Raw genomic sequence first — 114775 nt, forward strand, 5'->3', positions numbered from 1 at the left:
CACGGTGGCGCGGGACCAACGCCCAATCAGCTCTTAAACTGATTCAACGCAATCGTGAGGTTGCCTGATGAGCGACGGAACCGCCACCCCTGCCCCCGTCAATCCCTATCTCGTGCTCGGCGCGGCGGTCGTTTTGCCGGCAAGCGGCCATGTCACGCTCGGCGTGCCGGTACGCGGCCTGCAGTTCCTGTTCTTCATGGTGATCCTTGGCTGGATAACGACCAAGCTGGCGCCGGCCGACGCCAGCTTCATCGGTCGCCATGCCGGCGCTTTCCTGATCTATGCGTTCTCGATCCTCGACGCCTACAAAATCGCGCGTATCCGCCATGCGATCTGGGTTCACAAGTCGCGCCCCCACGACGATAGTGCCGAGGATGATACGCTGTCCGACATATAACCACAGGAAAATTTCTTTCATACCAATTGAATTCGGCTCGCTCATTGAGTACATCATCTGAGAGCCAAAAAACGCCGGAGGCTGGCATGTGCGGAATCGTCGGACTTTTCTTGAAGGACAAGGCGCTGGAGCCGAAGCTCGGCGCCATGCTGTCGGAGATGCTGGTGTCGCTGAGCGACCGCGGACCGGACAGCGCCGGCATCGCCATCTATGGCGCGGCCACCGGCAATGAAGCCAAGATCACCGTGCAGTCGCCGAAGCCCGATCGCGATTTCCGCGGCCTCGACGCCGAGCTTGCCAAGGCGATCGGCGCGCCGGTCAGCGTCGCGGTCAAGTCCACGCATGCGGTGATCAGGACCACGCCGGACAAGGTCGACGCCGCGCGCGAGGTATTGCAGACGCTCCGGCCCGACATCCGCATCATGGGTGCCGGCGAGGCAGTGGAGATCTACAAGGAAGTTGGCCTGCCCGAAGCTGTCGTCGAACGCTTCGGCCTGCGCGCGATGACCGGCACGCATGGGATCGGCCATACCCGCATGGCGACGGAATCGGCGGTCACCACGATGGGTGCGCATCCGTTCTCGACTGGCGCCGACCAGTGCCTGGTGCACAACGGCTCGCTCTCCAACCACAACAATGTCCGCCGCGAACTGATCCGCGACGGCATGAAGTTCGAGACCGAGAACGACACCGAAGTGGCAGCGGCCTATCTCTCCAACCGGATGGCTCATGGCAAGAATCTGGGCGAGGCGCTGGAAGGCACCCTCTCCGACCTCGATGGCTTCTTCACCTTCGTTGTCGGCACCAAGAACGGGTTCGGCGTGGTGCGCGACCCGATCGCCTGCAAGCCGGCCGTGATGGCCGAGACCGACCAGTATGTCGCTTTCGGCTCCGAATATCGCGCGCTGACCAAGCTTCCCGGTATAGACAATGCGCGGGTCTGGGAGCCCGAGCCCGCAACCGTTTACTTCTGGGAGCATTGAGCTGATGCCGGCAACCCCAATGTCGAAGGCCGAGCGCGAGCAAGGCGATGCGAGGGTCTTCGACCTCTCGCAACATTCGCTGCGCGAATTGAACGAGGCGCTGCATAAGCTCACGCCCGGTTCGAATGAGACCGCATGGGAGGTGCTCAACCCGAAGGGCAGCCATTCGGTCGCCGTCGGTGTGGATCAACCGATCTCCATCGATGTGCGCGGCAGCGTCGGTTATTACTGCGCTGGCATGAATGACGGCGCCGCGATCACCGTGCATGGCTCGGCGGGTCCCGGCGTGGGCGAGAACATGATGTCGGGCTTGATCGTCATCAAGGGCGACGCCAGCCAGTATGCGGGCGCCACCGGCCGCGGCGGTCTGCTGGTCATCGAGGGCAATGCCTCGTCGCGCTGCGGCATCTCTATGAAGGGCATCGACATCGTCGTGCACGGCAATATCGGCCACATGTCGGCCTTCATGGCGCAATCCGGCAACCTCGTGGTGCTGGGCGACGCCGGCGACGCGCTGGGTGATTCCATCTACGAGGCGCGGCTCTTCGTGCGCGGCAAGGTCGAAAGCCTCGGCGCCGACTGCATCGCCAAGGAGATGCGGCCCGAGCATATCGAATTGCTGCAGGGCCTGCTCGACAAGGCCGGCGTGACCGGCGTCAAGGCATCGGAGTTCAAGCGCTACGGCTCGGCCCGCAAACTCTACAATTTCAACATCGACAACGCCGACGCGTATTGAGGACAGAAATGGCCTATCACAATCCTCCCACGACGCCGCGCAAATCCGCGACCTTCGACGACTACACGCTCTCCGAAATCCGCCGCGCCGCGGCGACCGGCATCTATGACATCCGCGGCGCCGGCGCCAAGCGCAAGCTGCCGCATTTCGACGATCTATTGTTCCTCGGCGCCTCGATCTCGCGCTATCCGCTCGAAGGCTACCGCGAGCGCTGCGACACCTCGGTGGTGCTCGGCTCGCGCCATGCCAAGAAGCCGATCGAGCTCAAGATCCCGATCACCATCGCCGGCATGAGTTTTGGATCGCTTTCCGGTCCCGCGAAGGAAGCCCTTGGCCGCGGCGCGACGATCGCCGGAACATCGACCACCACAGGCGACGGCGGCATGACCGAGGAGGAGCGCGGCCACTCCAAGACGCTGGTCTATCAATACCTCCCCTCGCGCTACGGCATGAACCCGCGCGACCTGCGCCGTGCCGATGCAATTGAAGTGGTCGTCGGTCAGGGCGCCAAGCCTGGCGGCGGCGGCATGCTGCTCGGCCAGAAGATCTCCGACCGCGTGGCCGAAATGCGTACGCTGCCCAAGGGCATCGACCAGCGCTCAGCCTCGCGCCATCCCGACTGGACCGGGCCGGACGATCTCGAGATCAAGATCCTCGAGCTGCGCGAGATCACCGACTGGGAAAAGCCGATCTACGTCAAGGTAGGCGGCGCCCGTCCCTACTATGACACCGCGCTCGCCGTGAAGGCTGGCGCCGACGTCGTCGTGGTCGACGGCATGCAGGGCGGCACGGCGGCGACCCAGGAAGTGTTCATCGAGAATGTCGGCCAGCCGACGCTTGCCTGCATCAGGCCGGCGGTGCAGGCGCTGCAGGACCTCGGCATGCACCGCAAGGTGCAGCTCATTGTCTCCGGAGGCATCCGCAATGGCGCCGACGTCGCCAAGGCGCTAGCACTTGGTGTCGATGCGGTGTCGATCGGCACGGCGGCGCTCGTCGCGCTCGGCGACAACGATCCGCGCTGGGAGGCGGAGTACAATGCGCTGGGCACCACGGCCGGCGCCTATGACGACTGGCATGAGGGCCGCGACCCGGCCGGCATCACCACGCAGGACCCCGAATTGATGAAGCGGGTCGACCCGATCGCTGCCGGACGACGCCTGGCGAATTACCTCAAGGTGATGACGCTGGAGGCGCAGACGATTGCCCGCGCCTGCGGCAAGAACAGCCTGCACAATCTGGAGCCCGAGGATCTCGTCGCGCTCACCATCGAAGCCGCCGCCATGGCCGGCGTGCCTTTGGCCGGCACCAACTGGATACCGGGGAAGAACGGCTTCTAGGACAACTTCCAAGATCACATAAGCGAGGAACTATAATGGGGAACGATCTCGCCGCATTCGCCAAGGAGAACGGCGTCAAATATTTCATGATCTCCTACACCGACCTGTTCAGCGGGCAGCGTGCCAAGCTGGTGCCGGCGCAGGCGATTACCGACATGCAGAAGGACGGCGCAGGATTTGCCGGCTTCGCCACATGGCTCGATCTGACGCCGGCGCATCCCGACATGCTGGCGGTGCCGGATCCGGATTCGGTCATCCAATTGCCATGGAAGAAAGACGTCGCCTGGGTGGCGGCCACCTGCGTGATGGATGACAAGCTCGTCGACCAGGCGCCGCGCAACACGCTGAAGCGGGTGATCGACGAAGCCGCCCGCGACGGCATGCATGTCAAGACCGGCGTCGAGGCCGAGTTCTTCCTGATCTCGCCCGATGGCAAGGCGATCTCCGACGAATACGATACAGCCTCGAAGCCCTGCTACGACCAGCAGGCGGTGATGCGCCGCTACGACGTCATCGCCGAGATTTGCGACCACATGCTGGCGCTGGGCTGGGGCCCGTACCAGAACGACCACGAGGACGCCAACGGGCAGTTCGAGATGAACTGGACCTTCGATCACGCGCTGGCGACCGCCGACAAGCACTCCTTCTTCAAGTTCATGGTCAAGTCGATTGCCGAGAAGCACGGCCTGCGCGCGACGTTCATGCCCAAGCCCTTCCAGGGCCTGACAGGCAATGGCTGCCACGCGCATATCTCGGTGTGGGACGAGACCGGCAAGACCAATGTCTTCGCCGACAATTCCGAAGAACTCGGCCTCTCCGCCAAGGGCAGGAACTTCCTCGGCGGCATCATGAAGCATGCCTCGGCGCTTGCGGCTATCACCAATCCGACGGTCAATTCCTACAAGCGCATCAACGCGCCCCGCACGATTTCGGGCGCGACCTGGGCGCCGAACACGGTGACCTGGACCGGCAATAACCGCACCCACATGGTGCGCGTGCCGGGCCCTGGACGCTTCGAGCTGCGTCTGCCGGACGGCGCCGCCAACCCTTATCTTCTGCAGGCTGTGATCATCGCCGCCGGCCTCGACGGCATCCGCTCGAAAGCCGACCCCGGCAAGCGCTACGACATCGACATGTACCAGTTCGGCCATACCGTCACGGATGCGCCGAAACTGCCGCTCAACCTGCTTGACGCGTTGCGCGAGTTCGACAACGACAAATCGCTCAAGGCGGCGCTGGGTGAGGAATTTTCGTCGGCATATCTAAAGCTGAAGCAGCAGGAATGGAATTCCTATGCTTCGCACTTCACGCAGTGGGAGCGCGACCACACGCTGGATATCTAGAATCCAGCGTTGCGGGTGAGCGGCCTCGGAATGACGCAATGAAATATTCGATCTTCTCGCTCGCCCGCGCCGCCCTCTCCGGCCACAAGAACTGGAAGCCTACTTGGCGCGATGCGGCGCCAAAGGATCGCTATGACGTGGTGATCATCGGCGGCGGAGGACACGGGCTCGCCACAGCCTGGTTCCTCGCCAGCGAGTTCGGCATCCGCAACGTCGCGGTGCTCGAAAAAGGCTGGATCGGCTCCGGCAACGCCGGCCGCAACACCACCATCATCCGCTCCAATTACGGCCTGCCCGGCAATACCGGCTTCTACGAATTGTCGATGAAGCTGTGGGAGCGGATGGAGCAGGACCTCAACTACAACGCAATGGTCAGCCAGCGCGGTGTGCTCAACCTCTACCATTCCGACGCGCAGCGCGATGCCTTCGCCCGGCGCGGCAACACGATGCGCATCAATGGCATCGATGCCGAGCTGCTCGATCAGGCGGCGCTGCGCAAGATGCTGCCGTTCCTGAATTTCGAGAATGCGCGCTTTCCAATCCAGGGTGGGCTGCTGCAGCGCCGCGGCGGCACGGCCCGCCACGACGCCGTGGTCTGGGGCTACGCGCATGCGGCGAGCGCGCTCGGCGTCGACATCATCCAGAATTGCGAGGTCACCGGCTTCACGCGCGACGCCAACGGCAAGGTGACCGGCGTCGAGACCTCGCGCGGCAATATCGGCGCCGGCAAGGTCGGCATGGCGGTGGCGGGCTCCTCCTCACGCGTCGCGGCGATGGCGGGCCTGCGCCTGCCGATCGAAAGCCATGTGCTGCAGGCCTTCGTCTCCGAAGCGATCAAGCCGCTCTTGCCCAATGTCATGACCTTCGGCGCCGGACATTTCTATGTCAGCCAGTCGGACAAGGGCGGCCTGGTCTTCGGCGGCGACATAGACGGCTATAATTCCTACGCCCAGCGCGGCAACCTGCCGGTGGTCGAGGATGTCTGCGAAGGCGGCATGGCGCTGATCCCGATGATCGGCCGCGTGCGGCTCTTACGGCAATGGGGCGGCATCATGGACATGTCGATGGACGGCACGCCGATCATCGACAAGAGCCCGGTCGACGGCCTCTACATCAATGCCGGCTGGTGCTATGGCGGCTTCAAGGCGACGCCGGGCTCGGGATTCGTCTTCGCTCATCTTCTAGCACGCGATCAATCGCACAAGGAGGCTGCCCGCTTCCGCCTCGACCGCTTCCAGCGCGGCGCCATGATCGACGAGAAGGGCCAGGGCGCCCAACCGAACCTGCACTGAGGCCGCCAGAAGATCATGCGTATTACCTGTCCCTTATGCGGCGAACGCGAACTCGGCGAGTTCACCTATCTTGGCGACGCCAAGCCGCAGCGCCCCGCGGCCGATGCCGGCGAGGACGCAGTCTACGACTACGTCTATCTGCGCGACAACATCGCCGGCGTGATGAGCGAGCACTGGTATCACGGCGGCGGCTGCCGGGCCTGGCTGAAGGTCACGCGCAACACGCTGACGCATGAGATTTCGGCGGTTGAGGCGGCTGCAGGCGCAGGCGCAGCCAAGGTTGGTGCGTGATGGCCGGCGATCAGGCAAACCGTCTCACATCCGGCGGCCTCATCGACCGCTCGACCGCGCTCAGCTTCCGTTTCGACGGCAAGGCGTTTTTGGGCTTCAAGGGCGACACGCTGGCTTCCGCGCTGGTCGCGAACGGCGTCAAGCTCGTCGGCCGCTCGTTCAAATATCACCGCCCGCGCGGCATCCTGACAGCAGGCTCGGAAGAGCCCAACGCGCTGGTCGAATTGCGCAGCGGCGCGAGGCGCGAGGCGAACACAAAGGCGACGACCGCCGAGCTCTATGAAGGCCTCGAAGCCGCCAGCCAGAATCGCTGGCCGTCGCTCAATTTCGACGTGATGTCGGTCAACCAGTTGTTCGCGCCGATCTTCGTCGCCGGCTTCTACTACAAAACCTTCATGTGGCCGGCGAAGTTCTGGGAGGCGATCTACGAGCCGGCGATTCGCCGCGCCGCCGGCCTCGGTCGCGCCTCTGGCGTTTCCGACCCCGACCACTACGACAAGGCCTGGGCGCATTGCGACGTGGTGATCGCGGGTTCCGGGCCGGCCGGTCTGGCCGCGGCCCTTGCGGCGGGACGCAGCGGTGCGCGCGTCATCCTGTGCGAAGAGGATTTCGTCCTTGGCGGGCGGCTGCTCGCCGATGGCGGCACGATCGACGGATTGCCCGCCGCCGAATGGATCGCGCGCGCGGTTGCCGAACTGACTGCGATGCCGGATGTGCGCCTCATGACGCGCACGACTTTGTTCGGCGTCTATGACGGCGGCACCTATGGCGCGATCGAGCGCGTCAACGACCATCTGCCGGTGCCCCCGGAGCATCAGGTGCGGCAGCGTCTGTGGCGCGTCGTGGCTAAGCGCTGCGTGGTCGCGGCCGGCGCGATCGAACGTCCCATCGTCTTTACAGGCAACGACACGCCCGGCGTGATGATGGCATCCGCCATGCGCAGCTACATCAGCCGCTACGCCGCCACACCGGCGAGACGCTTCGCGCTCTTCACCAACAACGAGGATGGCTGGCGCACGGCCGAAACGGCGATCGCGGCAGGGCTGCAGGTGGCGGCGGTCATCGATGCGCGGCAAGACGTTTCGCCGGCGCATCGCTCGCTGGCCAGCAAGGGCGGTTTCCCTGTGCTGCACGGCTCGGTCTCCGCTGTCGACGGCGGCAAAACCGGCGTGCGCAAGATTTCCGTGTCGCTGACCGGCGGCGCCCGCGCCGAGGTCGAGGCCGACGGGCTTGCCGTCTCGGGCGGCTGGAACCCGGCGGTCGGCCTCACCTCCTACCATCGCGGGCGGCCGAAATGGCGCGACGACATCGCCGCCTTCGTTCCGGACGGCGCACCGCCCGGCATGGTCGCGGCGGGCGCTGCCAACGGCGCGTTTGGGCTCGGTGCCTGCCTGCGCGAAGGGTTTGAAGCCGGCGCCGCCGCCGCACGCGATGCCGGACGTAGCGGCAATATCGGATCGATGCCAGTCGCCGACGACGGGGCCTTTTCGATCTCCCCGCTCTGGCATATCGCCGGCGAGGGCAAGGCCTTCGTCGACCAGCAGCATGACGTCACCGCTTCCGATGTCGAGCTGGCGCAGCGCGAGGGTTTTCAATCGGTCGAACACCTGAAGCGCTATACGACGCTCGGCATGGCGACCGATCAGGGCAAGACCTCGAATGTCGCCGGCCTCGCCATAATGGCTGCGGTCAGCGGCAAGTCGATCCCGGAGACGGGCACGACGATCTACCGGCCGCCCTATGTGCCGGTCGCCATCGGCGCCTTCGCCGGCCATCACCGCGACGAGAATTTCCATGCGACGCGGCTGACGCCCTCGCATCACTGGGCGGCCGAACAGGGCGCCGTCTTTGTCGACACCGGCCTTTGGAAACGCGCGCAGTGGTATCCGCGCGCCGGCGAGAAAGACTGGCTGGAATCGGTAACCCGCGAGGTCAAGGCCGTCCGCAACGGCGTCGGCTTCTGCGATGTCTCGACGCTCGGCAAGATCGACGTGCATGGCGCCGATGCCGGCGCCTTCCTCGACCGCGTCTACATCAACGCCTTCTCCAGCCTCGCCGTCGGCAAGGCCCGCTACGGGCTGATGCTGCGCGAGGACGGCATCGTCTATGACGACGGCACGACCTCCCGCCTCGCCGAGGACCATTATTTCCTCACCACCACGACGGCCAAGGCCGGACTGGTGATGCAGCATCTGGAATTCTGCCGCCAAGTGCTGTTCCCTGAGCTCGACGTCCAGCTGACTTCCGTTTCGGATCAGTGGGCGCAGTTCTCGATCGCCGGACCGAAGACCCGCGATCTCTTGAAGGAGATCGTCGATCCGGCCGAGGACCTGTCGAACGAAGGCTTCCCGTTCATGGGCGCGCGCGAGGTCAAATTGCGTGGCGACCTGAAGGCAAGGCTGTTCCGCATCTCCTTCTCCGGCGAGATGGCCTTCGAGATTTCGGTGCCGGCGCGCTACGGCGAGGCAATGGCGCGCAACCTGATGATCGCAGGAAAACCGTTCGGCGTGACGCCCTACGGCACCGAGGCGCTCGGCGTGATGCGCATCGAAAAGGGCCACGTCGCCGGGCCGGAGCTCAACGGCACCACCACGGCCGGCGATCTCGGCCTTGGCAAGATGATGTCGACCAAAAAGGACTTCATCGGCCGCGTCATGGCCGGCCGCGAGGCGCTCACCGCGCCGAACCGGCAGGTTGTCGTCGGCATCAAGCCGACCGACAAGGCGCGCCGCCTGCGCTCCGGCGCGCATGTCATCCCGAAGGGCGAGACGCCCGGCCCCGACAACGACCAGGGCTATGTCACCTCGGTCTGCTTCTCGCCGGTGCTCGACCAGTGGATCGGGCTCGGCCTCGTCGAGCGCGGGCGCGAGCGCATCGGCGAGATCGTGCTGGCGCATGATCCGCTGCGCGGCGAGGACTACGATGTCGAGCTCTGCAATCCCGTATTCTACGATCCGGATGGAGGGCGCCAGCGTGGCTGAGTTTTCCTGGGACGTCCGCAGCCCGCTCGACCGCGCGCTGATCGTTGGCCCGTATGGCGCGCAAGGCGAAGCCGGCGTGTCGCTGACCGAGATCCGCAATTTCGACCTCGTGCAGGTAATGGCGCGACGCGGTAACGCCGGCGAGATGATGGCGGCTGCGAAGGCACGCTTCGGCGTTGCCGCGCCGGAGACGCCCAGGGCTGTCGCTACGGCCGATGCGACGCTGATCTGGTCGGGGCCGGATCAGTTCCTGGTACTGTCCAAGGACGGCAAGCATTTGATTGAGGCGCTTGCCCCTGGATTTGCCGGATCGGCTTCGCTGTCCGACCAATCGCATGCTCGCGCGCTGATCAGCATCTCCGGCGAGAAAGCGCGCGCGATGCTCGCCAAGCTCTCGTCGATCGACTTGCATCCTAGTGTGTTTGCAGTCGGCGCGGCGGCCGCGACGTCGATGGATCACACGAGTGTCACGCTGTGGCGCGGAAAGGATCGTGACGGGCAGGCAGTGTTCAATCTCCTGGTGTTTGCGACTTTTGCCGAGAGCCTGTGGCACACGATTCTGGACTCGGCTGCAGAGTACGGCGTGACGATCGGCCATTCCGGGGACCTTTAGCGGCCTACCGGCAAAACTCGCCCCTCATCTGCCTGCCGGCATCTTTTCCCGTATAGTGACGGGGAGAAGGGGCTGGCCGCAACGACGGCACTCCGATCTGCTGCGTTGGTGATTGGCGAAATCGACAGCGACGTGTCCTCGCCTCGTTTGCGGGGAGAAGGTGCCCAAAGGGCGGATGAGGGGCAGCGCCGGAGTTCGAAAGACAAGCATGTCGGCAAACCGACCGCAACGATCTACCGAGAACACCGCCACCTTCTTGCCAAATCCATCTCCGCTGCTATTCTCTCAGCGAAAATAATTTTACACACAGGCAAACTTGTTTCTCGCTCGGAGGAGGGTTTGAGATGAGCCAATCGCCCTACCCCATCGTCCTGTCCGGGCCGCCCAAGTCCAGTCTGATCCTAAGGCCCGGCGAGATTCGCCTGCCGCCGGGCGTGGAGCGCTATACTGTGCAGGGCAATGGCGCCGTGCTCATCGACATCGAGGCGGGCGACAGCGTCAGCGTCGCCAATGCCGAGGGCGGCCAGCCTTGCGAATTACTCGCCTGGGACAAATCCGGCGCGACCGATCCCGGCATTTTCGGCGAGCGCTCGAACAGCAATGCCGCCGGCATCAAGGCGCTGCTCGCCGAAGGCGACGACAGCCTTGCGGCGCTGCGCCTGAGCCTTGAGGGCCGCAACGTTCAGCTCGAGCAGCCGAAGGCCGTGCGCGTGTTCGGCGGTGCCACGCCGGCCGGCACCGAGCAGAGCTTTTCCGTGCAGCGCGACGGCGCCCTGCTGATCGCAGCGCCCGGCGGGCCGATGCTGGTCGACGGCCACAACACGGCGACGCCGCTGACCGTGCTGGTGCGCCGCGCCACGATCCGGCTGAAGACAAGAGGCCAGCTTGCCGATCCGCTTGCCGATCCGGTGCTCGATCTTCGCGTCAAGTCGGCGACCGCCGAATCCTATTTCGTCAAGGCGGGCGACTATCTGCAGATCATCGATGTCGACGGCCGGCAGTGCACGGACTTCCAGTGCTTTTCGGCGCGCAAGCTGGACAAGGGCCGCGACCTGCCACTCGACGTGACGACGACCCGTACGCTGATGGGCTCGGCCTATCCGATGCCCGGCCTGCATTCGAAATATTATGACCAGGACATGGAGCCGCTGGTCGAGGTGGTGCAGGACACATGCGGCCGGCACGACGCCTTCGCGCTCGCCTGCGCCGCGAAATATTACGACGACATCGGCTATCCCGGCCACACCAACTGCTCGGAGAATTTCAACAAGGCGCTTGCCGACAACGGTATCACGCCCCGCGCCGGCTGGATGGCGATCAACTTCTTCTTCAACACGGCGATCGACGCGCAGGGCGTGATGGTGTCGGACGAACCCTGGTCGCGACCGGGCGACTATGTTTTGCTGCGCGCCCTGACCGACATCGTCTGCGTGTCCTCGGCCTGCCCGGACGACACCACGCCCGCCAATGGCTGGGACCTCACCGACATCCATGTGCGGACCTATTCCGGCCAGCACAAATTCTCGCGAGCGATCGCCAGACGCATGAAGCCCGACTCGGAACCGAAAATGACCCGCGAGACAGCCTTTCATTCGAGCTTTGCCAAGCACACGCGCGACTTCGTCGAATACAGGGGCTATTGGCTGGCCAATTCCTTCGCCAAGGAAGGCGCCATTGCCGAGTACTGGGCCTGCCGGCAGGACGCGGTGATCATGGACCTGTCGCCGCTGCGCAAGTTCGAGGTCACGGGACCGGACGCCGAGGCGCTGCTGCAATACACGCTGACCCGCGACGTCAAGAAGCTCGGCGTCGGCCAGGTCGTCTACACGGCGATGTGCTACGAGCATGGCGGCATGATCGATGACGGAACGCTGCTTAGACTCGGCAAGGACAATTTCCGCTGGGTCGGCGGCGACGATCTTTCCGGCGAGTGGCTGCGCGAGACGGCCAAGAAACTCGGCCTCAACGTGCTGGTGCGCTCCTCCACCGACCAGATGCACAACATCGCCGTGCAGGGGCCGAAGAGCCGCGACATCCTGAAAGAGGTCGTCTGGACCTCGCCGGTGCAGCCCTCGATCGGCGAGCTCGAATGGTTCCGCTTCGCGGTCGCCCGCATCGGCGGCGGCAACGGCGTGCCGATCGTGGTCTCGCGCACCGGCTATACGGGCGAGCTCGGCTATGAGATCTGGTGCCATCCGCGCGACGCCGAAAAAGTGTTCGACGCGATCTGGAACGCCGGCCAGCCGCATGGGCTGAAACCGATGGGCCTGCAGGCGCTCGATATGGTGCGCATCGAGGCCGGCCTGATCTTCGCCGGCTACGAATTCTCCGACCAGACCGATCCGTTCGAGGCCGGCATCGGTTTCACCGTGCCGCTGAAGACCAAGGCCGACGATTTCATCGGCCGCGACGCGCTGATCCGGCGCAAGGAGCATCCGCAGCACAAGCTCGTCGGCCTCGACATCGACGCCAACGTCGCCGTCGGCCATGGTGACTGCGTGCATGTCGGCCGCGCCCAGATCGGCGTCGTCACCTCCGGCATGCGCTCGCCGGTGCTCGGCAAGACCATCGCGCTGGCGCGCCTCGATGTCACCCACGCCGAGATCGGCACGGCGGTCGAGATCGGCAAGCTCGACGGCCATGCCAAGCGGCTGCCGGCCCGTGTCGTCGCCTTCGCGCATTACGATCCTCAGAAGGCCAAGCCGCGCTCCTGAGAGCGGCAACCCTTGCCTTCTTCCCTCGGGGGGAGAAGGCAAGAGCATGTTTCGGAAGCGTGATGTGCATGACATCCACAAAACGCTTGACGCGAAAGCGCGTCGGATCAATCTTCACTCTTAAGAAAAAAATACGACTGAGTGGAAACACGACGGTTGGACCATAGTGGCCGGGGAGCAAGCTTCGCGAGAGCCGAAGCGTCGCCGGCGGGGAACAGAAAAAAGGGGAAGACACAAGACATGAGCACGATAAGCACGGCCCTGGAGCAGCCTGCCGAAAGCAAGCTGCTCAGGCATATCGACTGGCGTGGCGCCTTCTGGGTGGCGAGCGGCGTTCCGGCGCTGGTCCTGTTCTCGATCGGCGGCATTGCCGGCACGACCGGAACGCTGGCCTTCCTGATCTGGACGGTGTCCATGATCATGGGCTTCCTGCAATCCTTCACCTATGCGGAGATTGCCGGCCTGTTCCCCAACAAGTCCGGCGGCGCGTCGATCTACGGCGCTACCGCCTGGCTGCGTTATTCGAAATTCATCGCGCCGCTGTCGGTCTGGTGCAACTGGTTCGCATGGTCGCCGGTGCTGTCGCTCGGCTGTTCCATTGCCGCCGCCTATATCCTCAACGCGCTGGCGCCGATCCCGGTCTTCTCCGAGGCTTCGCCGGAGGTGGTCGCCTATATCGCAGCGCATGCCGGGACGGCGCCCGCCGACGCCGTCGCCGCGGTCACCGCTGCCGCGACGCCGGCGATCCGCACATGGACGCTGTGGGGACATACGCTCGGCCCGGTCTCCTTCACGCTCAACGCCACCTTCTTCATCGGCGCGGTGCTGATGCTGATCATCTTCGCAATCCAGCATCGCGGCATCCTCGGCACGGCCAATGTGCAGAAATATATCGGCCTGCTGGTCATCATCCCGATGCTGATCGTCGGCGTGGTGCCGATCATCACCGGCCAGATCAACTACGCCAACTTCTCGCCGCTGGTACCGCTGGCTGCGGCTTACGCGCCTGATCCCGGGTCGTGGAACATCGCCGGCTGGACCCTGGTGCTGGGCGGCATGTTCATCGCGGCATGGTCGACCTACGGCTTCGAGACCGCCGTCTGCTACACGTCGGAGTTCAAGAACCCCGGCAGCGACACCTTCAAGGCGATCTTCTACTCCGGGCTGCTCTGCATGCTGCTCTTCATCCTGGTGCCTTTCACCTTCCAGGGCGTGCTGGGCCTGAACGGCATGCTGGCGACACCGATCGTCGACGGCTCTGGCGTCGCCGACGCGCTGGCCGGCATGGTCGGCGGCGGCAAGCTGATTCACAGCCTGCTGGTGATGCTGATGATCCTGGCGCTGGTCCTTTGCATCATGACGGCGATGGCCGGCTCCTCGCGCACGCTCTACCAGGGCTCGGTCGACGGCTGGCTGCCGCGCTATCTCAGCCATGTCAACGAGCACGGCGCGCCAACGCGTGCGATGTGGACCGACCTCTGCTTCAACCTGATCGTGCTGGCGATCGCCTCGGCGGATGCGACGAGCTTCTTCTTCATCCTCGCCGTGTCGAACTGCGGCTACATCATCTTCAACTTCCTCAACCTCAACGCCGGCTGGATCCACCGCATCGACAACGGCCACATCACGCGGCCGTGGCGGGCGCCGACCTGGCTGCTCGGCATCGGGGCGATCTTCGCCTATGTCAACGCCATCTTCATGGGCGCCGGCGCCAAGGTGTGGAATCCGATGGCGCTGTGGGCCGGCCTGATCACGGCTGCCTTGATCATCCCGGTGTTCTGCTTCCGCCATTACATCCAGGATGGCGGCAAGTTCCCCGACCATATGATGGCAGACCTCGGCATGGCGGGAGCCGACCTTTCGGTCAAGAAGGCTGGCATGCTGCCCTACCTGACGCTGATCGCCGGCGTGGTGGTAATGCTGATCGCCAACTGGATATTCGTCATCTGAAACAAGACAACCGACGGAATCGGGCGCGCTTCGGCGCGCCCGATTTTTTTTGCGCCAGCAAACGAGGACCGGCCGGCGCGTGACGTCGTCGAGACGTGGAGCCCGTAAATGTGGATCATCCGCCACCGTCCGATGACGATGGCGGATGTTTCCAGGTTGCCACCTTATTCCGCAGCCAGTGCCAGCTGCGGTTCTTCAATACCTTCGGCCTTCTCCGGTTCGGGCGCCTGCTCGTCGGTCTTGGCCTTCTTCGGCGCGCGGCCGAAGAACAGCGCGTAACCGGCCGGCAGCACCAGGATGGTGAGCACGGTGGCGACGAGGATGCCGCCCATCATGGCGTAGGCCAACGGTCCCCAGAACACCGCGCGCGAGATCGGGATCAGCGCCAGCACGGCGGTGAGCGCCGTCAGCATGATCGGCCGGAAGCGGCGCACGGCAGCACCCACGATCGCCTCCGATCGGTCCATGCCTGCCGCGATGTCCTGATCGATCTGGTCGACCAGGATGATCGAGTTGCGCATGATGATGCCGAGCAGCGCGATGACGCCAAGGATGGCGACGAAGCCGAAGGGTGCGCCGCTGATCAAAAGCGCCGCCGCAGCGCCGATGATACCCAGCGGACCGGTCGCCAGCACCAGCATCGACTTGCCGAAATGCTGCAGCTGAACCATCAGCAGCACAACGATGATCGCAAGCATGATCGGCGCCTTGGCGGCGATCGAAGCCTGGCTCTCGGCCGAATCCTCGGCTCCGCCCTGGATCTCGATCTTGTAGCCGGGCGCCAAGCCGGCGCGTAGGTCCTTCATGTCGTTGTACATCTTGGTGACGACATCGTTCGACTGCACGCCGTCCGGCAGCGTGGCGCGCACGCTGATCGTCGGCAGGCGGTCGCGCCGCCACTCGATGCCCTGCTCCATGACGGGCACGACCTTGGCCACTTGCGACAGCGGCACCGAGCCGCCGAAGTCGGTCGGGATGTAGACCGAGTCTACCGAGGAAAGCAGGTGGCGGGTCGCATCCGGCTCGCGGGCGACGATCGAGACCGTCTCCTCGCCGTCGCGGAAGTCGTCGAGCGGCGCGCCGGACATGGTTGCCTGCAACATCTGGCGGATGCGTTGCGAGGTGACGCCGAGGGCACGGGCACGATCCTGGTCGATCACCAGCTTCATCGCCGGCACCGGCTCCAGCCAATCGTCATGGATCGCGCCAAGCAGCGGATTGGCCTGGAACTTCGCCTTCACCTCATCGGCGATGCGGCGCACCTCTCTGCGGTCGGGACCCATGATGCGCATCTGCACCGGCCAGCCGGTCGGCGGGCCGAGGAACAGGCGGTCGACCTTGCCGCGGATCGAGGGAAAGTCCCTGGCCAGGATGCCGCGCATCTTGACGATCAGCCGCTCGCGCGCCGGCTCGTCCTTGGCCATCACCAGGAGCTGGGCGAAATTGGGATTCCTGAGCTGCTGGTCGAGCGGCAGGAAGAAGCGCGGCGCGCCTTCGCCGATATAGGTGGCAATGAAGCGCTTGTCGGGATCGTCCATCATCCTGGCTTCCAGCGCCTTGGCCTGGTTCTCGACCTCCTTGATCGAGGTGCCTTCCGGCAGCCAGAGATCGACGAGGATTTCCGGGCGCGAGGATTGCGGGAAAAAATTCTGCGGGATGAACTGGAAGGCCCACAGGCTGGTCGCGAAGGTGACCAGCGTCATCACCAGCACGATGATGCGGTGGCGCACCGCCCATGTAACGGTCGCGCGCAGCCGGCGGTAGAAGCCGGTGTCGAAGACATCGTGGTGCGTACCGGCATGCTTTCGCTGCTTGAGGATCATGTAGCCCAGCCACGGCGTGAAATAGACCGCGACGAACCACGACACGACGAGCGCGATGCCGACGACATAGAAGAGCGTGCGTACATATTCGCCGGCTGTCGAGGCGGCGAAGCCGACCGGGATGAAGCCTGCCGTGGTGATCAGCGTGCCGGTGAGCATCGGGAATGCGGTCGATGTATAGGCGAAGCTCGCCGCCTCGATCTTGACCAGCCCCTCCTCGAGCTTTCGCTCCATCATCTCGACGACGATCATGGCGTCGTCGACCAACAGGCCGAGCGCGATGATCAGCGCGCCGAGCGAGATGCGCTGCAGGTCGATCCCGATCTCGTACATGATGGCGAAAGTGGCGGCCAAGACCAGCGGGATGGCGATGGCGATCACCAGGCCCGAGCGCCAGCCGATCGACAGCAGCGAGACGGCGAGCACGATGAGCAGCGCCTCGCCGAGCGCTTCCATGAACTCGCTTACCGCGTCCTTCACCACCTCCGGCTGGTCGGAGATCTGGTCGACCGAAACGCCGTAGGGGAGCCCTGCCTCGAAGCGCTGGTAGGTTGCCTCGACATCCTTGCCGACGTCCCTGACGTTGAAACCCTTGGCCATGACGACGCCGACCTGGACGCTCTCATGGCCATTGAAACGGTATTTGCGCTCGTAAGGGTCTTCGAGGCCGGACGAGACGGTGGCGATGTCGCCGAGGCGCGTCACCTGGCTGCCGGAGCGCAGCCTCAGCTCGCGGATGTCCGCGGCCTTGGTGACGTCGCCCTCGACCGAGATGCGCACCGACCGCAGGCCAGTGTCAACCGAGCCGGCCGGATCGACGGCGTTCTGCCCTTTAACGGCGTTCTGCAGGTCGAGGATGGTCAGGCCGCGCTCGGCCAGCGCCTTGGAGGAGACGTCGATATAGATCTTCTCCGGCTGGTCGCCGATGATGACGGCTTTTTCGACGCCGGGCGTCGTCAGCAGCATGTCGCGCGCCTGGATGGCGAATTTCTTCAGCTCCGGATAGGTGAAGCCGTCGCCGCTGATCGAATGCAGCGTGATGAAGGTGTCGCCGAACTCGTCGTTGAAATAGGGACCGAGCAGGCCTTGCGGCAATTCGCTGGAAATGTCGCCGACCTTCTTGCGCACTTGGTAGAAGGCGTCCTTCACCTCCTCCGCATTGGTGTCGCCCTTCACCTGCAGCGTGATGATGGCGCTGCCGGCGCGGGTGTAAGAGCGTACGAAATCGAGATGCGGGGTTTCCTGCAGCTTGCGCTCGATCTTGTTGACGACCTGGTCCTCCATGTCCTGGATCGAGGCGCCGGGCCAGATCGCCTGCACCACCATGACGCGGAAGGTGAAGTCAGGGTCTTCCTTCTGGCCCATGCGCATAAGGCCGAGCGCGCCGGCCAGGATGATCAACCCGAACAGGAAGCGCGCGATGCTCGGATGTCCGATCGCCCAGCGCGAAAGGTTGAAGGGCCGCTTTTCAGTGCTGCTGTCGGTCGTGGTCATGGCGCAGTCCAGTCCAATTGGCCGGCAATGCACAGCTGGCATTGCCCGTGAATTCTCGGTCGGGTTTCCGGGCGGCAAGACCCTCAAGCGGAGAGACTCGCAAATCGCGCTGGACGCGGCACTGCCGCGGGGGAAGCCAACATGCCGGCGTCCCGCGATCGGGCGTCCGCCGCCCGGAACCCATGCCCTCCCCCGGCTCGCGGCTCGACGCAGCGAGAGCGGGAAAGGCGTCTGTCGCGCCTGGTTAGCGCAGGCTGCTGGTGCTCGCGACGTCCTCCGCCGAGGCGGATTGCTGGGCGTCGCTGGAAAGCTTGACCTTCAGATTGTCGGTCATGAACTGGGTGCCGGCCGCGACCACGACATCGCCCTGTTTCAGGCCGTCGGCCACAGCGACGCAGTCGGCCGTGAAGTTGGCGACCTTGATCGGGCGCGGATGCACCGTGTCGGAGGCGCGATCGACCGTCCAGACGATCTGCTTTCCGTCCTTCTCGGTCATGGCGGTTAGCGGGATAGAGACGAGCTCAGCCTTGCTGCCGACGGTCGCCCGAACATTGGCGGTCATGCCGAGCAGCACGCGCGGATCGTTGGGCAGCGACACTCGAACGGCGAAGGTGCGCGACTGCGGATCGGCGCTGCCGGCGACCTCGCGGACCTTGCCTTCAAGCGTGAGCCCTTCGTCCGACCAGAAGGTCGCCTTGACCTCCTTGCCGGGCCTGAAACCGGCGATGTCCATCTCCGGCACCGCGATCGACACTTCCTTCTCGCCATCGACCGCGACGGTCATGACGGGCGTGCCGGCGGCGACCACCTGGCCGACATCGGCGGAAATGGCGGTCACGATGCCGTTCTTGCTGGCTTTCAGATCGGCGTATTGAACCTGGTTCTGCGCCTGGGCCAACGTCGAACGAGCGGCATCGCGCGTCGCCACGGCCTGGTCGTAGGTCAGCCGCGCCTGGTCGAGCTGCGACTTCGGCGCGAAATTCTTCGCATAGAGCTGCTCGGCGCGCTTCCTGGCGAGATCGACGGTTTCCACCTGGCGCTCGGCCGCGTCGAGGCTGGCCGCGGCACTCTTCACCGACAATTCGTAGTCGGCAGGATCGATGCGGGCGAGCACGTCGCCCTCGTTCACATGCTGGCCGATATCGACCAGACGCTCGGTGACCTTGCCGGCGATGCGGAAGCCGAGATTCATCTCGGTGCGGGCGCGCACCGAACCGGAATAATCGAGCTGACGCGTGGTCTGCGCCTCGCCGATCTCGACCACTTTCACGGGCCGGACGACTTGCTGGACGACCTCGGCCTTCTCCTGGCTGCACCCAGCAAGGCCAAGTGCTGCCGCTATAACGGCGGCGGCTGGGAGGCCGGCGGCCGGCAGTCGTCGGAGAATGGAACTGGGGAGGATGGAACTGGACAAAGACACCTTAGCACTCCCGAACTGGAGATGATCTGTCGAAACCGCGCCCGGCGGGCGGCGGCTATTTCAAGGCTCTGATGGCGTAGTCAATAAGTTCGTCGGGCATTGCCCGATTGGTCTTGGCAAGGCACTGCGCCACCATCTGCGGGTGGCAGAGAATGACGGTCGCGGCGCCGAAGCAGCGCGAGGCGGTTTCCGGATCCTGCTTCCTGAACTCGCCGGCCTCGATGCCCTCGCGGATTACTTCGGCATAGAGGTCGTGGATGCTGTTCACATGCGCATCGATGACGCCCCAGTCGCGCTCCAGCGCGACGATGACCATCTCATGCACCTTCTCCTGATCGAGCATGACCTCCAGCGTCATCTTGTACTGGGCATGGATGTAGCGGCGCAGCCGTTCCTCGGCGCTGACCGGCATATGCATGATCTCATAGGCCATCTTGTAGCTGGCGCCGAGCATGCGGCCGCAGACGGCCTGGTGGATTTCGACCTTGGAGGCAAAGAAGCGGTAGATGTTGGCCGGCGACATGCCGAGCTCGCGGGCAATGTCGGCGACGTTGGTCTTGCCGTAGCCATAGTGGCGGAACAGCCGCTCGGCGCAGTCGAGAATGCGGGTCACATTCTCCTGCCGGGCGGGGTCTGTCACGATGTTGGCGGCTTCTGACATGGCTCTTTCGTTGACAAGTGACGAATTTCAATTTTCGTCAGTCGTAAAACGAAAGGAGGGAGGAGTCAACGCCGAATCGACGTACGCGTATAATTTGGTGACAGATGGTGACAGTTTGCAGGGTGCTAATTTGCGCCGGCGCCATTCCGGCAACGCCGGCAATTGGCGAAAGCGGGCGCGCGAATCTCCCCCTTGTGGGGGGATGTCCGGCAGGACAGAGAAGGGCGCTGTCCCGCCGGCGTGGGCTTTTTCGCCTCGCTGAACTACGCTTCCTTTGCCATTTCCCGCAGCCGGAACTTCTGAATCTTGCCGGTCGAGGTCTTCGGGATTTCCGCGAACACCACCGCTTTCGGCACCTTGAAGCGGGCCAGCAATCCCCGGCAATGTTCTATGATCTCGGCTTCTGTCGCGGCCCTGCCGGGCTTCAGCTCGACATAGGCGACCGGCACCTCGCCCCACTTCTCATCGGCGCGGGCGACCACGCCGCAGGAGGCGACCGACGGATGCTTGTAGAGCGCGTCCTCGACCTCGATCGAGGAGATGTTCTCGCCGCCCGAGATGATGATGTCCTTCGAGCGGTCCTTGAGCTGGATGTAGCCGTCGGGGTGCATGACGCCGAGATCGCCGGAATGGAACCAGCCGCCGGCGAAGGCCTCGTCGGTCGCCTTCCTGTTCTTCAGATAGCCCTTCATGACGATGTTGCCGCGGAACATCACCTCGCCAATGGTCTCGCCATCGGCCGGCGTCTCGACCATCGTCTCCGGGTCCATGATCGTCAGCCCTTCCAGGGCGGCATAGCGTACGCCCTGGCGCGCCTTCTTCGCCGTCCTCGGCCCCTTCTCCAGCGCGTCCCACTCATTGTGCCATTCGTTGACGACGGCCGGGCCGTAGGTCTCGGTCAGGCCGTAGAGATGGGTGACGGCGAAACCGGCGTCTGCCATGCCGGACAGCACCGCTTCCGGTGGCGGCGCGGCGGCCGTGTTGAAGGTGACGGTCTGCGGGAACTGGCGCTTGTCCTCGTCCTTCGCGTTGATCAGAACCGACATGACGATCGGCGCGCCGCAGAGATGGGTGACGCCGTGATCGGCAATCGCGTCATATATCGGTTTCGCCCGCACCCAGCGCAGGCAGACATGCGTGCCGGCCTGGACGGCAAGCGTCCAGGGGAAACACCAGCCGTTGCAATGGAACATCGGCAGCGTCCACAGATAGACCGCGTGCCTCGCCATGCCGGCGTGGATGGTATTGGTGTAGGCCATCAGGGCGGCGCCACGATGATGATAGACGACGCCCTTCGGGTTGCCGGTGGTGCCGGACGTGTAGTTGAGCGAGATGGCGTCCCATTCGTCGTCCGGCATCGACCACGCGAACGCCTCGTCGCCCGCGGCGACGAAATCCTCATAGTCGAGCACGCCGATCCGGTCACCCTTCGGATAGGGAGCGTCGGCGGCATAATCGGGATCATCATAGTCGATGATCAATGGCTTGGCCTTGGCCAACGCCAGGGCCTCCTTGACCACGCCCGAGAATTCGCGGTCGACGATCAGCACCTTCGTGTCGGCATGATCGAGCTGAAAGGCGATGATGGCGGCGTCAAGACGGGTGTTCAGGGAATGCAGCACCGCCTTGGTCATCGGCACGCCAAAATGCGCTTCCAGCATCGGCGGCGTGTTGGAGAGCATCACCGTCACCGTGTCGCCCTTGCCGATGCCGTGCCTCGCAAGTGCCGAGGCGAGCTTCAGCGAGCGGCGCCAGAACTCGCGATAGGTCACGCGCTGGCGGCCATGGATGATGGCGACATGGTCGGGATAGGTCTTGGCCGTGCGTTCAAGGTAGGTGAGCGGCGTCAGCGGCTGGTAGTTGGCGGCGTTCCTGTCGAGATCCTGTTCGTAGGGATTGGCCATCCCGTTCTCCCCAAAGTTCTTTTCGAACCTTCTAACCTCAGGCCCGCTGTGACGCTATCCCTCCGAGTGGCTGAAAATGCTATGATCCGGCTGCTTAACGGAACGGCGATCTCCGCCGAGCCGTGCCGACAGGTAAACGCGTCCGCTCACCCAAGTTTGACTTTTGTCGAGAGCCGTGACTAATGTCAACCGAGGAGGCGGCATGGCGATCAGACCGGCAGAACAGCTCATCCACAAGGCCGCCTGGCTTTACTATGCGCATGGCCTTCGCCAGGACGAAGTGGCGAGCCAGCTCAACATTTCACGCGCCTCTGTCGCCATGTATCTGCGCAAGGCGCGCGAGACCGGCATCGTCAACATCTCGACCTCGACGCAGCTCTTCACCGACGATGTCATTGCGCGCAAGGTTGAAGACGCCTTCGGGCTCGACGCCGTCTGGATCGCGCCGGAAAACGCCTATCTCGCCGATCCTTCGACCGACATAGCGGTGCTCGCCGCCAGCGTCTTTCTCGAGTTGGTGAAGAAGGGCGACCGCATCGGCGTCGCCTGGGGCCGCACCGTCTACACGATCGCCGACGTCATGTCCTTTGCCGACCTGCAGGACGTCACCGTGGTGCAGCTCTGCGGCAACCTCGGCGCGCCCTATTCCTACCGGCCCGACCAGTGCACGATGGAGATCGCGCGACGGCTCAACGCCAAGGGCCTGAATTTCTATGCTCCGCTGGTGCTGTCGACGGAAGAGCTGGCAAAGAGCCTGCGCGCCGAGCCGGTGATCCGCGATCAGCTCGCCGGCATTGCCGACTGCGATCTGGCGCTCTATTCCGTCGGCGCGGTCGACGCCGACAGCCATCTGGTGAAATGCGGCGCGCTGACGCCGGCCGAGATGGAGGCGCTGCGCAGCCAGGGTGCAGCCGGCGTCATTGCCGGGCAGATCATCGACGCCAGGGGCGAGGTGCTCGACTGCAGCTACAACCGGCGCGTCATCTCCGCTGCGCTCGCCTCGCTGCGCGCCATCGAGAAGCGGCTGATGGTGGTGCAGGAAGATACGAAGTTCGAGCCGCTGCTTGCGGCCATCGCCGGCGGGCTCTGCACGCATCTGGTGATCGGCGCGCATATGGCCGAGCGACTTCTAGCGCACGCCGGCCCGGCAACCAAGAAGGCCTCTTAGAAAACCACCCTCGCCGCTTCTGTCACACAGGCGTCGCGGCTTTCTGTTCATGAGCAAAAAGACGAGTATCGGACGCAACGACATGAAGAACCTTTGGAACGACGCCGACGCGGAAAAGATGGTTGCCGACTACGCCAGGAAGGGTGTCGGCGGCGACCTCGCGCTGCGCGTCTACACGACCCGCCTGCTCGGCGGTGAGCCGCGGCTGGTGCTGCATGGCGGCGGCAACACGTCTTGCAAGACCAAGGCCACCGACCTGCTTGGCGACGAATGGGACGTGCTGTGCGTCAAGGGCAGCGGCTGGGACATGGCCGTCATCGAGCCGCAAGGCCTGCCGGCGGTGAAGATGGGCGCGCTGCTCAAGGCGCGCGGATTGGACAAGCTCTCCGACGAGGACATGGTGGCGCTGCAGCGCTCCAACCTCATCGACCCCGCCTCCCCCAATCCGTCGGTCGAAACGCTGCTGCACGCTTTCCTGCCGCACAAATTCGTCGACCACACGCATTCGACCGCAATTCTCGCCATCGTCGACCAGGAGGACAGCAAGCCGCTGATCAAGACCGTGTTCGGCGACAAGATGGGTTATGTGCCCTACATTAAGCCAGGCTTCGACCTCGCCAAGGTGGCGGCCGACGTCTATGACGCCGACCCGAGCGTTGAGGGCTTGATCCTCGACAAGCACGGCATCTTCACCTTCGGCGACGATGCCAGGCAGGCCTATGATCGCATGATCCACTATGTGAATGTCGCCGAGGAGTATGTCGCCAGGAACGGCAAGCCGCAGGCGGCCAAGGCGGCGCTGCCCGCAAAGCTCGCCAAGCCGGGCGACATCGCGCCGACATTGCGCGGCGCGGTTGCCGTGGCGCGCGGCGAAGGCCATTTCGACCGCATGATCAGCGACTTCCGCACCTCGGCCGCTATCGTCGATTTCATCAATTCTGCCAAGATTTCCGAGTTGGCTGCCCGCGGCGTGTCGACGCCTGACCTGTCGATCCGCATCAAGACCGGGCCGATGGCGGTGCCAGCGCCGGACGCCGACAAGCTCGGCGACTACAAGGCCGTGGTGCGCAGCCATGTCGAGGCGTTCGTCAAGGACTACACCGCCTATTTCGAGACCAATGACGCGCTGGACGACGTCAAGCGCACCATGCTCGACCCGATGCCGCGCCTGACGCTGGTTCCGGGGCTGGGCATGTTCGGACACGGCCGCACGCTGAAGGATGCCAAGATCGCCTCCGATGTCGGCGAGATGTGGATCGAGGCGGTGCGCGCCGCCGAAGCCGTCGGCAATTTCCATCCGCTCTCCAAGGCCGATCTGTTTCCGCTCGAATACTGGTCGCTGGAGCAGGCCAAGCTTGCCTCCAACAAGCCGAAACCGCTGACCGGCCAGGTCATGCTTGTCACCGGCGGCGCCGGCGCCATAGGCGCCGCGACAGCCAAGCTGTTCGCGGCCAATGGCGCGCATGCGGTGATCGTCGACCTCGACCCCGCCAAGGCCGCGGAAGCGGCCAAGGCGGCCGGCAACAATTCGATCGGCGTCGGCGCCGACATCACCAAGCCGGCCGAGATGCGTGCCGCCTTTGACAAGGCGGTCGCGGTCTATGGCGGCGTCGACATTCTGGTTTCGAACGCAGGAGCTGCCTGGGAAGGCCGTATCGGCGAGCTCGACGACGGCACCTTGCGCAAGAGCTTCGAGCTCAACTTCTTCGCCCACCAGTCGGCGGCGCAGAATGCGGTGCGCATCATGCTGGAGCAGGGCACGGGCGGCGTGCTGCTCTTCAACACCTCCAAGCAGGCGATCAATCCGGGGCCGAAATTCGGCGCCTACGGAATTCCCAAGGCGGCGACCTTGTTCCTGTCGCGGCAATATGCCCTGGACTATGGCGCTTATGGCATCCGCTCCAATGCGGTCAACGCCGACCGGATCCGCTCCGGACTCCTGACCGACGCCATGATCGCCAGCCGTTCCGGCGCGCGCGGCGTGTCGGAGAAGGAATACATGTCCGGCAATCTGCTTGGGCAGGAAGTGACGGCCGACGACGTGGCGCAGGCCTTCCTGCACCAGGCGCTGGCCGAGCGTACCACCGCCGATGTGACCACCGTCGACGGCGGCAATATCGCGGCCGCGCTGCGCTGACGAATATCGTTGCAGCGGTTCGTCGTTTCACGAATACGACGAACCGCTCGATCGCCTCGCGTTGACGCCTCCCAGGACGGAGCGTCCTGCCGCGCTTCTGCTGAAAAACTGCTGCAACCGGTCAAAGTCCCACTCCAATCCTCCGCTTACTATGATTGAAGGGATGTCTGGTGTTTCGTATGCGAGCTCCAACCCTGATCATTGGTGGAGTTGTCGATGCCCGCAGAAAGACTTCGTATCGGTGTGCTGTTCGGCGGACGCTCCGCTGAGCATGACGTGTCGCTGTTTTCGGCGGCCAACGTCATGGCCGCGCTGGACCCTGTGAAATACGATCCCGTTCCGATCTTCGTCACGCGCGAAGGGCAATGGCTGCTGAGCAGCTTCGAGAATGGCGCGCTGGCGACGCCATCCTCCGGCACACAGCTTTGCCTGGTGCCGGGCGGACATGGACGGATGCTGGCGATACCCGACAGCGGCGCAACCCACGACATGCCTCAAATCAATATCCTGTTTCCGGTGCTGCACGGTCTGCATGGCGAGGACGGAGCGGTACAGGGACTTGCCGAAGTGGCGCGCGTGCCCCTCGCCGGCTGCGGCATACTTGGGTCAGCCGCGGCCCTCGACAAGGACATCGCCAAGCGCCTGCTGAAGGCCGCAGGACTGCCTGTCGCGCGCTCGGTGACGATCGATGAAGGTGCGGCGCCTTCGCTTGCCGAACTGGAAGGCCAGCTCGGCCTGCCGCTGTTCATCAAGCCGGCGCGGCAGGGCTCGTCGGTCGGCGTCGCCAAGGTCAATGCCAGCCAGGAATTCGAGCGCGCGCTGACAGATGCCTTCCAGCACGACCGCAAGCTGCTGGCGGAGGAATTCGTCCGTGGCCGCGAGCTCGAATTCAGCGTGCTGGAGAGCCCCACGGGCGAACTTTTCGTGTCGCGGCCCGGCGAGATCGTGCCGGCGGAGAGCCACGGCTTCTACAACTACAACGCCAAATATATCGACGAGAACGGCGCGGCGCTCATAGTGCCGGCGAAATTGCCGCCGCAAGTCGAAGAGGCCATGCGAGGCGCAGCCGCAAAGGCATTCAGGGCGCTCGGCTGCGACGGCATGGCGCGCGTCGACTTCTTCCTGATGCCGGACATGAATTTCCTGATCAACGAAGTCAACACCATTCCGGGCTTCACCAACATCAGCATGTACGCCAAGGCGATGGCGGCAAGCGGCGTCAGCTACCCGGAGGTCATCGACCGCCTGGTGGCGCATGGCCTGGCGCGAGCCGGCAAGTGAGAACGCTCTGAGGATTTTAAGTCTCGTGCAACCAGTTGGCCGCCTCGCTCCTCACTCGGGCAGGCCGGCCTTGCGGAAACCGTCGACGAAATGCTCAAGCGTCGCATCGTCTCGAAACGGCTCCGTTTCGATCCAGCGCTGCGTGGAGAAATGCGGATTGCCGACGAGGAACAGCGCGACCTCGGTGCGCGCCTCCTCAAGGCGGCCGAGCTGAGCAAGGGCTGCCGCCAGGAACCGGCGCGAGCTGGTGCGGTAGGTCTCGTCGCGGCGCAGCGTCTCGACGGCGGCTTCGTAGTCGCCGGCCGCATACTGCGCCTGGCCGAGCGTCAGATTATACCAGCTCGGCGGAAACGGGTTGAGCCGGAACGCCTTGCGGATGTGCTCGAGACTCAAGTCCACCTGCCCGGCCAGCACCTCGATGTCGGACAGGGTCGCCCAGATATCCGCCTCGTTCGGGTCGAGCTCGATCGCCTTTGCGAATTCCACCTCGGCTTGCTCGAAATCGCGTTCATAGGCAAGCAGGTTCGCTAGCACCCAGCGGCAACCGGCGTCGTTGGGGTCGATCGCCACGGCCTTGCGCGCCAATTCGAGGGACGTGCTGCGGGCAGGCTCGAACGGCTCGCCCCAATGCACCCAGCCCATCCAGTGGTTCATGGCGAGCCACCGATAAGCCTCGGCGTAATCGGGATCGAGCGAGGCCGCGCGCGTCAGCATCAGATGCGCCTCGCGCGCCATCTGCGGCGACTCGTCGAACATTTTGCGCGCTCGCACGACGAGATCATAGGCTTCGAGGTTCTTCGGCCGGTTGCGCTCCGGCGACGCGCGCAGCCGGCCGAGCAGCGCTTCGACGATCTTGGCCGTCGCCTCGTCCTGGACCGCGAAGATATCTTCAAGGCTGCGATCAAAACGCTCCGCCCAGAGATGCTCGCCGCTCAGCGCATCGATCAGCTGTGCGTTGATGCGCACGCGTCCGGCGGCGCGCCTGGCGCTGCCCTCCAGCAGATAGCGCACGCCGAGTTCGCCTGCGATGGCGCGCACATCCATCGCTTTGCCTTTGTAGGCGAACACCGAGTTGCGGGCGATCACGAACAGGCCAGATATCCGGGAAAGATCGGTGATCAGGTCTTCGGTCAGGCCGTCGGCGAAAGAATCCTGGTCCGGATCGTTGCTCAGATTGATGAAGGGCAGCACGGCGATCGACGGTTTATCGGGCAGCGGCAAGGTCTTGCGCGTGGCGTCGGTCTGTTCGACGGTGCCTGTGAACCGGTAGCCGACGCGCGGCACCGTTGCGATCCACTCCCCGCCGCCGATCGCCGGACCAAGCAGCTTGCGCAACTGCGCGATCTGGACGGTGAGATTGCCTTCCTCGACGGCGGTGCCCGGCCAGGCCGCGTCCATAAGCTCTGCCTTGGCCAGGATTTCGCCGGGACGCGCGACGAGCGCCTCCAGCAGCTTCAGTCCGCGATGGCCGGCGGCAACGGGAACATCGCCCCGAAGCAGCGTTCCCGCGCCCGGATCAAGCACGAACGGTCCGAAAGCGAAGCGCGATCCCTGCATGCGGCGATCTATAGAGCAATTCCAGGAAAAGTGTGAACGGTTAAGTTCGGCGCCTTCGCCGTAATCTTCCGTACCGGAATTGCTTAAAAACAAAGGGATAGAGCGTTTCGCCGTTTCCGTGAAACGGTGAAACGCTCTGACCGATTTGGAAGTTTTGAGAACTATTTGGGAGGGCTTAATTACGCCGCCGGCCGCCTGCGGCACACTGCAATCTCGGTCAGGTCGAGGGCCTTTGGAACCCTCATTCGATGGAGGTTGCCATGAACGACAGCTTTGCGCCTTCCACATGTCTCGAGGCGGTATCGGGAATGCACATGGGCCGGCGGCGCTACAGCCTCGCAGCTCTACGCAGCCTCATCGCCGCGCGCCGCAAGCAGGCCTATTTCCGTTTCGAGCTCAAACGCCTAGCGACGGACAATCCGCATCTGATCGACGATATCGGACTGACGAAAGCAGAGGTCGAGGCGGAGATCACCAAACTGCCATTCTGGCAGAGATGAGGCCGCAACCGTCTTCATAAAAGACAGACAGAGAGCGGCCCATTGGATCGCTCTCTTCATTTCGCGACTGGCCGGACCTTACTTGGCGTTCGGGTTCGGCATCCAGGCCGGCATGGCGACATCGGCATGGGCGAATTGCGGCAGCTTGGCCGACAAGTCTTCCATGTTCTTGATGTCCTTGTCGATCAGCTCCTTCTGAGTAATCAGCGTCGGCGGCACGATGACGTTGTGGCCGGGATCCTCGCCGGCGAGCAGCTGCGCCAGGGCGCGTACCGAGACCTGGCCGACAACGGCGGGGTTGGTGGCGGCGGTGGCAGCCCAGGCACTATCCGGCTCGCGCATCGCGGCGATGTCGGAGGTCGAGATGTCGGCCGAGTAGATTTTGATCTTCTTGTTCAGACCGGCTTCGTCGACGGCGATCTTCACGCCCTTGGCGAACTCGTCATAGGGCGCAAACATCACGTTGATGTCGGGATGCGCCTGCAGCACTGAGCGCGCTTGGTTGGCGACGGAGTTGGCGATCGGGTTGTCGAGCGTGCCGAACTGGGCGACCTCGCTGATGCCCGAATATTTCTTCTTCACATCCACCCAGGTTTCGTTGCGGCGGTCGAGCGGGGCGATGCCGGCGACATAGACGTAACCGGCCTTCCAGCTCTCGCCATTGTCCTTGACCGCCTGCTCGAGCGCGAGCTTGGCCAGATCCTTGTCCGACTGCTCGATCTGCGGGATCTTCGGGTTCTCGACATTGACGTCGAAGGCGACGACCTTGATGCCGGCGTCGACCGCGCGCTGGGCGGCGTCCTTCATCGATTCCGTCAGGCCGTGCTGGATGATGATGCCCTGCACGCCGAGCGCGATCGCCTGGTCGACCATGTCGGCCTGGAGCGCGGCGTCCTGGCGGCTGTCGAGCACGCGGAGGTCGACGCCGAGCGCCTTGGCCTGCGCCTCGACGCCGGAGAGATAGGCCTGGAAGAAGTCACCGGTCGAAAGATAGCGCACCAGCGCGATCTTGACGCCCGGCTTGTCGAACGGCGCCGGGCGGTCCGCCGCCAAAGCGGTCCCCTGCATCAGCAGCGCCGCGCCGGCGAGGCCGAGCGCCGCCTTCCCCAAAAGTCTTCTCGTGATGCTCACTTTTTCCTCCGTTTGTGTTCTCATCAATCCCGGTCGAAACTATCTCTTGCCCCTGCCGGAAAGGGCGAAGGTGAAGACAAGGGCGACGACAAGCACCGCGCCCTTGACGAAATCCTGCGTGTAGTAGGGGGCGTTCATCATCGTCAGGCCTTGCAGCAGGACGCCGACGAACACCGCGCCGACGGCCGTGCCAAAGGCGTTGGGCTTGGCCGCGCCGAGCACCGCGTAGCCGATGAGCGCCGCCGCGACAGCGTCGAGCAAGAGATTATTACCCGAGGCGATGTCGCCGCGTCCAAGCCGGGCGGCGAGCAAAATCCCGCCGATCGAGGCAAAAACTCCCGAAATGACGTAGGCCCAGATCTTGTATGCCTTGACAGGCGCGCCAGCGAGTTCGGCCGCCCGCTCATTGCTGCCGACGGCATACATCATGCGGCCGAAGCGGGTGTATTCGAGGAAGAACCAGATCAGCACCGCGAGCACGACGAGCACCACCACGGAGACGGGGATCAGGTTCGGGATGAAGAAGTCGATGCGGTGGCGGCCGAGCGCCAGGAAGGTTTCGGAAAACTTGCCGTTGGCGACCGAGCCGTCGGGCATGGTCATGCCGGTGGCGAGCGAGCGTCCTTCGGTCGGAATGCGCTGCAGGCCGAGCAGCAGGAACATCATGCCGAGCGTGGCGAGCAGATCGGGCACGCGCATATAGACGATCAGCCAGCCATTGATCATGCCGACGATGACGCCGATGACCAGGCAGGCGATGACGGCGACAATGGCGTTCTGCTCCAGCACCACCATGGCGTAGGAAGCAGCCATCATGGCGGACGTCGCGACCGAGCCGATTGACAGATCGAAACCGCCGACAACGAGCGTCGCGGTGACGCCGAGTGCCAGCACGCCGGTGATGGCCACCGACTGGAAGATGAAGACAGCACTCTGCGGCGAGGCGAAGCCATCGGCTGCGATCGCAAAATAGGCGATCAACCCGACCAGCAGGACGATGAACCCGTAGCGGATGGCATAGTCACGCAATGTCATCGAACGCTCCCGCGCTGTTGCCCTCTCCGCCAAACTGGAACTCATGCCTGCACTCCAAGTCTCATCATCCGCACGATCTCACGCAGCACTATGCAGCGGTCCGCCGGCCACTTCCGCCAGCAGCCGGTCGAGGTCGACATCGGCATTGCGGTGCTCGCCGACGATCGTGTGTTCGGACATCACCAGGATACGGTCGGCAGTCTCCAGCGCCTCGTCGATCTCGGTGACGAAGATCAGCGTCGCGCGGCCGTCGGCGCTTGCCCTCAGCTTGGCCGCGATGTCGCGGCGCGCCGAAATGTCGACGCCCTGGAAAGGCTCGTCGAGGATGAAGAGGCGCGAAGCCTGAGACATCCAGCGCGCCACCATCACCTTCTGTTGGTTGCCGCCCGACAATGTCGAAAGCTCGTCCTTCTCCGAGCGGCAGACGATGCCGAGCTCGTCAATCTGGCGGCGGGCGGCGACGCGCTCGGCGCGCTTCTTCATGACGCCAAAGCCCGACATGCGCCTGAGGAATGGCAGGCTGATGTTGCGCTCGATGTTGAAGCCGCCGACGATGCCGCTCGCTGCGCGGTCCTTGGCCACCAGGAAGGCGCCGGCAGCGATCGCCTCGCGCGCCGAGCCCGGTCCATAGGGCTTGCCATCGATATGCATGGTGCCGGCAAGCGGCCTTCGCACGCCGAACAGGGTCTCGGCCAAGGCCGTCTTGCCGACGCCGACGAGCCCGGTGATCGCCACCACCTCGCCGGCGCCCAGCGTCATCGAGATCGGCTTCGACCCTTGCGCCAGCTGCAAGCCCTCAGCGGTGAAGACCGCTCGGGCCGAGCTTCTCGCCACCACCCTGTCGAGATGGATCTTGCGGCCGAGCATGGCGTTGACGGCGCCCTCATAGTCGAGAGGTTTCTTGTCGAAGGTGCCGGAGACGACGCCGTCGCGCATCGATACGATGCGATCGGCGAGCCGCCTGATGTCGGACATGCGATGCGAAATATAAAGGATGGCGACGCCCTGCCCGCGCAACCGGTCGATCAGCGAAAACAGCCGGTCGGCCTCGGCGCTGGACAGCGACGAGGTCGGCTCGTCGAGGATCAGGACCTTGGGCTGATGTGCCATGGCGCGGGCGATGGCCACCATCTGCCGGTCGGCCAGCGACAGATCGCTGACGCGCGCCTTGAGGTCGATTGTGAGCCCCATGCGGTCGGCGACAGCCCTGGCCTCGGCCCGGACATTGGCGGGCTTGAACAGCATCGACGCGCCTTTGCCGCTCAGCCGATCGAGCGTCAGATTGGTGGCAACATCAAGGTCGGCGACCACGCCGTCATTGATGTTCTGGTGCACGGTAACGACGCCGGCGCGAATGGCTTCGGCGGGGGTCTGCGGATCGAATGCCTTGCCGGCGAGCCGCATCGTGCCGGCACCGCGCTCGTAGACGCCGCTGACGATCTTGACCAGGGTGGATTTGCCGGCGCCGTTGGCGCCCATCAGCACCGTCACCTCGCCAGAATGCAGTTCGAGCGAGATGCCGCCAAGCACCTCGTTCTGACCGAAGGATTTCCTCAGGCCCTCCACATGGAACACGGCATCTGCGCCCATTCCTTCCTCCCTGGTCCGTGACGCTATGGGCTCATTCGTCAATTGTCAACACGATTGACATTTGCCAGAGCGCTTCCTAGCTTGGCCCCGCCGCCGTGGCTCCGCTATCGTCGGAGATCACGCGCAGGAGGGGAGAGCATGACCGGGAAGTTCGAAGCATTGTCGGTGGAAACTCTGCCGAAGCGTCTTGGCGAGACCGCGGCGCTGACCGATCGTATCGGCAAGGACGCCAGCCACTGGAAGGTGCGCGAGGTTGGCGACGGCAATCTGAACCTCGTCTTCATTGTCGAGGGCGATCAGGGCGCCGCGGTTGTAAAACAGGCGCTGCCCTATGTGCGGCTGGTCGGCGACAGCTGGCCGCTTCCCTTGAAGCGCTCCTTCTTCGAATATCATGCGCTGACCAGGCAGGAGCGCCGCGCGCCCGGCTCGGTACCGGCGATCTACCATTTCGACGAGACCCAGGCGCTGATCGTCATGGAATATCTGGCGCCGCCGCACATCATCCTCAGGCGCGCGCTGATCGACGGCCGTGAGCTGCCGAACATCGCGCGCGACATCGGCCTGTTCATGGCCCGCACACTGTTCCGCGGCTCGGATTTGTCGATGGTGACGAAAGAGCGCAAGGCCGATCTGGCGCTGTTCGCCGACAATGTCGAGCTCTGCGACATCACCGAGAACCTCGTGTTCTCCGATCCCTATTTCGACGCCAAGATGAACCGGCACACCTCGCCGCAGCTCGACGGCCTGGTGGCGGAGCTGCGCGCCGACCGTGATCTCAAGGTCGAGGCGCAGCGGCTGAAGCATCTTTTTGCCGCCAATGCCGAGACTATGCTGCATGGCGACCTGCATTCCGGTTCGATCATGGTGACCGACAGCGAGACCCGGATGATCGATCCGGAGTTCGCCTTCTACGGCCCGATCGCCTTCGATGTCGGCATGCTGCTCGCCAATTTCTGGATGGCCTTCTTCTCGCAACGCGGCCATGAGGATAAAGGCAGCAGGGACTCGATGCGCGCCTATCTGCTCGGCGTAACCGCCGAGACCTGGGCGACCTTCCGCGCCGAGTTCGCGCGTCTGTGGCGCAGCGAGCGCACCGGCATGCTCTACCAGAAAAGCCTATTCGAGGATCAGGGCGACAGGCTGGGTTCCGAACAGGCGCTCGACCATATGCTGCAATCCATCTGGACCGACCTGCTCGGCTTTGCCGGCATCGAGGTGCACCGGCGCATCCTTGGGCTGGCCCACAATGCCGATTTCGAGACCATTGCCGATCAAGACCTGCGCGCCAGATGTGAGGCCAAGGCTTTGCGCTTCGGCCGCCACATCGCCGTCAATCGGCGCCAGATCCACAGTATCGACGAGGTCAACAATCTGGCCGCGCTGATCGAACAGGAGAACAGGATTTGAACGTCGGCGAACGCCATTACCGCACCATCTGGCTCAGCGACGACAAGCGATCGGTCGAGATCATCGACCAGCGCTGGCTGCCGCATGAGTTCCGCATCGAGACGATCGGAACCGTCGCCGGCATCGCCACCGCCATCCGCGACATGTGGGTGCGCGGCGCGCCGCTGATCGGCGTCACCGCGGCCTATGGCGTCGCCATCCAGATGATGGACGACCCGTCGGACGAAGCGCTCGACGTGGTATGGGAGACGCTTCACAGGACCCGGCCGACGGCGATCAACCTGCGCTGGGCGCTGGACGAGATGCGGCGCTTCCTCAAGCCGCTCGCGCCGGAACAGCGCGCTGAGGCCGCATACCGGCGCGCCGCCGAAATCGCCGATGAGGATGTCGGATTGAACCGCGCCATTGGCGAGAACGGGCTCGCCATCATCAAGGAGATCGCGGCGAAGAAGCAGCCGGGCGAAACGGTCAACATCCTGACCCATTGCAATGCCGGCTGGCTGGCCACGGTCGACTACGGCACCGCGACCGCACCGATCTATCTGGCGACCGAGGCCGGCATTCCGGTGCATGTCTATGTCGACGAGACCAGGCCGCGCAACCAGGGCGCCCAGCTGACCGCCTGGGAGATGGCCGGGCACGGCGTGCCGCATACGCTGATCGTCGACAATGCCGGCGGTCATCTGATGCAGCATGGCGACATCGACATGGTGATCGTCGGCACCGACCGCACCACCGCCAATGGCGATGTCTGCAACAAGATCGGCACCTATCTGAAGGCGCTGGCCGCGGCCGACAATGACGTACCCTTCTATGTCGCGCTCCCCTCGCCTACAATCGACTGGACGGTCGCCGACGGGCTTGCGGAAATCCCGATCGAGGAGCGCTCCGGCGACGAGGTTTCGCTGGTCTGGGGCAAGACAGCCGACGGCAAGATCGCGCAGGTGCGTGTGTCGCCGGATGCGACGACAGCGGCCAACCCGGCCTTCGACGTGACGCCGGCGCGGCTGGTGACCGGGCTGATCACCGAGCGCGGCGTGGCGAAAGCCTCGCGCGAGGGGCTAAGGGCGATGTTTCCCGAGCGTGGGTAGTCTTCCCCGCCGAGAGACGTTTGGCAGGACACGAGATGCCCCGCCACGTCTCAAAGCTTGGGTTCCCCGCGCCCGCCAAAGGCGGGGCGAGGTGATCCTGGAGCGCGGCGGTCCGTCGCGCCCCCTCTGCCCCACCGGCCATGTCATCCTCTAGGGTCCTTCTAGGGGGAGTCAGGTAGTCGCTAGTTGACAGCACCTTCCTCCCCCTTCATACCTCCGCCGTCAATGTTCTCAGGGCGGGGTGAAAGTCCCCACCGGCGGTAAGGGTCTCGACCCAAGCCCGCGAGCGCCTTCCGGAAATGGGAGGGTCAGCAGATCCGGTGCAATTCCGGGGCCGACGGTTACAGTCCGGATGGAAGAGAACGTACGCAGGAGGCGGTCCGCTCGCGCGGGCCGGTTTTTGCGTCGTGCGTCCTGATTCTGGTTCGAAACGGAAGGAAGGACCCATGAATCAGCATTCCCCAAAAGACTATGAAACTCGCCGCGTCGCCGTCATTCGCGCGCGCTGGCATGCCGATATCGTCGACCAATGCGTGGCGGCATTCGAGGCGGAGCTTGCCGCGCTTGGCGGCTTTGCTGTCGAGATCTTCGACGTGCCGGGAGCCTACGAGATCCCACTGCACGCCAAGACACTCGCCGAGACCGGCCGCTATGCCGCGATCCTCGGCACCGCCTTCGTCGTCAATGGCGGCATCTACCGGCACGACTTCGTGGCGAGCGCGGTGATCGACGGGATGATGAATGTGCAGCTTGCGACTGGCGTGCCTGTGCTGTCGGCGGTGCTGACGCCGCACAATTATCATGACAGCGCCGAGCACCGCCGCTTCTTCCACGAGCATTTCACCGTGAAGGGCAAGGAAGCGGCAAAGGCCTGCGTCGAGATCCTCGCCGCGCGTGCCAGAATCGCGGCCTGAACCGCTTCGCAAGCGGCGCATCGGAACTAAACCGATTTGGATTTCAGGACCGCGACTTGAGTGGGTTGCGGTCCGTCGCAAATCCGGCCAGAAGCAGTTGGGCCGGGCTTCCGCCCAACCTGCTAAATCGCGCCTGCAACCAGATACGGGAGACTATTCGTTGGCTCGCATCACACTGAGACAATTGCTCGACCATGCCGCCGAACATGGCTATGGCGTGCCTGCCTTCAACATGAACAATATGGAACAGGGCCTCGCCATCATGGAGGCGGCCGAGGAGACCAAGTCGCCGGTCATCCTGCAGGCCAGCCGCGGCGCGCGCGCCTACGCCAATGACGTGGTGCTGGCCAAGCTGATCGACGCGCTGGTCGAGATTCATCCCGACATCCCGGTCTGCATGCATCTCGACCATGGTAATAACGAAGCCACCTGCGTCACCGCGATCCAGTACGGCTTCACCTCGGTGATGATGGACGGCTCGCTGAAGGAGGACGGCAAGTCGCCGGCCGACTATGCCTATAATTCCGGGATCACGCGCCGCGTCGTGGACATGGCGCATTGGGGCGGCGTGTCGGTGGAAGGCGAGATTGGCGTGCTGGGCTCGCTCGAGAGCGGTGGCGGAGAGCAGGAGGACGGCCATGGGCTCGAGGGCGCGATTAGCCACGACCAGCTTTTGACCGACCCGGTGCAGGCCGAGCAGTTCGTGCGCGACACCCATGTCGACGCGCTGGCGGTGGCCATGGGCACCAGCCACGGCGCCTATAAATTCTCGCGCAAGCCGGACGGCGCGGTGCTCGCGATGAACGTGATCGAGGAGATCCACCGCCGCCTGCCCAACATGCACCTGGTCATGCATGGCTCTTCCTCCGTGCCGGAGGAATTGCAGGAGATCATCAACAAATATGGCGGCCAGATGAAGCCGACCTGGGGCGTGCCGGTGGAAGAAATCCAGCGCGGCATCAAGCATGGCGTGCGCAAGATCAACATCGACACCGACAACCGCATGGCGCTGACCGGCGCGATCCGCAAGGTTCTGACCGAGAACCCGTCGGAATTCGATCCGCGCAAATATCTGACGCCGGCGATGGCTGCGATGAAAAAGCTCTGCAAGGAGCGCTTCGAGCAGTTCGGCACCGCGGGCAACGCCCCGAAGATCAAGCCGATCCCGCTGGCGGAGATGGCCAAGCGCTACAAGTCGGGCAGCCTCGACCCGAAATTCGGCTGAGCCGATCAATCTCCCGCGATCGGCCCATATCCCGGTCGCGGGCCCTGCCGAAACGCGGCGGAACCTCACGCCGACAAATCGGTTCCTGCTCAGACACCTTCCGCACCCATCCAAGGGAAGGAGCAGGTCATGAGCAAGGATCGCGACGACGAAGGGCCGGTCTTCTCCGGCCAGAATGCCCGGCAGGGCGAGATCATCCTGCGCACGCGCACACAGAGCATCATCTTCATCGCGGGGCTGGTGGGCATCGTGATTCTGGCGCTGCTGGTCAGCCTCGCGGCCCATTGAGGGCCGTCCGCTGCCAGTGTGACGGGCGCGCCAGCCAAGGAACCATCCTGGCCGAGTATAGTTGAACGTGCCAGATGCAAATGAGGCGCGGCGAGCTACGTTGCCCTGATAACCGATGTTTGAGCCGCTTTGCTGCGACATGCCGCTTCATCCGACCTGGTCGGACCTAGTCGGGCGGCTGCTGCTCACGCTGCTGGCAGGCTTTCTCATCGGCTTGAACCGCGAGGCGCGCGGCCATTCCGCCGGGCTGCGGACGACCATACTGGTCGGTTTGGCGGCCTGCGTGGCCATGATCCAGGCCAACATGCTTCTCGACGCCTCCGGCAAAGGGCCGTACTCGTTCGTGCGCATGGATGTGATGCGATTTCCGCTCGGCGTGCTCACCGGCGTCGGCTTCATCGGCGGCGGCGCGATCCTGCGGCGGGGCGATCTCGTCACCGGCGTCACCACCGCCGCCACGATGTGGATCATGACCATGATCGGCCTCGCCTTCGGCGGCGGCCAATACGGCCTCGGCGCGATCGCGACGGTGCTGACTCTGGTCACGCTGCAGGGGCTGAAATGGGTCGACCTCAAGATTTCGCGCGACCACAAGGCGATGCTTTCGGTCTCATGGCCGAACAGCTCGCCGCCCGACCTCCATGGCATGATACGGACACTCGGTTACGATGCCCGCCTCGTCGGCATGGAGCATGACGCCATCGGCAACCGTTTCGTGTTTTCCTTCCAAGTCCGATGGAAGCAGCCGGATGCGGACCAGCCTTCGACCGACGTGCTTGGCATGGTCGCCGAGCATTGCACGGTTGAGCGGTTCGAGGTGATCGGCGAAAAGCCCAGCTGAGCAGGGTTCACACTGCCCTGTTTGCGCGCCGGCGCGGGCCGCCGGAGGACAGCCGGCACTTCCATACCAGCCTGCTCGCTTTGTCGACCATGCCTTCGAGTGGCGTGAACGTCGTTCATTTTCTTTCTTGAACGCCGTTCACGATGTGCTATAGTGCGATCGTGAACAACGTTCAAATTAATGTATCTTACCTGAAACAGACCGGCGCCGATCCGGCTTAACGCTGAAACGAAAGGATCCTATCGATGCTCGCCGACAGCCAAGCCCGCAAACAGTCTAGTGCCTGGAAGGCCTGGAGACCGATCACGGACGACCGATTCCGGGCGCCGAGAACAAGAAACAAATGGACTGGGTTGAATCGCAGTAACGAAGCTTAACCGCTTCCCGATAAACAAGGCTCAAACCGCGCAAGTGTCCGCTCAGTCCAATCGGATTGCCGGCCGGACTTGCCCAATGGAAATTGCCATGAACACCCATCTGATGATGTCGCGGCGCTTCGCGCCTCTCTTCTGGACGCAATTCCTCTCGGCCTTCAACGACAACTTCCTGAAGAACACGCTGGTGTTCCTCATTCTCTTCACCCTGGCGAAGGATCAGGCCGCGTCGCTTGTGACGCTGGCCGGCGCCATTTTCATGGCCCCCTTCCTGCTGCTTTCGGCGCTTGGCGGCGAGATCGCCGACCGCTTCGACAAGGCGCTGATCGCGCGGCGCCTGAAATTCACCGAGATCGCTGCGGCCGCCGTCGCGGTCGTCGGCATCGCGCTGTCCTCGATCCCGGTGCTGATGACGGCGCTCTTGATGTTCGGCATCGTCTCGGCGTTGTTCGGGCCGATCAAATACGGCATCCTGCCGGATCATCTCGAGCGCAAGGAACTGCCCAAGGCCAATGCCTGGATCGAGTCGGCCACCTTCGCCGCGATCCTGGGCGGCACGATTGCTGGCGGCGTCGTCTCCGCCGACGGCATCGGTGTCACTGTGTTCGGACCGATCATGTTGGCGCTGGCCGTCGGTTGCTGGTTCGTCAGCCGCTACATCCCCTCCACCGGTTCGGCTGCTCCCAACCTCACCATCGACTGGAACATCTTGCGCTCGACCTGGCGGCAGGTCGCCGACCTGCGCACCGATACGCGCATCTGGCGCGCCGGCCTGATGACCTCGTGGTTCTGGCTGGTCGGCGCCATCGTGCTTTCGATCCTGCCGGCGATGATCAAGGATTCGCTCGGCGGCAATGAGATCGCCGTCACCGCCTATCTCGCGGTGTTCGCCGTCTCGATCGCCATCGGCTCGGCCATCGCCGCCTGGATGTCGCAAGGCCGCATGGTGCTTTTGCCCGCGCCGGTCGGCACCGTGCTGATGGCGCTGTTCGGCCTGCATCTCGCATGGACCATCGGCAGCATGCAGCCTTCGCCGACAGCCGCCAGCCTGTCGACCTTCTTCGCCGGCCCCAACACCATCCGTGTCGCCATCGACCTCGCCGGCATGGCCATTGCCGCCGCCTTCCTGGTGGTGCCGACCTTCGCCGCCGTGCAGGCCTGGTCGCCGGAAGCGCGCCGCGCCCGCGTCGTCGCGGCGGTCAGCATCGTCAATGCCGGCTTCATGACGGTCGGCGGCATCCTTGTCGCCGCCATCCAGGCAGCAGGCGTCTCCATCGCGGGCATCCTGTTCGGCCTCGTCGTCGCCAACGCGATTGCCGCCTGGCTGATGCTGAAATTCTTGCCGACCAACCCGTTCCGCGATTTCGTCTCGATCCTGTTCCGCGCCTTCCTGCGGCTGGAGGTCGAGGGGCTGGACAATCTCAAGGCGGCCGGCAAGGCGCCGATCCTGGCGCTCAACCATGTCAGCTTCCTCGACGGTCCGCTGGCGCTGACGCTGACCGACGAGGAGCCGGTCTTCGCCATCGACTACACGATCGCCCAGGCCTGGTGGATGAAGCCCTTCATGAAGCTCGCCCGCGCGCTGCCGCTCAATCCGGCGAAGCCGATGTCGACCCGCACGCTGATCAAGATCGTGCAGGGCGGCGATCCGCTGGTCATCTTCCCGGAGGGCCGCATCACCGTCACCGGCGGCCTGATGAAGGTCTATGACGGCGCCGCCATGGTCGCCGACAAGACCGGCTCGATGGTAGTGCCGGTGCGCATCGAGGGGCTGGAGAAGAGCTACTTCTCGCGGCTCTCCTCGCAGCATGTGCGCCATCGCCTGTTCCCGAAGGTCAAGGTGACCATCCTGGAGCCGGTAAAGCTCGAAGTGCCCCCGGAGCTGAAGGGGCGCCAGCGCCGCGCCGCGGCGGGCTCCGCGCTCTATCAGGTGATGTCGGACCTCGTCTTCCGCACCCAGGACATCAACAAGACGGTGCTTCAGAAGATCATCGCGACGGCCCAGGAGCGCGGCATGAAAGAACTCGCCGTGCAGGATCCGGTCACCGGTTCGCTGAGCTACGGCAAGCTGCTCACCGCCGCCGCGGTGCTTGGCGAGAAGTTCGAGCATCTCTACGCGGGACAAGAGACGCTGGGCATCATGCTGCCCAACGCCAACGGCTCATGCGCTACGCTGCTCGGCGTCATGTCGGCCGGCAAGGTGCCGGCGATGATCAACTTCACCGCGGGCGCGGCGAACATCCTGTCAGCCTGCCAGGCGGCCGGGGTGAAGACCGTGCTCACCTCCCGCGCCTTCGTCGAGCAGGCAAAGCTCGGGCCGGTGGTCGAGGAGATCGGCCGTTCGGTCGACATCGTCTGGCTCGACGACCTGCGCGCCACGATCAGCCTCAAGGACAAGCTGCTCGGCCTGTTGCGCAAGACGGCGCCTCGGGTGCCGCGCAAGGCCGACGACTCGGCGGCGATCCTGTTCACCTCGGGCTCGGAGGGCACGCCCAAAGGCGTGGTGCTGACCCACCGCAATATCCTGGCCAACGCCGCCCAGGCGGCCTCGCGCATCGACTTCCACTCGGGCGACAAGGTGTTCAACGTGCTGCCGATCTTCCACTCCTTCGGCATGACGGCGGGAACGGTGCTGCCGCTGATTTCGGGCGTGCCGGTCTATTTCTACCCCTCCCCGCTGCACTACCGCATCGTGCCGGAACTGATCTACGGATCGAACGCGACGATCATCTTCGGCACCGATACCTTCCTCGCCGGCTACGCCCGCACGGCGCATCCTTACGACTTCCGCTCGGTGCGCTACTGCTTCGCCGGCGCCGAGCCCGTCAAGGCGGCGACGCGCACGATCTACATGGAGAAGTTCGGCCTGCGCATCCTCGAGGGCTACGGCGTGACGGAAGCAGCGCCGGTGATCGCCATCAACACGCCGATGTACAACAAGTCGGGCAGCGTCGGAAAAATCATGCCGGGCATGGAGTATCGCCTGGATCCGGTGCCCGGCGTCGAAGAGGGCGGACGGCTCTTCGTGCGTGGTCCGAACGTCATGTCGGGCTATCTGCTCGCCGAGAACCCCGGCGTGATCGAGCCGCTGAAAGACGGCTGGCACGACACCGGCGACATCGTCACCGTCGACGACGCCGGCTTCATCTCGATCCGCGGCCGCGCCAAGCGCTTCGCCAAGATCGGCGGCGAGATGATTTCGCTGGCGGCGGTCGAGGCACTGGCCGGTGAGCTCTGGAAAGGCTCGCCGGCGGCCGTCGCGACGGTGCCGGACGCGCGCAAGGGCGAGAAGCTGATCCTGATAACGGAAGCGCCCAACGCGACCCGCGCGGACTTCCTCGCCTTCGCCAAGGCGAATGGCGCCATGGACCTGATGGTGCCGGCCGAAGTGCGCGTCGTGCCGAAAGTGCCGGTGCTCGGTTCAGGCAAGCTCGACTTTGCCGGCGTGACCCGGATGGTGCGCGGCGAGGAAGAGCTGAAGGTCAAGGCCGCCTGAGCTGACTGCATGAACGGGCCTGCGGCAAGCGCGGGCCCGTTCATTGTCGAATCCGCCTGCCAGCCTATCCAGCATTCGAGCAGGCGCCCCTGCTGCGTCCTTCAATCGGCGGTAGATGGCGGGCGCGTTCGGGCGCCGGTTCCTCGATCAACGCCACGGCGCCGGTACTGATGCGAGCGAGCGCGGCCGGGCAGGCCTGCCCTTCCAAGAAAAAGGCCGGGCGCGAAAGCGGCCCGGCCAAGCATGAAGGTCATAACCTTCAGAGGGGAACATCGCCCGGCGCAATGGGAGGAAAACACCGAGCGATGGCCCTTATTTGGGGCCTGGAGGGTGTATTTTCCACGAATGGAATTCCAAAAAAGGTCGAAATCGCGAAAAAATCTCGCTCAATCTTCCGGAAATCGTCAGCTGGCGGCCGATGCTTTTTCCAGAAGGTCAGCATAGTGCCGGCGCGCCACGTCGGGATGCGACCTCAGCCTGCTCTTCAGCACATTGGTTCCGACGTCGCGGAACAGCGGGTTGTCCGGGTCGCTGGCCGGGCCGCGCGCTTCAGCCGCCAGTTCCTGCGGCAGGTCGAGCAGCGGGACCGTCGCATCGAGCCGCGCGCTGAAGAAGAACGGCACCGAAATCCGTTCGATGCCGGCTGGTGGCGTGACGACGCGGTGCACGGTCGCCCTGAGATAGCCGTTCGAGGCGAGTTCAAGCAGTTCGCCGATGTTGACGACAAGCGTTCGCGGAATCGGGTCGACATCGACCCAGCTGCCGTCATACTCGACCTGCAGGCCCTTGTTCTCGTCCTGCAGCAGAAGGGTGAGGAAGCCGCCATCCTTGTGCGCGCCGACGCCCTGGTCGTCGCCAGTCGTGTCGCGGCCGGGGTAACGCACGATCTTCATGCGGTGGTTCGGCTCGCCGCGATAGATCGCATCGAAGGCGTCTTCCGGCTGGTCGAGCGACAGCGCGAAGGCCTTGAGCAGCCGGATAGCAACATCGGTCGCCTTGGCCTGCCAGCCAAGCAGCGCCGGCTTCAGATCGGGGAGCGCGGCCGGCCACTGGTTCGGGCCCTGCAGCCGCGTCCAGGCCGGCACGCCCGGCCCTTGCGCAATGGTCGCGCGTTCGACGCCGATGTCGAGCTGCTCGCGCCAGTCGGCCCTGCCCCTGGTCAGCTCGCCGCCGGCGCGCGTATAGCCGCGGAACTGCGGCGACTTAACCATCTCGATCGCGAGCTTGTCGGCTTCCGGCAGGGCGAAGAAGCCGCGCGCGGCCCCCAGCACCGCGTCGATCTCCGGCTGAGTGATGCCGTGTCCGCTGAGATAGAAGAAACCGACATCGCGGGCAGCGGTGCGCAAATCAAACAAAAAAGTTCGAAGCTCGGATGGACCCTGCTCCAGGCGATCGAGATCGAGCACCGGAATTATTCTTGGCATGGACAGGCTCCTCTTGGCGGCAACTGTATGTCTTCGCATTCCGGACGGAAGACTGCTGGGCGCTTCCCGGAACTGCCCTGGCGACCCCGCCGCACGATGGCATGCGCGTCATTGCTGGTGAAGAAAAGCGCCGACCAATCTCTTTGCGAACGGAGCAAGCCGGCGCTCAATTCCCTGCTTTTGTGGCAAATTGCGTTCGGACGCCGCACATCATCCGCGATGATCCAGACGAGCGACCAGCCGGTCGCCGATCCACTGGATGCCGCAGACCAGCACGATGAGCACGATGACAACGGCGACCATGACGCTCGTCTCGAAACGCTGGTAGCCGTAGCGGATGGCGAGATCGCCGAGGCCGCCGGCGCCGATGGCGCCGGCCATGGCCGAGGCGCCAACCAGCGTGACCAGCGTCACGGTAAAGCCCGCGACGATGCCCGGCAGCGCTTCCGGGACCAGCACCTCGCGAATGATCGTCCAGCGATTGCCGCCCATGGCGCGCGCCGCTTCGATCAGCCCGTGATCGACCTCGCGCAGCGACACTTCGGCGATGCGCGCATAGTAGGGCGTCGCCGCGATCGACAGCGGCACGATCGCCGCCCAGGTGCCGATCGAGGTGCCGACGATCAGCCGCGTCACAGGGATCAGCGCCACCAGCAGGATGATGAAGGGCACCGAACGGAAGCCGTTGATGACGGCACCCAGACCACGGTTCACCCAAAGGCTCTCGGCGATGCCGCCGCGATCGGTGGCGACCAGGGCCAGCCCGAGCGGCAGCCCGAAGACGAGCGAGATGAGGCCGGACGCGCCGGTCATCAGCACCGTCTCCCAGATCGAGCGGAGCAGGAGTTCAAACAGGACCGGCGACATGGCCAAGCACCTCCACCCGCGCACCGCGGTCTTTGAGGAAAGCGATAACGGCCGCCAGATGCGCGGCGTCGGCTCCAGGGACCGCCACGAACAACGTGCCGACCGGCTGCTGCTGCACATGGTCAATGCCGCCATGCACAAGCCGGAACGCGCCGGGCAGGCTGGCGGCAAGCTCGGACAGCAGAGGGCGACGCGCCGCCTCCTCGGCGACGTCGATCCGGAGGATCGTTTCCGCGCCTTCGCCCGGAACCAGCCGGCCGGCAATCTCGGGCGGCAGTTGCGGCCGGATGCCGCCGAGAAGGCTGCGGGTGACCTCGGATTTCGGGTTGGCAAAGACCTGCCAGACAGCGCCTTGCTCGACGATCCGGCCGGCGTCGATCACCGCCACGCGGTCGGCGATGGAGCGGATCACTTCCATCTCATGCGTGATCAGCAGGATGGTGAGGCCGAGCCTGGAATTGATGTCCTTGAGCAGGGCCAGGATCGAGCGCGTCGTTTCCGGATCGAGCGCCGAGGTTGCCTCGTCCGACAAAAGCAGCGCCGGCCGCGCGGCCAAAGCCCTGGCGATGCCGACGCGCTGTTTCTGGCCGCCCGACAGCGAAACGGGATAGGCCTTGGCTTTCTCCGACAGACCGACGAGTTGCAGCAGTTCGGCCGCCCGGGCCATGCGCTCGGCGCGAGGCCGCCCTTCGATCTTGAGCGGCAGCGCGACATTGCCCTCGACGGTCTTGGCCGACAGAAGATTGAAATGCTGGAACACCATGCCGATGCGGCGGCGCAGCGGCTGCAGCTCGCGCTCTCCGAGACGACTGATCTCGCGGCCCTCGATGAAGACCGCGCCGGAATCCGGCCGCTCCAGCCCGTTCAGGCAGCGGATCAGCGTCGATTTGCCGGCGCCGCTGCGGCCGATGATGCCCAGGATCTCGCCCTTCTTCACGGTCAGCGAGACGCCGTCGAGCGCGGCTGTCGCGCCGAAGCGGCGCTTCAGATCGACGAGGCGGACGACGTCTTCCCGCTCGGTCGGCTCGACGCGGGCCGGGTCGGCAGGTCCGGCGGTGAGATGCTGGTTCATCTCTATGTCCGTCTCAGTGCCACGCAAACGCGACGGCGACCCGCCCAACGGCGGACCGCTCATTTTTCCCAGCCATGCGCCGGTCAATAGGCGCTGATCCCGGTGCCCTTGTAGACCTTGTCGAACTCGGCCTTGACCGTCTCGTTCTGGTAGGAGGCGACCAGCGTCTTCACCCAGGGCTCGTTCTCGTTGCCGGCCTTGACCGCGATGAAGTTGCGGTAGGGATTGTCGGCCACCGGCTCCTGCGCGATGCGGATTTCAGGGCCGAGGCCGCTCTTCAGCGCCCAGTCGGTGTTGACGACCGCGGCATCGAGATCGTCCGCCGAGCGGCCGACGATGCCGGCGTCGAGCTCCTTGATCTCGAGCTTCTTCGGGTTGTCGGCAATGTCGGCGGTGGTGGCCAGGATGCCGGTGCCGTCCTTCAGCTTGATGAGGCCCTCATGCTCCAGCACATGCAGCGCGCGGCCCTCGTTGGACGGATCGTTGGGCAGGCCGATGACAGCGCCTTCCGGCAGGTCGGCGACCTTGGCATGCTTCTTCGAATAGAGACCGATCGGCCAAACGCCCGTATAGCCGACCGGAACGATGTGATAACCTTGCGTCTTGATCTGGTTGTCGAGATAGGGCTTGTGCTGGAAGGCGTTGGCATCGATCTCGCCGCGCTCCAGCGCCTCGTTGGGCTGGGTGTAATCGTTGAAGACTACGGTCTCGATCGTCAGCCCTTTCTTGGCCGCCTCGGCGGTGACGACGCGCCAGACATCCTCATCCTCGCCGCTGATGATGCCGACCTTGATTGCCTTCTTGTCCTCGGCGAAGGACGGCGACGGTCCAGTGAGGCCGATGACGGCCAACGTCGTGGCGAGAAGTGCCGCCAGTCCGGCGCGCCTGGTGATTGACGTAAGGAGAGAATTTGAAGCGTCGGACATGATGCGTTCCTTGCGATCCTGAAATCATTGCGGCCTGGCGGAATGCGAAGCCTTGGTATCAAGCATCACCAATGCTGCCCGCTCGGGCAACGAAGCGCATTTCCTCTCGGATGGGAGGCGGAAAATATTCTCTCAAAGATTTTATGACTTGGAGCACATCGACCGCTGGCGAGCGAATATCGACCGCGAGGCGATGGAAGCTTGCGCGCCTAAGGCGCGTCGCGCTGAACCGGATTCAGGCGACGCGCTTTAAGTGTTTGTTTGATGCATGTCGTTGTCCCAGAACCGCTGCACACTTCTGGGCGACATGCATTAGTTTGATGCATGTCGTCGTTCCGGAACCGCTGCACACTTCTGGGGCGACATGCATTAGGAAGCCCGCCGGGTGACACGCAAGGACGGCCGGCCGGCCGCCGGCAGCGATGCGACGGTGGGCAGGCCCCGCGCTTCCTGGACAGGGTAGCCCAGTCGTTGCAGGCTGGCCCGCGCCAGCGCGGCATTGCTGTCGATGACGACCAGACCGTTCGTGTCGCCGAGGCTGGCCGCGACGACGGACAGTTCAGTGCAGCCGAGAAGTGCAACATCTGCGCCGGCCATTTGCGCCAGATGAAGCGCGCGCTCGGTCTCGGCAGCGGCTTGCGCGATCGACCCGGCCTTAACGAGCATGATCGCGCGGTCGACGCGTTCTTGGAACTCCGCGTCCGCCGGCAAGCAGACCTCGAATCCTGCCGCCGATATCCTGTTCTGATAGAAGCCGGATACAAGCGTGCCCCGGGTTGCGAGGTTCGCAACCCTGCCCCGGTCCAGGCCGCGGCGGATTTCTGCCGTCACCGCATCGCCGATGTGGATGATCTTGGCTCGCGAGTCCGCCGCCAGCTTATCGTACCAATGATGGGCGGTGTTGCAAGGCATAGCTATGCAGGCGACGCCGAGATCGTTGAGCGTTGCGATCGCGGCCTGCAGCGGCGCCAGCGGCCCGTCATGACCGGCCAGGATCGCTTCGGTCCTGTCGGGCAGTTGCGGCACGCTGAGCATGACGGAAGGCACATGCTCGTTGTCGCGCAGCGCCTCGGTCATCCGCGTCAGCTTGAAGTAGAAGTCGGCCGACGCCAGCGGCCCGAGACCGCCGATTATGCCGAGCTGGGGTCGAATGCCGTCGTCGATCATCGGGGGGGCTCGGCTTCGAGCTCTTGCGCGACGGTTTCAGCGCCCTGCGCCGCCTCCCGATGGCTGGGCGCGATCATTGCCGTGCTTGCGGCCACAGTGGAGACGCTGGACAGCGTCATCAGCGTGTCCACGGCCGCATCCACCGCGACGAACAGGGCAAACGCCGCCTCGAAGGGCAACTTGAGGTAGCCGCAGACGATGGACATCTGGGACAGGATGAGCAGGCTGCCCATGCCGCCGGTCGTCAGCGCCAGAAGCGCCGAGACGATGCCGACGAGCAGCAGATCCGGGATCGCCAGCTGATGGCCGTAGAGCTGGGCGATGAACAGGGTGCCCGAGGTGTAGACCAGTGCCGGCCCGGTCCGCAGCAGGGCCGCCTGCAGCGGCACGAGCAGCTCGACCACCACCAGATTGAAGCGTAGCCGCTCGCTCAAAAGATTGATGACCCAGGGCAGCGAGGCGACCGTGGAGCGCGTCGTGATGGCAACCATCAGAAGCGGCTGAAGGGTCTTGATCGTGGCCCAGTAGCTTCGCCGCGACCTGATGGCGATAATTGCGAACGCGCCGGCCAGGAATGTCAGGCAGGAAAGGCCCATCACCAGCAGATACCAGCCCATCAGCATCAGCGGCTTGGTGCCGGTCGACGCGGTTTGGTCGGCGATCAGGACGAAGGTTGCGAAGGGCAGTCCCCAGACGAACCAGTTGGTCAGCACCGTGCAGGCCCGGTACACCGCGTTGAGCGCCTGTGAGAGGCTCAGCGACGAGGGCTGGGGGATCTTGCCCATCGCGAGCCCGAAAAGCAGGCAGAACAAAAGGACCTGAATGGTCTGGCCCGACGCCAGCGCGTTGAAGACGTTGTTTGGCACCAGATCCAGGAAGATCGAATGTCCGCCGTTCGGGTCACCGGTGGGCGGTGGCGGCTGGAATGGGAAGGCGAGATCGGTGGAGACGCTGCCTTGCGAATTGATGAACTCGCCGAGCTCGATGCGCGACTGCGGGTTCTCGATCTGGCCGGGCTTGAGGATCAGCGAATAGGTGCCGCTGACCAGCACGGCGAGGAACGACACAACCAGGACGGCCATGCCGACCTTGCCGAGATAGCGGACCGATTTCGGGTCCTGGACCATCGCGGTGATCGAGAAGATCACGGACGAGACTAGATAGGGCAGGACGACCATCTTGAGGAAATTCAGGTAGACCTGCGCGACGGGGCTGATCGCATGGGCGAAGGCCGGGTAATAGAGTCCGCACAGGATCCCGGACAAGATCATGATGATCGTCGTCAACGGCGAGCGCAGGATGCGCTTTGCCGCCAGGCGCCAATCGAGAGGCATGGGTGCGGCTGCATCCGAGACGGCCATCGTCAGGCTTTGCTCCCCTGGCGATAGCGCGCGATGATCTCGTCGGTGCTGAGGACCTGCTGGCCTCGCGCGAGATCAAGATAGAGATCGACAAAGGCGGCAAGATGCGGATTGGCCGGACTGACGCCGACCGCGATCGTGTCGACCTTGTCGGTCAGCGTGATCGAGCGCGCGACCACCGTCATCGACGGATCGTCGACCATCAGCTTCTTGATCTCGAAATCATCGCGATAGGCAAGGTCGATCATGCCGTTGCGGATCGCGTCGATAACCGTGTTCCAGCCCGCGAAGCGCTGGATCGTGGCGTGCGGAAAGGTCGTCGCCGCATACGTGGCGAAGGACGAGCCTTCGATCACGCCGAGTTCGCCGGAGAAATCGCGGATGATCTGTTCAGGCGGCTTGCCTTGCGTTATGCGCGCCAGGTTCACGCGGTTGGCAAGCAGACCCTGATGCAGCATTGCGTAAGGCCGGGAATAGAGGATCGAGCGGCCGCGCTGAAGCGTGCGGCTGAGCTTGCCGATCGCCAGGTCCGCCTGGCCGGACGTCAGCTTTTGCACCATGCCATCGAAGGACACGGCGGACCGGTCGAATACGGGTTCGACGCCAAGTTCCGCGGCTATGCCGCGCGCAAGGTCCATGTCGATGCCCTTGTCGCCTGAGCCGTCGGCCGGAAAGAACGGATCGGAGGCGAAAGCCGGCATGGCGATGCGCAGCTTGTTGTCGCTCACGATGGGTCTTGGAGCATTTTGCGCCTGGGCCGGCGTGGCTACGGCTTGCGCCTGCGCGATCAGTAGCCCTCCGCCTCCGGCTGCAAACAGCGTGCGACGTGTAAGCGGCATGCCCATTCTCAATTCGCGCAGCAGAGCCGGACAACAATTCTGACCAAACCGCAGTATGCATGCCAAAGTTAAGTAAAGGTATCTTTTATTTTTCGCTTTCTTACATTGCCAACCGCTAAACGGCATCCGGAATATGCAGACCTGCTAACATAACGCAGCCGCGGCGGGGCGCCTTATTGTAAGGTCCATGCAAGTGTGGGCCGTCAGAACGTCTCGACCCAGGGCCTCAGTTCGACCTCAAAGCTCCAGGCGCTACGATGCTGGCGATGGACGGCGAGGTAGGTCTCGGCGATCGCGACGGGCGAGAGGCGGCGGTCCGGACGTTCGGGCTCGGGCGCCTGACCGGCCGGCTCGATCTGGCCGTCGATGATGAAATGCGCGACATGGATATTCTTCGGCGCAAGCTCGCGTGCCATCGATTGCGCCAGCCCGCGCAGGCCGAATTTCGGCATAGCGAAGCCCGCCGAGCCGGAGAAGCCCTTGAGGCTTGCGGTGGCGCCGGTGAACAGGATCGAGCCGGAGCCGCGCGCAAGAAGCCGGCGCGCCGCCTGCTGGCCGACCAGGAAGCCGCCATAGGCGCCGACGAGCAGAGCTTGCTTGACCGCGACGGGATCGAGCTCGGCGATCGGCCCGCGCGTGCGGCCGCTGGCATTGAAGACGGCGATTTCGAGCGGGCCCGCCTTGTCGACCGCCCCGAACAGCCGCTCGACGGAAGCCGCGTCCGACACATCGGTTTCGACGGCCACCGCGCCGGTTTCCTTGACCAGCGCACCCAGCTTGTCGACATTGCGCGCGGCAAGGACGACGCGGAAACCCTCCCTGGAGAGAAGCCGCGCCAGCGAAGCGCCCAGCCCGGAGCCGGCGCCCGCGATCACTGCAACATTGGCTGCCATGGCATTTTCTCCTTGGGACAGGTCGGTATCGGTCGGCAGGCTCGCGCCTTCAGCGGCAAGAGACAAGAATGTGGTTGCTCGATTTTCGCCCTTTCGCGCAAAAGGCCGCCTGCTTGGCCGCGGCGAAAGGCTTGCCTGCCGCGCCGATCCGTCCGACACGTGATGAAGGGCGATTCGAGGAAGGACCATGGAACCAATCTGGGCCGTCGGCCTGATGACCGGCACGGTGCTCGACGGCAATATCGACGTGGCGCTGATCAAGACGGATGGCGAGCGCATCGCCGACACCGGCACCTACACGCTGGCCCCCTACCCGCAGTCGATTCGCGGCCTGCTCGAAGAGACGCTGCGCCAGGCGCGCATCTGGAATTTCGAGGGACCGGAGCCGGCGATCTTTCGCGAGGCAGAGGAGGCGCTGACTCGCGCGCAGTCGGCGGCGGTCAGGGATCTGGTCGAGAGCCAGGGTATGACCATGGCCGATATCGGCGTCGTCGGCTTCCACGGCCAGACCGTGCTGCATCGCGCCCCGCAGCCGGGACGGATTGGCCGCACGCGCCAACTCGGCGATGGCCAGTTGATGGCTTCGCTGCTTGGAACCAAGGTCGCCTATGATTTCCGCTCGGCCGATGTCGCGGCGGGTGGGCAAGGCGCGCCTCTGGCCGCCGCCTATCATGCGGCGCTGCTGAAAGAAGCCGATCCGAGCGGCGACACCGCCGTGCTCAATCTCGGCGGCGTCGGCAACATCACATGGTGGGACGGCAAGGACAGCATCATCGCCTTCGACACCGGTCCGGCTAACGCGCCGGTTAATGATTTCATCAAGGCGAAGGGCCTCGGCGAGATGGATCGCGGCGGCAGGCTGGCGGCTGCCGGCAAGGTCGATGAGGAACGGCTCGCCAGGCTCTTGCAGCATCCGTATCTGACGAAGCCCTACCCGAAATCGCTCGACCGCTTCGACTTCACCGCGGCGATGGCCGACGGGCTGGATGCCGAGGATGGCGCCGCTACGCTGACGGCCTTCACCGTGTCGGCGGTCGGCAAGGCGCTCGACCTGTTGCCACGCCGGCCGAAGCGGCTGGCGGTCAGCGGCGGCGGCCGCCACAACCCGACGATGATGACGATGCTCGAACGCCGCGCCGGCGTCGAGGTGATGCAGGCCGAGACGCTTGGATGGAAGGGCGACGCGGTGGAAGCGGAATGTTTTGCTTTCCTCGCCGTGCGCGTGCTGCGCGGCCTGCCGATCAGCTTTCCGAGCACGACCGGCGCGCCCGAGCCGCTGCGCGGCGGAAGGCTGGCGGGCTAGTTTGTTTTGACGCAATTCCGGACGGAAAACCGCTCCACACTTTTCCTGGATTGCTCTAAGGCAGCTTCTTCTGCAGGAAGACGCGGCGGCGGCCGATGGGGAAATCCGGCAATTCGCCGAACGGCTTGTAGCCTTGGCGCTCGTAGACCTTCTCAGCGGTTGGACTGAAAGTGTCAATCCAGGCGCCGTGGCACCCGCGCACGACAGCCTCCCGTTCGGCGGCTTCGAGCATGCTGGCGGCCATGCGCCGTCCGCGCAGCTTCTCGTCGACCCATAGCCACTGCACATAAAGCCAGCCCCAGGCAGTGTAACCGGAAGTGCCGGCGGCGATCGCGCCGTGCTCGTCGCGTACAAAGACAACGAGAGGCTTCCTGCCTGAGGGGCCGACGTCGGCATCATTGAAAGCGGTGAGGCTTCCGCCCAGGAAAGCGAGGTCCTGCGGCAAAGGCTCGGCGGTGATCTCGAGCGTCGTCTTCATCGGCTGCGACTCCGGTTCGCAAGCCAGCCTTAGCGAAGGTGTGACGGCAGATGCAAGCCTATTGCCGGGTCGACGACCGCCATGCCGCCGCGCCTGCCGCCACCAGCATCAGTCCAGCCGCGATCAGGGCGCAATTGGCGAAGCCGAGGCTTGTGTAGAGCGGGCCGAAGCCCGCTGTGCCGACGGTGACGGCGAGATAAGTGACCGCGCTGTTCAGGCCCATGATGGTGCCGCGCCGCGACGGGTCGAGCGCGGTGAGACGCATGACCAGCACGTTCAGACCGAAATGATTGGCAAGGCCCCAGACGGCGATTGTCGCGATCAACGGGCCGAAGCCGCCGCTCGCCAGCGCGATCGCGACATAGACGGCCGCAACGAGCAGATAGGCGAAGGGCATGACGCGACGCGCGCCGAGCCGGTCGATGACGCCATCGAGCAAGGCTGCCGCGCCGAAGCCCATGCCGTAGGCGACCGCCGCCAGGCCGTTGGCGCTGACCGGCTCGCCGAGGGCTTCGTGGAGATGATCGCCGAGATAGCCGTAGACGCCGTAGAAGGCGGTCATGAAGGCGCCGCAGGCAATGAGGAGCGGCAGGATGCCGGGAACGGCGAGCGCGCCGAGCGGCGACGGCGCGGGGCCGCCCTTCCTGGTGTCATGCAGCGAACTCATCCCCAGGCCGGCAACGGCCGCTCCCGCGAGAAGCGCGACGGCCGCGAAGACGGCGCGCCAGTGGACGAGATCGGCGAGCACCGCCGACAGTGAGACGCCGGCGACCATGGAAAGCGTCCAGCCGGTCAGCACGACACCGATGGTGCCGCTCTCGCGGCCGGGCGGCGCGATCGCGGCCGAGCTGGCATAGATCGCCGGCATGGCGATGCCTGCGGCAATGCCGGCAACGAACTGGGCAGCAACCAGCGCCATCACCGTCGGCGCGAGCGCGCTGGCGACCAGCGCCAGGGCCAGCAGCAGCAATGCGCCCTGCAGCATGCGGCGCGCACCGATTCGGTCGATGTAGCGGGCAAGGAAGAGCGCGCTGGCCGACGTGCCGAGGCCGAAGGTGGCGGCAGCCGTCATCACCCCCGGCACACTGGCGCCGAACGATGCCGCGACGGCAGGCGCGATGGGTCCCAGAACCAGCGAATTGGAGCCGATGACGGCGATGCAGCCCGTCAGCAGATAGGCGGCGGCCGGGATCGGCGCGCGCGGCGCCTCGGCTGCAATAGCTAATTGATTGCTGTTCGACATATATCCATAATGGCCGAATTAAATTCCGTAGCAATGGAGAATTTCCATATGGACGCAGAAACAGATGACATTCAGCGGAACAAGCAACCAGCCCGCGAGATCGACCCGATCGACCGAAAGATATTAGGCGTTCTGGTCGAGGACGCGACCATCAGCTATGCCGATCTGGGCGAGCGCGTTGGCCTGTCGCCGCCGGCGGCGCATGAGCGGGTCAAGCGGCTGAAGCGCAGCGGCGCCATCCGCGCCACATCGGCGATCATCGATCCGAGGGCGGTGAAGAAGCCGCTGCTTGCCTTCGTGCATATCGACACCAGGGGTTGGGGCAAGACGCCGGAGCTGATGGCGGTCTCGAAATATCCCGAGGTCGAGGAAATCCACACGGTCGCCGGCGACACCTGCGTGCTGCTCAAGGTGCGCACCGAGGACACGCGCGCGCTGGAGGGCCTGCTGGGCCGTCTGTACGACACGCCCGGAGTCACCTCGACGCGCAGCTATGTCGTGCTGTCGACCTATCTCGAGCGTCCGGTGCAGCCGGAGATCACGAGCGAATTTCCCGCCCCCAAGCACATGGCAAACCCCATGTATTAGGCCGTTGCCGGCTGATGGCGCCTGGACCGCGCCAGCAGATAGAAGGCCGCGACATGCGTGATCATCAACAGCGGCACGTAGATGACCGGGATCACATAGGTCGCGCCCAACTGGCCGGCATGACCGGGAAGGTCGAGCATGGTGCCGTGATAATAGTCGCCGACAAGGTCGACCACGCCGACGAGGTTGAAGGCGACGACCAGCGGCCAGAACATCGCCGGCCTCGCCGCCAAGAGCAGCGCCAGCATGGCGAGGAGCCCGGTCGCGAAGTCGCCGTAGGCGGCGAAGCTTGCGAAGCCAGAAGCGAGGTCGGGGCCGACCACGCCCGGGATAAGGAAGACGAGCCCGAAGAAGCGAAAGCTGTGCAGCGTGGCGATGGCGCGCTGCGCCTCGATCGGCTCCATCGACCTCAGCCTTGGCCAGATATAGGCGGCGAAGCAAAGCAGCCACGGCACGTAGCCAAGCGCGAGATGGATGTTGAAGATCAGGGCCGGTGACATCATCGCCTCTCCTCAATATTAGTTTTCGCAATCCCGGAGGGAAAACCGCTGAACACTTGCCTGGAATTGCTCAGTTAACCGGAACGGCTTCGAACACCGCGGTCAGGATGCCCAGCCGTCCCTCCATCAGATTGCGTCCGAGATTGGTGGCGAGTTCCGCGAACCCCTGCCCCATGACGACGCCGAGATTGAGCGAAGGGGGCGGGCCGTAGGCACGGAGCTCGGCGAACCAGGCCTTGGCAATGGCGGTGTCGTCGCGGCGGACGAGCGTGCCGAAGCCGGCCGCCTCAATCGCCTCGCAGGTCGCCTCGGCGGTCAGCAGGAAGCTTTCGCCTGGCGTCTTCGCCCATGGCACCGGATAAAGAGGATCGCCGCTATTCAGCACGACGTCGAAGGTGGCGAATTTTCCGCCCGGCTTCAGCACGCGCCTGACCTCGCGGTAGAGCAGCGACCGGTCGGCGATGTTCATCGCCACGTGCTGCAAAAGCGCTGCATCGTACATGCCATCCGGGAGGGGAAGCGCCAGCGCGTTGCCGGTTTCGAACGACACTTTGCCGTCCTGCCCGGTTCGCGCGGTGAGATAGCGCGCGGCCTCGACGAAGGGTTCGCTGAGATCGACGCCCGTAACTCTGCAGCCATAGGTCACCTCCAGGAAGCGAGCCGGCCCGCCAACACCCGATCCGACGTCCAGCACCGACATGTCGGCGGTGATGACAGCGAGATTGGCGAGCTCCGCCGTCGCGGCCAGACCGCGGGTGTGGAATTGGTCAAGGGTCGCCAGCTGTTCGGGCTTCAGCCGGTCTTCCTCAGGGCCGAAGATCGCCAGTGCGGTCCTCAATCGATCGGTCAATCCTGTTGCGCGATAGTGATCACGCACGCGGTCCAGTTCATCGGTCATTGCCTCTTCCCTTCAGGCTTCCAAGTCTCGAAAGAAATACGTTCGCTTTCTGCCGGCAACTATCCGCGATAATGTCGATGGGTCATGAAGCAGAACTTCACAGTCCGGCATGGCGCGCTCGACGGCGTCGAGGCCTTCCTGAGCGTGGCAAGGCACCGCAATTTCCGCAAGGCGGCGGCCGAGCTCGCCGTCACGCCATCAGCGATCAGCCAGGCGATACGAACGCTCGAGGCGCGCATCGGTGCTGTGCTCTTCATCCGCACGACGCGCAGCGTCGGCCTGACCGAAGCCGGCGAGCGCTTTTTCGCCCGCGCCCGGCCCGCTTTCGATGAGCTGATCGCCGCGAGCGAGGTCGCGCGCGGCATTGGCCAGCGGCCGGCAGGGCTGTTGCGCCTTTCGGTGCCGCCGGCCGTAGTGCCGGTGCTGCTGGAGCCGATGATCGCCTCCTTCTGCCAGACCTATCCCGAGATCGAGCTGGAGATCGTCGCCAGCGGCGAGTTGGCCGATCTCGCCGCCGAAGGATTCGACGCCGGCATCCGCATGGGCGATCTGATCGCGCCCGACATGGTCGCGGTTCGCTTGACGCCCTCCTTCCCGATGGCGGTCGTCGGCAGTCCAGATTATCTGCGCCGGCGCGCGGCGCCCGAGTATATCGAAGATCTGCGCGACCATGCCTGCCTGCGCCTGCGCCGCTCCAACGGTTCGTTCGCGCCATGGTCCTTCGTCGACGGCAACAAGACGATAGAGGCGATCGTCTCGGGACCGCTGATCGCGCATGACTACCCCTCGCTGCTCGGCGCGGCGATCCAGGGTGTCGGGCTTGCGCAGGTGCCCGGTCCCATAGCCGAAGCGCCGATCGTCGACGGACGCCTGCAGGCGCTGCTCGGCCGCTTCGCGGTGACCACGCCGGGTGTGTTCCTTTATTATCCGGAACGGCACCAGGTGCTGCCGAAGCTGCGCGCTTTCATCGACCACATCAGGCAGCGGGGCGACGCCGACGCTCCCCCGAAGCGATCGGACCGGCGGCGGCAAAGCTGACGATTGACATTGCGTCAGCCGGAGCAAGACCCAATCAGCGATTGGATGCGCTCGGCGTCAGCAGGCGTCGCGGGGTTGTAGACGATCATGCCGAGCTCTGGCCGGCCGTCAACGGCAAAGACCGAGAACTCCAGCTCGATCAGTCCGATTTCGGGATGCCGCAGACGCTTCACGCCTTCACCATGCGCGGGGACGACGTCATTGTCCCGCCAGAGCGCGGCAAACTCGGGGCTCACCCGCGAAAGCTCCTCGACGAGTTCGGTGACCTCCGCGCCGGCGCCGGCGCGAACGGCATCCGCCCGAAAGGACCCGACCACGAAGCGCGCAACGCTCTGCCAATCGTCCTGGGCGTCGCGCACGCGCGGGTTGCCGAACATCAGGCGCAGAATGTTGCGCTGCTCGCGCGGCAGCTTGGAATAGTCGGTCAGCATCGCCGCGGCGGCACGGTTCCAGGCCACCACATCCCACGTCGCGGTCTTGACGATCGCGGGGCTGGGGTCCAAGGCGTCGAGGACGCGCTGCAGACGCGGCGTGACGCTGTCGACGCTTTTGTAGCGGACTTCCGGCGGCCGGCCGAGGCCCAGCATGAACAGATGCTCGCGCTCGGGCTCGGTCAGCATCAGACCGGTGGCGATGCGGTTCAGCACATCGGCGGACGGTGCGCCGCCCCTTCCCTGCTCCAACCAAGTGTACCAGGTCGGGCTGATATTAGCGCGCTGCGCCACCTCTTCGCGGCGCAGCCCTTGCGTGCGCCGGCGCCCCATGGCGAAGCCGAAGGCGGCGGGATCGAGACGCATGCGGCGATCTCGCAAAAAGGTGCCGAGCCTGTTGCAGGTGTCGATGGGCATTGCGATCCTATTGGCTATTATACCATGATAATGTCACTACTTTAACAGAATGATTTATAGCGCAAATAAGGCCTCCGAACAATCGAAGGAGACCATCTCATGCGTGTATTCCTTACCGGCGCAACCGGCTTCATCGGTTCCAGGATCGTGCCTGAGCTTCTTGCCGCGGGGCACCAGGTGCTTGGCCTGACCCGCTCCGATGCCGGTGCGCGGTCGCTTGTCGCCGCCGGCGCCGAGCCGCATCGCGGCGACCTCGAAGACCTCGACAGCCTGCGCGACGGCGCGGCGAAATCGGATGCGGTGATCCACACCGCCTTCGACCACGATTTCTCGAATTTCGTCGCGAATTGCGAGAAGGACAAGCGCGCCATCGAAGCGCTGGCCGGCGCGCTCGCCGGCTCCGACCGGCTGCTCATCATCACGTCGGGTGTCGGCATGGGCTCCGCCGAACACGGACAGCCGGCGAGGGAAGACGTCTTCAACACCGACCATCCCAATCCGCGCATCCTATCCGAGCTTACCGGCGTGGCGATGGCCGAAAAGGGCGTCAAAGTATCGGTGGTGCGGCTGCCGCAGGTGCATGACACGGTGAAGCAGGGCCTGATCACACCGCTGATCGCGCAGACGCGCGCCAAGGGCGTGTCGGCCTATGTTGGCGAAGGCCGCAACCGGTGGTCGTCGGCGCATGTGCTGGATGTCGCGAAGCTCTACCGCCTGGCGCTGGACAAGCAGGAAGCCGGCGTTCGCTACAACGCCGTCGCGGAAGAAGGCATTCCGATGCGCGAGATCGCGGAAGTGATCGGCGCCGGCCTCAACGTGCCGGTTGTCTCGCTCTCGCAGGAAGAGGCCGCCGGCCATTTCGGATGGCTAGCCATGTTCGCCGGTCTCGACATGCCGGCGTCGAGCGAATGGACGCGTGCCCATCTCGGATGGCAGCCGACCGGACCCGGCCTCATCGCCGATCTGGAGCGGATGGATTACTCGCAGGCGGCCGCGGCCTAGCGGACTCCAGGGCGGTTCGGCAGCCCGACCGAACCGCCTCGTCTCACCTAAGCGCGCAACAGATCCGCCAGGCTGTCGGATTTTTCCACCTTGTCGGTCAGGTCGAGACCGGAGAGCAGGTCGACCAGATGGCTGTTCATCAGGGCGGCCGCGTCAGCGCTGCCGCCGGCCTCGATGGCGTCGACCAGCGCATGATGGGCATGCTTCTCGCAGGTGGCGTCGCGGCGCTTCCAGTAGAGCGCTATGATCAGCGAAGAGTGCGAGACGAGGTCTCGCACAAAGTTGGTGAACACCGAATGCGCGGCGATCTCGGCGATGCCGACGTGAAAGCGCGCCGACAGCATGATGGCGTCACTGTCGCGGCCGTCATGCAGCGCCTCATGCTCCTTTTCGAGATGGTGGCGCAATTGCACTATGTCCGATGGCACCGCCGCCCTGGCGGCAAGCGCCGCCACCTTGGGCTCGATCAGCGCCCTCGCCTCGAACACCTCGCGCGCCTCGATCTTCGAGGGCTGCGCGACAAAGGCGCCGCGATTGGGCTCAAGCCGCGCCAGCCGGTCGTGCGCGAGTGCCTGCAAGGCGGCGCGAACGACGGTGCGGCTCACCGAATAGATCGAGGCCAGTTCGTCCTCCGGAAGCTTGGTGCCCGGGGCGAGGCGATGGCTGACGATCGCATCCCTCAGCCCATAATAGATCGGCGACCAGCGCGCAGCCGGCTTGTCGTCGCGATCGTCTTCCCTGAGTACCGTCAACATACTTTCAATGCGCGGGCCCGAATGACCCGATCTGCCCCCAAATCGCCGGCAGCCCGTCCAATCTAGTATCGCTCGCGCGGCGGTCAATCCCACCTGCCCGGTGCCGGTCGATCGCCCGGCGGCATGAAGCCGCCTAGACGATCTCGGCTTCCGGCGGCGATAGTGGTGCGAACATACCGGCGAACCGCTTGCCGCGCGGCGCCGCATAGCCGCCGATCTTCGATGTTTTCAAGCCGACCCTGAACAGGCTCTCTGCCAGCGTGACGGCGCAGACGACACCGTCGAGAACCGGGATGCCATGCTCCTCGGACAGGCTGTGCGCAAGGTCCGCCATGCCGGCGCAGCCGAGCACGATCGCCTCGGCATGATCCTCGCTAACGGCGCGCGCGATCTCCTGCGAAATCCGGTGTCTTGCATTCGAGCCCGGACGTTCGAGCTCGAGCACGGCGACGTCCGACGAGCGCACCTTGGCGCAGCGCGAGGCAAGGCCGTATTTCACCAGATTGTGCTCGATCGCGGGAACCGAACGGGCAAGCGTTGTGACGACGCTGAACTTGCCGGCGACGAGGCTCGCCATATGGAACGCCGCCTCGCCGATGCCGATCACCGGAGCCTCGGTGGCGCAGCGGGCCGCATCGAGCCCGGTGTCGTCGAAGCAGGCGATGACATAGGCGTCGGCCTGGACCTTGCCCATCTCGGCGATGATGCCGGGTATGGCGAAGACCTCGTCGAAATAGCCCTCAATGCTCGGCGGACCGTCGGCCGGATTGACGGCAACGACCTGGGTGGCGTCGGACGCGACGCTTGCCGCCGCCTCGCCGATCTTGGCGGTCATCGATTGGGTGGTGTTGGGGTTGATGACGAGAATGCGCATTCCAATCAGCCTCAGATCTCGCCGCCGAGATAAAGACGCTTGACCCGATCGTCGGTCAGCAATTCTGCGGAGTTGCCGCTCAGCGCGATGCTGCCGGTGGTCAGCGCATAGGCGCGCTGCGAGATGCGCAGCGCCATGCGCGAATTCTGCTCGACCAGGAGCACGCTGACCTTCTCGTCGCGGTTGATGGCGACGATCGAGCGGGCGATGTCCTGCACGAGCTTTGGCGCGACGCCGAGCGACGGCTCATCCAGCAGCAGCAGCTTCGGCTTCGCCATCAGCGCGCGGCCGATGACCAGCATCTGCTGCTCGCCGCCGCTCATCGTGCCGGCGGCCTGCGAGAAGCGCTCCTTGAGCCGGGGAAATCGCCCCAGCACCATCTCCATCGACGCGGCAATCTCGGCCTTGCTGGTGCGCGTGAAGGCGCCCATCAGGAGATTGTCCCTGACCGACATATAGGGGAAGACGCGGCGGCCCTCCGGCACCATCGCGATGCCCATCTTGACGATCTCGTCGGGGGCGGCGCCGTCGATGCGCTTGCCGCCATAATGAATTTCGCCGGACCTGATCTTGCGCAGGCCGGTGATGGCCCGAAGGATCGACGATTTGCCGGCGCCGTTGGCGCCGATCAGTGCGACCGTCTCGCCTTCGTTGACCTCGAGCGAGACGCCTTTCAGCGCGTAGACGTGGTCGTAATAGAGCTGGACATTGGCGAAGTTCAGGATCTGGTTCATAGGCCGATCGCCTCGTCTTCGCTGCCGAGATAGGCTTCGATCACCTTCTCATTGGCCTGGATTTCCGACGGCGTTCCCTCGGCGATCTTCTGCCCGAAATTGAGCACGACGAGCCGGTCCGAGATCTTCATCACGGCCGGCATGTCATGCTCAACGAGCAGGATGGTGAGGCCGCGCTCACGCAAGCGCCGCACCATCTCGACCATGCGCATCGTCTCCTCGTGATTCATGCCGGCGAAGGGCTCGTCAAGCAGCAGGATCGAAGGGTTGGTGGCGAGGCCGATGGCGATGCCCAGCGCGCGCAAATGGCCGTGCGGCAGGTTACGGGCGATCTCATGGGCGAGGGAGGAGAGGCCGAGCAGCGTCAGGATCTCGTCGGCGGATTGCCCGAAGGCCGCCTCGTCCGCCTTCGCAGTGCCTGTGCCGAGGAAGAAGCCGAACAGGCTCGCTTTCGAGCGCAGATGATGCGCGATGATGACGTTGTCGCGCACGCTCATGTTCTTGAAGATGGTGGTTTCCTGAAAGGTGCGCACCACGCCTCTGCGGGCGGCAATATGCGGAGCAAGACCGGAGATGCGTTCGCCCTTCAGCCGCACCTCGCCTGTCGTCGGGCGCAGGAAGGACGAGATCAGCTTGAACAGAGTCGACTTGCCGGCGCCGTTGGGGCCTATGACCGACAATATCTCCTTCTCGCGTACCGAAAAGGAGACGTTGTTGACCGCAACCAGACCGCCAAAGCGCTTGGTGATGCCGGAGACTTCGAGCATTTCGGCCATGGCTCAACCCTTCTTCCGGGTCGTTTCGGCAAGGCTGAGCAGGCCGTTGGGCAGCACCAGCATCAGCACAATCATCAGGCCGGAATAGATGAGCAACTGGAACCGGCCGGTCTGGAAAAGAAGGTCCCAGCCGAAATAGAGCACCAGCGTGCCGAGCATCGGACCGAAGACATAGCCGAGGCCGCCGAGGAAGCAGTTCAGCATGAAGTTGACGGAATCGGTGACGGTGAAGCTCGACGGGTAGATCGACTGCGAGATGGCGGCGAAAATGGCGCCGGAAACACCGCCGAAGAAGGAGGACACGGCATAGGCGATGACGCGCAGATTGGCGATGTTGACGCCGATCGAGGAGGCGAGCTCCTCATTCTGCTGCAGCGACTGGCAAAGCTTACCGATGCGGGAATTGACCAGCCGGTACATGATGGCGAAGCAGACCACCATCAGCGTGACCGCCAGCAGGTAGAAGGCGAGCCGCGAATTCTGCAGCGTGGCGAAATCGGGGATCAGCGTGATGCCGAAGACCGACAGAGCGCCGGGCAGCGGGATGCTGACGATACCCTTGGCGCCGTTGGTGATCGGCAGCGCCAGCGCGAGCAGCCGCGCCACCTCGGTCAGCACCAGCGTGACCATGGCGAAATAGACGCCCCGCAGGCGCAGGATCGGCAGGCCGATCAGCACGCTTGCGGCGGCGCAGAACAGTCCGGCCACCGGCAGCGTCAGCCAGAACGACCAGCCATGGTTCATCACCAATATGGCCGAGACATAGCCGCCCATCAGCGCGTAGGCACCCTGGCCGATGTTGATGCGGCCGATGTAGAAGGTGAGCCAGACGCCGGCGCTGGCGATGCTGAGCAGCGCCACCGAGGTCAGCGTGTAATAGAGGTCGAAGCGGCCGCTTGCCGAGATGGCGGCCGGCACGGCGATGAAGACGATCGCGAGGAAAGCGACGACCGCAGCGATCCTGGTGTTGCGATTGAGTTTCATGTCGCGATCAACCCCACGGCTTGCCCATTAGCCCGTTGGGGCGGACCGACAGGAACACCATCAGGGCGGCGAAGATGACGAGGTAGGTGACATCGCCATATTCGCGCAGCACGGTGAGGCCGACCGACTCCATCATGCCGAGGATGAAGCCCCCGGCGATCGCGCCGCCGACGACGCCGGCGCCGCCGATCATCACCATCAGGAAGGCCTTGATCGAGATCGGCCCGCCGATGCCGGAATTGACGCCGGTGATGGTGACCAGCAGCCCGCCGACGATACCCGCGAGCAAGGCGCCCATGGCGAAGCCGATCATGGAATAGCGGTCGACCCTGACACCCATCAGCTGGGCGGCGACGCGGTCCTGGGCGAGCGCGCGCATGGCGCGGCCGACCCGGCTGTACTGCATGTAGAGCACGAAGGCGGCGATGAAGACGATCGCCAGCGCGCCGACGACGATGCGATCGTAAGGCATGATGATGCCGACGTCGTTGAAGACGCCCTTGACGATCTTGGGAACGCCGCGCTGCTTTTCGCCGAACAGGAGCAGGATGACGGCGTCGAAGAAGAAGGCCGTCGCGGCGGCCAGCAGCATGGTGCTTTCCTCGCGGTGGCTGCGCCGGATGACGGTGCGGAAGAGAAATTTCTCCATCAGCGCGCCGATGACTGCGAGCGTGATGCCGGAGGCAAGCAGCGCGACTACGAAAGGCAGGCCGAGCTGGCCGTAGACCGTGTAGGTGATGAACCCGCCCAGCACATACATCTGGCCGTGGGCGAAATTGAGCACGTTCATCAGGGCGAAGATCAAGGTGAGCCCCAGCGCGATCAGCGCATATTGGGCACCGAGATACAATCCGTTGGCGATGACCTGTTCCATGGATACCTTCGATCTTCCGCAGGGTCCGGCCTATCGGACCCCGCGGCGAGCTGGAGGAAGTGACGCCCGAAGGTACGCTAGTCGACGGAGCCGACGAACAAGGTCTGGAAAGCGCCGTCCTTGTATTCGTTGACCACCATCGGCACCGAAAGCTGACGCTTCTGGCCGAAGGACGTGGAACCGACATAGCTGAGCTTCGCGTCGCCCTTGAGGAAGGGATTGGGCGCGGTGAAGGTGTCCATGGTCTTCTTGAATTCGGCCACGTCGTTGATGGCCGCAGGATTGGCCTTCAGGGTCTCGATGATGTATTCGAGCGCATAGACCTTGGTGTTGGACTCGTCGTTGTATTCGCCGAACATCTTGGTGTAGCGGGCGACGAATTCCTTCATGGCGTCCGAAGCGATCTCCGGCGTTGAGGCGCCGCCGACGGAGATGAAGCCGTTGGCATATTCGCCGGCGCCCTCTTCCAGAACCTTGGCGTCCTGCGCGGTTTCCGTCGAGATCAGGCCTTCATAACCGAGCTCGCGGGCGGCGCGGATGAGGAGCGGCGCGTTGGCGGGTGCTACGCCCGACAGGACGAGCAGGTCGGGCTTCAAGGCGACGATCGGCGTCAGCACCGGGGTGAAGTCGCGAGTGTCGTTCTGGTAGGTGTCGTTCTGGGCGACGACTTCCAGCCCGAGCGCCTTTGCCGCTTCGACACCGCTGTCGCGCTGGCTGAGCGGATCGGATTCATTTGCCGCGACAAAGGCGATCTTCTTCACACCCTTGTTTTCCTTGAGGTATTTGTAGATCGCCGGACCGGACTGGTAGTTGGCGATCATGCCGAGCACGGCATTGGAGGCCGGCTTCTGGTAGAGCGCCTTGGGGAAGGCATAGGGAAAATAGATGATGCCGTTGGCCTCGGCGACGGGACGCACCGCGGCGGCACCGTCATCGACATTCGGGCCGACGACATAGTGGACACCTTCCTGCGCCATCTTCTCCATGCCGGCAATGGCGCGCTTGGGGTCCTTCTGGTCGTCGAAGGTGACGATGTTGATGTTGTAGGTGTCGTTGCCGATCTTGACGCCACCGGTCTCGTTGATCCAGGCGGCGCGGGTCTGCATCGAGCGCACGTTCGAGGTGCCCCAGGCGGCGGCGGGGCCGCTGGTGACGCCGACGAAGCCGATCTTCAGTTCCTTGTTTTCAGCCTGCGCGGACGAAATGCCGAGAGCGGCAAGCGCCAGGGTCGAGACGGCGCCGAGCGCCATTGATTTCAGAGTGGAGCGACGGTTGATCATATTGGCAGTTCCCCTTGGTTATCGCGCTTTGTGTTTTGCTCATAGGCTGCGCGGATAGCATTAAAGGAAACCGGCTACGGGAGATTGTCAACATCTTTCTAGATTATTGTATACAATATCTTGATCAAATGTGTGCGATGGTCCGCCCACCGTCACGGGATCGGCATTCAAAGCAGGCCGGGCAAGGCCAGGCCAACGACAGCCCTCCGGCGATTCCGATAGGTTCGCGGGATCATCAACGCAAATGTAGTCGAGGCTTATAGAAACCGAACCTGCCAGGAATGCCCCGAGGAGTCCTACTTCCCGCAATAGTGATCGCTGATGTCGTTCACCGCATTCGCGTCCGGTCCGACGCGGTGATAAGCGCATGCGCCCGCCGCCGTGTTGGTCATCTGCTGGTCGTAGTAGCGCGGACCGCCGAATAGCGTCTCGATAATGTCGTCGCTGGCCGGGACATAACGCTCATGCTCGACCACGCGGTAGCGATGTTCGCCGGCGGCAGCGGGACCCGCTATCGCGGCTGCCGCGGCAAGCATGAGCGCGGCGATTGCAAAATGTTTCGTCATGGCAGCGACCTTCCAGCAATTTTGACTTGCAGCATATCCAAAATCACCAGCAGAGCAAAAGTTCCCGCAGCTGCTTTCATCCCAGCTAATGCAGGTGCCGCAGCTTGTCGGGATTGCGCATGACATAGATCGCCGTGATGTTGCCGTCCTCGATATCGAGCGCCGTGGTCTGGAGTTCGCCATCGACCTCCAGCGTGACGAAGCCCGGCAGGCCGTTGATGAAGCCGTAACGGATGAGCGTCGAGGGATTGTCTTTCAGCCACGACGCCACGGTCGCGTATTGCGTCATGACCGCCTCGAAGCCGAGCGCCGGCTCGGTCGCCGCCGGACGCTTGCCGCCGCCGTCGGCGTGGGCGGTGACATCGGCGCTCAGCATCGCGCCGAGCGCTTTCATGTCGCCGCTGCGCGAGGCGTTGAAGAAGGCCTCGGCGATCTCCAGCCCGCGCTCTCTCTCGACCTTGAAGCGCGGCCGTGCCTCGCGGACATGCTCACGCGCTCTGGCCGCAAGCTGGCGGCAGGCGGCGGGATCGCGCTCGATCTCCGCCGCGACCTCCTCGAACTGCAGGCCGAACACGTCATGCAGCAGGAAGGCTGCGCGCTCGAGCGGCGACAGGCGCTCCAGCGCCAGCATCAGCGGCAAGGTGACGTCCTCCGCCTCGTCTTCCTCCACCAGCGGCTCAGGCAGCCACGGGCCGACATAGGTCTCGCGCTGATGCCGCGCGGATTTGAGCTGGTCGAGGCAAAGCCTAGTTACCGTGCGGCGCAGGAACGCCTCGGGCTGGCGCACCTCGGCGCGCTCGGTCCGCATCCAGCGGATGAAGGCCTCCTGCACCACATCCTCGGCATCGGCGACCGAGCCCAGCATGCGGTAGGCGACCCGCATCAGCTTCGGGCGCAGCGGTTCGAAGTCCGCCGCCGCGCCCGTCAATGCCGGCTCCGGCGTCAAGCCGCGACCGCCTTGTTGGCAGCCTGGGCGGCAGCCGCCTTGTTGGAGGCTTTGATGGCCGCCGGATCGACAAAGCCGCCGAAGCCGACGGCGATGCGGTTCCAGCCATTGATTATGTTGATCATCAACGTGAGCTTCACGCGCTCCTCCTCGGAGAAATGCGGCTTCAGCGCCTCATAGGCCGCTTCATGCGTATGGCCTTCTGAGATCCTGGTCAGCGCTTCGGTCCAGCCGAGCGCGGCGCGCTCGCGATCGGTATAGCACGGCGCCTCGCGCCAGGCCGACAAGAGATAGATGCGCTGCTCGGTCTCGCCGCGCTCGCGGGCATAGGTCGAATGCATATTGATGCAATTGGCGCAGCCATTGATCTGCGAGGAACGGATCTCGATGAGCTCGGCCAGCGCCGGATCGAGGCTGCCGGCGATGGCCAAAGAGGCACGATGCCACTCCTTCATCAGCGAAGGGGCGGCGGCAAGGGGGTCAAGTCTGACAGTCATGGGTCGGTTCCTTTCGTTGCTTCCGACCTCAAGACGAGCGAGGCTTGGCCCGATGTGACATCGCCGCCGGAAATTTTCGCCGCCGTGCCGCTTATCCGGACCGCGGAAAAATAACGGCAACCGCGACGGCGGATTTTCGACAATGGCCGGCTCCGATGCCGGATATCCTGCATTCGTTCGGCCACCAGCCCGGAGGCCTGAGGAATTGCGCGATGACAGCCAGAGTGATCGTCCTCGACGCCAAGCCGCTGGGCACGGAAGATGTCGCCGAGATCGCGCGGCGCAATTCCCGGCTCGTGCTCGGCGAGGAAGCCATGCGCCGCATCCGCGCCAGCCGCGCGCTGATCGAGCATCTCACCCAGCTCGGCAAGCCGCTCTATGGCGTCACCACCGGGCTCGGCGCCTGCGTCGACACGCCGCTTGCCGACGCCGACCTGATCGCCACAGCGTGCCGCTCAGCCACTCGATGGGCGCCGGGCCGTCGCTGCCGACCGACGCGGTGCGGGCGCTGATGGTCGCGCGCATCTGCGGCATGGCCGCGGGCGGCACGGGCACTTCCGAAGGTGTCGTGCTCGGCCTGCTCCTCGCGCTCAACGCAGGCGTCCATCCCGTGATCCCTTCCTGGGGCTCGGTGGGCGCCGCGGATCTCGCGCCGCTCGGCCATCTGGCGCGGGCGCTGCGCGGCGACGGCGAGAGCGAGTATCAAGGCAGGATCATGCCGTCGGCCGAGGCGCTCAAGCTCGCTGGGCTCGAACCGCTCGACCTGCGCGAGAAGGACGGCCACGCCATTATCGTCGCCAACAGCCTTTCGACCGGTACGGCATGCCTGGCGCTGGAAGAGGTCGCTTGCCTGATCGACTGGTCGCTGGCGGCCATCGCTCTCAACTACGAAGCGTTCCGGGCATCGCTCAAGGCCATCGAAGAGGACGCGCTGGCGGCGCGGCCGGCCTTCCGCCAGTGCGAGATCGGCGCGCGGCTGCGAGCCGAGCTTTCCGGCAGCGGGCTGTGGCAGGACAACGCCGCGCGGCGGCTGCAGGATCCGCTGAGCTTCCGCTGCGCGCCGCAGGTTTGGGGCGGCCTGCTCCATGCCTATGAGCAGGCGAAGCTCGCGACCGAGATCGAGCTTGGCCATTCCGGCGACAATCCGGTCATCCTGCCCGAGGCCGGGCGCGTCGTCTCCAACGGCAATTTCGACCTCACCGCCTTCACGCTGACCTGGGAAAATCTCGGCCAGGCGCTCGCGCATAGCGCGGTCGGCACCGCCAACCGCTCGATGAAGCTGATGTCGCCGATCGTGGCGGAGCTGCCGCGCTTCCTTTCGGCCAGGGGCGGCAGCCGCCAGGGCTATGCGGAGTTGCAGAAGCCGGTCGCCGCGCTCGAAGCCGAGATCCGCCATCTTGCCAATCCGATGTCGCTCAGCCCTCTCGCCATCTCGGATGGCGTCGAGGATCAGTCGTCGATGGCGCCGCGCGTGGTGGCCAAGACGGCCGCGATCATCGAGCGGCTGCGCTATCTGGTGGCGATGGAATTGATCTTCGCGGCGACCGGCGTCGAGTTGCGCGGCGTGCTGGACTCGATGGGCGACGGCCCGCGGCGCAGCTATGAGGCCGTGCGGGCGCTCGTCGCCCCGCTTGACGATGATCGCGAAATGAGCGCCGACATGGCGCGCGTCGCCAGAATGGTCGCGGGCCGCGGCTGTAGCGCAGGCCCGCTGCAAGCCTCAGTGGTAGTAAATGCCGCCGTCGACGTTGAGCGCCTGGCCGGTGACGAAGGCCGAGAGATCCGAGGCGAAGAACAGCACCGGGCCGACGATGTCTTCCGGCGCGCCGAGGCGCTTCAGCGCGGCGACGTCCTCCCAATGGCGGATCGCCGCTTCGCTGCCCAGATTGTTCTTGCCCATCTCGGTCAGGATGATGCCGGGGCAGATCGCGTTGACGGTGACGCCATCCATGCCGACCTCCTGCGCCAATACGCGGGTGAGCGTGATCACCACCGCCTTGGTGGCGGCGTAGTGGCCTTGCGTCGGCACACCCTGGCGGCCGGCGATGGAGGCGATGTTGATCACCCGGCCTGACTTCCTGGCGCGCATATGCGGCAGCACCGCCTGGCACATCATCAGCACGCCCTTGGCGTTGACGTCGAAATGCGCATCCCAATTGGCCTCGTCCAGATCCTGCAGCAGGCTGGGCCTCAGGATGCCGGCATTGTTGACCAGCACGTCGATGCTGCCGGCAGCCTTGAGCAGTGCCTGCGCGGTCGCCTCGATGTCCTTCTTCTTGCTTACGTCCATCGTATAGACATAGGCCTTGCGGCCGGCCGCCTCGATCTCGCCCTTGGTCACGTCGAGCTCCGCCGCCTGCGACGGCAGATCGGTGACGGCGACATCGAAGCCCGCTTCCGCGAGTCCCTTCGCGAGCGCCCTGCCGATGCCGCGGCTGGCGCCGGTGACGAGAGCCGTCTTGCCCTTGGCCTCAGGAAGAATGGTCATGCTGCTTCCACCTTTGATGTCTTGACCGGAAGCGCGTTCATCGCCGCGACCGTGTCGTCGAATGAAACGAGTTTGCCGTCGGAGCCGAGCCCCATCGCCACCTTGGCGGCGACCGCGCTGGCAAAGCGCGCGGACTGTTTCAGGTGCCAGCCCTTGATGATGCCGACGATGATGCCGGCGGTGAAGGAATCGCCGCAGCCCGTGGTGTCGAAGACCTCGACCTCGAAGGCGGGCAGATGGAAATCCTCGCCATTCTCGGGCGAGACAAAGACGCCGCCGGCGCCGAGCGTCAGAATGCAATTCTTCACGCCCCTCGCCTTGAAGAAAGCGGCGACGCGGGCCGGATCGCTGTCATGCGCCATCTCGCCGGCCTCGTCGATGCTCGGCACGAAATAGTCGATATAGGGCAGGCAGGGCTCTACGAGCTTCCACGTCTCGGGCGTCGCCTGGATGAGATCGAAGGTGGTGACGCGGCCAAGCTCCTTGGCGCGCTTCAAGAGCTTCACCGTAGGCTCGCCGTCGAAGCGCTTCAGCAGGCCGGTGCCGCCGACATGAATGACGGTCGCGTCGAGCGCGGCGTCGAGATCGGCATCGGCGACGTCGAACAAGGCAGCGGTGCCCGGCACATGCAAGGCGGGACGTTCGCCGTTCGGCCGCACCGGCAAAATGGTGGACGAGGTCTGGACGCTGCCGTCGCGACGCACTAGGCTCGTCTCCAGACCGTATCTCTTCAGCTTGGCGAGAAACCAGTCGCCCATGTCGTCGGTGCCGAGCGTGGTGACGGCGCGCGTCTTGAGGCCGAGGATGGCGCAGTCCATGCCGGTGGCGCCGGCTGTGCCGGCGACCGTCATGCGGATCTCCTCGATATAGTCGGCGCGGCCGCCTTCCGGAATGCGCGAGACCGGCCGTCCGAGGATATCGAGGACGTAGAAGCCGATCGAGCTGACGTCGAATTGGGGCATGGGTAAGAGACCTTTCGAACTCAATGGGCGGCGCGGCGCAGGCCGAAGCTCGCGGCCAGCACCAGGAAGACCAGCACGCCGATGCCGACCTGCTGCCAGTAGAAATTCCAGCCGACGAGCAGCAGCCCGTTCTTGACGATGGCGAGCAGCAGCACGCCGAGCAGCGTGCCAATGACCGAGGGCTTGCGCTCGCGGCTGAGCGTCGTGCCGATGAAGGTGGCGCCGATGGCGTCGAGCAGGAAGGCGTTGCCGGAGAGCGGCACGTAGGACTTCACCGTCGCCGACAAGAGGATGCCGGTGACGCCGGCGAGCAGCGCGCACAGCACATGCACCATCGACAATTCGCGCGGCACGCGGATGCCGGAATACCAGGCCACCCCCGGCTGCGCGCCCATCGCCTGGACATAGCGGCCGAAGACCGAGCGATGCAGCAGGAGATGGACCGCGAGCGCCAGGACGATCAGCATGATGACCGGCGTCGGTATCCCGAACAGAGCGGTGCGGGCGATGGCATTGAACTGGTCTGCCGCGTAACCGCTCGTGAGGTAGATCGGCTGGCCGCCGCTGGTGGCGAGCTGCTGCGTGCTCTGGCCGATGAAGAGCACGCCGAGCGTCGCCAGGAAGGGGCTGATGTTGAGCCTGGTGATGAGGATCGCGTTGAGAATGCCGACGATCAGCGCGGCGCTGAGGCCGCCAGCGACGCCTACCACGCCGCTATAGCCGGCGGCCAAAAGCATGACGAAGATCATGCTTGCCATGTCGACGGAGACGCCGACCGAGAGATCGATGCCGCCCGAGGAGATGACGATGGTGAGACCCAGCGCCACGATCGCCAGCATGACGACATTGTTGACCAGCACGTTGAAGAGGTTGGCCGGTGTCAGGAAAGTCGGGCTCGCAATCGCGAAGAAGATGACGATTGCCGCGAACGCGATGAGCACGCTGTATTTGGCGAGGAAGCCGCGCACACTCACCTTGGCTGAGTTGTTGTCGTTGGCCGAGACGCTCATCGCGAACCCTCCGAACCGCGGGCAAAGGATGTGATGGCCACCACCAGCAGGATCAGCGCGCCCTGCACGCCGTTGACCCAGTAGCTGGAGACGTTGAGCAGTTGGAAGCCGTTCGCGAGCAGGCCGATGAACAGCACGCTGAACAGCGTGCCGCCCATGGTCGGCACGAAGCGGCGCGAGAACACAGTGCCGAGCAGTGCCGCGGCCAGCACCGACAGAAGCAGTTCGCCGGAGCCCGGCGTGCTGGCCGACAGGCGCGAGACGGTCAGTATGCTCGCCACCGCCGCGCAGAAGCCGCTCAGCACATAGGTGAAGGACACATAAAAGGGCACGCTGATGCCAGCCGCGCGAGCTGCTTCCGGGTGTCCACCGACGGCGTAGAGCCTCAGGCCAAACGACGTGCCGTGAACAACCACGATCATGATGGCGGAGAAGACGATCAGCGCCCAGGCGAGCGCGGAGATGCCGAGGAAGCTGCCCGACACCAGCAGGCCGAGCAGCGGGGAGGATGCGCCGACGACCGTGTTCTGGGTGAGCGTGAGTTCCATGCCGGCCGCGACGTTCAGCACTGCAAGCGTCGCGAGCAGCGGCAGGATGCCAAGGCCGACAACGGCAACAGCGTTGAGCGCCCCGACCGCCATGCCGACAGCGATGGCCGCTATCACCGAGAGGAAATCGCCATAGCCCATCGACAGAAGCGTGGCGTAGACCGCGGCGCAGAGCCCCATATTGGCGGCGATCGAAAGGTCGATGCCGCCTTCGGTGACGTCGGAGCCGCCGCCGATGATGACGGCCGTCATGCCATAGGCGAGCACGCCCAGGATCGCCGATTGCTCGACGACGTTGATCAGGTTGAAGGTCGAGGTGAAGCCCGGCGCGAAGATGACGAAATAAGCCATGATGGCGGCAAAGGCGGCGATCGCGCCAAGCCTCACGACCAAGGCGCCAAAGCGGCGGCCGGTGCTCTTGGCGGCCGCCTGCTTTTCGTCGGACACGCCGACTTCTGAGTGGAGAACAGTCGCGCTCATGCGGCCACTCCATCAGCGTTCGAGCGCGCGCCGGACGAAGCCGCCAGCAGCGCATCGCTGTTCATCGCAGGACCGGAGAAGCTGCCGGCAAGCCTGCCGCGATAGACCACCAACACGCGGTCGCAGACGCCGACCAGCTCGAGCAGATCGGAGGACAGAAGCAGGATCGCCGCGCCCTCGCCCGCCAGGCGGTTCAACAGATTGTAGATCTCGACCTTGGCGCCTACATCGACGGCGACGGTCGGCTCATCCAGCACATAGACGCGCGACTGGCAGCTCAGCCATTTGGCGATCGCTACCTTCTGCTGATTGCCGCCGGAGAGCTCGCGCACCAGCGCGTCGCGATGCGGCGTCTTGATCGACAGTTCCTTGATCAAGCCGTCGACCGCCTTGTTCTCAGCGCCGCGGCTGACCATGCCGCCGCGCGAATAGCGGCGCAGGCTGGCCAGGGAAATGTTCTCACGCACGGAAAGGCCAAGCGCCACGCCATGCGCGCGGCGGTCTTCCGGCAGCATCGCGATGCCGTCGCGCACCGCCTTGACCGGCGTCGACAGCGACAACTCCCTGCCCTCGATCTTGATCTGGCCGCCATCGGCGGTCTTGAGACCGAACAGGCACTGGACGATCTCCTTGGCGCCGGAGCCGAGCAGGCCGGTGAGGCCGACGATCTCGCCGGCGCGGACGTTGAAGCCGATGTTCTCGAAACTGCCGCCGAGGCGGAGGTTGGAAACCTCCAGCACCGGCGCGCCTAAAGTGACCGAGCGCTTCGGGAACATCTCGCCGACATCACGGGCAATCATCATCGCGATGATCTCATCGATCGGCGTCTGCCGCGGATCGACCGTGCCGACATCGGTGCCGTTGCGCATCACGGTGACGCGGTCGCAGAGTTTTTCGATCTCCTGCATGTAATGCGAGATGAAGACCACGGCGATGCCGTCGTCGCGCAGCCGGCGCAGCACGTCGAACAGGCTGTCGACCTCGCGCTTGACGAGCGCCGCCGTCGGCTCGTCCAGCACCAGCACGGATGCCTTCTGCGCCAGCGCGCGGGTGATCTGCACCACCTTCTGCTGCGCGGTGGTCAGGTCCTTCACCAGCGTTCCGGCCGGCAATTCCATGCCGAAGAACCGCTTCAGCAAATCGGCAGCGCGGCGCTCCATGACGCGGCGGCTGACGAACGGGCCAAGGCCGATCTCATGGCCGAGGAACACGGCTTCGCCGACCGTTGCGGTCGGCACCAACAACCGATCCTGGTGGATGAAGTGCACACCGAGCTTTTCGACCGAGGCCGGTGTCAGCGAAGTGACGGCCTCGCCATTGATGACCATCGAGCCGCTGTCCGGCTTGATGATGCCGGCCAGCACCTTGATGATGGTCGACTTGCCGGCGCCGTTCTGACCGACAAGGCCGAGGATCGAGCCGCGCGCGATCTCGAGGTTCGCGTTTTCCAAGGCGCGCACCGGACCAAACCGCTTCGAAATGGCTGTCATCGATACAGCAATGTCACGCTTTGCTGTCTGCATGGCCGTCAATCCTGGTTGGATGTGACGGGCAGCCGCAGAGCCTGAGCTGCCCGTCGTTTCGTTCCGTCCTATTTAACGCCAGCCTTCTCGGCGGCGTCGAGGAATGGCTTTCCTTTTTCGGCGGCATTTTCCTTGTTGATCAGCACCGACGGAACGAAGGTGAAGGGCGGCACCTTCTGGCCGGCCAGGTATTTGGCGGCGTTGTCGACCGAGGTCTTGCCGATCTCATAGGGCTGCTGCGCCGCGACGGCGCCCGCCGACGACTTCGGATCCATCACCATCTTGATGACTTCCGGGCTGCCGTCGATGCCGTAGGTCTTGACCTCGTTGCGGCCGGCGGCCTCGACCGCCTGCGTGGCGCCGATCTGCGGCACGTCCCAGCAGGCCCAGACCGCGCCGATCGAACCCTTCTCGGGCGATTTGGTCAGCATGTCGGTGACGTTGGAATAGGCGCTCTGCACCGTGTTCGGGATGACGTCGCGCAGCTCCGGCTCGACGATCTTCACATCCGGAAACGAGGTCAGCACATATTTCAGCTGGTCGTAGCGGATCTTGCAGACCGGCACGCTGTAGAAGCCGTTGAAGACCAGCACATTGCCCTTGCCGCCCATGTCGGCGACCATCTGCAGCGCGATCTCGGCGCCGATATTGTAGTTGTTCGACGTGGTGTTGTTGATGGCGTGCGGGGTCGCGGTGTCGACGGTGAACAGCGGGATGCCGGCGTCGCGGATCTTCTGCAGCCACGGGTTCAGCACTTCGAGATTGCCGAGCTGCTCGATGATGGCGTCGGGCTTCTGGGCGATCAGCGTCTGCAACTGCGCGATCTGCTGCTGGTCCTTGCGGCCGGCGTCGAGCGCGATGACTTCACCGCCGAGTTCCTTGACGCGGTCCTGGATGCCCTTGAAGGCCATCAGGTCCCAATAATGGTCGGTGCCGATCGCGGACACGCCGATGCGCTTGCCCTTGAGCGACAATTCCTCGGCGCTGGCGCCGGAGATCGCGGCAAGGCTGCAAGCCGCCGCCAACCCCAGAGCGAGCGTCTTGACAAGGCCTTTCATGGATCTGGTCATTTCATTCCTCCCTTGTTGATCGCTCCGGGCCTTCCCGGAGGATATGCGAAACCACGGTCCTCCGCTTAGGCGGCGGCCTCCTTGTCGCGCAGGCCGTAGCTGGCCATGCGCTTGATGACATTTTCGATCTCCTCGTCGGACAAGATCGGCGGCTCGCCGATCTGCAGGGCGCCGTGATACTGGCGCGCCAGCGTCTCGACCTCGACCGCAAGCCACATCGCCTGGGCGAGGCTCGACCCGACGGCGATCATGCCGTGCTGGGCGAGCAGGCAGGCCTTACGGTCGCGCAGCGCCTCCACCGCATGCGCCGAAAGCTCCGCCGTGCCGAAGGTGGCGTAGGGCGCGCAACGAATGTCGCTGCCGCCGGCGACCGCGACCATATAATGGATCGCCGGTATCTTCCGGCCCATGATGGCGATCGTCGTGCAGTAGGTCGGATGCGCGTGGACAACCGCGTTGACCTCGGGCCGCGCGTTCATGATGTCGAGATGGAAGCGCCATTCGCTCGATGGCGGCAGGCGCCCGTCGACCTCGCCATCCCAGCCCATGAAGACGATGTCTTCCGGCTGCAGCGTGTCATAGGGCGTGCTGGTCGGCGAGATCAGCATGCCTTCGCCGTGACGACAGCTGATGTTGCCTGATGTGCCCTGGTTGATGCCGAGCTCATTCATCTGGATGCAGGCGTCGATGATTGCCTGGCGCACATCTCGGTCCGAAAGGGGCATGCGATATTCCAATCCTTGCAAGGCCAATTACCAGGCCGTGTAGCCGCCATCGATCGACAGGATCGCGCCCGTCACGTAGCTCGAGGCCGATGACGCCAGGAACAGGATCGCCGAGGCGATTTCCTGCGGCGTGCCCAGCCGGCCCATCGGCGTCATGTCGATCCAGGTGTCGAAGAGTTCGGGACGCTCGCGCATCTTCAGTGTCATCTCGGTGCCGACATAGCCCGGCGCCAGCGCGTTGACGCGCACTCCTGACTTTGCCCATTCGACCGCGAGCGCCTTGGTCATCATATGCACGGCGCCCTTGCTCACCATGTAGGACGGTGCCGTCTGCGGACGGTTGATGATCAGGCCCGACATCGAGCCCAGATTGACGATCGACCCCTTCCTGCGGGCGACCATCGAGCGGCCGAACGCGCGCGAGGCCCAGTAGACGCCGTTGACATTGACGTCCATCACCAGGCGCCATTCCTCGTCCGGCGTGTCGAGCGCGGTGTTGAGGCGCGCGATGCCGGCGCTGTTGACCAGGACATCGACCTTGCCGAAGTCCGCGACGATCTGAGCGGCCATCGCCTCGACGACTTGCGGATCCGTGACGTCGAGCACACGGCCATCGACGCTTGCGACACCGGCGGCCGTGAGGGTTTCGGCGGCGGCTTTCAGCCCGTCCGCATTCATGTCGAGCAGGACGACACGCGCGCCACAAGTTCCGAGCGCCTTCGCGGCCTCAAGGCCGATCCCGCTGGCGCCGCCGGTGACGACGGCGACCTCGCTCGTCAGGTCGAATTGCGACCGGTAATCCATGCACGTCCTCCATCAGGACGGACTTGAGCGCGGGCAAATCACTGCCCTCGCCGCCGAAGCAGCGCCGCAAGCCAACCGGTCCTGATAATGCTTCCGGGGTCAGGCTCCTCCCGACCCCATGACAGGACGTTACAGAAGCTTCTTCCACCCGTCAATCTGGTTATAACCAGAAAACAGATTCTTTTTTGACTGAGAAGTCAGGTGCGGTCGACGCCGTTCACCGTCGCCGACGGTTGCTCGACCGCCATATGGATGCGGGCGACGGAGGAATTGTAAAAGGCCTCGTAGTATTCGAGCGCGGCACCGTCCGCGTCATATGCGATCGACTCGATCTCGATCAGCGGCGTGTTGGCGGCGACCCCCATTTCGTCCGCTTCTTCCTTGGTGGGGAGCGCGGCGCGCAGCCAGCGGTCGGCGCGCTTCACCGTCAGGCCGAACACGGCGCGGATGGTGCCAAAGATCGACTGGTTTTCCGACAGGATGTTCTCCAGCCCCGGCACCCGATGCCCCGGCAGGCTGATGCGCGTCATGGTGATCGGCGTGCCGTCGGTCATGTAGACGCGGCTGATGCGGACCACGCTGCCATTGGCGGGAATGCCGAAGACCTTCGACTCCTTGTCGCTCGGCGGGCAGCGGTAGATCTCCAGTGTGCGGGTCGAGACCTTGTGGCCCTTGGCGGTCAAATCGTCGAAGACGCCGAGATTGGCGGTCATGAAGTCGACATGCTCGCGGGGTGCCGCGACGAACATGCCCTTGCGCGGCATCTTGATGATGCGGCCTTCGTTGGACAGCGAGCCGATCGCGGCGCGTACGACAGGGCGCGAGACGCCGAAGAAATCGCAAAGCGCCTGTTCCGAGGGAATGCGTGAATTGGCGGCAAGCAGGCCGGTGTTAATCGCTTCCTCGACCTGGTTGCGCAACTGCACCCAGAGCGGTGCGGCCTCATCGCGGTTGAGCTGTACTTTCGAGCCGATCGAGCGGAAGGCCTCGGCCGCCTCGGCGTCTTCCTGATCGTAACGAGGACGCCCGCGCGTTCTGGTAGCTTGTTCCATCCGGTCCTGCCGCGATTCATTTGCCGCGACTCAGATAAGCGGCAGCGCCTCCCTAGCGGAGGCCGCCGGCCATTTTCACGCTCTCCGGCAAGTTTCGCAACCATAGCATGGCGGCGGCCCCCAGAAGCGGCCCGGGAACCAGGAGCAGGAAGGCCCAGCGCCAACCCCCGATGAAATCAGCGAAGCGCGGCGTCAGCCAGATGGCGAGCACCGTCAGCGCGAAGCCCGCGCCCATTTGCACTGACAGAGCGGTGCCGACAAAGCGGCGGTCGGCGAGCTCGGTGACGGCGGCGGAGAACTGCGCCGAATCGCCGACCACCGAAACGCCCCAGACGATCGCCACCAGCATGAACAGCCACAGCGGACCGGTGAACAGGAAGCCCATTTGCAGCGCGCAGCTTCCCGAGACGATCATCATGCCGGCGGTGGTGGCGGTGCGGCCGATGCGGTCCGACAGATAGCCGCCGAGCAGACAACCGAGGATGCCGGAAGCCACGACAAGGAACGTCGATAGCGAGGCGATGGCGGCGGTTCCCATCGCCTGCGCCTCGAATGAGGCGCGCGTGTAGGCGAGCAGCCAGGCCCACATGGCATAGAGCTCCCACATATGGCCGAGGTAACCGAGATTGGCGAGCAGCAGCGGCTTTTCTCGAAACACCTGGCCGATGCGCGAAGGCTCGAACACTGCCTTGCCGAAGGGATAGGGTCCTTCCTTCGCGAACAATAGGAAGAGCAGCGCGCCCGCGGCCGTGGCCACGCTGGTGGCGGCAACAACGGGACGCCAGTCGAGCGCGGTCGAGACGGCGCGGAAGAGATGCGGCAGCGCCGAGCCGACAGTCAGCGCGCCGATGACGGCGCCGAGCGCCAGTCCCCTGTCGCGCGCGAACCAGGTGGCGACCAGCTTCAGCGCCGGCGGATAGACGCCTGCGAGCGCAACACCGGTGACGATGCGCGCGGCGATCACGCCGCCAGGCCCGGGATGGAAGAGCAGCGTCGCGTTGGCCAAAGCGGCGACGAGCGCCGCCGCCGCCATCAGGTGACTCAGCCGTACGAGGTCGGGAAGATTGACCAGACTCGCCGCCAGCGCGCCTAGCACGAAGCCGACCTGCACGCCATTGGTCAGCCAGGCCTCGGCGCTCGCGCCCAACGCAAGCTCCTGCCTCAGTTCGGGAAGGATCGCGGTCGCCGAGAACCAGGTGGTCAGCGACAGGACGACTGCGAGGCAAAGCAGCGACAGCACGCGCCAGCGCTCGCTGTCGGCCGCCATGCCAAGCCCGCCGGCCGTGCTCATGCGCCTTGCAGCGGTACGGTGAAGACCGTGGCCGTGCCGGTGAGGCAAAGCTCGCCCTGGCCGTTGCGCACGCTGGTCTCGATCTTGCAGATAGGCTTATCGGGCCGCACTTCCTTGACCTCCACGCGTCCGGTGATCTCCTCGTCAAGGCCGACCGCTTTGACGAACTTCCACGCCACTTCGAGGAACACTGTTCCGGGGCCGGGCAGATCTTCGGCGACCAACGCGTTGAGGATGCCGGAAGTCACGCCGCCCTGAACGATCAGCTTGCCGAACACCGACTTCTCGGCCAGCGCGCGGTCGTAATGCAGGGGATTGTGGTCGCCGGTGATGTCGGTGAAGGCCTCGATGTCGCTCATTCTCGTGCGGCGCGTGCGCTCGGCGAAGGCGCCGACCTGCGGACGGCCTTTTACGACACCCGTCCAACCGTCTTTCATTACGGTGCTCATTTAGGCTTCTCCTCTGCTCCGGGTTCCACTGGTTTGAAGGCAGGTAGGACGCGACCGCCGATGGCGGTCGGCGCAAGCTGAAGCATGTCCCCGACCTGTAGCGGCCGTGTGCCGGGCAGGATGAAGCTCAGCATCGTTGGGCCTTCGGACAATTCGATCAGGCCGACCACATAGGGTGCCGCCGGCAGCCAGCCGGGATGGCCTGGCTTATGCACCTTGGAAAAGGATTTTAGCCGCCCCCTGCCCGACGCGTCTTTCCAGAGCAGGCGCCTGCTCCAGCAATGCGGGCAGATCGGGCGCGGATAGAAGACGGCCTTGCCGCAATCCTCGCAGTGCTGGATGGTCAGCCGGCCCTCGGCGGCGGCATCCCAGAACGGCCTGGTCAGCGCGGTGATCGTCGGACCGGGGGTCTTCAGCGTGTTGAGATCGACGGACATCAGGCGGCTCCCAGCACGAGCGCGGTCGCCTCGCTCATCGTCGCGCCGTTGCCGGTGACCAGTGCCAGCCCGGCCTTGCCGATCTGGCGTTCGCCCGCCTCCCCGCGCAGCTGACGCACCGCCTCGACGACATGGGTCATCCCGCCGGCAAGGTCCGGCTGCCCGAAGCCGAGCTGGCCGCCATGCGTGTTGAGCGGCCTGTCGCCCTTGTGGGAAAGATCGTGGTCGCCGAGCCACGCGCCGAACTGGCCCGGCGCGCAGAGGCCGGCATCCTCGATCGTCGCCGCGATCATGATCGTGTAGCAATCGTAGAGCGACAGAAGGTCCATCGCATCGGCGTCTGTGCCGGACTGTTGAAAGGCTCTTGCCATCGCGCTCTTCAGCGGACCGGAAGTCAGGCTCGGCGCCTGGCTGACGGCGCGGTGCGTGACCTTCTCGCCGGCGCCGAGCAGATTGACGGGCGGCTTGCGCAGCGACCGCGCGCGTTCGGCGGAGGTGACGACAACCGCTTCTCCGCCGGCGACCGGCATGACGATTTCGAGGAGACGCAGCGGCGAGGCGATCATCGGCGAGGCAAGCACCGTTTCGACATCGGCCGGCTTGCCGAAGAAGATCGCATCCGGATTGAGCTGCGCGTTGGCGCGCGCCGCCGCGGCGATCCTGGCGAAATCCCGCGCAGTCGAACCGTATTCCGCCATATGCGCCTGCATCAGCAGCGCGTAGGAGATATTGGCGCCCGAGGCGCCGAACGGCACGTCGAACTCGCGGATCGGATTGCGGTTGGGCGAGCGCGGCGCTGTCTCCTCGCGATTGTTGGCGAGCACGCACAGCACCGCCTCGCACATGCCGGCCTCGATCGCGGCGGCCGCGCGCCAGACCATGCCGGCGCCGGACGCGCCGCCGAGGTCGACGACGTTGGCCATGGTCGGCGCGAGCCCCAGATATTCGGCAATCGTTGCCGGAACATGCTGCGGCGTCTCGCCGACCTGCGGTCCTACCAGCAGCCCGTCGATCGCCGCCGGATCCAGCCCGGCGTCGAGCACCGCAAGGCGCGAGACGTCGGCGATCATCTCCAGCGTCGTCACGCCGCTGGTCAAACGTTGCGGCTTCAGCTCGCCGATGCCGACGATCGCTCCCTTCGACCGGCTCATGCTGCCCTGCCCCGGTCGAGCGCTCGGTATTCTTCGAGACATGCCGGATTGGCGAGCGAAGCCATGTTCTTGACAGGCTTGCCTTCGAGCGTGGTGCGGGCGGCGCCCTCGACACGCTTGCCGTTCAGAGTGTAGGGCACGGCCTGCACCGCGTGGATGCGATGCGGCACGTGGCGCGGCGAAGCGCCTTCACGGATCGCTTTGCGAATTCGCGCGGCAAGCTCGGCGCTCAGCGCATAACCGTCATTGAGCTTGACGCAGAGCACGATCTCCTCGTCGCCTTCGACGGGCGCGCCAAAGACCAGGCAATCCTCGATCTCGGCGAAGTTTTCGCAGGCCGCGTAGATCTCGGCGGTGCCGATGCGGACGCCGCCGGGCTTCAGCGTCGTATCGGAGCGACCGTGGATGACGCCAGAGCCGTAAGCCGTCATCTCGGCGACATCGCCATGCGTCCAGATCTCGCGGCGCGCGGCGAAATAGGTGGCGTGGTAGCGCGCATCGCCATCCTTGCCCCAGAAGGTCAGCGGCATGGACGGGAACGGCTCGGTGCAGACGAGATCGCCCTGGCGGCCGATCACCGGCGCATTGCGCTCGTCCATCACTGCGACTGCAAGACCAAGCCCCTTCACAGTCAGCTCGCCGCGCCGCACGGGATGGAGCGGCGACCCCAGCAGGAAGCAGCCGATGATCTCGGTGCCTCCGGAAATGGAGGCGAAGATCATGTCGCGTTTCACATACTCGTAGACCCAGTCGAACTGCCCGTGTGAGACGGGCGCGCCGGCCGACAGCAGCGAACGCAGCGGCGAAAGGTCATGCAGGCGTCCCGGCGCGTAGCGTTCGGCCGCAAGTGTCGCCAGATATTTCGGGCTGGTGCCGAAATGCGTGACCTTGGCGTGCTCCGCCACTTTCCAGAGCGGACTGGGATCTAGACCATCGGCCGATTTCAGGATCGGCGCGCCGTCATAGAGCACCACGCTCGCGCCGCAGGCCAGACCTGAGATCAGCCAGTGATACATCATCCAGGCGGTGTTGGTGTACCAACTCATCACGTCGCCGGGACGGACGTCGCCGTGCAACAGGTGCTCCTTCAGATGCTGGAGCAGCACGCCGCCGGTACGATGGACGATCGCCTTCGGCGCGCCTGTCGTGCCAGAGGTGTAGAGCACATAGGCCGGATGGTCGAAGGGCACGCGCTCGAAGGTGAGAGGACCGGCGCCGCCGAAATCGTCGAACGAAATACAATCCGCCGCGCCGTTTGGCCGAGTGCCCGGCTCGCCGGTCAGCACCAGCGTCGTCACCGTCGGCATCGCGGCGACGATTTCGGCCAGCCTGCCGGAGATGTCGTGCTCCTTGCCCGCATAGCGATAGCGCGGTGATGCGAACAGCACCTTCACGCCGATCTGGCCGAGGCGGTCGACGATCGCGGCGGCGCCGAAATCCGGCGAGCAGGACGACCAGACGGCGCCGATGGAAAGCGTCGCCAAAAGTGCGATGAGGCCTTCGACGCGATTGGGCAGGATGCCGCCGACGCAATCGCCTTTGCCGATACCGGCCGCGCGCAGGCCGTCGGCCGTTCTAGCGACGAGCCGGCGCAATTCGCTCCGTGTTATCGCACGGAAATGACCGCTCTCGTCGGCCTCGATGACAGCAATCCTCTCCCCATCGCCGCGCAGGAGGTTTTCCGCGAGATTAAGCGAGGCTTCCAGCAAGAAGCGGCTTCCCGTCATCGGCGCATTGTCGTCGCGCAGGAAGGCGATCGGGCCCGGTTCGCCGATCACTTCCGCGAAATCCCACACCGCGCGCCAGAAGGCGCCGGGGTCGCCGATCGACCAGCGATGCAGCGTCTCGTAGTCGCGCGGATCGAAGCCGCAGGCCATCGAAAAGCGCGCAAGGTTGGACGATTGGAACGCGGCCGGCGCCGGCGTCCAAAGCACGGATGACATGGATTTCCTCCCGCAACGCAGGCCGGCTCGATGGCGCGACCTTGCCCGCCGATGCATTTCAGATTATTGGTTATAACCAGAATGTCAAGCGACGATCGCGGCTCTGCAATAGGCATTTGGGAGGACCAAAAATGGACGCTGTTTATATTGTTGCTGCCAGACGCACGCCTATCGGCAAGCTGAACGGCGCGTTCGCCAGCCTGTCGGCGGCGGAGCTTGGCGGGCAGCTTATCCAGGCGATGCTGGCGGAAACGCAGATCGCGCCCGACGCCGTAAGCGAGGTGATCATGGGCCAGGTGCTGACCGGTGGCGCGGGGCAGAACCCGGCGCGGCAGGCCGCCCTCAAGGCTGGGCTGCCGGTCAGCGTGCCCGCCATGACCGTCAACAAGGTCTGCGGCGCAGGCCAGAAGTCGATCCATCTCGCAGCGCAGGCCATACGTTGCGGCGACGCGGATTGCGTGATCGCCGGCGGGCAGGATTCGATGACATCGGCGCCACACTTCATTTGTGGCGCCCGCGGCGGCATCCGCATGGGCGACAGGACGGTCAAGGATTCGATGATCACCGACGGGCTATGGGATGCCTTCCATCAGGTGCATATGGGTGTAACCGCCGAAGCGCTGGCGCAGCGCTACCAGATCACCCGCGAGGAGCAGGACCGGTTCGCGCTGCGCTCGCAGGAGAAGGCGGACGCCGCCATCCGGGCCGGCAGGTTTAATGATGAGATCGCGCCTGTGTCGGTCAAGGCCAGGCAAGGCGATCTCGTCATCGACCGCGACGAGCATCCCAATCCCTCCACCACCATGGAGGGCCTCGGCCGGCTGAGGCCGGTCTTCGATACCGCTGGAACGATTACGGCCGGCAACTCATCGGGTCTCAATGACGGCGCCGCAGCAGTGCTGGTGATGTCGGAAGCGCGGATGAGGGAACTCGGCCTAACGCCCCTCGCCCGTGTCGCGTCCTACGCTTCCGCCGGTGTCGAGCCGATGGACATGGGCCTGGGACCGGTGGCGGCCTCGCGCCGCGCGCTTGACAAGGCCAGCTGGCGCGCGTCTGACCTCGACGCTATGGAGATCAACGAAGCCTTCGCCGCGCAGGCTATCGCCGTCAATCGTGAGATGGGCTGGGACGAGGACATCATCAATATGAGCGGCGGCGCCATCGCGCTCGGGCATCCGCTGGCCGGCTCCGGCTGCCGCATCGTGGTGACGCTGTTGCACGAAATGGTCCGCCGAGATGCGCGGAAGGGCCTTGCCTCGCTCTGCATCGGCGGCGGCCAGGGCGTCGCGATCTGCCTGGAGCGGTGAGCCCGGGCGATCATCGCGGCCGGAGCGCTAGACTAAATGCAGCCCTCCGACCTCGTGTTCATCGCCAGTCCCGACGCTCACAGCGACCCCCTTCTCCCAGAATTGATGTCGATCAAGGTCGCTGCAACCGGTCTCTGTTTTGGTCGCGCCAGCTTGGCAACCTGGACGGAGTTCCCCCGACATGGACGGCATTACCTTAAGCGCCCAACAGATCGGCGCCTGCCGGCGGGAGATTGCCCCCGCAAGGATCCTTCCCTTGTCCGCTTCGGGGTCGCTGTGTCCGGCGCCGGTCCACGTCGAGGGGGCGCTTTTGGCGTCGGCGGATGCTGACGGGTCGCGCAACACCGGAGGTCGGCCATGAAGGTTCCCCCGCGATGGCTGATCCTCGGCGCCCTGATCGCCATCGGAGCAGCCGGCTACTACGCATGGCAGCGCTCCAAGGACGGGCAGTTGCCGGTAGGCATCGCCAGCGGCAACGGCCGCATCGAGGCCGTCGAAATCGACGTGTCGACGAAGGCGGCGGGGCGGATCAAGGAAATCCTTGTCGGCGAAGGCGATTTCGTCAAGGCCGGTCAGGTGCTTGCTCGCATGGATACCGCGCAGCTCGAGGCACAGCGCCGTCAGGCCGAGGCACAGCTTCAGCGCGCCAGCATAGGGGTCGAGACCGCGGGCAGCCTGGTGACGCAGCGCGAGGCTGAAAAGACGGCGGCCGCCGCTGTCGTCGCGCAGCGCGAAGCCGAGCTCGACGCCGCCGATCGGACCCTGGCGCGCTCCCAGCAGCTTGCGGTCAACAACACCGTCTCCCAGCAGGTCCTGGACAACGACCGGGCGGCCGAGCAGAGCGCGAAAGCCGCCGTCGCCGCGGCGCAGGCCCAGCTCGCCGCCACCGAGGCGGCCATCAACGCTGCGCAGGCGCAGGTGGTCGATGCCAAGGCCGCGGTCGATGCTGCACAGGCTGCGATCGAAAGCATCGACGCCGATATTGGCGACGCCACGTTGGCGTCGCCGCGCGACGGGCGCATCCAGTTCCGCGTGGCCGAGCCTGGCGAGGTGCTGGCGGGCGGCGGGCGCGTTCTGAACCTCGTCGATCTGGGCGATGTCTACATGACCTTTTTCCTGTCGACCGCGCAGGCCGGGCGTGTCGCGATCGGCTCCGATGTGCGCCTCGTGCTCGACGCGGCGCCGCAATACATCATCCCCGCCAAGGTGACCTTCGTCGCGGACGTCGCGCAGTTCACGCCCAAGACGGTCGAAACGGAGGAAGAGCGCCTGAAACTCATGTTCCGGATCAAGGCGCACATCGCACCGGAGCTGCTCCGCAAATACATCCAGCAGGTGAAGACGGGCCTGCCCGGCGTGGCATATGTGCGGCTCGATCCGCAGGCCGAATGGCCGGCGAGCCTCAAGGGAAAGCTCGTGCAATGAATGCGCGGCCGGACGCCGGCGCGGCCATTCCGTCAAGCTACGTGGCACGGCTGGAGAACCTCGGCCATGTTTACGGAGAGGTCAGGGCTCTCGATGCAATAACGCTCGATTTCCCGACCGGCCGCATGGTCGGCCTGATCGGGCCGGACGGCGTCGGCAAATCCAGCCTGCTTTCCCTGATTGCCGGAGCACGGACGATCCAGCAGGGGCATGTCGAGGTGCTGGGCGGCGACATGGCCGATCTCCGCCACCGGCAGAGTGCCTACCCCAGGATCGCCTATATGCCGCAAGGCCTAGGCAAGAACCTCTATCCGACGCTGTCGGTCTTCGACAACATCGATTTCTTCGGCCGCCTGTTCGGCCATGATCGGAGCGAGCGTGAGCGCCGCATCGGCGAGCTTCTGAAGCGAACCGGGCTGGCGCCTTTCGCCGACCGGCAGGCCGGCAAGCTTTCGGGCGGCATGAAGCAGAAGCTCGGCCTGTGCTGCGCCCTCATCCACGATCCGGACCTCCTGATCCTGGACGAGCCGACCACCGGCGTCGACCCGTTGTCGCGCCGCCAGTTCTGGGAACTGATCGGCGAGATCCGCAAGAGTCGCGAGGGCATGAGCGTCATCATCGCCACGGCGTATATGGAAGAGGCCGCGCGCTTCGACTGGCTGGTGGCCATGGACGCGGGCCGCGTGCTCGCCTGCGGAACCCCATCCGACCTGCTCGAAAGAACCGGCGCGCCCGATCTGGACGCCGCCTTCATAGCCCTGCTCCCGCCGGAGCAGCGGGACAGCCACGAAGCTGTGGTGATCCCTCCGCGGCCCATCGGCGCCGACGGCGAACCCGCCATCGAGGCCGAACATCTCACCATGCGGTTTGGCGATTTCACCGCCGTCGATGACGTGAGCTTCCGCATCGGCCGCGGCGAGATCTTCGGTTTCCTGGGATCGAACGGCTGCGGCAAGACGACCACGATGAAGATGCTGACCGGGCTGCTCGAGCCGTCCGACGGCAAGGCACGGCTGTTCGGGCGCGAGATCGACCCTAGCGACATCGAGGTGCGACGGCGCGTCGGCTACATGTCGCAAGGATTCTCGCTCTACTCGGAGCTGACGGTCCGGCAGAATCTCGAACTTCATGCCCGCCTCTTCGGCATGGCTGATGCCGCGATCCCGCCCCGGGTCGAGGAGGTCGCGCAGCAATTCGGCCTCGCCGACAATGTCGACACGCTGCCCGAAGCGCTCCCGCTCGGCATCCGCCAGCGGCTGTCGCTGGCTGTGGCGATGATCCATTCTCCGGAGATACTGATCCTCGACGAGCCGACCTCCGGCGTCGACCCGGTTGCCCGCGACGGCTTCTGGCGGATTCTTGCCAACCTCTCCCGCGAGCAGGACGTGACGATCTTCGTGTCCACGCACTTCATGAACGAGGCGGAACGCTGTGATCGCATCTCGCTCATGCATGCCGGCAGGGTCCTGGTCAGCGAGACCCCTGCCGCGATCGTCAAAAGCCGGTCGGCGGCAACGCTGGAGGAGGCCTTCGTCGAATATCTCGAGGAGGCGACAGGCACTCAGGCCGAAACGCCGAGCGCGACGGCCGGGACAATTCCGGTCCCGGAAGCGCCGGCCAGTCGCCCCGGAAGGAGTGACACAGGGCGTTCCTTCGATTTGCGCCGTATGTTTGCCTACACGCGGCGGGAGGCGCTTGAACTCTTGCGCGATCCGATCCGGGCCACGCTGGCGACCGTCGGCAGCCTCATCTTGATGTTCGTCGTCGGCTACGGCATCAATATGGACGTCGAAAACCTCTCCTTCGCCGTCCTCGATCACGACGACACGACGATCAGCCGGGACTATGTGCTGCAGATCGCCGGCTCGCGCTACTTCACCGAGAAGGCGCCGATCACCGACTATGCAGATCTCGACCGGCGCATGGAGGACGGGGAACTCAGCCTCGCGATCGAAATCCCTCCCGGCTTCGGGCACGACCTTGCGCGCGGCCGCCATGTCACGATCGGCGCCTGGATCGACGGCGCCATGCCGACACGGGCTGAAACCGTGCAAGGCTATGTTTCGGGAATGCACGCCGGCTGGCTGACGCAGAAGGCGCGTGAACTCTATGGCGACGCGGCCATCGCCAACGCCTTTCAGCTCGACATCCGCTACCGCTACAATCCCGACGTCCGCAGTCTCGATGCCATCGTTCCGGCGGTTATCCCGATGCTTCTGCTGCTGATCCCGGCGATGCTGGCCGTGCTTAGCGTGGTTCGGGAGAAGGAGCTTGGCTCCATCATCAATTTCTACGTCACGCCCGTGACCCGGCTGGAGTTCCTGATCGGCAAGCAGATTCCCTATGTCGCCCTCGCGGTGCTCAACTTCGTGCTGCTGACGGGCTTCGCCGTCTTCCTCTTCGGCGTGCCGCTGACCGGCAGCCTTCCGGCTTTCGCCGCCGCCGCCCTTGTCTATGTCACGGCCACGACGGCCATGGGGCTTTTCCTGTCGACCTTCATGAGCAGCCAGATCGCGGCAATCTTTGGAACCGCGCTGATCACCATGATCCCCGCCACCCAATATTCGGGCATGATCGACCCGGTGTCGTCGCTCCAGGGCGTGGGCGCATTCATAGGCCGAATCTATCCGACCACCTATTTCGTGACGATCTCGCGCGGCGTCTTCTCCAAGGCGCTCAGCTTTGCCGACCTGTCCGGCGCGTTCGTGCCGATGCTCATTGCCATTCCGGTGCTGCTCGGACTTGGAGCGGCATTCTTGAAAAAACAGGCCCGCTGATGCGCATCGCCAACATATACAACCTCGGCATAAAGGAACTGCGCGGTCTCATGCGGGACCCGATGATGCTCGTGCTGATCGTCTATGCCTTCACCGCCGCCATCTACACCGCCTCGAAGGCGATGCCTGAGACGCTCAATCACGCTCCGATCGCCATCGTCGACGAGGATCAGTCGCCGGTCTCGTCGCGTATCGTCACGGCATTCTATCCGCCTTACTTCACCGCGCCGTTGCTCATCTCCCAGCCCGAGATGGACAGCCGCATGGATTCAGGCATGGATACTTTCGCGCTGGATATTCCGCCGAACTTCCAGCGCGACCTCCTGGCCGGCCGGTCGCCAACGGTTCAGCTCAACATCGACGCCACCCGCATGTCGCAGGCCTTCACCGGGGGCGGTTACGTCCAGTCGATCGTGTCCGGAGAAGTCAATGAGTTTCTCAGCCGCTATCGCTCCGACACCTCGCTCCCCGTCGATCTCGACCTCAGGGCACGATTCAATCCCGAGCTCAACAAGGGCTGGTTCGGCGCCATCACCAATGCCATCTCCTCGATCACGATGCTGTCGATCGTGCTCACCGGCGCCGCGCTGATCCGCGAGCGCGAGCACGGGACGATCGAGCATCTCCTGGTGATGCCGGTCACCCCGTTCGAGATCATGACGAGCAAGATCTGGTCGATGGGCATTGTCGTGCTCGTCGCGGCCGGCCTCGCGCTCGTCGTCGTCATTCAGGGGCTGCTGTCGGTCCCCATCAATGGATCGATCACGCTATTCATGGTGGGCGCGGCCCTCGACATCATCGCCATGACCTGCCTCGGTATCTTCCTCGCCACGGTGGCCGGCTCCATGCCGCAATTCGGTCTGCTGCTGATGATGGTGCTCCTGCCCTTGCAGGTGCTGTCTGGCGGCGTCACGCCGCGCGAGAGCATGCCCATGGCCATCCAGGCCATCATGTTCACCGCGCCCAACACGCATTTCGTCATGCTGGCACAGGCGGTGCTGTTCCGCGGCGCGGGCCTTGGCGTCGTGTGGCCGCAGCTCGCGGCGCTCCTGGTCATCAGCGCGCTCCTGTTTGCGTTCTCGCTCCGCCGCTTCCGCCAGTTCCTGAAATAGGACCATCGCTGCCCGGCAGGAACAACTGGTCGCCTGGGATCCAGCCGAGCGCACCCATTCACAAGCCTTAGCCCGCTTTAATGCGAGCTCCATGGCGGGCAGTTCCGCCTACCCTCCAACGAGCTTGTCCTGATTTATCCTCATGCCACTTTGCACGTCGAATAGGTGGACCTTCGAAACCATTACCTCCAACCCAACTTCTTGATCGGGCTTGAACGGCGGCTGATCCCGAACTTCGCTCACGAGTTCGACCCCGCCTGTCCTTAACGTAAGTTCCTGAGCCTCTCCTGTCGGTTCCACCACCTGGACGGTTGCCCTCGCATGATCGCCGCCGACGGCGATGTGCTGGGGACGGATCCCGTAAACCACCTCTTTTGCATCGTGGAACTCCAAACCTTTGGGCAGGGGCAGGCGAAGCCCTGAACCGGCTTCGAACGCACCGTTGTCGACGCGACCTTCGATGAGATTCATTTCCGGGGAGCCGATAAAGCCGGCGACAAACAGATTGGCGGGTCTTTCGTAGAGTTCGGAGGGGGTGCCGATCTGTTCGATGCGGCCTTTGTTCAGAACCACGATGCGGTCGGCGAGCGTCATCGCCTCGGTCTGGTCATGCGTGACGTAGATGCTGGTGCGACCGAGCCGTTGGTGCAGCTTCTTGATCTCGGCACGCATCTTCACGCGCAGCTTCGCGTCGAGATTGCTGAGCGGCTCGTCGAACAGGAAGGCCGAGGGTGCGCGGACGATCGCGCGGCCCATGGCGACACGCTGGCGCTGTCCGCCGGACAGCTGACGGGGCATGCGGCCGAGCAGGTCCTGCAGACCCAGGATTTCGGCAGCCGCCTTTACCCTGGAGACGATTTCCTCCCTGGGAACCTTTGCCAGCCGAAGCGCGAAGCTCATATTGTCGGCCACGCTCATATGCGGATAGAGGGCGTAGCTCTGGAACACCATGGCTATGTCGCGCGACTTGGCCGGCATCTCGTCGACGACGCGCCCGCCGATGCGGATCTCGCCAGTCGTATGCTCCTCGAGCCCCGCGATGATGCGCAGTAGCGTTGACTTGCCGCAGCCCGACGGACCGACCAGGACCACAAACTCGCCGCTGACGATTTCGATGTTGACGTCGCGCAGAACTTCGACCGCGCCGAAGCTCTTCCCGAGCTGTTCTATCTCGATTGCGGACACTTATTCTTCTCCCGTCCCGGCAAGGCTCATTTTCTTTGCGCCTGCCGCCATGCGTGGTATTCGGCCTCGCCCTCGGGGCTCAACGGATAGTATTTCCGCAGGTCTCCTCCTTGCGCGAGCCGCAAGCGCGAAAACTCCTCCCACTCGATGTGCGCGCCGGCGAGTTCGACCAGTCTGGGGGCAAGGGCGACCGGCACGACGACCACGCCATCGTCGTCGGCGACAATGATGTCGCCGGGGATGACCAGCACGTTCGAGCAGGCGATCGGAACGTTGACGGCGAAGGGAACGATGTTGGTCTGGGCATGGAAATTCGGCGTGACTCCTCGCACCCAGATGCCGATGTCGAGCGCAGCCGCCTGGGCGGAATCGCGAATACAGCCGTCGATAACGACGCCGGCGCCGCCACGCCCGGCGAAATAGGTCAGCATCATCTCGCCGAAGATGCCGCTGCCCAGATCGCCGCGGGCATCGACCACCACCATGTCGCCAGGCTGGGTGGGATAGAGCACGTGCCGGTGCAGTTGCCGCTCCGGCTCCTCATACTCCGCCTCGTTGTATAGATCCTCGCGTTTCGGCATGCATTGGAGCGTGAGGGCCGGCCCCGCTGCCGTGCTGCCAGAACGCAATGGACGCGGGCCGCGGATCTGCGGATCGCGAATGCCCATCTTGTGGTAGAGCTCGCTGGCCAGTGTCGCCGAACCGATCGCCGCAAGCGCGTCGACAAGTTCTCGTGGCGGCCGGGAAATGTCCGATATCGCCGGTATCTGGTCAGCTTCCATTTCGTTCCTCCAATCTACGCCGAGCCGCAAAACCTTGTCGATCGTCATTTAGTTGCGTTCATCCGTCGTCGAAGCCGTTCAGCCGCGAACCGCGCCGGTGGTAAGACCTTTGACGAGCAGCCCCTGGGCGAACCAGACGAACACCAAAGTCGGGATGACCATGAGCACGCCGGCGGCGGACATGGCGCCCCAGTCGATGCCGAACTGCGAGACGAAATTGGTGAGTCCGACGGGCAGCGTCTGTGCGGCCTTGCTTGAGGTCAGGGTCAAGGCGAGCAAGAGGTCGTTCCAGGTGAAGAGGAAGGTGATGACGGCGCTGGCGCCGATGCCCGGCGCAATCAGCGGCGCCACGATCTGGACCAGCGTGCGCACGGTGCCGGCGCCGTCCGACTGGGCGGCCTCCTCAATCTCTTTCGGCACGTCCTGAATGAAGCCGAGAAGCAGCCATATGGCGACGGGGAGCTTGGCTGCCGTATGGCTGAGGATCAGCGCCCAGACGGTGTCAAGCAGCCCCATGGCGGCAAACACGGCGAAGAGCGGAATCGCGAGCGCGATGACCGGGATCATGCGCATGATCAAAAGCAGCCCGAAGATCAGCATGGCGCCGGGCATCCTGAAGCGCGACAGCGCATATGCGCAGGGGATGGCCAGCAGATGGACGAGGATGACCGTCGCCACCGAGACGATGACGGTGTTCCAGACGTAGCCCATCGTGTCGTACTGGGCGAAGACCGCGACATACTGCGTCAGCGTCGCGGTCTCGGGGATGATGTGCACTGGAACCGAGAAGATGTCGGCCGAGCTGCGGATCGAGGTCAGGAACAGCCACACCAACGGAAAGACGGTGAGCGCGACGGTCAGGGCCAGCGCCATATACTGGCCAGCGATCGCCGCCGTGAGCCGGCGGCGCCGGCGCTTTGGCATGGAACGTGCGCCGACGATGACGGCTTCGGTCATATCGCCCTCCGTTTCGCAAGAAGCCATGGCACTCCGTAGAGGAGGCCGAGCACGAGCAGAGACATGCCCAGCGCGATGTAGGAGACCGCAGCCGCATGTCCAAAATCCACCGCCTGGAACGCCAGCAGATAGGAATAGACGGTCAGCAGGTTGGTGGCGCCGCCCGGTCCGCCCTGAGTCATCAGCCAGACGACGTCGAAGGTGCGGAACGTGTCGATGATGCGCAGCATCAGCGCGATCATGATGACCGGGCGCATCAGCGGCAGCACGATGTGCCAGAAGCGCTGCCATGGCGTGGCGCCGTCCACGGTGGCTGCCTCGAGCGGTTCCTGCGGCAAGGATTGCAGGCCTGCAAGGAACAAAAGCACCATCAGCGGCGTGTTCTGCCAAACATCGGCGGCGATCACCGAGACGAGCGCCCAGGCCGGATGGGTGAGCCACGGGATGTCAGGCATGTTGAACATGCGCAGCAGCGCGTCGACCAGGCCGTATTGGGTGTTGAACAGCCAGCGGAAGTTCAGGCCGACGACGGCGGGCGCGATCATCGGCGGGACCAAAAGCAAGGTGCGCGCAAGGCGCATGCCGCGCAATTTGCCGTTGACCAGAACAGCGATCGCCATGCCGGCCACCACTTCGATCGTGATGGAAACGACACTGAATATGATCTGGTTTCGCAGCGCCTGGTTGAACTGGCGGCCGAAGAGCTCGTCGGTGTAGTTTCCCGTCCCGATGAATGGCGCCGAGCCGCTCAGGTCCCAGCGAAAGAAGCTCATGATGAAGGAGTATCCGAGCGGATAGACGAGGATGGCCAGCATGACGAGAAGCGCCGGGCTGGCCAGCAGGTAGCCGATCTGCCAGGTGTAGGGCAGCGGCGAACGTCGCCGGCGCCCTGACGCCTGGTGCTGCGCGACGGGCGCCATGCTCAATCGTAGGCCCCGGCCCGGCGCATGATGTCCTCCGCCTCGGTCGCCGCCTGGTTAAGCGAGTCGGCGGGCGAGGCCTGATCGGACAGGGCTTGCTCGATGGCCGAGAACATCAAGGTGCAGACCTTCGAGAATCCGGCGAGCTTCGGCCATTCCTTGCCGTTGGCGATCGTCGTCTCGAGCTGCTGCAGCCATGTCGCCTGTGGGCCCTTCGCCGCGGCGATCACTTGCTTGGCCAGGCTCTGTCTGCTCGGGAAGTTGGTGAACTGGTCGAACTGGAGCCGCTGGGCGTCGGTACTGACCGTGTATTTAATGAACTCGACGGCGGGTTCCTTGCGTCCGGATTGGCCATTCAGCGCCATGGCATGCGAGATGGCGCATGAGATGGCCGCCTTGTCCCGCACATAGGGCGCTGTCGACCATTTGCCGACAACGCGCGAGGTTTCCGGATTGGACAGGGTGGCGAAGGCGCCCGGCCAATCGAAAGTGGCGTAAACGGTGCCGGACGAGAATTCGGTCGAGTTCTCGTTCCATTGATAGCCAACGGCGTCGGGCGGCACGATTTTGTGCTTCTGGATCAGATCGCGATAGAAGGTGAGCGCCTTGATGCCGGCTTCGGAATTGAAGGCCGGCTTGTTGGCCTGGTCGACCCAGTCGCCGCCGGCCTGCCAAAGCAGGTCGCTGAAGGTACGCTGCGCGGGATCGCCCTGCCCCGGCACGACAAGGCCATAGTGACCGTTGCCGGTGAGTTTCAGGCCGACATCGACCAGTTCTTCCCAGGTCTCGGCCGGCTTCAGGCCTTTTTTCTGGTAGATGTCGCTGCGGTAATACTGAACGCGCGCATCCATGTTGCGCGGAATCGCCGCCAGATTTCCTGTCTTCGGATCGCGCAGGTATTTGACCGCGACCGGATAGAAGTCCGCCAGCTCGGAGTCGCTGAAATAGCTGTTCAGCGGCGCGAAATGGTTGAAGTAGGAATCGATCTGCGCCGTGTGGGTGCTGTAGACATCGTACTGGCTCGACCGTGCTGCGCTCAGCGTGACCACCTTCGCCGTCAGGGGCGTGAATTCCAGGAGGTCGTAACGAACCTTGATGCCGGTCTTGGCGGTGAAGTCCTGAACGATCTTCTCCCAATATTTGGGGTAGAGCGGGCCGCCCGTGATCAACAATGCGGTGATCTCTCTGGCGTCCGCCCTGGCAACCCACGGCGCGGCGAGCGAGCCGGCCGTCACTGCCGCGCTCGCGGCAAGGAATTTCCGTCTCGATAAGGTTCCGGACATCACAATCTCCTCCTGGTTTGATTGATCGGTCCGTCCAGGGACGGCCGACGACTTTCAGCCTCGGCAGTCCACCGGCGTGCTCCTCCCGCCGCGAGACTGCCTGGATAGGTTCCCGGACGGCGCTTGAGAGCCTCCGGGCGATGGGCACTTGCACTCCAACACGCATCGCTCGGTTGCGAAGGCGTATCGATCATGACCTCGGACGGCGGCAACAGGGCATGGCGGCTGGACACCGCTCGATCCCTTCCCGCAGGCCGTGTTATAGGCTAGTGAGCGTTTTTATGAGATAAGTTGACTGCATATCTAGCTATCAGCCTATAAGCTTATCAGACAAGTGGATGTTAATGATGGATACCGTTGAGGTCAAGCTTCAAACTTTGCCGAAGCAGGTGGCTGGCGTGCTGGCGCGGCGTATCGCCAGCAGCGGTGTCGCGGGCGGCCAGGGACCGTCGGAGCAGCAGATCCTTCAGGAGTTCGGGGTCTCGCGCGCGGTCGCGCGAGAGGCGCTGAAGATCCTCGCTTCGCTCGATATGATCGAGATCGCGCAGGGCCGGCGCGTGGTGCTGCGTCCAGCCGAGGAGTGGGACTATCTCAGCCCATTGCTCATCGACTGGCTACCGAACGAGCAGATGCGCGAGATCCTGGCCGAAGCGCATGCGACGCGGATCATCATCGAACCGGCCATCGCCGCCATCGCGGCCAAGCATATGACCAAGGAAAATCTCGCACGCCTTGGCACTTTGCTGGCGGCGATGTCGGCCAGCGAGGACAACCCTGACGCCTATCTGAAGCTCGACCTGGATTTCCACATGGAGATCTGCCGGGCAGCGCAGAACAGGATCCTCGACCGCTTCATGTATTCGTCCCGGTGGTGGCAGATGGCAAGCAGGCGCATCAGCAACCAGATGCCCCATGCGCTGCCCTCCGCAACCGAAATGCACAGGGCGATTTACGAGGCGCTCGTCGCGCGCGACGAAAAACGGGCGGAAGAAGCGATGCGCCGGCACCTCAAGAAAACCACCGCGGTCGGCCTGCCTCGCTGAAGGAGCGGCGCAGCCAGCATTTGCGCTGGCCGGGCCGCAGCGTGCCGGGAGGACAGGGCTTTGAATTGAAAGGGACCCCTTCTAAGCCCTCTTCGCTTGTTGTTCCTGGCGCTGGCGTGCGCGGAAACCGAACATGTCGCCCTTGTCCTTGATTTCCGCCCAGATGGGCGCGGTGACCCTGTCGATGGCGGCGACGTCCGCGTCGGAAATCGTCCAGCCGGCGCTCTCGACATTTTCCTCCAGCTCCTTGACGGTGCGGGCGCCGACCAGTGGCGAGCTGACGCCTGGCCGGCTGGCGAGCCACTGTATCGCAAGCTGCGGAACCGTCTTGCCGTAGCGCGCCGCGATCGGCTTGAGCATGTCGACGGCGTTCACAGCCCGCTCATAGGTGCCTGGCTGGAACAGCACCGTCGTGCGCCGCTCATCGCCCTCGACGAACTTGGTGTCCGGCGACAGCGTTCCGGTGAGCAGTCCTTGGGCGAGACCGCTGTATGGCATGACTCCGATATTGTGCTTGCGGCAATAGGGCAGCGTCCCGGCCTCGACCTCGCGCCACAGCATGTTGTAGGGCGGCTGCAGCACGTCGATGACGCCGTGCTGACGGGCGCTGTCCATGTCGGCGATGCTGAAGTTCGAGACGCCGACTGCCTTGATCCGCCCCGACGCGCGCAGCCGTTCCATCATCTCCATGGTCGGGCCGATCGGAAAATCAGAGTTCGGCCAGTGGACGAAATAGACGTCGACATGGTCGGTCTGCATGCGCCTCAACGAACCGTCGAGCGCCGCCTCGATCGCGGCGGGTTCGAGATGATTTGGGGCAACCTTTGTCGCGATGACGGCCTTGTCGCGGCGGCCGGCCAAAGCTTTCCCCACGACCTCCTCGGCATGGCCGTGTCCGTAGGCTTCGGCCGTGTCGATCAGCGTAACGCCGAGCTCGAGCGCACGCCTGATCACCCGGATCGACTCCTCGTCATCGGCGGCGCCCCAAAACGCGCCGGACATCCCCCAAGTCCCAAGGCCGATCTCCGATACATTGACCGGCGACGATCCGAGCTGTCGCTGTTGCATCCTGTTCCTCCCGAATGGCGGCACGCATGAGTCATGGCTTTGCGGTCGCCTAATTTATACGCTTATATACTCGTCTAACAAGTATGTAATTTGGAATTCGGGACGCTTGATCGATAACTTCGAATTTCTCAAATAATTCAAAGATGGTGACGCTTTATGGCCCGCCACAACGCAAAATTGCTCGACAGGGGGGTTTACGTCTCATTGAGGCATCTTGTATGCTTATTGGACAAGTTACCAGCTTGTAAGCGTGGCGCCATCAGGGGGAGAAGGATCCTATGAAGATCGTGGACATCAAGACAGCGGTCGTCGCCTATCACGGCAAGGCGACCCTGATCCGGATCGATACGGACGCCGGCATCTCCGGCTATGGCGAAGCCAACCCCGACGCGGGCGCAGCCGCAATCGTCGGGCTGATCTCGGAGCTAAAGTCGGAGCTGATCGGCCAGGACCCGCGCAACGTCGAATATTGCTGGGACAAGATCCGCCGCGATCACGTCTTCTCCGGCGCGCAGGCCGGAATCTTTCTCATCGCCCTCACCGGGCTCGAAATGGCGCTGTGGGACGTGGCGGCGAAAGCCGCAGGCCAGCCGCTCTACCGTATGTTCGGCGGCAAGTTCCGCGACCGGATCAGGCTCTACGCGGATTGCGGCGACGGCGACGACCAATCCGGATCGCCGCAGGGATGCGCGGCCCGCGCGCGCCGCATGGTGGCGGAAGGTTTCACCGCACTTAAGTTCGACATCGACAATCTGCGCCACCCCGGGAAATTCGACGCGGTGAATCACACCATAAACGGCGCCGAGCTGCGTTCCATGATCGAGCGCGTCGCGGCAGTACGCGAAGCGGTCGGCCCCGATATCGATCTCTGCATCGACCTGCATGCGCGCTACGACGCGCTCAGCGCCAACCGCATCGCGGCCGAAATGGAGCGTTTCAATCTTCTCTGGCTCGAAGAGCCGATCCCCGCGGAGAATGTCGAGGCCCTGAAGCAGATCCGCATGCGGACCAAGACGCCAATCTGCGTCGGCGAAAACCTCTATCTGCGCTGGGGCTTCCGCGAGCTGTTCCAGAATTACGGCGCCGACGTCATCATGCCCGACGTGCCGAAATGCGGTGGCCTTGCCGAGAGCCGCAAGATCGCCAATCTCGCCGAGATGTATTACGTTCCTTTCGCGCCGCATCTTGTGTCGACGCCGCTGGGCACGATGGCGACATGCCATGTCTGCGCCAGCGTGCCGAACTTCCTGGTGCTGGAATGGCACGCACTGGAAGAACGCGACGCCTGGGACAGCTATGTCCGCCTGCCGAACGGCGCCAGGTCCATCGTCGAGGACGGCCATATCACGGTGTCCGACATGCCCGGCATCGGCGTCGAGCTCAACATGGATGGTGTCCACAAACACGCGGTGCCCGGCTTCGGCATGTTTGAATAGCGAATGACCGGCCGGCGGGATTCGTTGCTCGATCAAACAAATTCGTTCGGAGGAAGCCATGGGCAAGCGGATTGTCTTCACCGGCGGCAGCGGCAAGATCGGCCGCCACGTCATACCTTACCTGCTCAAGCGAGGGCATCAGGTCCTGAACCTCGACCTGACGCCGCTGGATGTGCCAGGGGTGGATACTGTCATCAGCAACCTTGCGGATGCCGGCGAGGCCTACAATGCGCTGACGCTGCATTTCGGGTTCAGCGAGTATTTCGGCGGCAAGGGCCGCGCGCCGGTCGATGCCGTCGTCCATTTCGCGGCGCTCCCGCGGATATTCCTGCGGCCGGACAATGCCATGTTCGCCGCCAATGTGCAGTCGACCTACAATGTGATCGAGGCCGCCACCAAGCTCGGCATCCGCAAGATCGTCACGGCCTCCAGCGAAACGGTCTACGGCGTCTGCTTTGCCGAAGGCGAACGCGATTTCACGTCGTTCCCGGTGGATGAGGAGTACGACGTCGATCCGACCGACAGCTACGGCCTTTCCAAATTGCTGGGCGAGAAGATCGCGCGCTCTTTCGCCTCTCGCACGGGAGCCGACATTTACGCGCTACGGATAGGCGGCGTCGTGGAACCGAAGGACTATGCGCGCTTTCCGGATTTCCTGGCCGATCCGTCGAAGCGGCGGCGCGACGCCTGGACCTATATGGACGCGCGCGATCTTGGCCAGATTGTCGACCTGTGCGTCGAGAAGGACGGCTTGGGGTTCCAGATATTCAACGCCGTCAACGACAACATCGTGTCTGAATTGCCGACGACGGAGTTTCTCAGGAAGCACGCGCCCGACATACCGGTCACCCGCGCCATGGACGCATTCGAGGGACCGATCTCAAATCGGAAGCTGCGCGACGTGCTCGGATTCCGGCAAGAGCACGACTGGCGGATAAAGTGAGCTGATTGGCGACCTCACAGTCGCCATAGTGCCCGGCGCGCCCAAACACGGGCGGCTAGACTAGGAAGCTCAGTCGAAGAAGCCGGCGTCCTCCTCCAGCAGATACTTTCGGGCAGCCTCGGCATCGACATCGAGGCCGAGTCCCGGCGCCTCGAGCAGATCCACCATGCTGTCCTTCACGATCTGTTTCGGCAGGCCGATCACCAGGTCCTCCCACCAAGGATCGGAGGCGCTCGGATATTCGAAGGCGATGTAGTTGGCGGGCAAGGTGGCGCAGACATTGATCAGCGCACCAAGGCCGAGCAGGCCGTTGGCGGTGCCGTGCGGCGCCATCAGGATCGAGTGCATATAGGCGTGCTCGGCGACCCACTTCAGCTCGGCTATGCCGCCTATATCGGCTGGATCAGGGCCGATGACGCGCACCGCCTGCGTCTCGATCAGCTCCTTGAAATTGTGCCGCAGATAGATCTGCTCGCCGGTGTGGATCGGCGTCGAGGTGGAGGTGGTCAGCTCGCGATAGGCCTGCGGATTGACCCAGGGCACATAGTCGCCGGTCAGCATGTCCTCGAGCCACATCAAATTGTATTTTTCGACCGCGCGGGCGAATTTGATCGCGTCGGGCAGCATCCAGCCCGGGCCGCAGTCGAGCGCCAGGCTGACCTTGTCGCCCAGCACTTCCTTCATCGCGATCACGCAATCGAGCATGTGGTTGAAACCGCGCTCGCTGATCACGCCCTGATCCATGGCGCCGTGATAGCCGGCCTTCTTCTGCGTCACGCCGTAATGGAAGCCCTCGATGGAGTCCTTCATGTTGGAGTGGAACGAGATGCCCTGCTTGACCATGAAGAAGTTCTGCGGTTGCTCCATCATCCATTTGACGTCGGCGGCATAGTCCTCCGGCCGGTCGCCCGTGCGCTTGCGACGGATCGAGCCGTTGTAGACGCACACCTTGTCGCGCACCTTGCCGCCGAGCAGTTTGTAGACCGGCACGCCCGCGGCCTTGCCAGCGATGTCCCACAGCGCGTGCTCGATGGCGCTCACCGCCGCGCCATAGGGCTTGAACGAGCCGCGCTGGCGGATCTTCAGCATCACACGCTCGACATCGGTCGGGTCCTCGCCGATCAGCGCCTCGCGGAAATGCAGCACGAAGGGTTTCAGATAGGTCTTTGTGTATTCGACCTCGCCCAGGCCATGGAGGCCCTCGTCGGTGACAATGCGGACAATCGGGTGCTTGCCGATGACGGCGCAGCGCAGGTCGGTGATCTTCATGGCGCAGTCCTATTTCACAGACGAGAAAGCTGTCGGCGTGAGCAGCTGGCTGCTGATATTGGCAATGATCTGCCCGTCGCGCTGAGACTCGTCGACGGCCCTGTGCCATGCCGGATCGGTGACGAAAGCCGCCCATTTTACCTCACGCTCGGCCAGCGATTCCCAGGCGAGTAAATAGGTGAGGCGATTGCTGTTTTCGCCGATCACCGTGGTGAAAAACCCGGCTTGGCGGATGCCATGCCTCTCCCAGATGGCCAGCGTTTGCTCGGAAAAGCGCTTGAGCAAAGCCGGCAACCGGCCCGGCAGGCAGTCATAGATACGCAGTTCGTAGATCATGGTTTCGTCCGTTTCTTTCTTCGCCTCTCCCTTCGGAGAGGGTCGACACGAATCATCGTCGGTGGCTGTTTGAGCCTGGGGGAATGAGGGCGGAGAGCTTGGGCTAGCTCCAGGTCCGGTCCCAGCTATATTCATTGTCCCAATGCTCGGTGGATTGCCATATCCCTGTGACACCGGGCTGCAGATGCCGGCTGATCACCTCGTCGACCACATCGTCGATGCCCAGCCCTGGCCTGTCCGAAACGGTGATGAAGCCGTCTTTCACAAGCGGCTTGGGAAGGCCCGTGACAATGTCGTCCCACCAATCGACATCGGCCGAGTGGTATTCGAGCGCCATGAAGTTTTCGGTCGCGGTCGCGACATGCGCCGCGGCCATCGCGGCGATCGGGCTTTCGGCCATGTGGATCGCCATGGCAACGCCGTGGTCCTGCGCCATGTCGCCGATTTTCTTGGTCTCAAGGATACCGCCGCTGGTGAGAAGGTCCGGATGGACAATGGAGAGACCGCCGCTCCTCAGCAGCGGCTCGAAACCCTCCTTGAGATAGATGTCCTCGCCGGTGCAGATCGGCACCGAGGTCGCCTGCTGCAATTGCCGGTACTGCTCGGTGTATTGCCAGGGGATCACATCCTCGAGCCAGGCAGGGACATATTTCTCGATACGGCGCGACAGGCGAATGCCGTCCTGCAGCGAGATGTGGCCGACATGATCGATGGCTAACGGAATCTCGTAGCCGATGACCTCTCGGACCTCGTGGATATACTGCTCCAGCAGGTCTATGCCCTTTTCGGTGAAATGCAGGCCCGTGAACGGGTGCTGCACGTTCTGCGCATCGTAGGCGAGATTGCGGGCCTTGCGTTCCTCGAGTGTGCCGCCGCGGCCGCGAGGATTGGCGTGAAACCCTCGGAGCGCGCCGGCGGGCGCTGTGACAGCGCCCGGAATGTGGGCGATCTGCATCAGGCCCAGATCCATCTTGAGGAAGGTGAAGCCGCGCTCCATGCGCGCCTTGAGGCGCTTGCCGGTCTCGGTGCCGCTCGGCTTCTCGGCGTCCGTATCGCAATAGACGCGCACCTGGTCGCGAAACTTGCCGCCGAGCATCTGGTAGATCGGCACGCCATAGGCCTTGCCGGCGAGATCCCAAAGCGCAATCTCGACTGCCGAGACGCCGCCGCCCTGCCGCCCGTGGCCGCCGAACTGCTTGATGCGCCGGAACAGGCGGTCGACATCGCAGGGGTTCTCGCCGAGCAGCCGGCTTTTCAGCATCAGCGCAAAGGTGGCGCTGGCGCCGTCGCGCACCTCGCCGAGCCCGACAATGCCCTGGTTGGTGTAGATCTTGAGCAGCGCGGACGTGAAGGGCGCGCCGACGATCTCGGCCACCCGCATGTCGGTGATGCGCAAGTCGGACGGCTTGGAATTCGTGTTGATGCGATTGAGAGCCTCGTCGGCTCCATCCGTCTTTGGCATGAGTGTCCTCGTTACGCTCGGAATGGCCCCGCCCGCCGGGCCTGCTTAAGCAGTGCTAGCCCAGCTCGATCTCGTGGGCCTGCAGGTAGTCGCGGTTCATCTCGACACCGAGACCGGGCTTCGACGTCAGCTTGAGGTTGCCGTTGGAAACGTCGAGCGGCTTGTCGATGAGGTGATCGTATTTGGAGAGGTCCCACTCCGAGGTTTCGAGCTTGTAGAAGTTGGGAACGGTCATCATCACCTGCGCTCCCGCGACCACGTTGATCGGACCCGCGGCGTCGTGCGGCGACACCGGGACGTAATAGGCTTCGCAAAGGGCGGAGATCTTCTTCAGTTCGGTGATGCCGCCGGTCCAGGTCACGTCGGGCATGATGTAGTCGGCGAGCTTGTTTTCGAGCACCGGCACGAAATCCCATTTCGTGTGGCCGCGCTCGCCCCAGGAGATGGGGGCGCTGACCTTGTCGCGAACCTGCTTCAGCGCATTGAGGCTCTCGGGCGGGCAGGGCTCCTCGAACCAGTCGATCTGGCCGGCCTCCTCGAGGCTGCGGCAGAGGCGGATGGCGGTGGGAACGTCGAAGCGGCCATGCGCGTCGATGAGGATGTCGACATCGGGCCCCGCCGTCTCACGGATCAGCGCCGTCAGTTCGGCGGCCTCGCGCTCGTCCTTGCGGGTCATGCTGCCGTCGAGATAGCCGTCCCGCCTTTCGCGGGCCACGCCATCGACGCTGGGACCCTGGTGCGGGAACGGATCGAATTTGAGCCCGGCGTGGCCGGACTCCACGATGTCGCGAATTTCGCGCACCACCGCTTCCTTGCTGGTGAATTTGGCCTGGTTGGGATGAGTGTAAAGCGCGATTTCCTCGCGCACCGGTCCGCCCAGCAGCTCATAGATCGGCTTGCCGAGAACTTTGCCGCGGATATCCCAGAGCGCGATGTCGATGGCGCTCACGCATTCGACGGCGGCGCCGCGGCTGCCCATATAGGTGAAGCTGCGGAAGATCTTGTGCCACAGATGCTCGGTGCGCGCCGGATCCTCTCCTGCCACGGCGGCGCCGATCTGCCGCAGGATCGTGCACAGCGCGCGGTTGGCGAGCTTCGTCGTGGTGGTGATCTCGCCCCAGCCGCTGACCCCTTCGTCGGTCGTCACTTCGACGAACAGATACTCTCCCCAGTAGGAAGCGTCGGATTTGATCAGCCATGGCCGAATGCTCGTGATTTTCATCTGGACTATCCTCCCTGAAATGGCCAGGCCGACGATGTTGCGGATCCGCTACCCTGCCCGGGCGGCGCTGCGCGCGCGCATGTGTTCGAGCACATGCCGGCCGGAGCCCTCGACATGGCGAGCAATGAGTTCGGCCGCCTTGTCGGCCTCTCCCGATTTCACGAGCGCGATGAGCTCGCGGTGCTCGCGGATGATCGCGGCGCGCCGGGCAAGCGTGAAATTGAAACGCCGGCTGACCGCCCGTAGCACCTCGCGGTGCTTCCACCAAAGCTCGGCGGCATGGCGGTTGTAGTGCCGCTGGTACATCACGGTGTGGAAGGCGGTATCCAACTCGCTGTGCCTGAACGTGTCGGCGAAGTTGTTGTCTTCGATCAGGCCCTGGAGACGTTCGAGCTCGGCGATGTCCTCCTCGGTCGCCATTCCCACGAACCAGCGCGTCAGGGCGGGCTCGATGAGAACGCCGATCTCGTAGATATCGCGCACGAAATCCTGATCGATGGGCCGGACGCGCGCGCCCCGGTTGGGAACGAAGGTGACGAAGCCCTCGCCGCGCAACAGCTGCAGCGCCTCCCGCACGGGATTGGTCGAGGTGCCGTGACGGCGGGCGAGATCGGTGACCACGAGCCGCTCGTTGGCCGCCAGCCGCCCCTCGATGATGTCTTCCCTTATCTGCTCGTAAAGCGAGGCGCCCTCGCTTGATGCCCCGAGAGCGTCAATCCCCTCGGGTGGCTCTGCTTTGAAATCGCTTGTTTCCGCCAAGGCCGTCCCCCTCAGTCCAATACACGATCTGACCGATATCACGCACATCTTCGGCAAACAATGTACGATTTGTTGCGTTGACAGCCATTCTGCGATCTGAAAACGTATAAAGTGATCGAAAGGATACATTAGGGCGGAGGAATATCCCGGCGATCGAAACGACCAAGGACCGCTTGCCTCGACGCAGAGCGGCATGGGAGAATCTGGAGGAGACCTATGAGGAGGATCACAGTCGGCGGTGCCGCCCTGCGCGGCGCTGTTTCCACTGCTTTGACGATATCGCTAATGTCTGCTTCGGCGCTTGCCGCGCCCCCGGTCGACCTGAGCAAGTGGTCGCCGGAATATGTCCGCTCGATTGCCGGCACGCAGGATTTCGACACGGCCGGCGATTGCGCCAAGGTCACCCCGCTCGACTACAAGGGGCGACTGACATTCTGGTACCAGGGTGTGTTCGAGGGCGACCCCGACCTTCTGCGCCAATATTACAAGGATTTCTTCGCAACCTTCCGCAAGACCTACCCGAACATTCAGCTCGAGGAACAGGCTCTCACCTACAACGATCTGCTCGACAAGTTCCGCACCGCGCTCCTTGGCAATGCCGCGCCGATGGCGGTCCGCCTGCAAATCCTGGGTGGCACCGAGTTCGCCTCGAAGGGCTATCTTCAGCCGCTAAAACCCGAGGACGTCGGCTATTCGACCGAGGATTTCTGGCCCGGCGCCATGAAGGCCGTGACCTGGGACGGCGTGACCTACGGCATTCCGACCAACAACGAGACGATGGCCTTCATCTGGAATGCCGACATCTTCAAGCGCGCCGGTCTCGACCCGAACAAGCCTCCGGCAACCTGGGACGACGTCGTCAAATATTCCAAGCAGATCCACGACAGGCTCGGCATAGCCGGCTACGGCCTCGTGGCGCGCAAGAATGCCGGCAACACCCCTTACCGCTTCATGCCGCAGCTATGGGCCTATGGCGGCGGCGTTTTTGACGAAGCTACTGCGAACCCGACCTACAAGGACATTGAGCTCAACAGCCCGCAGAGCAAGGCGGCGCTGCAAGCTTCCTACGACATGTATGTCCGCGACAAATCGGTTCCGGTTTCGGCGCTCACCAACCAGCAGGCCGACAACCAGCCGCTGTTCCTGGCCGGCCAGCTCGGCATGATGATCTCGCATCCGTCCGACTACAACGTCATGCTCGACCTGCAGAAGAAGGCGACGGGCACCGACAAGGAGAAGGCGCAGACCGTTATCGACAACATGCGCTACGGCCTCATTCCGACCGGTCCCGACGGCAAGCGCGCCGTCGTGTTCGGCGGCTCGAACATTCACATCCTGAAGCCCGAATATGTCGAGGGGGGCAAGGTGGACGAGCCGGCGGCAAAGGCCATCATCTGCATGTGGACGAGCCCCGAATGGTCGTTGAAGATGGCTTACGCCGGCTCGAACCCCGGCAACCTCAACGGCTTCAAGACCAAATGGATGAAGGAGCGTCTGGACAGCATCAAGTTCCTCGATGTCACGACGTCGATGCTGCCATACGGCATCCCCTTCCCGGCCCTGCCGCAATCGCCCGAGATCATGAACATCATCGTCCCGGACATGCTGCAGAATGCCCTGACCGGAGCGATGACCGTCGACCAGGCGGCGGACGACGCGGCCAAGAAGGTGAAAGACCTGATGGGCGGCGGACTCTAGAGCATGATGCCGAAAAGTGTGAAGCGGTTTTCGGACGACATCATGCTCTGCTTCTTTGACCTAGAAGCCTGACCTGCGATCTCGCCGGCTGCGCCGACAACGCAGCCGGTTCGTTCCGATGAACAAGGGCACGCCAAAGTGACGATCGTGAGCGGCAAGGCCGAGCCTCGCCGAAGACTGCAATCCGCCAGGTCCGATGTGCTCCGCAAGATGTGGGGGCATCGCGCCGACTATGCCTATGTGCTTCCGGCGATCGCCGTGATGCTCATCGTCATCGCCTATCCGATCTACTACACGATCGAGCTGTCGTTCTTCAACACGCCGCCCGGCCTGCAGCTTCGCGACAAGATCTTCGTCGGTTTCAGCAACTACACGGCCATCCTCACCAGCGGGGTGTTCTGGCAGGTCACCTTCAACACCCTGATCTGGACGGTTGCCTCCACTTTCGTCTCCTTCGTGCTCGGCTTTGCCGCCGCGCTGGCGCTGCATCGCGACTTTGTCGGTCGCGGCGTCCTGCGCGCCATCCTTATCATTCCCTGGGTCATCAGCGCCGTTGCCGCCTCCTATATCTGGAAGTGGATCTACCATTCGGATTTCGGCATCATCGGCGCGGTGCTGGTCGAGCTCGGATGGGCCAGCCGACCGCCGAATTTCATCGACAGCGTCTCAACGGTGCTGCCCTCGCTGATCGTCGTCAATATCTGGCGCGAGTTCCCTTTCGCCATGATCATGATGACGGCCGGCCTGCAGACCGTCCCTGAGCAGTTGCTGCGCGCCGCCAAAGTCGATGGCGCCAATGCATGGCAACGCTTCTGGCACGTCACCTTCCCGCATTTGCGAAATGTCTCGACGGTGACGATCCTGCTGCTCGCAGTCGCCAACTTCAACTCCTTCATCATCCCGTGGATCATGACCGGCGGCGGCCCGTCGAACGCGTCGCATATCTGGATCACCCATATCTATGAGCTTGCCTTCGGCCGTCAGCGCTGGGGCGTGGCATCGGCTTATTCGGTGCTTCTGTTCATCATCCTGATGACGCTCGGCTACTTCTATGTCCGCGCGCTGAGCGGCAACGAGCGGAAGGACGGCAGCGCATGAGCACGGTTTCCGAGACAATCTCGCGGGGCCGGTCCGCCCGCCGCGTGCGGATCGACGGATGGCGATGGGGCGGGCGCGCCTTCCTGGTGTTCATGCTGCTCTATACAGCGCTACCGATGATCTGGATGCTGCTCACCTCGATCAAGTCCGGCTTCGCGGCGATGCAGTTTCCGCCGCAATGGTGGCCCGACCAGCCTACCCTTGCCAGCTACCAGAAACTGCTCGATCCGCAGAACAGCGTCGGCCAGGATTTCCTGCGCTTCTTCTGGAACAGTCTCATCGTCTCGACCGCCACGACCATCCTTTCGGTGATCGTGGCGGTCCCCGCGGCCTATGCGTTCTCGCGCTTCACCTTCCCGGGACGGAACTTCCTGTTCTTCGCCGTTCTGCTGCGCAACATGTTCCCGGCGGTGATCTTCCTCGTGCCGCTCTTCATCCTGATGCGCGCGATCGGACTGGTGAACACGCATGGTTCGCTTGTGCTGACCTACCTCACCTTCGGCCTGCCGCTGGCGATCTGGCTGCTCAAGGGCTTTTACGACAACATTCCCGTGCAGTTGGAGCAGGCGGCGCGCATCGACGGCGCAACGCGGTTCCAGGCCTTCGTCCTGATCGTGATGCCGCTCTCCACGCCAGGCGTCATCGCCACTGCGATCTATTCCTTCATCGGCGCCTGGAACGAATACATCTACGCCTACACCTTCCTTTCCAAGAACGAACAGCTGACGCTGCCCGTCGGCATCCAGCGCTTCTTTTCGGAGAACACGACGGACTTTCCTGGCCTGATGGCGGCCAGCTTCATGATGAGCGTGCCCGTCGTGGTGCTGTTCCTCCTCCTGCAACGATACTTCGTGCGCGCCCTTACTGAGGGCGCGGTCAAGCACTAGGGAGCTGCCTGCATGGCCCATGTGGTCCTCAAAGATCTCGTCAAGACCTATGGCAGCTTCAAAGCCGTCAATGACGTTTCGCTGACGGTCAATGACGGCGAGTTCGTTGCGCTGGTTGGGCCCTCCGGCTGCGGCAAGACGACCACGCTCAATCTCGTCGCGGGCCTGATCTCGGTCACATCGGGCGACATCGTCATCGGCGACCGGGTGGTCAACGACCTCGACCCCAAGGACCGGGACATCGCCATGGTGTTCCAGAACTACGCGCTCTATCCGCAGAAGTCGGTCTATATGAACCTCGCCTTCCCGCTGCAGATGCGGAAGTTGCCCAAGGACCAGATCGACAGGAAGGTCAGGGAAGCGGCGCGCGTCCTCGACATGACGCAGCTGCTCGAACGCAAGCCGCGCGAGCTTTCGGGCGGGCAACAGCAACGCGTGGCGCTCGGCCGGGCCCTCGTGCGCGATCCGGCGGTGTTCCTGATGGACGAGCCGCTCTCCAATCTCGACGCCAAGCTGCGCGTGCAGATGCGGTCCGAGATCAAGCGGTTCCACCAGGACCTCAAGGCAACGATCATCTATGTAACGCACGACCAGCTCGAGGCCGTGACCATGGCTGACAGGATGGCGGTGATGAATGGCGGCTATCTGCAGCAATATGATTCACCGGCGCAGGTTTTCGCCCATCCCGCCAACATGTTCGTCGCGAGCTTCGTCGGCAGTCCGGCGATGAGCCTTATTCCGCTGGAGGCATCGACGGCAAACGGCGGCGCCGTTCTGACGAGCGCGGAAGGCTGGAGTCTCGCGCTGTCGCAACGCAATGCGCGCAAGGTCCAGAAATCGACCACCAGGAAAGTCGTGCTCGGTGCTCGGCATTCGACGATCAAGCTGCACAAGAGCGCGGTTCCCGGCGCCATTCCGGCCAAGGCCTATACGGTGGAGCCGACCGGAGACGTCACCTTCGTGCAGGCGTTCCTCTCCGGCGCCATCGTCAACATCAGCGTGTCCCCCAACGTCGCCGTCGCACCCGACGAGCAGATCTGGCTCGAGTTCGACCAGGAGCGCATGCACCTGTTCGACAGTGAGACGGAAATGGCGCTCGAGGCCAGTTGAGACAGCGAACGCATGGGACATGAGGGGGAATGACGACGAAGATGAAGATCACCGCTATCAAGCCCTACCCGGTGTGGGTGGGGACCCGTAACCAGATGCTCGTCAAGGTCGAGACCGACCAGGGCATCTTCGGCTGGGGCGAGAGCGGCTTGAGCGGTCGCGAGAAGGCCGTGGCTGGCGCGGTCGAGCACTATCGCGCGTTTCTCATCGGCCGCGATGCCATGCAGATCGGTCGGATCTGGCAAGAACTCTATCGCAGTCAATATTTCGAAGGCGGGCGGGTTCTGCAGGCAGCGATCTCCGCCATTGACATCGCCCTTCACGACATCAAGGGCAAGGCGCTGGGGGTGCCGGTCTACGATTTGCTTGGCGGCAAGCAGCGCGACCGCGTTCCCACCTTCGCCTCTACCGGAGACGAGGCCGAGGGCGACGCGGCCATCGAACGGGCGAGCGAACTGCTCGCCGAAGGATGGCAGGCGATCCGCTTCTTCCCCGCCGGGCAGAGCAGCAAGGACATTTTCGAGCCGCGCGGGTCGATCGGTCCTACCGCGGGCATGCTGAACAAGGCCCGCGAGGCGCTGGGGGACGAGGTCGTGCTTGGCATCGATTATCATCATCGGCTGTCCGTGGCCGAGGCGGCGAGCTTCTGCGGCAAGCTTGGCCGCGGCGTGCTCGATTTCCTCGAGGAGCCGATCCGCGACGAGACGCCGGAGGCCTATGAGAGCCTGCGCAGGATGACCGACATCCCCTTCGCCATCGGCGAGGAGTTTGCCAGCAAGTGGCAGTTCCTGCCCTACATCGAGCGCGGCATCCACCAGTTCAACCGGCTCGATGTGTGCAATGTCGGCGGCCTCACCGAGGCTATGAAGGTCGCCGGCTGGAGCGAGGCGCATTATGTGGACCTGATGCCGCACAATCCACTTGGTCCGGTGTGCACGGCCGCGACCATCCATCTGGGCGCCGCGGTGCCGAACTTCGCCTGGCTCGAAACCAGGGTGCCCGAGAAGAAGCTGGGCTTCGACAACTCCGAGTTCTTCCCCGTGCAACCACGGCTGGACGGCACCCATTACCCGGTCGGCGACCAGCCCGGGCTCGGCGTCGAGGTCAACGAGGCCGAGATCGAAGCGCAGAGCTTTCGCTTCTGGGAAGCGCCGCATCTCAAGCGCCGCGACGGTTCCGTCACCAACTGGTAATTCCATCTCATCCGGAGTCCGACAATGACGCATACAACCGACATCAAACGACCGTCCAAGGACCTGATCGAAGCACTAAAGGAGATCGGCGCCGCGACAGTTGCCGGCACGCTCGGCCATATGGGTTTTCGCAGCCCGCACATGGTCGGCCCGGTCGCGCAGAACCATGGCAAATCGATCGTCGGACCGGCGCTGACGCTGCAGTTTCTACCGCAGCGGCCGGACCTCTTCAACGAAGGCGAATATGCCGATCCGGAAACGCAGTTGCACCGGCATGTGCTCTATCACGCGCAGGAGGGCGACGTGGTCGTTGTGGACGCGCGCGGCGACATGAGGTCAGGCGTCTTCGGCGATATGATGTCGACCTATTTCAAGGGCCGGGGCGGCGCGGGCATCATCATCGATGGATGCATGCGCGACCGGCCCAACGTCGAGAAGCTCGATCTGCCGCTATGGCTGCGCGGCTGGACGCCCAACTATCATGTGCAGACCAGCATTTATCCCAATGCCGTCAACGTGCCGATCGCCTGCGGCGGTGTCACGGTGATCCCCGGCGACATCATCGTCGCCGACGATGACGGGGCGGTGGTGGTTCCCGTCTCGATGGCGCCCATGGTGATCGAGGAGGCCCAGAAGCACCACGATTGGGAAGAGTTTTCCCGGGAGAAGCTCATGCAGGGCGCGCCCTTGCAGCGCTATTATCCGCTGCACGATGATGCCCGCGGTGAGTATGAAGCGTGGCGCCAAACAAGGCGTTAGCGGAGCCGAGCCAACGAAGGAACACAACCATCGTCACTTGGAGCGATGCAGCAAGCTAATCTAGACGGAACGAGATAGCGCCATTTGGTATGACGCGACGCGCGCTCGTGCCTGTTGGATCGGCGGCGATCGAAGCCTAGAGCGCTTCACCGTCTGACGGAAACGGTGAAACGCTCTAACTTTTTGTTTTCACGCAATTCGGGACGGAAACCGCTCGCTGGAATTGCTCTAAAGGATCGCCGCCGGGCAGGTATTTCCACGTTACTGCAGCTTCGCCTGCAGCGCGTTCACATCATCCGTCGTCATCTCGCCGTCGGTCGTCACCTTACCGTCGACGATCTTCCACAGCCGGAATGGCCCGGTGATGTCGCCATATTTGTCGAAGGAGACCGGGCCGATCACTCCTTCGTAGCGAATCGGCTTTCCGTCCTTGATCAGGCCGAGCGCCTTGGCGAATTCCTTGCCGGCATAGATCGGCGTGCCTGCCGGATCGACCGCCTTGTACATGGCGTCCTTGATCTTGGCGGGGTCGTCGGAGCCGGCAATGGCGATGGCAAGCCCGACGATGGCCCCTGCGTCATAGGAACGATCGGCGGCCGGGTTTGATGGCTCGATGCCAGAGAATTCCTTGTAGTTCTTGTTGAAATAGTCGGTCGACGCGGTCGGGCTGGTGCCGGAGGACGTACCGTAAGCATCCTTGAGATAATCGGCTCCGACGGATTCAATGAAGTCCGGACTGTTCATACCGTCATTGAGCAGGAACTTCTGCACGCCGCCTTGCGAGATCCAGGTGCGGGCGATGGTGGCGCCGTCGACCGGCGTGCTGACGAGATAGAGGCCATCCGGTTCGCCGGCCATCGCCGCCGTCACTTCCGAGGCATAGCTCGACTGCTTCTCGTTGTAGGGCGTGTCGGAGACGATGATGCCGCCGAGCGCCTTATAGGCGCGCGAGAACTCCGCCACCATGTTGACACCGAAGTCGTTGTTGACGTGGATGATCGACAGCTTCTTGAAGCCCTTGTCGACGGCGTACTTGGCGGCGGCCACGCCCTGCAGTGCATCCGAGGTGATGGTGCGGAAGAAGATGCCGTTGGTTTTGCCATCGCGGCCGAGCGCGGTCAGCGTCGGCGAAGAGGATGCAGGCGACACCTGGACGATCTTGGCCGGCGCAGTGACCGAGGTGAGGATCGGGATCGACACCGAAGAAATAATGCCGCCAATGATGACAGGCACTTTCTTGACCTGCACGAGCTGGGTCGCGGCATCGACGGCTACATTGCCCTGGCTCTGGCTGTCGCGCGTGTCGGTCGCAAGATCGCAGCCACGCACGCCGCCTGCGGCATTGATGTCGCGGAAGGCCATCTCGACCGACTTGGCGCCGGCCTGGCCGTATTCGCCGGCGGGGCCGGTCAGCTCCATGACTAGCCCGACGGTGATCTTGCAATCGGCGGCTTGAGCCGCGCCTGCCAGCGTGACGAGAGCAAGCGCGCTGGTGAGTTTCAGTATCGTGGTTCTCATTGCTGTTCCCCTTGAGTTACTCGTCTGTGGTTTGATCTTTTGGGCCTGGTTCAGCGTTCCGGCACCTGCAGCCAGGTCTCATGCAGGTGCCGCCATTCGACGCCGTTGGGCGCCGATGAACTGGTGGTAAAGACGGCGCTCGACTGACGGCGGCTGAACTTGCCGCCGCGCAGTTGCGCCTCAACATAGAGGACGACGATCGTGTCGTCGGTTTGCCAGCCGGGCCTAATGTCCTCGATCGAGATGGCAAAGCCGTCATCGCAGGTGGCGCGGCTTTGCCTGACATGGTCGACGACCGCCTCGCGACCGAGTACGGCGCCGCTTGGCGCGATCATGGTCAAGCCTTCGCCCATGGCAGTTTCGAAACGACCGAAGTCGACCGTGTCGGCGCGCGCGGTGACGAACCAGTCGACGAAAAAACGGTGCAAATCGACGATCTCGGTGCTGGCGCGTGAAAACAGCGAGTCGTTCTGGCTCATGGCACTCACACCCGGCCCGCATTCAGATTGTAGTGCATGATTGAGCCGTGGCGGCCATGGCGGTCCCGCTCAAGCGTGTAGACGTCGCCTTCGAGACCGGGGCTTTGCGCGATCACGGCGCCGATCGCCGCCTTGTCTTCGAGGCTCAATTGGACGTTCATGATTGCCGCGTTGGCAAGCGCGTGCGCCTGGTTGCGGGCGCCGACAATCACGGCTGCGACCTGGGGCTGTTCCAGCACCCAGGCGCTGGCGATGGTGGCGATGTCGACGCGGTGGCGCTCGCCGACCGTTTTCAATGCAAGCAGCAATTGCTGGAACAGGTCCCAGCCGCCGAAATCATCGATGATCAGCTTGTATTTGACCAGTGAGCGGTTTTCGGGCGGCGTCGCCGGTTCGGCAGCGCCAAGCCATCTATCGCTGAGGAACCCGCCGGCAACCGAACCATAACATAGGAAATGCATGTCATGTTTCTTCGCCAGCGAGGCAAGGCCTTGGGCAGGACGCTGGTCGAGCACGGAATATTGCAGTTGCTGACTGACCAGCGGAATGCCCGCCGCCAGGATTTCGGCGAGCCGCTGCGTGTCGAAATTGGTGGTGCCGAGATTGCGGACCTTGCCCTCGCGGCGGAGCTCGTCGAGCCATCCCATCACCTCGACATAACGAGGCTGCGCATAATCCCACCAGTGGAATTGCACGAGGTCGATGCGCTCGGTCTTCAGCCTGCGCAGCGACTGGTCCACGATGCCACTGATATAATCGCGGCTGATGCCGGCCAGCCGCTCAAGGTCGGGCACCAACTTGGTGTGCACCTTCATCCTGGCGGCGGCATCAAGGCCGCGTTCGTTGCCGAGCCGCAGACGCGCGGCGCCGATCAGCTCCTCGACGCCGGTGTAGATGTCTGCGCAGTCATAGGTGAAGATGCCGGCGTCGAATGTTGCGACAAGATCGGCTATAGCCTGTTCACGGTCTATCGCGCCGTGGCCGCCGGCCAGTTGCCAGCCGCCGCGAATGACGCGCGAAATGGCGTAGCCTTGGGCAAGTTCGAAAGTCTTGGCAGTCATTTGTGCTCCGTCTCCCCCGGCAGCGGCACCGCGGTCGTTTCGGCGTGGCTGAACCGCCGCTTGGCCACCCTGACGATCCTGAGCCGGCTGGCGCAGTTGGGATCTGGACAGGCAATCTCGGCGTCGGACGTCATCCAGTCATTGGCGTGCGTCGGCCTCTGCTTGGCCGCCAGGAGCGGCAGCACGGCGGCAATTGAGTAGATCGAAAAGCCCTGCCCCGTCGGCAGCGACAGCATCTCCCCCTTCAGTTCGAAATAGTCGCCGGTCTTGGCGCCGCAATAGATCGGCTTACCCTCTGGGATGACCGCCTCGACACGAAGATCGAAGAGCTCGAAACTGTCGTCGCGCCCGGCCATTTTCAGATCTCCGCTCGCGTGAAGGCGACGTCACAGGCACCATTGCGGCGAATGACCCCGCAGGCGGCAGCGAACTGTTCCCGCTGCTCTGGCAGCACTTGTGCGACGACGCTTCCAGCGAGCCACCCGATCGGAAACAAGAGCCGCGCGCCCTGTCCGTAAAACAGTCCGATGTCGAAGATCGCGTTCGGATTGCCGCCCCACATACGCGGCGGCACATAAGAGAGCACGATGTCGCCTGGCTGAGGCGTCAGGGTCGCATTCTCGGCCGGCAACGGCTGGGCATAGGCCTTGCCCTCCAGATGCGACGACGGCACGGGACAGGAGATTTCAGGACCGGTCCACATCGCATGGATGCCGGCGACCACGCGCAGCTCCTCCAGATAGCTCCAGAGAAAGGCAGCATTGCCCGGCGCCTTCTCCGGCAGCAACAGCGCCGTCGCGGACAATCCTGAGCGCGGCTCGGTGATTTTTATGGCGCGGCTTGTCATCTCACTCCGTTCGAGCCTTGGATTGCAGCTTGTCGCGAAGGAAGGCAAAGGGCCGGCTGATGTCGGCCACCAATGCCTCGCGCGCGGCCTTTGCGTTCTGCGCCGCCAGCGCTGCGACGATGCTGCGATGGTAATGCGCGGTGTCCACCTCGCCGGCTTCGGAAAAGGCGTAGATGGCGACGCGGATGCATGGGCCGGA

101 protein-coding genes, 1 pseudogene and 1 riboswitch (1 of these 103 cut by a window edge) are annotated in these 114775 nt (G+C 64.1%); of the genes and pseudogenes, 40 read left to right on the forward strand and 62 right to left on the reverse strand.

The genetic code is table 11. The features are described from left to right. Window positions 1–67: 67 nt before the first annotated feature. The 11 genes from P9272_RS27725 (at window position 68) to P9272_RS27775 (ending at window position 14637) form a co-directional block, all read left to right on the forward strand. A complete protein-coding gene (locus tag P9272_RS27725; protein ID WP_278162966.1) occupies window positions 68–397 on the forward strand; it encodes a hypothetical protein in 330 nt (109 codons plus the stop codon). 86 nt (window positions 398–483) lie between these two features. Then, window positions 484–1380: a glutamine amidotransferase family protein gene (locus tag P9272_RS27730; protein ID WP_278162967.1), complete on the forward strand. Its 897-nt coding sequence runs from the start codon at window positions 484–486 to the stop codon at window positions 1378–1380. A 4-nt stretch (window positions 1381–1384) separates the two neighbouring features. Further along, window positions 1385–2116, forward strand: coding sequence for a GXGXG domain-containing protein (locus tag P9272_RS27735; RefSeq protein WP_278162969.1), 732 nt, complete (start codon window positions 1385–1387; stop codon window positions 2114–2116). An 8-nt stretch (window positions 2117–2124) separates the two neighbouring features. Continuing rightward, window positions 2125–3453: an FMN-binding glutamate synthase family protein gene (locus tag P9272_RS27740; RefSeq protein ID WP_128258961.1), complete on the forward strand. Its 1329-nt coding sequence runs from the start codon at window positions 2125–2127 to the stop codon at window positions 3451–3453. Between the two features lie 35 nt (window positions 3454–3488). Further along, the gene (glnT, locus tag P9272_RS27745) at window positions 3489–4796 is read left to right on the forward strand and encodes a type III glutamate--ammonia ligase (RefSeq protein WP_128258962.1); all 1308 of its coding nucleotides are present in this window, start codon (window positions 3489–3491) and stop codon (window positions 4794–4796) included. Window positions 4797–4834: 38 nt separating this feature from the next. Then, on the forward strand, window positions 4835–6088 hold the full coding sequence (locus tag P9272_RS27750) for a sarcosine oxidase subunit beta family protein (RefSeq protein WP_128258963.1): 1254 nt from the start codon (window positions 4835–4837) through the stop codon (window positions 6086–6088). Between the two features lie 15 nt (window positions 6089–6103). Continuing rightward, window positions 6104–6379 carry a sarcosine oxidase subunit delta gene (locus P9272_RS27755; RefSeq protein WP_278162971.1) on the forward strand — a complete coding sequence of 92 codons (276 nt, stop codon included), beginning with the start codon at window positions 6104–6106 and terminating at the stop codon, window positions 6377–6379. Then, window positions 6379–9360 (forward strand): sarcosine oxidase subunit alpha, encoded by a 2982-nt coding sequence (locus P9272_RS27760; protein WP_278162973.1) that lies wholly within the window; start codon window positions 6379–6381, stop codon window positions 9358–9360. The genes P9272_RS27755 and P9272_RS27760 overlap by 1 nt, the downstream gene beginning before the upstream one ends. Then, complete coding sequence (locus P9272_RS27765) at window positions 9353–9973, forward strand: sarcosine oxidase subunit gamma family protein (RefSeq protein ID WP_128259048.1); 621 nt, start codon at window positions 9353–9355, stop codon at window positions 9971–9973. The genes P9272_RS27760 and P9272_RS27765 overlap by 8 nt, the downstream gene beginning before the upstream one ends. Window positions 9974–10317: 344 nt before the next feature. After that, window positions 10318–12687 (forward strand): aminomethyltransferase family protein, encoded by a 2370-nt coding sequence (locus P9272_RS27770; protein WP_278162974.1) that lies wholly within the window; start codon window positions 10318–10320, stop codon window positions 12685–12687. Window positions 12688–12927: 240 nt separating this feature from the next. Further along, window positions 12928–14637, forward strand: coding sequence for an APC family permease (locus P9272_RS27775; RefSeq protein WP_278162975.1), 1710 nt, complete (start codon window positions 12928–12930; stop codon window positions 14635–14637). 164 nt (window positions 14638–14801) lie between these two features. Here the strand turns inward: P9272_RS27775 and P9272_RS27780 are convergent, their stop codons facing one another. The 4 genes from P9272_RS27780 to P9272_RS27795 all read right to left on the reverse strand — a co-directional run bounded on the left by P9272_RS27780 (window position 14802) and on the right by P9272_RS27795 (window position 21939). Next, the gene (locus tag P9272_RS27780) at window positions 14802–17954 is read right to left on the reverse strand and encodes an efflux RND transporter permease subunit (protein ID WP_278162976.1); all 3153 of its coding nucleotides are present in this window, start codon (window positions 17952–17954) and stop codon (window positions 14802–14804) included. Between the two features lie 244 nt (window positions 17955–18198). Further along, window positions 18199–19368: an efflux RND transporter periplasmic adaptor subunit gene (locus tag P9272_RS27785; protein WP_278163062.1), complete on the reverse strand. Its 1170-nt coding sequence runs from the start codon at window positions 19366–19368 to the stop codon at window positions 18199–18201. A gap of 61 nt (window positions 19369–19429) precedes the next feature. Then, a complete protein-coding gene (locus P9272_RS27790) occupies window positions 19430–20035 on the reverse strand; it encodes a TetR family transcriptional regulator (protein ID WP_128258968.1) in 606 nt (201 codons plus the stop codon). Between the two features lie 263 nt (window positions 20036–20298). Continuing rightward, the gene (locus tag P9272_RS27795) at window positions 20299–21939 is read right to left on the reverse strand and encodes an acyl-CoA synthetase (protein WP_278162977.1); all 1641 of its coding nucleotides are present in this window, start codon (window positions 21937–21939) and stop codon (window positions 20299–20301) included. A gap of 202 nt (window positions 21940–22141) precedes the next feature. Between P9272_RS27795 and P9272_RS27800 the strand changes: the two genes are divergently transcribed. The 3 genes from P9272_RS27800 to P9272_RS27810 all read left to right on the forward strand — a co-directional run bounded on the left by P9272_RS27800 (window position 22142) and on the right by P9272_RS27810 (window position 26525). Further along, on the forward strand, window positions 22142–23107 hold the full coding sequence (locus P9272_RS27800; protein WP_278162979.1) for a sugar-binding transcriptional regulator: 966 nt from the start codon (window positions 22142–22144) through the stop codon (window positions 23105–23107). Between the two features lie 82 nt (window positions 23108–23189). Continuing rightward, complete coding sequence (locus P9272_RS27805; protein ID WP_278163063.1) at window positions 23190–25244, forward strand: bifunctional aldolase/short-chain dehydrogenase; 2055 nt, start codon at window positions 23190–23192, stop codon at window positions 25242–25244. Window positions 25245–25460: 216 nt separating this feature from the next. Continuing rightward, window positions 25461–26525 carry a D-alanine--D-alanine ligase family protein gene (locus P9272_RS27810; RefSeq protein WP_278162981.1) on the forward strand — a complete coding sequence of 355 codons (1065 nt, stop codon included), beginning with the start codon at window positions 25461–25463 and terminating at the stop codon, window positions 26523–26525. A gap of 51 nt (window positions 26526–26576) precedes the next feature. Here P9272_RS27810 and P9272_RS27815 read toward each other — a convergent pair whose 3' ends face one another. Continuing rightward, window positions 26577–28082 carry a winged helix-turn-helix domain-containing tetratricopeptide repeat protein gene (locus P9272_RS27815; RefSeq protein ID WP_278162982.1) on the reverse strand — a complete coding sequence of 502 codons (1506 nt, stop codon included), beginning with the start codon at window positions 28080–28082 and terminating at the stop codon, window positions 26577–26579. A gap of 260 nt (window positions 28083–28342) precedes the next feature. Between P9272_RS27815 and P9272_RS27820 the strand changes: the two genes are divergently transcribed. Beyond that, on the forward strand, window positions 28343–28582 hold the full coding sequence (locus P9272_RS27820; RefSeq protein ID WP_278162983.1) for a DUF1127 domain-containing protein: 240 nt from the start codon (window positions 28343–28345) through the stop codon (window positions 28580–28582). A gap of 78 nt (window positions 28583–28660) precedes the next feature. On the opposite strand, the gene P9272_RS27825 is transcribed toward P9272_RS27820, so the two are convergent. The 3 genes from P9272_RS27825 to P9272_RS27835 form a co-directional block, all read right to left on the reverse strand. Beyond that, entirely contained in the window at window positions 28661–29713 is a 1053-nt protein-coding gene (locus P9272_RS27825) for a substrate-binding domain-containing protein (RefSeq protein ID WP_278162985.1), read from the reverse strand. A 39-nt stretch (window positions 29714–29752) separates the two neighbouring features. Continuing rightward, window positions 29753–30748 carry an ABC transporter permease gene (locus P9272_RS27830; protein WP_278162986.1) on the reverse strand — a complete coding sequence of 332 codons (996 nt, stop codon included), beginning with the start codon at window positions 30746–30748 and terminating at the stop codon, window positions 29753–29755. Between the two features lie 78 nt (window positions 30749–30826). Continuing rightward, window positions 30827–32338: a sugar ABC transporter ATP-binding protein gene (locus tag P9272_RS27835; RefSeq protein ID WP_278162987.1), complete on the reverse strand. Its 1512-nt coding sequence runs from the start codon at window positions 32336–32338 to the stop codon at window positions 30827–30829. A gap of 138 nt (window positions 32339–32476) precedes the next feature. Here P9272_RS27835 and mtnK point away from each other — a divergent pair, with 138 nt between their 5' ends. From mtnK to P9272_RS27870, 7 genes are all read left to right on the forward strand, one after another. Next, window positions 32477–33745 (forward strand): S-methyl-5-thioribose kinase, encoded by a 1269-nt coding sequence (mtnK, locus tag P9272_RS27840; protein ID WP_278162989.1) that lies wholly within the window; start codon window positions 32477–32479, stop codon window positions 33743–33745. Next, complete coding sequence (gene mtnA / locus P9272_RS27845; RefSeq protein ID WP_278162991.1) at window positions 33742–34836, forward strand: S-methyl-5-thioribose-1-phosphate isomerase; 1095 nt, start codon at window positions 33742–33744, stop codon at window positions 34834–34836. Before mtnK ends, mtnA begins: the two co-directional genes overlap by 4 nt. A gap of 223 nt (window positions 34837–35059) precedes the next feature. Next, window positions 35060–35204, forward strand: a riboswitch (FMN riboswitch). A gap of 78 nt (window positions 35205–35282) precedes the next feature. Further along, the gene (locus tag P9272_RS27850) at window positions 35283–35750 is read left to right on the forward strand and encodes a 6,7-dimethyl-8-ribityllumazine synthase (protein ID WP_128258978.1); all 468 of its coding nucleotides are present in this window, start codon (window positions 35283–35285) and stop codon (window positions 35748–35750) included. Between the two features lie 160 nt (window positions 35751–35910). Beyond that, window positions 35911–36975 carry a class II fructose-bisphosphate aldolase gene (gene fba / locus P9272_RS27855; protein WP_128258979.1) on the forward strand — a complete coding sequence of 355 codons (1065 nt, stop codon included), beginning with the start codon at window positions 35911–35913 and terminating at the stop codon, window positions 36973–36975. Between the two features lie 129 nt (window positions 36976–37104). Further along, the gene (locus tag P9272_RS27860; protein WP_278162992.1) at window positions 37105–37263 is read left to right on the forward strand and encodes a peptide ABC transporter permease; all 159 of its coding nucleotides are present in this window, start codon (window positions 37105–37107) and stop codon (window positions 37261–37263) included. A 115-nt stretch (window positions 37264–37378) separates the two neighbouring features. Beyond that, a complete protein-coding gene (locus P9272_RS27865) occupies window positions 37379–38104 on the forward strand; it encodes an MgtC/SapB family protein (protein ID WP_278162994.1) in 726 nt (241 codons plus the stop codon). A 465-nt stretch (window positions 38105–38569) separates the two neighbouring features. Continuing rightward, window positions 38570–41974: an acyl-[ACP]--phospholipid O-acyltransferase gene (locus P9272_RS27870; protein WP_278162995.1), complete on the forward strand. Its 3405-nt coding sequence runs from the start codon at window positions 38570–38572 to the stop codon at window positions 41972–41974. A 404-nt stretch (window positions 41975–42378) separates the two neighbouring features. Here the strand turns inward: P9272_RS27870 and P9272_RS27875 are convergent, their stop codons facing one another. The 8 genes from P9272_RS27875 to P9272_RS27910 all read right to left on the reverse strand — a co-directional run bounded on the left by P9272_RS27875 (window position 42379) and on the right by P9272_RS27910 (window position 50523). After that, complete coding sequence (locus P9272_RS27875; RefSeq protein WP_278162996.1) at window positions 42379–43398, reverse strand: isopenicillin N synthase family oxygenase; 1020 nt, start codon at window positions 43396–43398, stop codon at window positions 42379–42381. A gap of 210 nt (window positions 43399–43608) precedes the next feature. Next, a complete protein-coding gene (locus P9272_RS27880; protein ID WP_278162997.1) occupies window positions 43609–44265 on the reverse strand; it encodes a methionine ABC transporter permease in 657 nt (218 codons plus the stop codon). Next, the gene (locus P9272_RS27885) at window positions 44246–45337 is read right to left on the reverse strand and encodes a methionine ABC transporter ATP-binding protein (protein WP_278162998.1); all 1092 of its coding nucleotides are present in this window, start codon (window positions 45335–45337) and stop codon (window positions 44246–44248) included. The genes P9272_RS27880 and P9272_RS27885 overlap by 20 nt, the downstream gene beginning before the upstream one ends. Before the next feature lie 83 nt (window positions 45338–45420). Next, window positions 45421–46263: a MetQ/NlpA family lipoprotein gene (locus P9272_RS27890; RefSeq protein WP_278162999.1), complete on the reverse strand. Its 843-nt coding sequence runs from the start codon at window positions 46261–46263 to the stop codon at window positions 45421–45423. 369 nt (window positions 46264–46632) lie between these two features. Beyond that, window positions 46633–47430: an amino acid racemase gene (locus tag P9272_RS27895; RefSeq protein ID WP_128258986.1), complete on the reverse strand. Its 798-nt coding sequence runs from the start codon at window positions 47428–47430 to the stop codon at window positions 46633–46635. Continuing rightward, complete coding sequence (locus P9272_RS27900; RefSeq protein ID WP_278163000.1) at window positions 47427–48764, reverse strand: cation:dicarboxylase symporter family transporter; 1338 nt, start codon at window positions 48762–48764, stop codon at window positions 47427–47429. The genes P9272_RS27895 and P9272_RS27900 overlap by 4 nt, the downstream gene beginning before the upstream one ends. Before the next feature lie 29 nt (window positions 48765–48793). Continuing rightward, entirely contained in the window at window positions 48794–49630 is an 837-nt protein-coding gene (locus tag P9272_RS27905) for a transporter substrate-binding domain-containing protein (protein ID WP_278163001.1), read from the reverse strand. Between the two features lie 203 nt (window positions 49631–49833). Continuing rightward, on the reverse strand, window positions 49834–50523 hold the full coding sequence (locus tag P9272_RS27910; protein WP_278163002.1) for an SDR family NAD(P)-dependent oxidoreductase: 690 nt from the start codon (window positions 50521–50523) through the stop codon (window positions 49834–49836). A 187-nt stretch (window positions 50524–50710) separates the two neighbouring features. Between P9272_RS27910 and P9272_RS27915 the strand changes: the two genes are divergently transcribed. Then, window positions 50711–51826, forward strand: coding sequence for an anhydro-N-acetylmuramic acid kinase (locus P9272_RS27915; RefSeq protein ID WP_278163003.1), 1116 nt, complete (start codon window positions 50711–50713; stop codon window positions 51824–51826). Window positions 51827–51881: 55 nt separating this feature from the next. Here P9272_RS27915 and P9272_RS27920 read toward each other — a convergent pair whose 3' ends face one another. Continuing rightward, complete coding sequence (locus P9272_RS27920) at window positions 51882–52304, reverse strand: GNAT family N-acetyltransferase (RefSeq protein ID WP_128258991.1); 423 nt, start codon at window positions 52302–52304, stop codon at window positions 51882–51884. Between the two features lie 58 nt (window positions 52305–52362). Beyond that, the gene (locus P9272_RS27925; protein WP_278163004.1) at window positions 52363–53547 is read right to left on the reverse strand and encodes an MFS transporter; all 1185 of its coding nucleotides are present in this window, start codon (window positions 53545–53547) and stop codon (window positions 52363–52365) included. Between the two features lie 48 nt (window positions 53548–53595). Here P9272_RS27925 and P9272_RS27930 point away from each other — a divergent pair, with 48 nt between their 5' ends. Further along, the gene (locus tag P9272_RS27930; RefSeq protein WP_128258993.1) at window positions 53596–54135 is read left to right on the forward strand and encodes an Lrp/AsnC family transcriptional regulator; all 540 of its coding nucleotides are present in this window, start codon (window positions 53596–53598) and stop codon (window positions 54133–54135) included. Here the strand turns inward: P9272_RS27930 and P9272_RS27935 are convergent. Then, entirely contained in the window at window positions 54132–54635 is a 504-nt protein-coding gene (locus tag P9272_RS27935) for a hypothetical protein (RefSeq protein WP_128259053.1), read from the reverse strand. The genes P9272_RS27930 and P9272_RS27935 overlap by 4 nt on opposite strands. A 70-nt stretch (window positions 54636–54705) precedes the next feature. Next, window positions 54706–55533, reverse strand: coding sequence for a class I SAM-dependent methyltransferase (locus P9272_RS27940; protein WP_278163005.1), 828 nt, complete (start codon window positions 55531–55533; stop codon window positions 54706–54708). Between the two features lie 84 nt (window positions 55534–55617). Between P9272_RS27940 and P9272_RS27945 the strand changes: the two genes are divergently transcribed. Next, window positions 55618–56571, forward strand: coding sequence for a LysR family transcriptional regulator (locus tag P9272_RS27945; RefSeq protein ID WP_278163006.1), 954 nt, complete (start codon window positions 55618–55620; stop codon window positions 56569–56571). 14 nt (window positions 56572–56585) lie between these two features. Here the strand turns inward: P9272_RS27945 and P9272_RS27950 are convergent, their stop codons facing one another. After that, window positions 56586–57419: a helix-turn-helix transcriptional regulator gene (locus P9272_RS27950; RefSeq protein ID WP_278163007.1), complete on the reverse strand. Its 834-nt coding sequence runs from the start codon at window positions 57417–57419 to the stop codon at window positions 56586–56588. Window positions 57420–57518: 99 nt separating this feature from the next. Between P9272_RS27950 and P9272_RS27955 the strand changes: the two genes are divergently transcribed. Then, window positions 57519–58421: an SDR family oxidoreductase gene (locus P9272_RS27955; RefSeq protein ID WP_278163008.1), complete on the forward strand. Its 903-nt coding sequence runs from the start codon at window positions 57519–57521 to the stop codon at window positions 58419–58421. 47 nt (window positions 58422–58468) lie between these two features. Here P9272_RS27955 and P9272_RS27960 read toward each other — a convergent pair whose 3' ends face one another. From P9272_RS27960 to P9272_RS28005, 10 genes are all read right to left on the reverse strand, one after another. Beyond that, window positions 58469–59176: a GntR family transcriptional regulator gene (locus P9272_RS27960; protein WP_128258998.1), complete on the reverse strand. Its 708-nt coding sequence runs from the start codon at window positions 59174–59176 to the stop codon at window positions 58469–58471. Between the two features lie 133 nt (window positions 59177–59309). Continuing rightward, a complete protein-coding gene (locus P9272_RS27965; RefSeq protein ID WP_278163010.1) occupies window positions 59310–60050 on the reverse strand; it encodes an aspartate/glutamate racemase family protein in 741 nt (246 codons plus the stop codon). Window positions 60051–60061: 11 nt separating this feature from the next. Next, a complete protein-coding gene (locus tag P9272_RS27970) occupies window positions 60062–60784 on the reverse strand; it encodes an ABC transporter ATP-binding protein (protein ID WP_278163012.1) in 723 nt (240 codons plus the stop codon). After that, on the reverse strand, window positions 60781–61560 hold the full coding sequence (locus tag P9272_RS27975) for an ABC transporter ATP-binding protein (protein ID WP_128259001.1): 780 nt from the start codon (window positions 61558–61560) through the stop codon (window positions 60781–60783). Before P9272_RS27975 ends, P9272_RS27970 begins: the two co-directional genes overlap by 4 nt. A gap of 3 nt (window positions 61561–61563) precedes the next feature. Beyond that, window positions 61564–62544, reverse strand: coding sequence for a branched-chain amino acid ABC transporter permease (locus P9272_RS27980; RefSeq protein ID WP_278163013.1), 981 nt, complete (start codon window positions 62542–62544; stop codon window positions 61564–61566). Between the two features lie 7 nt (window positions 62545–62551). Continuing rightward, the gene (locus P9272_RS27985) at window positions 62552–63418 is read right to left on the reverse strand and encodes a branched-chain amino acid ABC transporter permease (protein ID WP_278163014.1); all 867 of its coding nucleotides are present in this window, start codon (window positions 63416–63418) and stop codon (window positions 62552–62554) included. A gap of 77 nt (window positions 63419–63495) precedes the next feature. Then, window positions 63496–64698: an ABC transporter substrate-binding protein gene (locus P9272_RS27990; RefSeq protein ID WP_278163015.1), complete on the reverse strand. Its 1203-nt coding sequence runs from the start codon at window positions 64696–64698 to the stop codon at window positions 63496–63498. Window positions 64699–64994: 296 nt separating this feature from the next. Then, entirely contained in the window at window positions 64995–65264 is a 270-nt protein-coding gene (locus tag P9272_RS27995) for a hypothetical protein (protein WP_278163016.1), read from the reverse strand. A gap of 85 nt (window positions 65265–65349) precedes the next feature. Beyond that, a complete protein-coding gene (locus P9272_RS28000) occupies window positions 65350–66147 on the reverse strand; it encodes a sigma-70 family RNA polymerase sigma factor (RefSeq protein WP_278163064.1) in 798 nt (265 codons plus the stop codon). 59 nt (window positions 66148–66206) lie between these two features. Further along, window positions 66207–66707: a carboxymuconolactone decarboxylase family protein gene (locus P9272_RS28005; RefSeq protein WP_278163017.1), complete on the reverse strand. Its 501-nt coding sequence runs from the start codon at window positions 66705–66707 to the stop codon at window positions 66207–66209. Between the two features lie 212 nt (window positions 66708–66919). Between P9272_RS28005 and hutH the strand changes: the two are divergent. Next, window positions 66920–68397: pseudogene (gene hutH / locus P9272_RS28010) on the forward strand (histidine ammonia-lyase); the annotation flags it as partial. 30 nt (window positions 68398–68427) lie between these two features. On the opposite strand, the gene P9272_RS28015 reads toward hutH, so the two are convergent. The 14 genes from P9272_RS28015 to P9272_RS28080 all read right to left on the reverse strand — a co-directional run bounded on the left by P9272_RS28015 (window position 68428) and on the right by P9272_RS28080 (window position 82640). After that, the gene (locus tag P9272_RS28015; protein WP_128259007.1) at window positions 68428–69195 is read right to left on the reverse strand and encodes an SDR family NAD(P)-dependent oxidoreductase; all 768 of its coding nucleotides are present in this window, start codon (window positions 69193–69195) and stop codon (window positions 68428–68430) included. Then, window positions 69192–70157 (reverse strand): sugar kinase, encoded by a 966-nt coding sequence (locus P9272_RS28020; RefSeq protein WP_278163018.1) that lies wholly within the window; start codon window positions 70155–70157, stop codon window positions 69192–69194. Before P9272_RS28020 ends, P9272_RS28015 begins: the two co-directional genes overlap by 4 nt. Window positions 70158–70177: 20 nt before the next feature. Beyond that, window positions 70178–71167, reverse strand: coding sequence for an ABC transporter permease (locus tag P9272_RS28025; RefSeq protein WP_278163019.1), 990 nt, complete (start codon window positions 71165–71167; stop codon window positions 70178–70180). Beyond that, a complete protein-coding gene (locus tag P9272_RS28030; protein ID WP_278163020.1) occupies window positions 71164–72195 on the reverse strand; it encodes an ABC transporter permease in 1032 nt (343 codons plus the stop codon). Before P9272_RS28030 ends, P9272_RS28025 begins: the two co-directional genes overlap by 4 nt. Further along, window positions 72192–73718: a sugar ABC transporter ATP-binding protein gene (locus P9272_RS28035; RefSeq protein WP_278163021.1), complete on the reverse strand. Its 1527-nt coding sequence runs from the start codon at window positions 73716–73718 to the stop codon at window positions 72192–72194. Before P9272_RS28035 ends, P9272_RS28030 begins: the two co-directional genes overlap by 4 nt. A gap of 68 nt (window positions 73719–73786) precedes the next feature. After that, on the reverse strand, window positions 73787–74788 hold the full coding sequence (locus P9272_RS28040) for a sugar ABC transporter substrate-binding protein (protein ID WP_278163023.1): 1002 nt from the start codon (window positions 74786–74788) through the stop codon (window positions 73787–73789). A gap of 65 nt (window positions 74789–74853) precedes the next feature. Beyond that, the gene (locus P9272_RS28045) at window positions 74854–75513 is read right to left on the reverse strand and encodes an L-fuculose-phosphate aldolase (protein ID WP_278163026.1); all 660 of its coding nucleotides are present in this window, start codon (window positions 75511–75513) and stop codon (window positions 74854–74856) included. Between the two features lie 27 nt (window positions 75514–75540). After that, on the reverse strand, window positions 75541–76317 hold the full coding sequence (locus tag P9272_RS28050; protein WP_278163027.1) for an SDR family oxidoreductase: 777 nt from the start codon (window positions 76315–76317) through the stop codon (window positions 75541–75543). Window positions 76318–76514: 197 nt separating this feature from the next. Continuing rightward, a complete protein-coding gene (locus P9272_RS28055) occupies window positions 76515–77369 on the reverse strand; it encodes a GntR family transcriptional regulator (RefSeq protein WP_095765791.1) in 855 nt (284 codons plus the stop codon). A 52-nt stretch (window positions 77370–77421) separates the two neighbouring features. Further along, a complete protein-coding gene (locus P9272_RS28060; protein ID WP_278163031.1) occupies window positions 77422–78660 on the reverse strand; it encodes an MFS transporter in 1239 nt (412 codons plus the stop codon). Further along, entirely contained in the window at window positions 78657–79109 is a 453-nt protein-coding gene (locus tag P9272_RS28065; protein WP_278163033.1) for a MaoC family dehydratase, read from the reverse strand. The genes P9272_RS28060 and P9272_RS28065 overlap by 4 nt, the downstream gene beginning before the upstream one ends. Then, complete coding sequence (locus P9272_RS28070; protein ID WP_278163034.1) at window positions 79106–79546, reverse strand: zinc ribbon domain-containing protein; 441 nt, start codon at window positions 79544–79546, stop codon at window positions 79106–79108. Before P9272_RS28070 ends, P9272_RS28065 begins: the two co-directional genes overlap by 4 nt. Further along, complete coding sequence (locus P9272_RS28075; protein ID WP_278163035.1) at window positions 79546–80697, reverse strand: thiolase family protein; 1152 nt, start codon at window positions 80695–80697, stop codon at window positions 79546–79548. Before P9272_RS28075 ends, P9272_RS28070 begins: the two co-directional genes overlap by 1 nt. Further along, window positions 80694–82640 (reverse strand): acetoacetate--CoA ligase, encoded by a 1947-nt coding sequence (locus tag P9272_RS28080; RefSeq protein ID WP_278163036.1) that lies wholly within the window; start codon window positions 82638–82640, stop codon window positions 80694–80696. Before P9272_RS28080 ends, P9272_RS28075 begins: the two co-directional genes overlap by 4 nt. Before the next feature lie 131 nt (window positions 82641–82771). Here P9272_RS28080 and P9272_RS28085 point away from each other — a divergent pair, with 131 nt between their 5' ends. The 4 genes from P9272_RS28085 (at window position 82772) to P9272_RS28100 (ending at window position 89261) form a co-directional block, all read left to right on the forward strand. Continuing rightward, on the forward strand, window positions 82772–83947 hold the full coding sequence (locus P9272_RS28085) for an acetyl-CoA C-acetyltransferase (RefSeq protein ID WP_278163037.1): 1176 nt from the start codon (window positions 82772–82774) through the stop codon (window positions 83945–83947). Between the two features lie 357 nt (window positions 83948–84304). Next, entirely contained in the window at window positions 84305–85372 is a 1068-nt protein-coding gene (locus P9272_RS28090; RefSeq protein WP_278163038.1) for an HlyD family efflux transporter periplasmic adaptor subunit, read from the forward strand. Beyond that, window positions 85369–88149, forward strand: coding sequence for a ribosome-associated ATPase/putative transporter RbbA (rbbA, locus tag P9272_RS28095; protein ID WP_278163039.1), 2781 nt, complete (start codon window positions 85369–85371; stop codon window positions 88147–88149). The genes P9272_RS28090 and rbbA overlap by 4 nt, the downstream gene beginning before the upstream one ends. Next, window positions 88149–89261, forward strand: a complete 1113-nt coding sequence (locus P9272_RS28100) for an ABC transporter permease (RefSeq protein ID WP_278163040.1) — start codon at window positions 88149–88151, stop codon at window positions 89259–89261. Before rbbA ends, P9272_RS28100 begins: the two co-directional genes overlap by 1 nt. Before the next feature lie 108 nt (window positions 89262–89369). Here the strand turns inward: P9272_RS28100 and ugpC are convergent, their stop codons facing one another. From ugpC to P9272_RS28125, 5 genes are all read right to left on the reverse strand, one after another. After that, entirely contained in the window at window positions 89370–90446 is a 1077-nt protein-coding gene (gene ugpC / locus P9272_RS28105) for a sn-glycerol-3-phosphate ABC transporter ATP-binding protein UgpC (protein ID WP_278163041.1), read from the reverse strand. Window positions 90447–90472: 26 nt separating this feature from the next. Further along, the gene (locus tag P9272_RS28110) at window positions 90473–91228 is read right to left on the reverse strand and encodes a ribonuclease activity regulator RraA (RefSeq protein WP_278163042.1); all 756 of its coding nucleotides are present in this window, start codon (window positions 91226–91228) and stop codon (window positions 90473–90475) included. Between the two features lie 78 nt (window positions 91229–91306). Then, the gene (locus P9272_RS28115) at window positions 91307–92185 is read right to left on the reverse strand and encodes a carbohydrate ABC transporter permease (protein ID WP_128259024.1); all 879 of its coding nucleotides are present in this window, start codon (window positions 92183–92185) and stop codon (window positions 91307–91309) included. Then, window positions 92182–93105: a sugar ABC transporter permease gene (locus tag P9272_RS28120; protein ID WP_278163065.1), complete on the reverse strand. Its 924-nt coding sequence runs from the start codon at window positions 93103–93105 to the stop codon at window positions 92182–92184. The genes P9272_RS28115 and P9272_RS28120 overlap by 4 nt, the downstream gene beginning before the upstream one ends. A 2-nt stretch (window positions 93106–93107) precedes the next feature. Further along, on the reverse strand, window positions 93108–94388 hold the full coding sequence (locus P9272_RS28125) for a sugar ABC transporter substrate-binding protein (protein WP_278163044.1): 1281 nt from the start codon (window positions 94386–94388) through the stop codon (window positions 93108–93110). A gap of 347 nt (window positions 94389–94735) precedes the next feature. On the opposite strand from P9272_RS28125, the gene P9272_RS28130 reads away from it, so the two are divergent. Beyond that, complete coding sequence (locus P9272_RS28130; RefSeq protein WP_278163046.1) at window positions 94736–95431, forward strand: FCD domain-containing protein; 696 nt, start codon at window positions 94736–94738, stop codon at window positions 95429–95431. A gap of 81 nt (window positions 95432–95512) precedes the next feature. Here P9272_RS28130 and P9272_RS28135 read toward each other — a convergent pair whose 3' ends face one another. Next, window positions 95513–96499: an aldo/keto reductase gene (locus P9272_RS28135; RefSeq protein WP_128259028.1), complete on the reverse strand. Its 987-nt coding sequence runs from the start codon at window positions 96497–96499 to the stop codon at window positions 95513–95515. Between the two features lie 278 nt (window positions 96500–96777). On the opposite strand from P9272_RS28135, the gene P9272_RS28140 reads away from it, so the two are divergent. Beyond that, window positions 96778–97935, forward strand: a complete 1158-nt coding sequence (locus P9272_RS28140; RefSeq protein WP_278163048.1) for a mandelate racemase/muconate lactonizing enzyme family protein — start codon at window positions 96778–96780, stop codon at window positions 97933–97935. Between the two features lie 58 nt (window positions 97936–97993). Next, window positions 97994–98878 carry an NAD(P)-dependent oxidoreductase gene (locus P9272_RS28145; protein WP_278163050.1) on the forward strand — a complete coding sequence of 295 codons (885 nt, stop codon included), beginning with the start codon at window positions 97994–97996 and terminating at the stop codon, window positions 98876–98878. Between the two features lie 69 nt (window positions 98879–98947). Here the strand turns inward: P9272_RS28145 and P9272_RS28150 are convergent, their stop codons facing one another. From P9272_RS28150 to P9272_RS28170, 5 genes are all read right to left on the reverse strand, one after another. Further along, a complete protein-coding gene (locus P9272_RS28150) occupies window positions 98948–100147 on the reverse strand; it encodes a mandelate racemase/muconate lactonizing enzyme family protein (protein ID WP_278163051.1) in 1200 nt (399 codons plus the stop codon). A gap of 9 nt (window positions 100148–100156) precedes the next feature. After that, window positions 100157–100483, reverse strand: coding sequence for an NIPSNAP family protein (locus P9272_RS28155; RefSeq protein WP_128259032.1), 327 nt, complete (start codon window positions 100481–100483; stop codon window positions 100157–100159). 103 nt (window positions 100484–100586) lie between these two features. Beyond that, the gene (locus P9272_RS28160) at window positions 100587–101945 is read right to left on the reverse strand and encodes a mandelate racemase/muconate lactonizing enzyme family protein (RefSeq protein ID WP_278163053.1); all 1359 of its coding nucleotides are present in this window, start codon (window positions 101943–101945) and stop codon (window positions 100587–100589) included. A gap of 55 nt (window positions 101946–102000) precedes the next feature. Then, complete coding sequence (locus tag P9272_RS28165; protein WP_278163054.1) at window positions 102001–103167, reverse strand: mandelate racemase/muconate lactonizing enzyme family protein; 1167 nt, start codon at window positions 103165–103167, stop codon at window positions 102001–102003. Between the two features lie 48 nt (window positions 103168–103215). Beyond that, window positions 103216–103926: a GntR family transcriptional regulator gene (locus tag P9272_RS28170; RefSeq protein WP_128259035.1), complete on the reverse strand. Its 711-nt coding sequence runs from the start codon at window positions 103924–103926 to the stop codon at window positions 103216–103218. A gap of 216 nt (window positions 103927–104142) precedes the next feature. On the opposite strand from P9272_RS28170, the gene P9272_RS28175 reads away from it, so the two are divergent. From P9272_RS28175 to P9272_RS28200, 6 genes are all read left to right on the forward strand, one after another. Beyond that, window positions 104143–105624, forward strand: coding sequence for a sugar ABC transporter substrate-binding protein (locus tag P9272_RS28175; protein ID WP_128259036.1), 1482 nt, complete (start codon window positions 104143–104145; stop codon window positions 105622–105624). Between the two features lie 138 nt (window positions 105625–105762). Continuing rightward, the gene (locus P9272_RS28180) at window positions 105763–106722 is read left to right on the forward strand and encodes a sugar ABC transporter permease (RefSeq protein WP_128259037.1); all 960 of its coding nucleotides are present in this window, start codon (window positions 105763–105765) and stop codon (window positions 106720–106722) included. Next, window positions 106719–107609, forward strand: coding sequence for a carbohydrate ABC transporter permease (locus tag P9272_RS28185; protein ID WP_128259038.1), 891 nt, complete (start codon window positions 106719–106721; stop codon window positions 107607–107609). Before P9272_RS28180 ends, P9272_RS28185 begins: the two co-directional genes overlap by 4 nt. Window positions 107610–107621: 12 nt before the next feature. Then, on the forward strand, window positions 107622–108719 hold the full coding sequence (locus P9272_RS28190; protein WP_128259039.1) for an ABC transporter ATP-binding protein: 1098 nt from the start codon (window positions 107622–107624) through the stop codon (window positions 108717–108719). 29 nt (window positions 108720–108748) lie between these two features. Continuing rightward, window positions 108749–109912, forward strand: a complete 1164-nt coding sequence (locus tag P9272_RS28195; RefSeq protein WP_278163055.1) for a mandelate racemase/muconate lactonizing enzyme family protein — start codon at window positions 108749–108751, stop codon at window positions 109910–109912. 24 nt (window positions 109913–109936) lie between these two features. After that, entirely contained in the window at window positions 109937–110671 is a 735-nt protein-coding gene (locus P9272_RS28200) for a ribonuclease activity regulator RraA (protein ID WP_128259041.1), read from the forward strand. Between the two features lie 261 nt (window positions 110672–110932). On the opposite strand, the gene P9272_RS28205 is transcribed toward P9272_RS28200, so the two are convergent. The 6 genes in view from P9272_RS28205 to P9272_RS28230 are tightly spaced (at most 50 nt apart) and all read right to left on the reverse strand, a layout consistent with a single transcriptional unit that may run on beyond the window. Then, entirely contained in the window at window positions 110933–112189 is a 1257-nt protein-coding gene (locus P9272_RS28205; protein ID WP_278163057.1) for an ABC transporter substrate-binding protein, read from the reverse strand. Between the two features lie 50 nt (window positions 112190–112239). Continuing rightward, window positions 112240–112668, reverse strand: a complete 429-nt coding sequence (locus P9272_RS28210; protein WP_128261101.1) for a hypothetical protein — start codon at window positions 112666–112668, stop codon at window positions 112240–112242. Between the two features lie 5 nt (window positions 112669–112673). Then, complete coding sequence (locus P9272_RS28215) at window positions 112674–113729, reverse strand: aldo/keto reductase (protein ID WP_278163059.1); 1056 nt, start codon at window positions 113727–113729, stop codon at window positions 112674–112676. Next, on the reverse strand, window positions 113726–114085 hold the full coding sequence (locus P9272_RS28220; RefSeq protein ID WP_278163060.1) for a TIGR04076 family protein: 360 nt from the start codon (window positions 114083–114085) through the stop codon (window positions 113726–113728). Before P9272_RS28220 ends, P9272_RS28215 begins: the two co-directional genes overlap by 4 nt. Before the next feature lie 2 nt (window positions 114086–114087). Next, complete coding sequence (locus P9272_RS28225; RefSeq protein ID WP_128261098.1) at window positions 114088–114576, reverse strand: DUF3830 family protein; 489 nt, start codon at window positions 114574–114576, stop codon at window positions 114088–114090. Between the two features lies 1 nt (window position 114577). Continuing rightward, window positions 114578–114775 carry the 3' end of a GntR family transcriptional regulator gene (locus tag P9272_RS28230; RefSeq protein ID WP_128261097.1) on the reverse strand. 531 nt of this gene lie beyond the right edge of the window, so 198 of the gene's 729 nt are visible here — the last part of the coding sequence; the start codon falls outside the window, past its right edge; it ends in the stop codon at window positions 114578–114580.

The sequence above is a fragment of the Mesorhizobium sp. WSM4976 genome (genome assembly GCF_029625685.1).
GTDB lineage: Bacteria > Pseudomonadota > Alphaproteobacteria > Rhizobiales > Rhizobiaceae > Mesorhizobium.

What these genes read in the sequence shown, in the direction of transcription:
- P9272_RS27725 (WP_278162966.1), top strand. Translation starts at nt 68, where the DNA reads ATGAGCGACGGAACCGCCACCCCTGCCCCCGTCAATCCCTATCTCGTG.
- P9272_RS27730 (WP_278162967.1), top strand. Translation starts at nt 484, where the DNA reads ATGTGCGGAATCGTCGGACTTTTCTTGAAGGACAAGGCGCTGGAGCCG.
- P9272_RS27735 (WP_278162969.1), top strand. Translation starts at nt 1,385, where the DNA reads ATGCCGGCAACCCCAATGTCGAAGGCCGAGCGCGAGCAAGGCGATGCG.
- P9272_RS27740 (WP_128258961.1), top strand. Translation starts at nt 2,125, where the DNA reads ATGGCCTATCACAATCCTCCCACGACGCCGCGCAAATCCGCGACCTTC.
- glnT (WP_128258962.1), top strand. Translation starts at nt 3,489, where the DNA reads ATGGGGAACGATCTCGCCGCATTCGCCAAGGAGAACGGCGTCAAATAT.
- P9272_RS27750 (WP_128258963.1), top strand. Translation starts at nt 4,835, where the DNA reads ATGAAATATTCGATCTTCTCGCTCGCCCGCGCCGCCCTCTCCGGCCAC.
- P9272_RS27755 (WP_278162971.1), top strand. Translation starts at nt 6,104, where the DNA reads ATGCGTATTACCTGTCCCTTATGCGGCGAACGCGAACTCGGCGAGTTC.
- P9272_RS27760 (WP_278162973.1), top strand. Translation starts at nt 6,379, where the DNA reads ATGGCCGGCGATCAGGCAAACCGTCTCACATCCGGCGGCCTCATCGAC.
- P9272_RS27770 (WP_278162974.1), top strand. Translation starts at nt 10,318, where the DNA reads ATGAGCCAATCGCCCTACCCCATCGTCCTGTCCGGGCCGCCCAAGTCC.
- P9272_RS27775 (WP_278162975.1), top strand. Translation starts at nt 12,928, where the DNA reads ATGAGCACGATAAGCACGGCCCTGGAGCAGCCTGCCGAAAGCAAGCTG.
- P9272_RS27780 (WP_278162976.1), bottom strand. Translation starts at nt 17,954, where the DNA reads ATGACCACGACCGACAGCAGCACTGAAAAGCGGCCCTTCAACCTTTCG.
- P9272_RS27790 (WP_128258968.1), bottom strand. Translation starts at nt 20,035, where the DNA reads ATGTCAGAAGCCGCCAACATCGTGACAGACCCCGCCCGGCAGGAGAAT.
- P9272_RS27795 (WP_278162977.1), bottom strand. Translation starts at nt 21,939, where the DNA reads ATGGCCAATCCCTACGAACAGGATCTCGACAGGAACGCCGCCAACTAC.
- P9272_RS27800 (WP_278162979.1), top strand. Translation starts at nt 22,142, where the DNA reads ATGGCGATCAGACCGGCAGAACAGCTCATCCACAAGGCCGCCTGGCTT.
- P9272_RS27805 (WP_278163063.1), top strand. Translation starts at nt 23,190, where the DNA reads ATGAAGAACCTTTGGAACGACGCCGACGCGGAAAAGATGGTTGCCGAC.
- P9272_RS27810 (WP_278162981.1), top strand. Translation starts at nt 25,461, where the DNA reads ATGCCCGCAGAAAGACTTCGTATCGGTGTGCTGTTCGGCGGACGCTCC.
- P9272_RS27815 (WP_278162982.1), bottom strand. Translation starts at nt 28,082, where the DNA reads ATGCAGGGATCGCGCTTCGCTTTCGGACCGTTCGTGCTTGATCCGGGC.
- P9272_RS27820 (WP_278162983.1), top strand. Translation starts at nt 28,343, where the DNA reads ATGAACGACAGCTTTGCGCCTTCCACATGTCTCGAGGCGGTATCGGGA.
- P9272_RS27830 (WP_278162986.1), bottom strand. Translation starts at nt 30,748, where the DNA reads ATGACATTGCGTGACTATGCCATCCGCTACGGGTTCATCGTCCTGCTG.
- P9272_RS27835 (WP_278162987.1), bottom strand. Translation starts at nt 32,338, where the DNA reads ATGGGCGCAGATGCCGTGTTCCATGTGGAGGGCCTGAGGAAATCCTTC.
- mtnK (WP_278162989.1), top strand. Translation starts at nt 32,477, where the DNA reads ATGACCGGGAAGTTCGAAGCATTGTCGGTGGAAACTCTGCCGAAGCGT.
- P9272_RS27850 (WP_128258978.1), top strand. Translation starts at nt 35,283, where the DNA reads ATGAATCAGCATTCCCCAAAAGACTATGAAACTCGCCGCGTCGCCGTC.
- P9272_RS27860 (WP_278162992.1), top strand. Translation starts at nt 37,105, where the DNA reads ATGAGCAAGGATCGCGACGACGAAGGGCCGGTCTTCTCCGGCCAGAAT.
- P9272_RS27865 (WP_278162994.1), top strand. Translation starts at nt 37,379, where the DNA reads ATGTTTGAGCCGCTTTGCTGCGACATGCCGCTTCATCCGACCTGGTCG.
- P9272_RS27870 (WP_278162995.1), top strand. Translation starts at nt 38,570, where the DNA reads ATGAACACCCATCTGATGATGTCGCGGCGCTTCGCGCCTCTCTTCTGG.
- P9272_RS27875 (WP_278162996.1), bottom strand. Translation starts at nt 43,398, where the DNA reads ATGCCAAGAATAATTCCGGTGCTCGATCTCGATCGCCTGGAGCAGGGT.
- P9272_RS27880 (WP_278162997.1), bottom strand. Translation starts at nt 44,265, where the DNA reads ATGTCGCCGGTCCTGTTTGAACTCCTGCTCCGCTCGATCTGGGAGACG.
- P9272_RS27885 (WP_278162998.1), bottom strand. Translation starts at nt 45,337, where the DNA reads ATGAACCAGCATCTCACCGCCGGACCTGCCGACCCGGCCCGCGTCGAG.
- P9272_RS27890 (WP_278162999.1), bottom strand. Translation starts at nt 46,263, where the DNA reads ATGTCCGACGCTTCAAATTCTCTCCTTACGTCAATCACCAGGCGCGCC.
- P9272_RS27895 (WP_128258986.1), bottom strand. Translation starts at nt 47,430, where the DNA reads ATGATCGACGACGGCATTCGACCCCAGCTCGGCATAATCGGCGGTCTC.
- P9272_RS27900 (WP_278163000.1), bottom strand. Translation starts at nt 48,764, where the DNA reads ATGCCTCTCGATTGGCGCCTGGCGGCAAAGCGCATCCTGCGCTCGCCG.
- P9272_RS27905 (WP_278163001.1), bottom strand. Translation starts at nt 49,630, where the DNA reads ATGCCGCTTACACGTCGCACGCTGTTTGCAGCCGGAGGCGGAGGGCTA.
- P9272_RS27910 (WP_278163002.1), bottom strand. Translation starts at nt 50,523, where the DNA reads ATGGCAGCCAATGTTGCAGTGATCGCGGGCGCCGGCTCCGGGCTGGGC.
- P9272_RS27915 (WP_278163003.1), top strand. Translation starts at nt 50,711, where the DNA reads ATGGAACCAATCTGGGCCGTCGGCCTGATGACCGGCACGGTGCTCGAC.
- P9272_RS27920 (WP_128258991.1), bottom strand. Translation starts at nt 52,304, where the DNA reads ATGAAGACGACGCTCGAGATCACCGCCGAGCCTTTGCCGCAGGACCTC.
- P9272_RS27925 (WP_278163004.1), bottom strand. Translation starts at nt 53,547, where the DNA reads ATGTCGAACAGCAATCAATTAGCTATTGCAGCCGAGGCGCCGCGCGCG.
- P9272_RS27930 (WP_128258993.1), top strand. Translation starts at nt 53,596, where the DNA reads ATGGACGCAGAAACAGATGACATTCAGCGGAACAAGCAACCAGCCCGC.
- P9272_RS27935 (WP_128259053.1), bottom strand. Translation starts at nt 54,635, where the DNA reads ATGTCACCGGCCCTGATCTTCAACATCCATCTCGCGCTTGGCTACGTG.
- P9272_RS27940 (WP_278163005.1), bottom strand. Translation starts at nt 55,533, where the DNA reads ATGACCGATGAACTGGACCGCGTGCGTGATCACTATCGCGCAACAGGA.
- P9272_RS27945 (WP_278163006.1), top strand. Translation starts at nt 55,618, where the DNA reads ATGAAGCAGAACTTCACAGTCCGGCATGGCGCGCTCGACGGCGTCGAG.
- P9272_RS27950 (WP_278163007.1), bottom strand. Translation starts at nt 57,419, where the DNA reads ATGCCCATCGACACCTGCAACAGGCTCGGCACCTTTTTGCGAGATCGC.
- P9272_RS27955 (WP_278163008.1), top strand. Translation starts at nt 57,519, where the DNA reads ATGCGTGTATTCCTTACCGGCGCAACCGGCTTCATCGGTTCCAGGATC.
- P9272_RS27960 (WP_128258998.1), bottom strand. Translation starts at nt 59,176, where the DNA reads ATGTTGACGGTACTCAGGGAAGACGATCGCGACGACAAGCCGGCTGCG.
- P9272_RS27965 (WP_278163010.1), bottom strand. Translation starts at nt 60,050, where the DNA reads ATGCGCATTCTCGTCATCAACCCCAACACCACCCAATCGATGACCGCC.
- P9272_RS27970 (WP_278163012.1), bottom strand. Translation starts at nt 60,784, where the DNA reads ATGAACCAGATCCTGAACTTCGCCAATGTCCAGCTCTATTACGACCAC.
- P9272_RS27975 (WP_128259001.1), bottom strand. Translation starts at nt 61,560, where the DNA reads ATGGCCGAAATGCTCGAAGTCTCCGGCATCACCAAGCGCTTTGGCGGT.
- P9272_RS27980 (WP_278163013.1), bottom strand. Translation starts at nt 62,544, where the DNA reads ATGAAACTCAATCGCAACACCAGGATCGCTGCGGTCGTCGCTTTCCTC.
- P9272_RS27985 (WP_278163014.1), bottom strand. Translation starts at nt 63,418, where the DNA reads ATGGAACAGGTCATCGCCAACGGATTGTATCTCGGTGCCCAATATGCG.
- P9272_RS27990 (WP_278163015.1), bottom strand. Translation starts at nt 64,698, where the DNA reads ATGATCAACCGTCGCTCCACTCTGAAATCAATGGCGCTCGGCGCCGTC.
- P9272_RS27995 (WP_278163016.1), bottom strand. Translation starts at nt 65,264, where the DNA reads ATGACGAAACATTTTGCAATCGCCGCGCTCATGCTTGCCGCGGCAGCC.
- P9272_RS28000 (WP_278163064.1), bottom strand. Translation starts at nt 66,147, where the DNA reads ATGCGGGTCGCCTACCGCATGCTGGGCTCGGTCGCCGATGCCGAGGAT.
- P9272_RS28005 (WP_278163017.1), bottom strand. Translation starts at nt 66,707, where the DNA reads ATGACTGTCAGACTTGACCCCCTTGCCGCCGCCCCTTCGCTGATGAAG.
- P9272_RS28015 (WP_128259007.1), bottom strand. Translation starts at nt 69,195, where the DNA reads ATGACCATTCTTCCTGAGGCCAAGGGCAAGACGGCTCTCGTCACCGGC.
- P9272_RS28020 (WP_278163018.1), bottom strand. Translation starts at nt 70,157, where the DNA reads ATGCCCCAATTCGACGTCAGCTCGATCGGCTTCTACGTCCTCGATATC.
- P9272_RS28025 (WP_278163019.1), bottom strand. Translation starts at nt 71,167, where the DNA reads ATGAGCGTCTCGGCCAACGACAACAACTCAGCCAAGGTGAGTGTGCGC.
- P9272_RS28030 (WP_278163020.1), bottom strand. Translation starts at nt 72,195, where the DNA reads ATGAGCGCGACTGTTCTCCACTCAGAAGTCGGCGTGTCCGACGAAAAG.
- P9272_RS28035 (WP_278163021.1), bottom strand. Translation starts at nt 73,718, where the DNA reads ATGCAGACAGCAAAGCGTGACATTGCTGTATCGATGACAGCCATTTCG.
- P9272_RS28040 (WP_278163023.1), bottom strand. Translation starts at nt 74,788, where the DNA reads ATGACCAGATCCATGAAAGGCCTTGTCAAGACGCTCGCTCTGGGGTTG.
- P9272_RS28045 (WP_278163026.1), bottom strand. Translation starts at nt 75,513, where the DNA reads ATGCCCCTTTCGGACCGAGATGTGCGCCAGGCAATCATCGACGCCTGC.
- P9272_RS28050 (WP_278163027.1), bottom strand. Translation starts at nt 76,317, where the DNA reads ATGGATTACCGGTCGCAATTCGACCTGACGAGCGAGGTCGCCGTCGTC.
- P9272_RS28055 (WP_095765791.1), bottom strand. Translation starts at nt 77,369, where the DNA reads ATGGAACAAGCTACCAGAACGCGCGGGCGTCCTCGTTACGATCAGGAA.
- P9272_RS28060 (WP_278163031.1), bottom strand. Translation starts at nt 78,660, where the DNA reads ATGAGCACGGCCGGCGGGCTTGGCATGGCGGCCGACAGCGAGCGCTGG.
- P9272_RS28065 (WP_278163033.1), bottom strand. Translation starts at nt 79,109, where the DNA reads ATGAGCACCGTAATGAAAGACGGTTGGACGGGTGTCGTAAAAGGCCGT.
- P9272_RS28070 (WP_278163034.1), bottom strand. Translation starts at nt 79,546, where the DNA reads ATGTCCGTCGATCTCAACACGCTGAAGACCCCCGGTCCGACGATCACC.
- P9272_RS28075 (WP_278163035.1), bottom strand. Translation starts at nt 80,697, where the DNA reads ATGAGCCGGTCGAAGGGAGCGATCGTCGGCATCGGCGAGCTGAAGCCG.
- P9272_RS28080 (WP_278163036.1), bottom strand. Translation starts at nt 82,640, where the DNA reads ATGTCATCCGTGCTTTGGACGCCGGCGCCGGCCGCGTTCCAATCGTCC.
- P9272_RS28085 (WP_278163037.1), top strand. Translation starts at nt 82,772, where the DNA reads ATGGACGCTGTTTATATTGTTGCTGCCAGACGCACGCCTATCGGCAAG.
- P9272_RS28090 (WP_278163038.1), top strand. Translation starts at nt 84,305, where the DNA reads ATGAAGGTTCCCCCGCGATGGCTGATCCTCGGCGCCCTGATCGCCATC.
- rbbA (WP_278163039.1), top strand. Translation starts at nt 85,369, where the DNA reads ATGAATGCGCGGCCGGACGCCGGCGCGGCCATTCCGTCAAGCTACGTG.
- P9272_RS28100 (WP_278163040.1), top strand. Translation starts at nt 88,149, where the DNA reads ATGCGCATCGCCAACATATACAACCTCGGCATAAAGGAACTGCGCGGT.
- P9272_RS28110 (WP_278163042.1), bottom strand. Translation starts at nt 91,228, where the DNA reads ATGGAAGCTGACCAGATACCGGCGATATCGGACATTTCCCGGCCGCCA.
- P9272_RS28115 (WP_128259024.1), bottom strand. Translation starts at nt 92,185, where the DNA reads ATGACCGAAGCCGTCATCGTCGGCGCACGTTCCATGCCAAAGCGCCGG.
- P9272_RS28120 (WP_278163065.1), bottom strand. Translation starts at nt 93,105, where the DNA reads ATGGCGCCCGTCGCGCAGCACCAGGCGTCAGGGCGCCGGCGACGTTCG.
- P9272_RS28125 (WP_278163044.1), bottom strand. Translation starts at nt 94,388, where the DNA reads ATGTCCGGAACCTTATCGAGACGGAAATTCCTTGCCGCGAGCGCGGCA.
- P9272_RS28130 (WP_278163046.1), top strand. Translation starts at nt 94,736, where the DNA reads ATGGATACCGTTGAGGTCAAGCTTCAAACTTTGCCGAAGCAGGTGGCT.
- P9272_RS28135 (WP_128259028.1), bottom strand. Translation starts at nt 96,499, where the DNA reads ATGCAACAGCGACAGCTCGGATCGTCGCCGGTCAATGTATCGGAGATC.
- P9272_RS28140 (WP_278163048.1), top strand. Translation starts at nt 96,778, where the DNA reads ATGAAGATCGTGGACATCAAGACAGCGGTCGTCGCCTATCACGGCAAG.
- P9272_RS28145 (WP_278163050.1), top strand. Translation starts at nt 97,994, where the DNA reads ATGGGCAAGCGGATTGTCTTCACCGGCGGCAGCGGCAAGATCGGCCGC.
- P9272_RS28150 (WP_278163051.1), bottom strand. Translation starts at nt 100,147, where the DNA reads ATGAAGATCACCGACCTGCGCTGCGCCGTCATCGGCAAGCACCCGATT.
- P9272_RS28155 (WP_128259032.1), bottom strand. Translation starts at nt 100,483, where the DNA reads ATGATCTACGAACTGCGTATCTATGACTGCCTGCCGGGCCGGTTGCCG.
- P9272_RS28160 (WP_278163053.1), bottom strand. Translation starts at nt 101,945, where the DNA reads ATGCCAAAGACGGATGGAGCCGACGAGGCTCTCAATCGCATCAACACG.
- P9272_RS28165 (WP_278163054.1), bottom strand. Translation starts at nt 103,167, where the DNA reads ATGAAAATCACGAGCATTCGGCCATGGCTGATCAAATCCGACGCTTCC.
- P9272_RS28175 (WP_128259036.1), top strand. Translation starts at nt 104,143, where the DNA reads ATGAGGAGGATCACAGTCGGCGGTGCCGCCCTGCGCGGCGCTGTTTCC.
- P9272_RS28185 (WP_128259038.1), top strand. Translation starts at nt 106,719, where the DNA reads ATGAGCACGGTTTCCGAGACAATCTCGCGGGGCCGGTCCGCCCGCCGC.
- P9272_RS28190 (WP_128259039.1), top strand. Translation starts at nt 107,622, where the DNA reads ATGGCCCATGTGGTCCTCAAAGATCTCGTCAAGACCTATGGCAGCTTC.
- P9272_RS28195 (WP_278163055.1), top strand. Translation starts at nt 108,749, where the DNA reads ATGACGACGAAGATGAAGATCACCGCTATCAAGCCCTACCCGGTGTGG.
- P9272_RS28200 (WP_128259041.1), top strand. Translation starts at nt 109,937, where the DNA reads ATGACGCATACAACCGACATCAAACGACCGTCCAAGGACCTGATCGAA.
- P9272_RS28205 (WP_278163057.1), bottom strand. Translation starts at nt 112,189, where the DNA reads ATGAGAACCACGATACTGAAACTCACCAGCGCGCTTGCTCTCGTCACG.
- P9272_RS28210 (WP_128261101.1), bottom strand. Translation starts at nt 112,668, where the DNA reads ATGAGCCAGAACGACTCGCTGTTTTCACGCGCCAGCACCGAGATCGTC.
- P9272_RS28215 (WP_278163059.1), bottom strand. Translation starts at nt 113,729, where the DNA reads ATGACTGCCAAGACTTTCGAACTTGCCCAAGGCTACGCCATTTCGCGC.
- P9272_RS28220 (WP_278163060.1), bottom strand. Translation starts at nt 114,085, where the DNA reads ATGGCCGGGCGCGACGACAGTTTCGAGCTCTTCGATCTTCGTGTCGAG.
- P9272_RS28225 (WP_128261098.1), bottom strand. Translation starts at nt 114,576, where the DNA reads ATGACAAGCCGCGCCATAAAAATCACCGAGCCGCGCTCAGGATTGTCC.